This is a genomic window from Streptomyces sp. NPDC018045 (genome assembly GCF_044327445.1).
In the GTDB taxonomy this organism is placed as follows: Bacteria; Actinomycetota; Actinomycetes; order Streptomycetales; family Streptomycetaceae; genus Streptomyces.
The window spans coordinates 115344-230686 of the sequence record NZ_JBIRFL010000002.1 but is presented as its reverse complement, the minus strand read 5'-3'; the positions used below and the strand labels follow the sequence as shown (position 1 = coordinate 230686).

78 protein-coding genes (2 of these 78 cut by a window edge) are annotated in these 115343 nt (G+C 73.0%); 40 read left to right on the top strand and 38 right to left on the bottom strand.

Annotated elements, in window-relative coordinates; all coding sequences use genetic code 11:
* A protein-coding gene (locus ACH4EB_RS04955; protein ID WP_398345907.1) for an aminoglycoside phosphotransferase family protein crosses the window boundary here: on the top strand, positions 1-299 show its end. It extends 592 nt beyond the left edge of the window; 299 of the gene's 891 nt are visible here — the last part of the coding sequence; its start codon lies beyond the left edge, outside the window; the stop codon is at positions 297-299.
* A 29-nt stretch (positions 300-328) separates the two neighbouring features.
* On the opposite strand, the gene ACH4EB_RS04950 is transcribed toward ACH4EB_RS04955, so the two are convergent.
* A complete protein-coding gene (locus tag ACH4EB_RS04950) occupies positions 329-1099 on the bottom strand; it encodes an exonuclease domain-containing protein (protein WP_398345906.1) in 771 nt (256 codons plus the stop codon).
* A 165-nt stretch (positions 1100-1264) separates the two neighbouring features.
* Here ACH4EB_RS04950 and ACH4EB_RS04945 point away from each other — a divergent pair, with 165 nt between their 5' ends.
* Positions 1265-1828 carry a sugar O-acetyltransferase gene (locus ACH4EB_RS04945; protein WP_398345905.1) on the top strand — a complete coding sequence of 188 codons (564 nt, stop codon included), beginning with the start codon at positions 1265-1267 and terminating at the stop codon, positions 1826-1828.
* 90 nt (positions 1829-1918) lie between these two features.
* Here ACH4EB_RS04945 and ACH4EB_RS04940 read toward each other — a convergent pair whose 3' ends face one another.
* The 3 genes from ACH4EB_RS04940 to ACH4EB_RS04930 all read right to left on the bottom strand — a co-directional run bounded on the left by ACH4EB_RS04940 (position 1919) and on the right by ACH4EB_RS04930 (position 5630).
* The gene (locus tag ACH4EB_RS04940; protein WP_398345904.1) at positions 1919-3184 is read right to left on the bottom strand and encodes an SAV2148 family HEPN domain-containing protein; all 1266 of its coding nucleotides are present in this window, start codon (positions 3182-3184) and stop codon (positions 1919-1921) included.
* A 102-nt stretch (positions 3185-3286) separates the two neighbouring features.
* Positions 3287-4408, bottom strand: a complete 1122-nt coding sequence (locus ACH4EB_RS04935) for a copper amine oxidase (protein ID WP_398346417.1) — start codon at positions 4406-4408, stop codon at positions 3287-3289.
* 391 nt (positions 4409-4799) lie between these two features.
* Positions 4800-5630, bottom strand: coding sequence for a Tat pathway signal sequence domain protein (locus ACH4EB_RS04930; protein WP_398345903.1), 831 nt, complete (start codon positions 5628-5630; stop codon positions 4800-4802).
* A 217-nt stretch (positions 5631-5847) separates the two neighbouring features.
* On the opposite strand from ACH4EB_RS04930, the gene glgX reads away from it, so the two are divergent.
* The 3 genes from glgX (at position 5848) to otr(A) (ending at position 13289) form a co-directional block, all read left to right on the top strand.
* A complete protein-coding gene (glgX, locus tag ACH4EB_RS04925; protein WP_398345902.1) occupies positions 5848-8088 on the top strand; it encodes a glycogen debranching protein GlgX in 2241 nt (746 codons plus the stop codon).
* Between the two features lie 563 nt (positions 8089-8651).
* Positions 8652-11102 (top strand): malto-oligosyltrehalose synthase, encoded by a 2451-nt coding sequence (gene treY, locus ACH4EB_RS04920; protein ID WP_398345901.1) that lies wholly within the window; start codon positions 8652-8654, stop codon positions 11100-11102.
* Between the two features lie 249 nt (positions 11103-11351).
* Positions 11352-13289 carry a tetracycline resistance ribosomal protection protein Otr(A) gene (otr(A), locus tag ACH4EB_RS04915; protein WP_398345900.1) on the top strand — a complete coding sequence of 646 codons (1938 nt, stop codon included), beginning with the start codon at positions 11352-11354 and terminating at the stop codon, positions 13287-13289.
* A gap of 227 nt (positions 13290-13516) precedes the next feature.
* Here the strand turns inward: otr(A) and ACH4EB_RS04910 are convergent, their stop codons facing one another.
* The gene (locus ACH4EB_RS04910; protein ID WP_398345899.1) at positions 13517-14062 is read right to left on the bottom strand and encodes an FHA domain-containing protein; all 546 of its coding nucleotides are present in this window, start codon (positions 14060-14062) and stop codon (positions 13517-13519) included.
* Between the two features lie 262 nt (positions 14063-14324).
* Between ACH4EB_RS04910 and ACH4EB_RS04905 the strand changes: the two genes are divergently transcribed.
* Together ACH4EB_RS04905 and treZ are read left to right on the top strand one after the other, a co-directional pair.
* Entirely contained in the window at positions 14325-15251 is a 927-nt protein-coding gene (locus ACH4EB_RS04905; RefSeq protein ID WP_398345898.1) for a GNAT family N-acetyltransferase, read from the top strand.
* A 224-nt stretch (positions 15252-15475) separates the two neighbouring features.
* A complete protein-coding gene (gene treZ, locus ACH4EB_RS04900; protein ID WP_398346416.1) occupies positions 15476-17191 on the top strand; it encodes a malto-oligosyltrehalose trehalohydrolase in 1716 nt (571 codons plus the stop codon).
* A gap of 20 nt (positions 17192-17211) precedes the next feature.
* Here the strand turns inward: treZ and ACH4EB_RS04895 are convergent, their stop codons facing one another.
* A complete protein-coding gene (locus ACH4EB_RS04895) occupies positions 17212-17745 on the bottom strand; it encodes a type 1 glutamine amidotransferase domain-containing protein (RefSeq protein ID WP_398345897.1) in 534 nt (177 codons plus the stop codon).
* 213 nt (positions 17746-17958) lie between these two features.
* On the opposite strand from ACH4EB_RS04895, the gene ACH4EB_RS04890 reads away from it, so the two are divergent.
* Together ACH4EB_RS04890 and ACH4EB_RS04885 are read left to right on the top strand one after the other, a co-directional pair.
* Positions 17959-19491 (top strand): PucR family transcriptional regulator, encoded by a 1533-nt coding sequence (locus tag ACH4EB_RS04890; RefSeq protein WP_398345896.1) that lies wholly within the window; start codon positions 17959-17961, stop codon positions 19489-19491.
* A gap of 155 nt (positions 19492-19646) precedes the next feature.
* The gene (locus ACH4EB_RS04885; protein ID WP_398346415.1) at positions 19647-20480 is read left to right on the top strand and encodes a metallophosphoesterase family protein; all 834 of its coding nucleotides are present in this window, start codon (positions 19647-19649) and stop codon (positions 20478-20480) included.
* A 59-nt stretch (positions 20481-20539) separates the two neighbouring features.
* On the opposite strand, the gene msrB is transcribed toward ACH4EB_RS04885, so the two are convergent.
* From msrB to ACH4EB_RS04865, 4 genes are all read right to left on the bottom strand, one after another.
* Positions 20540-20947: a peptide-methionine (R)-S-oxide reductase MsrB gene (gene msrB, locus ACH4EB_RS04880; protein ID WP_398345895.1), complete on the bottom strand. Its 408-nt coding sequence runs from the start codon at positions 20945-20947 to the stop codon at positions 20540-20542.
* Between the two features lie 15 nt (positions 20948-20962).
* Positions 20963-22369 carry a UDP-N-acetylmuramate--L-alanine ligase gene (gene murC / locus ACH4EB_RS04875; protein ID WP_398345894.1) on the bottom strand — a complete coding sequence of 469 codons (1407 nt, stop codon included), beginning with the start codon at positions 22367-22369 and terminating at the stop codon, positions 20963-20965.
* A 95-nt stretch (positions 22370-22464) separates the two neighbouring features.
* Positions 22465-23118, bottom strand: coding sequence for a response regulator (locus ACH4EB_RS04870; RefSeq protein ID WP_398345893.1), 654 nt, complete (start codon positions 23116-23118; stop codon positions 22465-22467).
* A gap of 59 nt (positions 23119-23177) precedes the next feature.
* Positions 23178-24389: a sensor histidine kinase gene (locus tag ACH4EB_RS04865; RefSeq protein ID WP_398346413.1), complete on the bottom strand. Its 1212-nt coding sequence runs from the start codon at positions 24387-24389 to the stop codon at positions 23178-23180.
* A 240-nt stretch (positions 24390-24629) separates the two neighbouring features.
* Between ACH4EB_RS04865 and ACH4EB_RS04860 the strand changes: the two genes are divergently transcribed.
* Positions 24630-25859 carry an ABC transporter permease gene (locus ACH4EB_RS04860; protein WP_398345892.1) on the top strand — a complete coding sequence of 410 codons (1230 nt, stop codon included), beginning with the start codon at positions 24630-24632 and terminating at the stop codon, positions 25857-25859.
* A gap of 466 nt (positions 25860-26325) precedes the next feature.
* Positions 26326-27111 carry an ABC transporter ATP-binding protein gene (locus ACH4EB_RS04855; RefSeq protein WP_398345891.1) on the top strand — a complete coding sequence of 262 codons (786 nt, stop codon included), beginning with the start codon at positions 26326-26328 and terminating at the stop codon, positions 27109-27111.
* On the opposite strand, the gene ACH4EB_RS04850 is transcribed toward ACH4EB_RS04855, so the two are convergent.
* Together ACH4EB_RS04850 and ACH4EB_RS04845 are read right to left on the bottom strand one after the other, a co-directional pair.
* Positions 27077-27604 carry an indole-3-glycerol phosphate synthase gene (locus ACH4EB_RS04850; protein WP_398345890.1) on the bottom strand — a complete coding sequence of 176 codons (528 nt, stop codon included), beginning with the start codon at positions 27602-27604 and terminating at the stop codon, positions 27077-27079. The genes ACH4EB_RS04855 and ACH4EB_RS04850 overlap by 35 nt on opposite strands.
* A gap of 161 nt (positions 27605-27765) precedes the next feature.
* Complete coding sequence (locus tag ACH4EB_RS04845) at positions 27766-28476, bottom strand: pyrimidine reductase family protein (protein ID WP_398346412.1); 711 nt, start codon at positions 28474-28476, stop codon at positions 27766-27768.
* Between the two features lie 470 nt (positions 28477-28946).
* Here ACH4EB_RS04845 and zapE point away from each other — a divergent pair, with 470 nt between their 5' ends.
* A complete protein-coding gene (gene zapE / locus ACH4EB_RS04840) occupies positions 28947-30074 on the top strand; it encodes a cell division protein ZapE (RefSeq protein ID WP_398345889.1) in 1128 nt (375 codons plus the stop codon).
* 270 nt (positions 30075-30344) lie between these two features.
* Positions 30345-31712, top strand: coding sequence for an alkaline phosphatase PhoX (locus ACH4EB_RS04835; RefSeq protein ID WP_398345888.1), 1368 nt, complete (start codon positions 30345-30347; stop codon positions 31710-31712).
* A 93-nt stretch (positions 31713-31805) separates the two neighbouring features.
* Here the strand turns inward: ACH4EB_RS04835 and ACH4EB_RS04830 are convergent, their stop codons facing one another.
* The 4 genes from ACH4EB_RS04830 to ACH4EB_RS04815 all read right to left on the bottom strand — a co-directional run bounded on the left by ACH4EB_RS04830 (position 31806) and on the right by ACH4EB_RS04815 (position 34615).
* Complete coding sequence (locus ACH4EB_RS04830) at positions 31806-31982, bottom strand: hypothetical protein (RefSeq protein ID WP_398345887.1); 177 nt, start codon at positions 31980-31982, stop codon at positions 31806-31808.
* A 175-nt stretch (positions 31983-32157) separates the two neighbouring features.
* Positions 32158-32826 (bottom strand): ABC transporter, encoded by a 669-nt coding sequence (locus ACH4EB_RS04825; RefSeq protein WP_398345886.1) that lies wholly within the window; start codon positions 32824-32826, stop codon positions 32158-32160.
* The gene (locus ACH4EB_RS04820) at positions 32823-33878 is read right to left on the bottom strand and encodes an ATP-binding cassette domain-containing protein (RefSeq protein WP_398345885.1); all 1056 of its coding nucleotides are present in this window, start codon (positions 33876-33878) and stop codon (positions 32823-32825) included. The genes ACH4EB_RS04825 and ACH4EB_RS04820 overlap by 4 nt, the downstream gene beginning before the upstream one ends.
* Before the next feature lie 59 nt (positions 33879-33937).
* Entirely contained in the window at positions 33938-34615 is a 678-nt protein-coding gene (locus tag ACH4EB_RS04815; RefSeq protein WP_398345884.1) for an AIM24 family protein, read from the bottom strand.
* Positions 34616-34700: 85 nt separating this feature from the next.
* Between ACH4EB_RS04815 and ACH4EB_RS04810 the strand changes: the two genes are divergently transcribed.
* Positions 34701-35468 carry a peptidyl-tRNA hydrolase gene (locus ACH4EB_RS04810; RefSeq protein ID WP_398345883.1) on the top strand — a complete coding sequence of 256 codons (768 nt, stop codon included), beginning with the start codon at positions 34701-34703 and terminating at the stop codon, positions 35466-35468.
* Positions 35469-35564: 96 nt separating this feature from the next.
* Here ACH4EB_RS04810 and ACH4EB_RS04805 read toward each other — a convergent pair whose 3' ends face one another.
* The gene (locus ACH4EB_RS04805) at positions 35565-35930 is read right to left on the bottom strand and encodes a darcynin family protein (RefSeq protein WP_398345882.1); all 366 of its coding nucleotides are present in this window, start codon (positions 35928-35930) and stop codon (positions 35565-35567) included.
* A 147-nt stretch (positions 35931-36077) separates the two neighbouring features.
* On the opposite strand from ACH4EB_RS04805, the gene ACH4EB_RS04800 reads away from it, so the two are divergent.
* Entirely contained in the window at positions 36078-37022 is a 945-nt protein-coding gene (locus tag ACH4EB_RS04800; protein WP_398345881.1) for a LysR family transcriptional regulator, read from the top strand.
* Positions 37023-37190: 168 nt separating this feature from the next.
* On the opposite strand, the gene ACH4EB_RS04795 is transcribed toward ACH4EB_RS04800, so the two are convergent.
* Positions 37191-37898, bottom strand: coding sequence for a nuclease-related domain-containing protein (locus tag ACH4EB_RS04795; RefSeq protein WP_398345880.1), 708 nt, complete (start codon positions 37896-37898; stop codon positions 37191-37193).
* 138 nt (positions 37899-38036) lie between these two features.
* Here ACH4EB_RS04795 and ACH4EB_RS04790 point away from each other — a divergent pair, with 138 nt between their 5' ends.
* From ACH4EB_RS04790 to ACH4EB_RS04760, 7 genes are all read left to right on the top strand, one after another.
* On the top strand, positions 38037-38789 hold the full coding sequence (locus ACH4EB_RS04790) for a LysE family transporter (RefSeq protein ID WP_398345879.1): 753 nt from the start codon (positions 38037-38039) through the stop codon (positions 38787-38789).
* 200 nt (positions 38790-38989) lie between these two features.
* On the top strand, positions 38990-40684 hold the full coding sequence (locus ACH4EB_RS04785; protein ID WP_398345878.1) for a DUF692 domain-containing protein: 1695 nt from the start codon (positions 38990-38992) through the stop codon (positions 40682-40684).
* Positions 40685-40689: 5 nt separating this feature from the next.
* Positions 40690-41733, top strand: a complete 1044-nt coding sequence (locus ACH4EB_RS04780; RefSeq protein ID WP_398345877.1) for a TIGR04222 domain-containing membrane protein — start codon at positions 40690-40692, stop codon at positions 41731-41733.
* Positions 41655-42071: a hypothetical protein gene (locus ACH4EB_RS04775; protein ID WP_398345876.1), complete on the top strand. Its 417-nt coding sequence runs from the start codon at positions 41655-41657 to the stop codon at positions 42069-42071. Before ACH4EB_RS04780 ends, ACH4EB_RS04775 begins: the two co-directional genes overlap by 79 nt.
* A 127-nt stretch (positions 42072-42198) precedes the next feature.
* Entirely contained in the window at positions 42199-42999 is an 801-nt protein-coding gene (locus ACH4EB_RS04770; protein WP_398345875.1) for a DUF4142 domain-containing protein, read from the top strand.
* 24 nt (positions 43000-43023) lie between these two features.
* A complete protein-coding gene (locus ACH4EB_RS04765) occupies positions 43024-44331 on the top strand; it encodes a DUF1996 domain-containing protein (RefSeq protein WP_398345874.1) in 1308 nt (435 codons plus the stop codon).
* Between the two features lie 181 nt (positions 44332-44512).
* Positions 44513-46162, top strand: a complete 1650-nt coding sequence (locus ACH4EB_RS04760) for an alpha/beta hydrolase (protein ID WP_398345873.1) — start codon at positions 44513-44515, stop codon at positions 46160-46162.
* A gap of 60 nt (positions 46163-46222) precedes the next feature.
* Here the strand turns inward: ACH4EB_RS04760 and hemQ are convergent, their stop codons facing one another.
* Together hemQ and hemG are read right to left on the bottom strand one after the other, a co-directional pair.
* The gene (gene hemQ / locus ACH4EB_RS04755) at positions 46223-46963 is read right to left on the bottom strand and encodes a hydrogen peroxide-dependent heme synthase (RefSeq protein WP_398345872.1); all 741 of its coding nucleotides are present in this window, start codon (positions 46961-46963) and stop codon (positions 46223-46225) included.
* A complete protein-coding gene (hemG, locus tag ACH4EB_RS04750) occupies positions 46956-48437 on the bottom strand; it encodes a protoporphyrinogen oxidase (RefSeq protein ID WP_398345871.1) in 1482 nt (493 codons plus the stop codon). The genes hemQ and hemG overlap by 8 nt, the downstream gene beginning before the upstream one ends.
* A gap of 129 nt (positions 48438-48566) precedes the next feature.
* On the opposite strand from hemG, the gene ACH4EB_RS04745 reads away from it, so the two are divergent.
* Positions 48567-49550, top strand: coding sequence for a DUF4349 domain-containing protein (locus ACH4EB_RS04745; RefSeq protein WP_398345870.1), 984 nt, complete (start codon positions 48567-48569; stop codon positions 49548-49550).
* Between the two features lie 128 nt (positions 49551-49678).
* Complete coding sequence (locus tag ACH4EB_RS04740; protein ID WP_398345869.1) at positions 49679-50896, top strand: thiolase family protein; 1218 nt, start codon at positions 49679-49681, stop codon at positions 50894-50896.
* Positions 50897-50923: 27 nt separating this feature from the next.
* Here the strand turns inward: ACH4EB_RS04740 and ACH4EB_RS04735 are convergent, their stop codons facing one another.
* Positions 50924-51433: a hypothetical protein gene (locus tag ACH4EB_RS04735; protein ID WP_398345868.1), complete on the bottom strand. Its 510-nt coding sequence runs from the start codon at positions 51431-51433 to the stop codon at positions 50924-50926.
* Between the two features lie 458 nt (positions 51434-51891).
* Between ACH4EB_RS04735 and ACH4EB_RS04730 the strand changes: the two genes are divergently transcribed.
* The gene (locus ACH4EB_RS04730) at positions 51892-53274 is read left to right on the top strand and encodes an FAD-dependent oxidoreductase (protein ID WP_398345867.1); all 1383 of its coding nucleotides are present in this window, start codon (positions 51892-51894) and stop codon (positions 53272-53274) included.
* Positions 53275-53314: 40 nt separating this feature from the next.
* Here ACH4EB_RS04730 and hemE read toward each other — a convergent pair whose 3' ends face one another.
* Entirely contained in the window at positions 53315-54382 is a 1068-nt protein-coding gene (gene hemE, locus ACH4EB_RS04725; RefSeq protein WP_398345866.1) for a uroporphyrinogen decarboxylase, read from the bottom strand.
* Positions 54383-54484: 102 nt separating this feature from the next.
* On the opposite strand from hemE, the gene ACH4EB_RS04720 reads away from it, so the two are divergent.
* The 3 genes from ACH4EB_RS04720 (at position 54485) to ACH4EB_RS04710 (ending at position 57432) form a co-directional block, all read left to right on the top strand.
* Positions 54485-55141, top strand: coding sequence for a DUF3000 domain-containing protein (locus ACH4EB_RS04720; protein ID WP_398345865.1), 657 nt, complete (start codon positions 54485-54487; stop codon positions 55139-55141).
* 270 nt (positions 55142-55411) lie between these two features.
* Positions 55412-56074: a response regulator transcription factor gene (locus ACH4EB_RS04715; protein WP_003985651.1), complete on the top strand. Its 663-nt coding sequence runs from the start codon at positions 55412-55414 to the stop codon at positions 56072-56074.
* An 83-nt stretch (positions 56075-56157) separates the two neighbouring features.
* Entirely contained in the window at positions 56158-57432 is a 1275-nt protein-coding gene (locus ACH4EB_RS04710; RefSeq protein ID WP_398345864.1) for an HRDC domain-containing protein, read from the top strand.
* Positions 57433-57475: 43 nt separating this feature from the next.
* On the opposite strand, the gene ACH4EB_RS04705 is transcribed toward ACH4EB_RS04710, so the two are convergent.
* Positions 57476-57964 (bottom strand): PepSY domain-containing protein, encoded by a 489-nt coding sequence (locus tag ACH4EB_RS04705; RefSeq protein WP_398345863.1) that lies wholly within the window; start codon positions 57962-57964, stop codon positions 57476-57478.
* 659 nt (positions 57965-58623) lie between these two features.
* On the opposite strand from ACH4EB_RS04705, the gene ACH4EB_RS04700 reads away from it, so the two are divergent.
* Entirely contained in the window at positions 58624-59844 is a 1221-nt protein-coding gene (locus tag ACH4EB_RS04700; RefSeq protein WP_398345862.1) for a thiolase family protein, read from the top strand.
* The gene (locus tag ACH4EB_RS04695) at positions 59841-61967 is read left to right on the top strand and encodes a 3-hydroxyacyl-CoA dehydrogenase NAD-binding domain-containing protein (protein WP_398345861.1); all 2127 of its coding nucleotides are present in this window, start codon (positions 59841-59843) and stop codon (positions 61965-61967) included. Before ACH4EB_RS04700 ends, ACH4EB_RS04695 begins: the two co-directional genes overlap by 4 nt.
* Before the next feature lie 90 nt (positions 61968-62057).
* Here the strand turns inward: ACH4EB_RS04695 and ACH4EB_RS04690 are convergent, their stop codons facing one another.
* The 3 genes from ACH4EB_RS04690 to dxs all read right to left on the bottom strand — a co-directional run bounded on the left by ACH4EB_RS04690 (position 62058) and on the right by dxs (position 66621).
* On the bottom strand, positions 62058-62588 hold the full coding sequence (locus ACH4EB_RS04690) for an NUDIX hydrolase (protein ID WP_398345860.1): 531 nt from the start codon (positions 62586-62588) through the stop codon (positions 62058-62060).
* 94 nt (positions 62589-62682) lie between these two features.
* Positions 62683-64293 carry an amino acid permease gene (locus ACH4EB_RS04685; RefSeq protein WP_398345859.1) on the bottom strand — a complete coding sequence of 537 codons (1611 nt, stop codon included), beginning with the start codon at positions 64291-64293 and terminating at the stop codon, positions 62683-62685.
* Between the two features lie 357 nt (positions 64294-64650).
* Positions 64651-66621, bottom strand: a complete 1971-nt coding sequence (gene dxs, locus ACH4EB_RS04680) for a 1-deoxy-D-xylulose-5-phosphate synthase (RefSeq protein WP_398345858.1) — start codon at positions 66619-66621, stop codon at positions 64651-64653.
* 768 nt (positions 66622-67389) lie between these two features.
* On the opposite strand from dxs, the gene ACH4EB_RS04675 reads away from it, so the two are divergent.
* The gene (locus tag ACH4EB_RS04675) at positions 67390-68226 is read left to right on the top strand and encodes an ArsR/SmtB family transcription factor (protein WP_398345857.1); all 837 of its coding nucleotides are present in this window, start codon (positions 67390-67392) and stop codon (positions 68224-68226) included.
* A gap of 61 nt (positions 68227-68287) precedes the next feature.
* Here ACH4EB_RS04675 and ACH4EB_RS04670 read toward each other — a convergent pair whose 3' ends face one another.
* The 4 genes from ACH4EB_RS04670 to ACH4EB_RS04655 form a co-directional block, all read right to left on the bottom strand.
* Entirely contained in the window at positions 68288-69265 is a 978-nt protein-coding gene (locus ACH4EB_RS04670; RefSeq protein ID WP_398345856.1) for a TauD/TfdA family dioxygenase, read from the bottom strand.
* 40 nt (positions 69266-69305) lie between these two features.
* Entirely contained in the window at positions 69306-69515 is a 210-nt protein-coding gene (locus ACH4EB_RS04665) for an MbtH family protein (protein ID WP_398345855.1), read from the bottom strand.
* A gap of 97 nt (positions 69516-69612) precedes the next feature.
* Positions 69613-70626: a histidinol-phosphate transaminase gene (locus tag ACH4EB_RS04660; RefSeq protein ID WP_398346411.1), complete on the bottom strand. Its 1014-nt coding sequence runs from the start codon at positions 70624-70626 to the stop codon at positions 69613-69615.
* Between the two features lie 43 nt (positions 70627-70669).
* Positions 70670-71671: a class I SAM-dependent methyltransferase gene (locus ACH4EB_RS04655; protein ID WP_398345854.1), complete on the bottom strand. Its 1002-nt coding sequence runs from the start codon at positions 71669-71671 to the stop codon at positions 70670-70672.
* Positions 71672-72068: 397 nt separating this feature from the next.
* On the opposite strand from ACH4EB_RS04655, the gene ACH4EB_RS04650 reads away from it, so the two are divergent.
* From ACH4EB_RS04650 to ACH4EB_RS04615, 8 genes are all read left to right on the top strand, one after another.
* Complete coding sequence (locus tag ACH4EB_RS04650; protein ID WP_398345853.1) at positions 72069-72815, top strand: ABC transporter ATP-binding protein; 747 nt, start codon at positions 72069-72071, stop codon at positions 72813-72815.
* A 3-nt stretch (positions 72816-72818) separates the two neighbouring features.
* Positions 72819-75443, top strand: a complete 2625-nt coding sequence (locus tag ACH4EB_RS04645) for an ABC transporter permease (RefSeq protein WP_398345852.1) — start codon at positions 72819-72821, stop codon at positions 75441-75443.
* 165 nt (positions 75444-75608) lie between these two features.
* A complete protein-coding gene (locus ACH4EB_RS04640; protein WP_398345851.1) occupies positions 75609-76886 on the top strand; it encodes a sensor histidine kinase in 1278 nt (425 codons plus the stop codon).
* Positions 76856-77536: a response regulator gene (locus tag ACH4EB_RS04635; protein WP_398345850.1), complete on the top strand. Its 681-nt coding sequence runs from the start codon at positions 76856-76858 to the stop codon at positions 77534-77536. The genes ACH4EB_RS04640 and ACH4EB_RS04635 overlap by 31 nt, the downstream gene beginning before the upstream one ends.
* 279 nt (positions 77537-77815) lie before the next feature.
* Complete coding sequence (locus ACH4EB_RS04630; RefSeq protein ID WP_398345849.1) at positions 77816-79141, top strand: serine hydrolase domain-containing protein; 1326 nt, start codon at positions 77816-77818, stop codon at positions 79139-79141.
* A 208-nt stretch (positions 79142-79349) separates the two neighbouring features.
* A complete protein-coding gene (locus ACH4EB_RS04625; RefSeq protein ID WP_398345848.1) occupies positions 79350-89030 on the top strand; it encodes an amino acid adenylation domain-containing protein in 9681 nt (3226 codons plus the stop codon).
* Between the two features lie 54 nt (positions 89031-89084).
* Positions 89085-101561: an amino acid adenylation domain-containing protein gene (locus ACH4EB_RS04620; protein WP_398345847.1), complete on the top strand. Its 12477-nt coding sequence runs from the start codon at positions 89085-89087 to the stop codon at positions 101559-101561.
* On the top strand, positions 101562-102863 hold the full coding sequence (locus tag ACH4EB_RS04615; protein WP_398345846.1) for an MFS transporter: 1302 nt from the start codon (positions 101562-101564) through the stop codon (positions 102861-102863). It abuts the gene before it with no gap.
* 91 nt (positions 102864-102954) lie between these two features.
* Here the strand turns inward: ACH4EB_RS04615 and ACH4EB_RS04610 are convergent, their stop codons facing one another.
* The 8 genes from ACH4EB_RS04610 to ngcE all read right to left on the bottom strand — a co-directional run bounded on the left by ACH4EB_RS04610 (position 102955) and on the right by ngcE (position 112415).
* Positions 102955-103641, bottom strand: coding sequence for a DUF4097 family beta strand repeat-containing protein (locus ACH4EB_RS04610; protein WP_398345845.1), 687 nt, complete (start codon positions 103639-103641; stop codon positions 102955-102957).
* Positions 103642-104099: 458 nt separating this feature from the next.
* A complete protein-coding gene (locus ACH4EB_RS04605) occupies positions 104100-105386 on the bottom strand; it encodes a sugar ABC transporter permease (RefSeq protein WP_398345844.1) in 1287 nt (428 codons plus the stop codon).
* On the bottom strand, positions 105383-106171 hold the full coding sequence (locus tag ACH4EB_RS04600; RefSeq protein ID WP_398345843.1) for an ATP-binding cassette domain-containing protein: 789 nt from the start codon (positions 106169-106171) through the stop codon (positions 105383-105385). The genes ACH4EB_RS04605 and ACH4EB_RS04600 overlap by 4 nt, the downstream gene beginning before the upstream one ends.
* Positions 106172-106277: 106 nt before the next feature.
* Positions 106278-107387 carry a substrate-binding domain-containing protein gene (locus ACH4EB_RS04595; protein ID WP_398345842.1) on the bottom strand — a complete coding sequence of 370 codons (1110 nt, stop codon included), beginning with the start codon at positions 107385-107387 and terminating at the stop codon, positions 106278-106280.
* Positions 107388-107536: 149 nt separating this feature from the next.
* On the bottom strand, positions 107537-108814 hold the full coding sequence (locus tag ACH4EB_RS04590; protein WP_398345841.1) for an ROK family protein: 1278 nt from the start codon (positions 108812-108814) through the stop codon (positions 107537-107539).
* A gap of 268 nt (positions 108815-109082) precedes the next feature.
* Positions 109083-109979, bottom strand: coding sequence for a carbohydrate ABC transporter permease (locus ACH4EB_RS04585; protein WP_398345840.1), 897 nt, complete (start codon positions 109977-109979; stop codon positions 109083-109085).
* Positions 109979-110902, bottom strand: a complete 924-nt coding sequence (locus tag ACH4EB_RS04580; protein WP_361151351.1) for a sugar ABC transporter permease — start codon at positions 110900-110902, stop codon at positions 109979-109981. Before ACH4EB_RS04580 ends, ACH4EB_RS04585 begins: the two co-directional genes overlap by 1 nt.
* Before the next feature lie 70 nt (positions 110903-110972).
* The gene (ngcE, locus tag ACH4EB_RS04575; protein ID WP_398345839.1) at positions 110973-112415 is read right to left on the bottom strand and encodes an N-acetylglucosamine/diacetylchitobiose ABC transporter substrate-binding protein; all 1443 of its coding nucleotides are present in this window, start codon (positions 112413-112415) and stop codon (positions 110973-110975) included.
* Between the two features lie 418 nt (positions 112416-112833).
* Between ngcE and ACH4EB_RS04570 the strand changes: the two genes are divergently transcribed.
* Positions 112834-115343 carry the 5' portion of a GH92 family glycosyl hydrolase gene (locus ACH4EB_RS04570; protein ID WP_398345838.1) on the top strand. The gene runs 940 nt beyond the window's last position, so 2510 of the gene's 3450 nt are visible here — the first part of the coding sequence; its start codon is at positions 112834-112836; the stop codon falls past the right edge of the window.

The window sequence follows — 115343 nt, the reverse complement described above, 5'->3', positions numbered from 1 at the left end:
TGCTCGTCGACCTCGAAACGTTCTCCTCCGATCTGCGGGAACACGATCTCGTCGTGATGGCTCTCAGCCGCGACCGCTACGGCCTGCCCGCCGAGGCGTACGACACGTTCGTGCGGATCTACGGTTGGGACGTCCGCGACTGGGAGGGCTGCGCGGTGCTGCGCGGCTCGCGGGAGACGGCCAGTTGCGCCTGGGTCTCCCAGCACGCGCCCGGCAACCCCGCCGCCCTCAGGGAATTCCGTCGGCGCATCGCCTCCCTGCGCGACGGCGACACCACCGTGCGCTGGTATCCCTTCTGACCCTCCGGCGGCCCGGCCCGGCCCCGCCCTCAGCCACCGCCGCGCGAGGACGACGCCCGGGCCGGCAGGTCCCCGGCGCGTTCGCGTGACCGCTGGTACGGAATGAGCGGCCAGGCCGCCTCGACTATCGCCGCCGGGTCACCGGAGCGGCGCAGATACCGCTGGAACGAGGCGGCCTGCTCGGCCGCCGCCTGCTCCTGGAGGGCGTGCAGCGCGGCCGGTGCCGTCCCGGCGACCTCCGGATGCCGCTCGCCGATCCGGCGCGCCACACCGGCCGCGGCCACCGCGTCCGCGCCGGCTTCGTGTGCGGCCTCCAGCGGGACGCCGTAATGCCCGCAGAGGGCCTTGAGGGTGCGCTTGCCCTTGCGGTAGCGGTCCACGTGCTTGTCCAGCACCAGTGGATCGATGACCGGAGCGGGCTGCCGGCCGAGCCGCTCGGCCAGGGTCGGCAGGCCGTACCGGCGGCATTCGCGGTCCAGCAGCGAGAGGTCGTACCGCGCGTTCATCACCACGAGCGGGAAGCCCGCCTCCAGCGCCGCGGCGAGCGCGGTGGTGATCTGCTCGACCCCCTCCGCCGCCGCCTGGCCGTGCGCCCGCACATGAGCGGTCGTCATGCCGTGTATCGCCGCCGCCTCCTCGGGCACCGGGACGCCGGGATCGAGCAGCCAAGTGTCCCGCACGGCCTCCCGGCCGTCCGCGTCCAGCCTTATCAGCGCGGCGGTGACGATGCGGTCCCGCTCGACGTCCGTGCCGGTGGTCTCCAAGTCGAAGCTGACGAGCAGCCCTTGATGCCAGCCCATGACGGCCTCCTTCGGTGTTGCTTCCCCCGTGTTCCCCTACTCTCCCACGCGACACTGACAACGCCCCGGCACCCGCCGGACCTCCGACGGCCCGGGACCGCGGCGGGACACGCCTCGGTCGGGCGGGACGCGCGACAATGCCCTCAAAACGGCGAGAGGACTCCCGTGGGTGAGAACAAACGGCTCATGCTGGCCGGAGACTGGTACATCCCCGACGACCCCGAACTGCTCGCGGACACCGAACGCCGCATCGAACTCTGCGCCGCCTACAACCGGACCGGCCCCCGCGGGCCGCGTACCGCCGAGCGCCGCGCGATCCTGCGTGACCTGCTGGGTTCGGTGGGTGAAGGGGTACGCATCCGGCCGCCCTTGAACTGCGACTTCGGCTACCACATCCGCATCGGTGACCGTACGTTCATCAACTTCAACGCGGTCTTCCTGGACGCCGGCCCCATCACCATCGGTTCCGACGTGCAGATCGGGCCGAATGTGCAGTTGCTGACCCCGACCCACGAACTCGGCCCGGACCGGCGCCGGGCCGGCTGGGAGAAGGCCGAGCCCGTGACCATCGGTGACAACGTCTGGCTCGGCGGCGGGGTGATCGTCTGCCCCGGCGTCGGCGTCGGCGCGGACACGGTGGTCGGCGCGGGCGCCGTGGTCACCAAGGACCTGCCCGAGGGCGTGCTGGCGGTCGGCAACCCGGCCCGGGTGATCCGCCGGCTGTCCTGACCCCGGCCGGGCGGCCTCGACCGGCTTCGCACACCATCCGGTACGGCGACGGAAGGCGGACGCTTCCGGGCGACGCTGTGGCCGCGCCCCTCACGACACCGGCCGCGAGTCCGCCCACACGTTCTCGAACTCCTCCCGGTATGTCTCGAAGAGGCCGTGGTCGTCGTCCCGGTCCGCCTCCTGGCGCAGCACCTCGCGGCCGCCGCCGCGCAGGACGAGGACCGGCGACTCCATGCCCCGGCTCCGCCGGAGGTACGTCTGGACGACGGCCACGCCGTCCGGGCCGTCGCCGTCCACCAGGTAGGCGGTGAAGCGGGGTGTCTCGTCGAAGACCTGGATCTCGAAGGCGCCGGGGTCGTGCAGCCGGGCCCGTACTCGCCGCATGTGCAGGATGTTCATCTCGATGGAGCGGCTCATCTCGCCCTTCTTGAGGCCGAGTTCCCGCTCGCGGCGGCGGACCGCGCTGCTGGCGGGGTTGAGGAAGAGGAGCCGCACGCGGCAGCCGGACTCCGCGAGGCGGACCATGCGGCGGCCGGAGTAGTTCTGTACGAGGAGGTTGAGGCCGATGCCGATGGCGTCCAGCCGGCGGGCACCGCCGAAGAGGTCCTCGGCGGGCAGTTGCCGCTGGAGGCGCACCCGGTCGGTGTGGACGCCGACGACGTCCGCGTACCGGTCGCCGACGAGGTCCTCCACGGCGTCGATGGGCAGCCGTCCCGCGGTGCGGGTGCCGATGCCGGAACCGAGTATTTCCAGCAGCCGGGCGGAGGCCCTCTCCGCCTGGGCGAGGACGGTGCCGGTCAGGGCGCGGTTGCGGGAGACGATGTTGCGCGCCACCTCCAGCTCGTCGAGGGCCAGCTCCACCTCCCGCCGGTCGTCGAAGTACGGTTCGAAGCACGGCCAGTGCTGCACCATCAGCTCGCGCAGTTGCGGGAGCGTCAGGAAGCTGAGGATGTTGTCGTCGGCGGGGTCGAGCAGATAGCCCTTGCGGCGGCTGACCTCGCGGACCGCGACCGCCCGCTGGACCCATTCCTGGCCGGTGGGCCCGGCGGCGGCGATGACCCACTCGTCGCCGTGCACCGGTTCGTAGACCGGGCCCAGCACGGCCGCCACGACGGCGCGCAGCCGCTGTTCGACGAGGTTCAGCCAGATGTAGGCGCGCCCGGCCCGCCGGGCGCGGGTGCGCACCTCGCTCCAGGCCTCGGCGCCCCAGTCCAGCTCCGCGCCGATCTCCATCGGCCGGGCCAGGGACACCGCCCCGGGCGGGGCGTCGACGGAGCCGCCCTCGTGTCCCTCATGACTGTCCTGGCCGTCGTGGCCGTCGTCACCAGGGGGCAACTCCAGCCCGCCCGAGCTCACCTGCGCACCGCCTTCCGAACCCCCGTGCCAACGATCAAGGCAGACTACTGCGGGTCCGGGAGGCGGTGCAGCAGGATGGATCGAGTCCCCGGTCAACTGCCCTTATTCGGCGTGACCGTTGTGTCCGGAAAGCTCGGGCGGAGTGAGCGGATTCATAGCGGTGACGTCCCGCGGTGCGAGCTGGAAGCCCTGCCAGTGGACGGGCATGGGCTCCTGGTCCTCGTCCCGGGCGATGTGGTGGTATCCGATGTTGACCCACGCGATGGGGTGGCGGAGCGGCTGTCCGTTGACCCACCGGTCCACGCTGGTGCCCGCGCCGGCTCCGCAGTTCGCCAGGTTGTTGCTGGCGAACTGCTCGCACTTGTTGTACTCGGTGAAATACACGTCGTGCCGGGTGAAGGCGCGTCCGGTGTACTTGCTGGAACGACCGGGGACGATCTCGTACGACCGCGGATGACCGTCCTTGTTCTTGCCGATGGTGCTGACCACCCGCCACCAGCGGGTCGGTCCGGCGTCCCCGGCCAGTTCCTCGGCCACCGGCGTGCGGACCGTCTTCGTCCGGGGCGTCTGCCCGCCGCCCTGCTGGGTGGTCGTCGAGTCGAACTGCTCGACCCGGTTGGCCGACGAGCCGTCCAGGCCGAAGTTCAGCCGCCAGAAGACGTTGTGGCTGTGGCTGGTGGCGTAGTCCTTGGCGCCCTTGCCGATCGGCCAGCCGCGGCCGTCGCCCGCGTCGTAGTCGGCCGGCGAGAGCGTGCCGGTCGCCCCGACCCGCATGTTCATCGTGCCGTCCGCGGAGAAGCGCCATTCGACGATGTATTCGTACCACCCGGTCTTGTTGACCGTGTAGACGAGCAGGTCCTTGCCCTGCACCTGCTGGATCCCGGAGGTCTCGCCGGGGTAGCGGCCCAGCCGGTAGGCGTGGCCGCGGGCGCGCGTGGTGACGCACAGCCCGTTGACGTCCGGGTGCTCCGGGTCCCAGGCGCCCGGCACCTTGACCGATTTGATGGTGCCGCCGGGGCACTCGCCCGGGTCCAGCGTCTGGAGCCCCTGGGCGAAGCTCTGCCCGGTGAGGTCGTCGTACTCGTTGCCGCCGTCGTCGTACGGGACGTGGATCTGCGCCAGTTTCGCGCTGGTCAGCACCTGGATCGGGCGGGGCTCGCGCTTCGGCTGGTACGAGACGTTGTCCAGGACCAGCCCGGCGTTCGCCTCGTAGTGCCAGCACATACGCCAAGTGGTGCCGCCTTCGAGGGTCTGCGTGATGCTGTACGGGGTACTGCACCCTGCGGCGGTGGACGCGGGCGGGGCCGCGGCCCGGGCGGCGGCCGGCCCGGTCGTCAGCGCGGCCGTACCGAGCAGCAACGGCGCGGCGAGCAGTGCGGCGCGCCGGACCCGTGCACGGTGGGTACGGGCGGGGGTACGGACAGGGACACGGGCACGGCCGTGGTCGACGTGGGCGCGGCGGAAGGGTCTTTCGTGCATGGATACGCTCCTGTACGACAGTGATACGGAAGCTTCGGAGTGCGCGGGAGGCGCGGGACCGGCCACGGAGCGCACGACCACGGTCACGCGCCCGGGTGCGGCCGGTCGCGCGGGCGCCGCCCCGTACCCGGACGGCTCAGTCCAGCCGGCCGACCGTGCGCGCGCTCAGGTCGACGACATAGCGCCGGGTGTCGATCCACTGGCCGTTGCGCACCTTGGTGAAGAGCCGGACGCAGCGGTGCTCCCCACAGGCGCGCAGCCGTTCCGGAGCCGGGCCCTCCGCCTGCCCCCGGTAGACGAACCCCCGTACGGCGAGCTGCCCCGGCCCGGTCAGCTTCTCGCCGGTGGCGTGTTCGTAGTCCTTCCGCAGCCCGGCCCCCTCGGGCGCGGCGATCAGCAGCCCGGCCGCGGTCTCGCTCTCGGCCCGGTTGGGCGGCGGCTGGACGCCGTGCCGGCTGTCGGTCTGCTCCACCTTCCCGGTCGTGAGGTTGACGGTCTTGCTCACGTACGCGTCGGACCGGTAGTCGTAGAACGACACGTTCGCCCGGCGTGGCGGGTCGGCGCGGCCGGTCTCGTCCGGGCCCGGCTCGGCCAGGTCGGTGGTCAACCGCTCCGGGCCCACGCCGCCCTTGACGTCCTCGGTGGCGCCGCGGAACGTACGGGGCGCGGCGAGGTCCTGGGCCCGCGCCACCTCGTCGTCCGTGAGCGGGTCCCGGCCGACGCCTCTGCCGCCCTCCTCGGGGGCGCGCTCCACCGCCCCCGGCCGTATCCGCGGTGCCTGGCCCGTTCCCGCCTCCGGCCCCTCGGCCGCGGCGGCCCGGCTCCCCCCGGCGGCCGCCCCCGCGTCCCCCGGCAGGGTCACCGCGGCCAGCGCGGCGGTACCCGCCAGCGCCACGGCCGCGCCCGCCACCAGCTTGCCGAGGTGGCGGTGCATCAGTTCGCGCACTGTTCCCCCCTGCTGCCTCATGGTGCTCAGCACATATCGGTCGCCCTGTACGACGATCCGACTTCGCCGCGGGTTGCCCGTCTTTCAGCGCAGATCGCGCGAAAAACCAGCCGTATTGGGCAGGTTGGAACACGGGACGATCGCAGCACCGTACGCAGCAATCGAACACGGCGACGCATGACCGCCGTGATGCCTCAAGGCTTCGCGGCGCCCATCGAGGAAGTGGAAGAGTCGACGTATGCAGGTCTGGCCGGGACAGATGTATCCCCTGGGTGCCACGTACGACGGTGCGGGCACCAACTTCGCGGTGTACTCCGAGACGGCGGAACGCATCGAGCTGTCACTGCTGCACGACGACGGCTCGGAGACCGCCGTCGAACTGCGGGAGACCGACGCGTTCGTACGGCACGCCTACCTCCCCGGGATCATGCCGGGGCAGCGGTACGGCTTCCGGGTGCACGGCCCGTACAAGCCGGAGCGCGGTGACCGGCACAACTCCGCCAAGCTGCTGCTGGACCCGTACGCGAAGGCGGTCAGCGGCGCCATCGACTGGCACGAGGCGGTGTACGGCTACCACTTCGGCAGGCCGGACAGCCGCAACGACCTCGACTCGGCGCCGCACACGATGGCGTCGGTCGTCGTCAACCCGTACTTCGACTGGGGCGACGACCGTCCGCCCCGTACCGACTACCACGAGACGGTGCTCTACGAGGCACACGTCAAGGGCCTGACCATGCTCCACCCCGACCTGCCGGACGACCTGCGCGGCAGCTACGCGGCGCTGGCGCACCCCGCGGTCATCGAGCACCTGACCGAGCTGGGGGTCACGGCCCTGGAGCTGATGCCGGTCCACCAGTTCGTGCACGACCACCGGCTGGTGGACACGGGGCTGGCGAACTACTGGGGCTACAACACCATCGGCTTCTTCGCCCCGCACAACGCGTACGCCTCCTGGGGCGACCGGGGGCAGCAGGTGCTGGAGTTCAAGTCGGCGGTGCGGGCGCTGCACGAGGCCGGCATCGAGGTCATCCTCGACGTGGTCTACAACCACACGGCGGAGGGCAACCACCTCGGCCCGACGCTGTCCTTCCGCGGCCTGGACAACGCCTCGTACTACCGGCTGTCCGACGACCCGCGCTACTACACGGACACCACGGGCACCGGCAACTCGCTGCTGATGCGCAGCCCGCACGTCCTCCAGCTCATCATGGACTCGCTGCGCTACTGGGTGCAGGAGATGCGGGTGGACGGGTTCCGCTTCGACCTGGCGGCGACGCTGGCCCGGCAGTTCCACGAGGTCGACCGGCTGTCCTCGTTCTTCGACCTGGTACAGCAGGACCCGGTGGTCAGCCAGGTCAAGCTGATCGCCGAGCCCTGGGACGTGGGCGAGGGCGGCTATCAGGTGGGGAACTTCCCGCCGCTGTGGACCGAGTGGAACGGCAAGTTCCGCGACACCGTACGGGACCTGTGGCGTGGCGAACCCCGCACCCTCGCCGAGTTCGGCTCCCGGCTGACCGGTTCCTCCGACCTCTACCAGGGCGACGGACGGCGCCCGCTGGCCTCCGTCAACTTCGTCACCTGCCACGATGGCTTCACCCTGCGCGACCTGGTCAGTTACGACAACAAGCACAACGAGGCCAACGGCGAGGACAACCAGGACGGCGAGAGCTTCAACCGTTCCTGGAACTGCGGGGCCGAGGGGCCGACGGACGACCCCGCGGTGCGGGAGCTGCGGGCCCGGCAGATGCGCAACTTCATCGCCACACTGCTGCTGTCGCAGGGCGTGCCGATGCTCAGCCACGGCGACGAGTTCGGGCGCACCCAGCACGGCAACAACAACGCGTACTGCCAGGACAACGAGCTGGCGTGGGTGCACTGGCCGGGAACCGGCGAGGGCGGCGGCTCCGGCGCGGAGACGGGGGACGGGGGCGGGGCCGGGGCCGGGCCCGGGGCGGAAGAGGGCCCGGAGGCGGCGGCCGGCCGCGAGGCGGACCGTGAGCAGGCCGCCGTCCGCGAAGAGGGCCGCGAGATGCTCGCCTTCGTCCGGCAGATGGTGTGGCTGCGGCGCGACCACCCGGTCTTCCGGCGGCGGCGCTTCTTCCACGGGCGGCCCATGGAGGGCACCCACGACGAACTGTCCGACATCGCCTGGTTCACCGCCGAGGGCGAGGAGATGCGGCAGCGGGACTGGCAGGCGGCACACGCCAAGTCGCTGACGGTCTTCCTCAACGGCAGCGCGATCACCGAACCGGGCTCGCGCGGCGAGCGGATCACCGACGACTCCTTCCTGCTGATGTTCAACGCGCACGCGGGCGACCGCGAGTTCACCGTGCCGGTCGACCACGGCCGCCAGTGGCAGGCGGTCGTGGACACCGCCCACCCGGAGGCGGTCGCCGACGGCGGCGGACTCAAGGCCCAGGCCGGCGACCGCCTCACCCTGCCCGGCCGCAGCCTGCTGGTGCTCCAGCGGCCCGCTTGAGACGTTCCCGGGCGGACGCAGGGGGCCGGGGGAACGTCTTCGGACGGCGGTGCCCCCAGCCGTCAGCCCCGGCCCCGCGCCGCGTGGCGCGAGGCCAGGGGCCGGGGCACGGGGCCGGGGCACGGGCACGGCCCGGAGCCGCGCGGCGCGTGTACGGAGCGCCGCATCCGGGACTGGTCCGGGTACGCCACTGGCCGTACACCCCGCTCCGCCATTGCGGTGGATCCTGCCGGTTCCGTACGGCCGGGTTCCGGCTGCCGTACGGCGTGGTCCGAGTGCTCACGCCAGGCGGCGGCCCGGTACCGGCCCGGTGTCCGTACGGCGGTGGCGGTCCGGCTCCGGTCCAGTGGGCGTACGGCGGTGGCGGTCCGGTCCCGGTCCGGCCCCCTTGGGCGCGACGGCCGGAGGGGCGGAGGCGGTGAGCGGCGGGGGCGGAGGACATCGGCCGACGCCGTCCGGCGCGCCGCCGGGGGCCGTGCGGACGGTACAGACGAGGCGTTCCGGCGCCAGGGCGCCCCGGGCCGGATGAAACAACAAGCCGTCCGGCGGGTACGGGTGTTCCCATGACGGCCGAACCCAGTGCGCCCCCCACCACGACCGCGCCCCCCACCGCCACGTACCGGCTCCAGCTCCAGCCGGACCTGCCCTTCGCCGCGGCCGAGAAGACCGTGCCGTACCTCGCGGCACTGGGCGTCTCGCACCTCCATCTCTCCCCCGTGCTGGAGGCGGCGCCCGGGTCCACGCACGGCTACGACGTGGTGGACCACACGGCGGTACGGGCCGAGCTGGGTGGCGAGGAGGGGCTGCGGGCGCTGGCCGCGACGGCCGCGGCGCACGGGCTGCGGCTGGTGGTGGACACCGTGCCCAACCACATGGCCGTCCCGGCGCCGGAGTCGCTGAACGCCCCGCTGTGGGCGGTGCTGCGGGACGGTCCCGCGTCCCCGTACGCCCGCTGGTTCGACATCGACTGGGACGGCGGGCACGGCGGGCGGGTGCTGCTGCCGGTGCTGGGCGGGCGGCTGGGCGACGAACTGGGCGCCATCCGGGTCGACGGCGACGTGCTGCGCTACCACGACCACGCCTTCCCCGTCAGACCCGGTACGGAGCACCTGCCGCTGCCCCGCCTGCTGGACGCGCAGTGGTACCGCCTCGCCTGGTGGCGCCTGGCCCGGAGCGAGATCAACTACCGGCGGTTCTTCACCATTTCGGACCTGATCGGGGTGCGCGTCGAGGTACCGGAGGTCTTCGACGCGACCCATGCCACGGTCCTGCGGCTGCTGCGCGAAGGCGTCGTCGACGGACTGCGCGTCGACCACCCGGACGGCCTGGCCGCCCCCGGCGACTACCTCGCCCGGCTGCACACCGCCACCGGGGGCCGCTGGACGGTGGTCGAGAAGATCTTGACCGGCCGGGAGTGCCTGCCGCACGGCTGGAGGTGCGCGGGCACCACCGGCTACGACGCGCTGCGGCACCTCGACGGCCTGTTCGTCTGCCCGCTCGGCTCCGGGCGCCTGTTCAGCGTCTACCGGGACTTCGTCGCCCCGCTCGCGGACGCCGGCGGGGACTGGGAGGAAACGGTACGCCGCGCCGCCTACGAAGTCGTCGACCACGACCTCGCTGCGGAGGTCGAACGGCTGGTGCGCACCGCCGGGCGGATCAGCGACCGGGCCTCCCACCAGGGCGATCACGCGCCCTGGGCGCTGCGGACCGCCGTACGGGAACTGCTGGTCCGGCTGCCCGTCTACCGCCCGTACGCCACTGACGGCCCCGGGGCGCGGGACGCGCAGCGCGACGAGCTGGACGCGGCGATGCTGGCCGAGGCCGCCGCGCGGGCGCGCACGGTCTTCCGCGCGCCGGAGGAGGCGCTGGCGGTCGACCTGGTGCGCGACCTCGCGCTCGGCCTGCTCGGGGACGGCCCGGACCGCGCGGACTTCTGCGCGCGCTTCGCCCAGACGTCGTCCGCGCTGCGCGCCAAGTCCGTGGAGGACACCGCCTTCTACCGCTACGTGCCGCTCCTGTCGGCCTGCGAGGTCGGCGCCGACCCGGGGGCGCCCGCGGTGGGCGCCGACACCTTCCACGCGTACTGCGCCCGCATCCAGCGGGACTGGCCGCTGACCTCGACGGTGCTCTCCACCCACGACACCAAGCGCAGCGCCGACGTCCGGGCACGGCTGGCCGTCCTGACCGAATGCCCGGACCGGTGGCGGGAGCTGCTGCGCCGGGTGTCCGCCGGGCCGGCCGGGCGCGAGGGGCCGCAGCCGCCGGACCAGCAGGTGGCGTGGGTGGCCTGGCAGACCGCCTTCGGCCTCGGCAGGCCGTCCGCCGAACGGCTGATCCCGTCGGTGCTGAAGGCCACCCGCGAAGCCGGACTGCACACGTCCTGGACCGATCAGGACGCCGGGTACGAGGAGGCGGTCGGCGACTTCCTGCGCGCGGGACCGTGCGGCCCGGCCGCGTCCGCGCTCACCGAGCTGGCCGTCGACCTCGCACCGTACGTCCGCGCCAATGTGCTCGGCGCGGCGCTGCTGCACCTGACCATGCCCGGCGTGCCCGACCTGTACCAGGGCACCGAGACCGAGTACAACGCCCTGGTCGACCCGGACAACCGCCGCCCGCCCCGGCTGCGCGCCGACCTGCTCACCGAACTCGACGACGGCGCCGAACCGCAGGACCTGTCCGCGGAGAAGCTGCTGCTGACCGCGACGGCCCTGCGCCTGCGGCGGACCCGTCCCGAATGGTTCGGCGCCCAGGGCACGTACACGTCCCTGCACGCCGACGGCACGGCAGCCGGCCACTGCCTGGCCTTCGCCCGGGCCGGCCGCGCGGTGACGGTGGCCACCCGCCTCTCCCTCCGGCTCGCCGAGGACGGCGGCTGGCGCGACACGGAACTGACCCTGCCGGCCGACGGACCATGGCGCGACCTGCTCACCGGCCGCGAACTGCCGGGCCCGGTGGTGTGCCTGCGCCGACTGCTGGAGCGCCGTCCGGTGGCACTGCTGGTCGCGGAGGAGTGACGGGGACGGTCGCGGCTCCGGACCGAGAAGGGTGCTGAAGCGGCCGGCCGGCGCCGGGGGCCCGGCCGGGAAAAAGAAGTTGCGCCGCACCCGTCGCACGTCCACCATCGGCGCGTACGAGCAGCATCCCGCGCGTACGGAACATCCCGTGCGCGCGCCGGGACACAGGCAGGAGCAGCGGCATGCGCCGAAACCTCGGAACCACTCAGCGCCCTTGTCGGACGACGGTTCTTGAGGTCTCGACCACCCATGCACACCCTGAACATCGGCATCCTGGCCCACGTCGACGCGGGTAAGACCAGCCTGACCGAGCGGCTCCTGTACGCGGGCGGCGCCATCGACCGGCTCGGCAGTGTGGACGCCGGGGACACCCGGACCGACACCGGCGCCATCGAGCGTGCGCGCGGCATCACGATCCGGTCCGCGGTCGCCTCCTTCACCGCGGGTGACGTCCAGGTCAACCTGATCGACACCCCCGGGCACTCCGACTTCATCGCCGAGGTCGAGCGTGCCCTGGGCGTCCTGGACGGTGCCGTGCTGCTCCTGTCCGCCGTCGAAGGCGTACAGGCGCGTACGCGTGTCCTGATGAAGACGCTGCGGCGGCTGCGGCTGCCCACCCTGCTGTTCGTCAACAAGATCGACCGGGTGGGCGCGCGGACCGACGCGCTGGTGGCGGACGTCCGCCGTACCCTGGCGCCGCACGTCGTCCCGATGGCCGCCGTGCGCGACGCGGGCACGCCGGACGCGCGTACCGTCCCGCTCCGCGCCCGGGTGCCCGCCGTACGGGCCCGGCTGACCGAACTCCTCGCCGACGCCGACGAGGGCGTGCTCGCCCGGGCCGTGGACGGTCCGCCGCCCACCCCGGACGAGCTGCTGGCCGCGCTGGCCGCCCGTACCGCGGACGGCTCGGTGCACCCGCTCTACTTCGGTTCGGCGCTCGGCGGGCAGGGCGTCGGCGCACTCATCGACGGCCTGACCCGGCTGATCCCGCCGGTGCCGGGCGCCGCCGGAGCCCCGCCGCGCGGCACGGTCTTCGCCGTCCGGCGTGAGCCGGGCGGCGGCAAGAGCGCCTACCTGCGGCTCTACGAGGGCGAGTTGCGGCCGCGCCGGCAGCTCACCCTGCACCGGAGGGAACCGGACGGCACGGCCACCCGCGTCGAGGGCCGGATCACGGCGCTGGAGATCGTGGGGCGCCCGCAAGGTGACCGGGAGCCGCTCACGGCGGGCAACATCGCGGTGCTGCGCGGCCTGCCCGGCGTCCGCGTCGGCGACCGGCTGGGCGGCGAGGCGCCCGGTACGCACCGGAAGGGGGACGGCGCGCTGTTCGCCCCGCCCACCCTGGAGACCGTGGTGCGCGCCCGGCGCCCGGCGGAAGCCGCCCGGCTGCGCGCCGCGCTGCTGGCCCTGGCGGAACAGGACCCGCTCATCCAGGCCCGGCCGGCCGCGTCGGGCGCCACCTCGGTCCTCCTCTACGGGGAGGTCCAGAAGGAGATTCTCGCGGCCACGCTCCTCCAGGAGGACGGCATCGCGGCGGACTTCGCGCCGAGCCGGGTGGTGTGCGTGGAGCGGCTGCTGGGCACCGGCGAGGCGTACGAGGAGATCACCGGACGCGACCACGTCGGCTGGTGGGCGACGGTCGGCCTGCGCGTCGAGCCCGGCCCCCGCGGGTCCGGCCCGCGCTTCACGTACGAGACCGAACTCGGCGCGCTGCCGCACGGTTTCCACCAGGCCGTCGAGGACACGGTGTACGCGTCGCTGCGCACCGGGCCGCGGGGCTGGGCGGTCACCGACTGCCGTGTCGTGCTGACCCGTTCCGGTTTCGTGGGCCCGGTCAGTACGGCCGGTGACTTCCGCGGGCTCACGCCGGCCGTACTGGCGCGCGCCCTGCGCCGGGCCGGGACGCGGGTGTACGAACCGTGCCACTCCTTCGAGGCGGAGGTGCCGCTCGACACGATCGCCCCGGTCACCGCGCGGCTCGCGGCCCTGGGCGCCCGGTTCGACGACACCACGGCCGCGGGCGGACGCTGGCTCCTCACCGGCACTCTCCCGGCCCGCCGGGTCCCCGACGCCGAACGGCGGCTGCCGGGGCTCACCCACGGCGAGGGCACGTGGTGGTCCCAGCCGGCGGGCCCGGCAGAGGATCGGCCGACGTCGGAAGGGGCTCCGTACACGTCGGCACCGTCCTGAGCCGGGCGGGCGGCGGGCTTGAGGGGCGGCAACGGGCCGGGGAGCGGGCCGTCGCGAGGGCCCGGGCGGCTGACGTCGAGGGCGCCCGGGCGGCTGCCGCAGCGGTCCCAGCGCGGCTTCGGTACGTCGGTGCCGACCCGCCGGCGCCTGCCCCCGATGCCCACCCACCGGCGCCGACGTGCCACGTCGTACCCGTCGGCTCCTGCCTGGCTCCTGTCCGTCGGCGTCTACCCGTCGGTGAGGACGTACCCCACGCTGCCGAACGCCACATGGTCGCCCGGCTGCACCAGCACCTCGCCCACCACCCGGCGGCCGTTGACGCAGGTGCCGTTGGTGGAACCGAGGTCGCGCAGGAGCCAGCCGCCGCCCGCGCTGCGCAGTTCGGCGTGGGCGCGCGAGACGGTGTCGTGGTTCAGACGCAGGCCGGAGCCGGGGGCGCGCCCTATGAGGAGGGGGAACGGCCCCGGCGCGGGGAGCAGCAGCTTCGGCAGCCGCTCGCGGCGCCACGCCCTGCGGACCATGATGTTGAACGCCGAGACCTTGCCCACCGCGCGCAGCACGGCGCCCTCGACCCGGCCCCGGGAGGCCAGGTCGGCGGTGGCGGCGGCGAGTTCGGCGTGCCGGCGGGCGCCGAGCACCAGTTCCAGCCGCCGCAGGAAGGTGTCCTGGGACAGCCTGCCTTGCGCCGCGCCCTCGCGCAGCAGTTCCAAGGCGCGTTCCCGGTCGGCTTCCGACGGGCGTGCCGGTCGGGCCGGGAACTCCAGCGATGTCATGCCGGAGATTGTCCGGTGCCCGCACGCCGGTGTCCAGCCGGACGGACCGGAGCGGCGCCCGGCGGGCGGCGCCGGGCGCGCGCCGGAAATCCGTGGCGCCGTGCCCGCTCCTCGGGCCAGGCTCTGCGCCGGCCCTGGAAGAGGAGAGGAGGCGAGAGCCGTGCCGAAGTACCCGTTCCCGCGCTCCCGCCCCGCCCGCCGGGGCGTCCTGGGCTGATTCCGGCCGGCCGGGAGCGCATCGCCTGCCTTCCGAGAGGACCTCATGACCGAGTTGCTCATCCGCGCGCTCGCCGAGAGCGACGCGTATCTGTTCGACACGCTGGACGGCCCCACCGCCGGTCTCGTCGGCCATCCGCCCTTCGGGCGCCACTACGCGACCTTCGTCCAGGGCGGCCAGTACCGCCCCGAGTGGATGTGGGTCGCGCTGCGCGACGGTGTGGTGGTGGCCCGCGCCGCCTGGTGGGCCGGGCCGGACGACACCCGGCCGGCCGCCCTGGACCGGTTCGACTTCGCGCCGGGCGAGGCGGACGCCGCCGTCCGGCTGTTGCGCGCCGCGCCCCCGCACGCCGAGTACGTCCTGCAACTGCCGTCGCGCTGGCGGGACCGGGCGGCCGTACGGGACGCCGCCCGCGCCAGGATGGACGCGGCCGCCGAGGCCGGTCTCGCGCCGCTCGTCGAACGGTTCCGCTCCACCTGGACGCCCGAGTGCGGGCTCCCGGAGCCCCCGGGACGGCTGGTGTTCCGTCCCGAACCCGACGACGGGGTGTTCCCGGACATTCTGCGGCGCGTCGAGACCGGCTCGCCGGACGCCCACGCCCGGCGGGCGATCGCCGAGGGCGGCGTCGAGCGGGCGGCCCAGGAGGAGCTGGACTTCTTCCGCTGGTGCCCGTCGCCGCGCGAGTGGTGGCGGGTCGCCTGGACGGCCGGTCCCGGGCGGGGCGGCGAAGCCGTCGGGCTGCACGTGCCCGCCCGTAACCTCCAGGCGCCCGTCATCGGGTTCATCGGCATCGTGCCGGAGCACCGCGGCCGGGGGTACGGCTACGACCTGCTCGTCGACTGCACCCGTCACCTCGCGGAACACGGCGCGGAAAAGATCATCGGCGAAACGGACCAGCCGAACGTCCCGATGGCGGCGGCTTTCGCCGAGGCGGGCTACCCGATGACGCAGGAGCGTGCATTCTTCGTCTGAGAGCGGGCGGAGCATTCTCCGTCCGTGCCGGACGAGGGAGGACAGCCGTGCTCTTCGAGGTGTGGGCGCCGAACGCCGGACAGGTCGCGCTCCAGTTCGTCACGCCCCGGGGCGCTGCCGCGGACGGCGCGGACCGGGAAGGGGGCGGGGCAAACACCCCGGCGACGGGGCACACCCTGACGACCGGGCACGCCGCGGCGACGGGGCAGGCCCCCGCGGGGCGGGTGCCCGCCGAGCACGTCCCCATGGAGCGCGATCCCGGCCGCGCGGGCTGGTGGCGGGCCGACGTGCCGGCCCGCCACGGTGACCGCTACGGCTTCCGCCTCGACGACGGCCCGCTCCTGCCCGATCCGCGCTCGGCCCGGCAGCCCGAAGGGCCGGACGGGCCGAGCGCGGTCGTCGAGCACGACCGTTTCGGCTGGCGGCACGACTGGCCCGGCCGTCCCCTGCCGGGTGCGGTCCTCTACGAGCTGCACACGGGGACGTTCACCGGCGCCGGCACCTTCGACGCCGCCGTGGAACGCCTGCCGCACCTCGCCGGACTGGGCGTCACCCACCTCGCGCTGATGCCGGTCTGCCCGTTCCCCGGGACGCACGGCTGGGGGTACGAGGGGGTGGCCCCCTGGGCCGTGCACGAGCCGTACGGGGGCCCGGACGGGCTCAAGCGCCTGGTCGACGCCGCTCATGGGCACGGCCTGGGCGTCGTCCTCGACGTCGTGCACAACCATCTCGGCCCGTCCGGCAACCATCTGCCCGCGTTCGGGCCGTACTTCACCGAGACCCATCACACCCCGTGGGGCGCCGCGGTGAACCTCGACGCACCCGGCTCGGACGACGTCCGCGCGTACTTCATCGAGAGCGCGCTCGCCTGGCTGCGCGACTACCGGATCGACGGCCTGCGCCTCGACGCCGTCCACGCGCTGATCGACACCCGCGCCCGCCACTTCCTGGCGGACCTGTCCGCCGCCGTCGACGCGCTCGCCGCACACCTGCGCCGCCCGCTGTTCCTCATCGCCGAGTCGGACCTCAACGACCCGCGCACCACCACGCCGCGCGCGGACGGCGGCCACGGCCTGCACGCCCAGTGGAACGACGACTTCCACCACAGCCTGCACACCGCGCTGACCGGCGAGTCCCAGGGCTACTACGCCGACTTCGCCCGCGCGCCGCTCGCCGCTCTCGCCAAGACGCTGACCGGCGGCTTCTTCCATGACGGTACGTACTCCAGCTTCCGCGGCCGCCGGCACGGCAGCCCGCTGGACCGGCGCGCCACCGGCGCCCACCGCCTGCTGGCCTACGCCCAGACGCACGACCAGATCGGCAACCGGGCGCTCGGCGACCGGCTGGCCGCCGGCCTCTCCCCCGGCCTCGTCGCCTGCGGGGCCGCGCTGGTGCTGTGCTCCCCGTTCACGCCGATGCTGTTCATGGGCGAGGAGTGGGCGGCCCGTACGCCCTGGCAGTTCTTCACCGACCATACGGACCCGGAGCTGGCGGAGGCGGTACGCACCGGGCGCCGCCGCGAGTTCGCCGAGCACGGCTGGCGTGCGTCGGAGATCCCCGACCCGCAGGACCCGGCGACGCGGGACCGCTCCTGCCTGGACTGGACGGAGCGGGAGCGCGAGCCGCACGCCGCACTGCTGGCCTGGTACCGCACCCTGCTCGCGGTGCGCGCCGCCCATCCGTCGCTCACCGACCCGGACCTGACGCGTACCGAGGTCACCTACGACGAGGAGGCCCGCTGGCTGTCCCTGCGGCGCGGCCCGGTGCGGGTGGTGGTGCACCTCGGCGCGGGCGGTACGGCGGTGGTGCCGGGCGGGAGCGCGCGGGCGCGGGTGCTCGCGGCGTGGCCGGACGCGGACGCGGCGGCGGCCGGCCCGGACGGCGTCCTGGGACTGCCGCCCGAGTCGGCCGCGGTGCTGCTGGAAGGGGAGGCGGAGTGACCGGTGCCCCGGAGCGGGGATCAGCGCGAGAACTCCGCGACGAACGTGTCGCAGAATGCCTTGAGGTCGTCCGGCTTGCGGCTGGTGATGAGCTTGTTGGGGCCGCCGGTGCAGACCTTGACCTGCTCGTCCACCCAGGTGCCGCCGGCGTTCCGGACGTCCGTCGCCAGGCTCGGCCAGGACGTCAGCGTACGGTCGCGCACCACGTCCGCCTCGATCAGCGTCCACGGCGCGTGACAGATCGCCGCCACCGGCTTGCCCGCGTCGAAGAAGCCGCGGACGAACGCCACGGCCTTCTCGTTCATCCGCAGCGCGTCCGGGTTGGCGACGCCGCCGGGCAGCACCAGTCCGGTGAAGTCGCCGACCTGTGCCTGGTCCACGGTCTGGTCGACGGGGAAGGTGTCCGCCTTGTCCAGGTGGTGGAACGCCTGGACCCGGCCGGACTCGGTGGAGACGAGCTTCGGGGTGCCGCCGGCGTCGATCACCGCCTGCCACGGCTCGGTCAGCTCGACCTGCTCGATGCCTTCGGGTGCTACGAGAAACGCCACCTGCATGGCCGCTCATCCTTTGCGCTCGTCTTGCGTACGAAGGGGTGTTCCCCTTGCGGTCTTCTTTTCGCATCCCCGGTCGCAACCGGGCAAAAACGTGCCAAACGGGATGTGATCTGCCTTCGGCGAGCGGGTACCGGGATGCGCCGCCCCGCAAACGGGGCAGCCCCGCACTGTCCCGACCGTCCACCGGGACTCCACCTGTTAGACACTGTGTCCATGCCCCTGCGTATCGCCGACCTCCTCGCCCGGCCCGAGCTGAACCTGTCGGTGACCTACGACGTCCCGGCCGGGCCGCTGGACCGCCCGGTCGAGGCCGCGACCGTCTCCGACCTGCTGCACCCGGGAAAGTGGCTCCAGGGCGGCGAACTGCTGATGACGATCGGCCTGGTGCTGCCGATGGAACCGGCGGCCTGCCGGGCGTATGTGCGCGACGTGACCGAGGGCGGCGCGGCCTGCCTCGCGCTCGGACTCGGCACCGGACTCCCGTACCAGGAGGCCCCCGCGCCGCTGGTCGACGCGGCGCGCGAAGCGGGCCTGCCGCTGCTCACGGTGCCCGACGACGTGCCGTTCATCGCGGTCACCAAGGCGGTGTTCGACGCGCGCGCCGACGAGCAGCGCGCGGTGCTCCACCGGGCCTTCGCGACGCAGCGGCGGCTCACCGCGGCGGCGACGGACAGCGGGCTCCAGCCGATGCTGGAGGAGTGGACCGCCGCCACCGGCGTCGGCGCGGCGGTCCTCGACCCGCTCGGGCGGCTGCTCGCCACGGGCGGCGGACAGCGGACCCCGCCCCCGGCAGCGGCACATGACCTCGTCGAGCGGGTCGCCGCACGCGGCCTGCGCGGCAGCGCGTCCAGCACGGCCGGCGGCCGCCAGATGGAGGTGCAGCCGCTCGGCGCGCGGCGGCTGCGCGGCCTGCTGCTGCTCACCGGCAGCCCGGACGCGGCCGCCCGCGCCGTGGTCCCCGGCCTGGTCTCGCTGCTCTCCCTGGAGCTGGAGCGCCGCCACCTGATGGACGAGCCGGAGCGGCGCCGCCGGTCGGCGCTGCTCTCGGAGCTGCTGTCCGACGCGGAGGGGCCCGCGGGCCGGGCCCGGGGCATCCTCGCCGCCGCCGGGCTCCACGACGACCGGGTACGCGGCGTCGTCGTCGAACCCCCGGCCGCCGGCCCGGCGGACAGCGGGCCGCACGACATCGCCGCCGACCTGGCGCTGGCCGTGCCCGGCGGCCTGGTCCGGGTCGCGGACAGCGGGCTCGTCGAGGCCGTGGTGGGCGCGGGGCTGGACGTGCGGGACGTGCTCGGCCGGTTCGCGCCGCGCCGCCCCGCCGGCATCGGCCCGCTCACCCCGCCGGACGCGGTCCGGGTCTCGCTGCGGCAGGCGGCGGGGCTGCTGGGCGTCAGCCGGGCGAGCGGGGTGCCCGAGGAGGCCCGGCAGAGCGCGGCCAGCCGCCTGCTGCTCGACCTCGGCGACCGCCGTACGCTGCACGGCTACGCCGACGCCGTACTCGGCCCGCTCGATCTCGCCGAGCACGGCGAGGAGTTGCTGACGACGCTGGCGGCCTGGCTGGAGACCGGCGGCGCGTGGGACGCGACCAGCCGCCGCCTCGGCGTGCACCGGCACACCGTACGCAACCGGCTCGACAAGGCGATGGCCCTGACCGGGCGCCGGCTCGACGACCCCGACGACCGCTTCGACCTGTGGCTGGCCACCCGCGTCCGGCGCGGCGGCGACGCCCCGCCGGAACGGCCCTGACGGCCGGGCTCCCCGCCCGGATGTGTCCAACAGCCCACCCCCCGGCGTGTCCACGCCCCGGCCTCCTGTCCTACCGTCGGCTCATGCAGATCCCATGCTCCGAAGGAGACCGCACCGCCGCGACCGACCGGGAAGCGGTCGCGCCCGGCAGGCTGATGGCCATCAGCGACCTGCACATCCGCTACGAGGACAACCGCGCGATCGTCGAGCGGCTGCGGCCCGCCTCGGACGCCGACTGGCTGCTGGTGGCCGGGGACATCGGTGAGTACGTCGCGGACATCCGCTGGGCGCTGACCGTGCTCAGCAGCCGCTTCGCCAAGGTGATCTGGGTGCCGGGCAACCACGAGCTGTGGACCCCGTCCAACGACCCCGTGCAGTTGCGCGGTGTCCGGCGCTACGAGCACCTGGTGGAGATCTGCCGGGAGCTGGGTGTCCTGACGCCCGAGGACCCCTACCCGGTCTGGGAGGGCGAGGGCGGCCCGGCCGTGATCGCCCCGCTCTTCGCGCTGTACGACTACACCTTCCGCCCGCCCGGTACCCACACCAAGGAGGCGGCGCTGGCGGTCGCCGAGGAGGCCGGGGTGGTCTGCACGGACGAGTTCTTCCTGCACCCGGACCCGTACCCGACCAGAGAGGCGTGGTGCCGGGCCCGGGTGGCGGCCACCGAGGCCCGGCTCGCCGAGATTCCCGGGGACCTGCCCACGGTGCTGGTCAACCACTGGCCGATCGTCCGCGAGCCCACCGAGCCGCTGTGGCACCCGGAGTTCGCCCTGTGGTGCGGTACCGAGGCCACCGCCGACTGGCCGCGCCGCTTCCGCGCCGCCAGTGTCGTCTACGGCCATCTGCACATACCGCGCACCATCGAGGTGGACGGCATCCCGCATGTGGAGGTGTCCCTGGGCTACCCGCGCGAATGGCGCCGCCGCAAGGCGGCTCCGGGGCAGCTCGTGCAGATCCTTCCGGCGGTGGCGCGGGCGCCGCAGTTCTGACGGGGCCGCCCGCCGTACGGCCGCCGGCCCGGCTCCGCGCCGGGCCCGGCGGCCCCGGGTCAGCTCCCGTCCGCCGTCAGCCGCACCGAGATGGAGTTGATGCAGTAACGCTGGTCGGTCGGGGTCGGATAGCCCTCGCCCTCGAAGACGTGGCCGAGGTGGGAGCCGCAGCGGGCGCAGCGGACCTCCGTGCGGACCATGCCGTGCGAGCGGTCCTGGAGGAGTTCCACGGCGTCGCTGTCCTTCGGGTCGTAGAAGGACGGCCAGCCGCAGTGGCTCTCGAACTTCGTCTCCGAGCGGAACAGTTCGGCACCGCAGGCGCGGCAGGAGTAGACGCCCGCCGTCTTCGTGTCGGTGTACTCACCGACGAACGCGGGCTCCGTGCCGCCCTGGCGCAGGACCTGGTACTCCTGCGGGGTCAGCTCGGCGCGCCACTGCTCGTCCGGCTTGTCGATCTCGTACGGCATGAGTCCCTCTGCTTCCTATCGGCTCTGCAGGCGCGCGAGGATCTGCGGGCCGAGTTCGGTCACGTCACCCGCGCCCATGGTGAGAACAAGGTCGCCGGGCTCCGCCATTCCTGCCACCACCTCGGGAATCGCGGACATGTCGGATTCGGCGGTCACCCGGGCACCCTTGGCCTGGGCCGCTTCGATGATCAGAGCGCTGGTGACCCCCGGGAGCGGGTCCTCACGGGCCGGATAGATGTCCAGCACCACGGAGGCGTCGGCGAGGGTGAGCGCCTCGCCCATCTCCTTGCCCAGCTCCTGGGTGCGCGAGAAGAGATGCGGCTGGAAGACGACCAGGACGCGGGAGCCGGTGGCGGCGCCGCGGATGGCCTCCAGGTCGGCGGTCATCTCGGTGGGGTGGTGCGCGTAGGAGTCGATGACCTGGACGCCGGCCGCCTCGCCCTGGAGCTGGAGGCGGCGCTTGACGCCGGTGTACGTGCCGAGCGCGGAGGCCAGGTTGTGCGGCGGGAGGCCGAGCGCGGTGCCGGCGGCGAGGGCCGCGACGGCGTTGAGGGCGTAGTGCCGGCCGGGCACCGAGACGGTGAAGGTGAGGACCTTGCCGGTGGCCAGGACGACGGTGACCTCGCTGGTCAGCCCGCGCTGGTTGATCTTGTGGACCCGTACGTCGGCGTCCTCGGCCTCGCCGTAGGTGACGATCTCGATGTCGAGGCGGCCGGACAGGCGCGAGGTCAGCTCGCGGGCGCCCGGGTGGTCGGCGGAGACGACGAGGGTGCCGCCGGGGCGGATCCGGGCGGCGAACGTCTCGAAGGACTCGTAGATCTCGTCCATCGACGCGTAGTTGGCGTGGTGGTCCAGCTCGACGTTGAGGACGATGGCGACCTCGGGCGCGTACTTGTGGAAGCTGCGGTCGCTCTCGTCCGCCTCCGCCACGAAGATCTCGCCGCTGCCGTGCTCGGCGTTGGAACCGGGGGCGTCCAGATCGCCGCCGATCGCGTACGACGGGGACAGGCCGAGGGAGGCCAGGGAGACGGCCAGCATGGAGGTGGTGGTCGTCTTGCCGTGGGTGCCGGCCACGGCGATCGGGCGCAGGCCGTCCATGAGGGCGGCCAGCGCGTCGGAGCGGTGCACGACGGGGATGCCGCGCTCACGGGCGGCGGCCAGCTCCGGATTGTCGTCGCGGATCGCGGAGGAGACGACGACGCTGGTGGCGTCCTCGGCCAGATGCGCGGCGGCGTGGCCGATGTGGACCGTGGCGCCGGAGTCGCGCAGGGCGCGGACGGTCGCCGTCTCCTTGGCGTCGCTGCCCGCGACCCGGGCGCCGCGCCGGGCGAGGATCTTCGCAATGCCGGACATCCCGGCGCCGCCGATGCCGATGAAGTGCGGTCGGTCCATCGCGTCGGGGATGCCCGGGGACGGTGCCATGCGTCAGTCTCCTGCTCGTCGATCTCTACGTCCGTACGGCCACGATTCTCGCACCCGGCACCGACAGCCGGTGCCGGGCGGGCCCCGGCCCCGGCTCAGCGGCGGATCAGGCCGCGTGCGGTGGCCGCGGCGACCGCCGACGTACGGGAGTCGACGCCCAGCTTCGCGTAGATGTGCACCAGGTGGGACTTGACCGTGGCCTGGCTGAGGAAGAGCCGCTTGCTGATCGAGGCGTTGGACAGGCCGTCGGCGACGAGCTGGAGCACCTCGGTCTCGCGCCGGGACAGAGCCGTGGCGGGGGCGCGCATCCGGTCCATCAGGCGCAGGGCGATGGTCGGCGCGAGGGCCGACTTGCCGGCCGCGGCGGTACGGACGGCGGCGGCCAGCTCCTCGGGCGGCGCGTCCTTGAGGAGGTAGCCGGTGGCGCCGGCCTCGATGGCGGCGAGGATGTCCGCGTCGGTGTCGTACGTGGTCAGGACCAGGACGCGCGGGGCTCCGTCGCGTGCGGTGATGGCGGCGGTGGCCTGCGAGCCGAGCATTCGGCCGCCGAACTGGAGGTCCATCAGGACCACGTCGACGTCCGGCCGGGCGGCCCGGTCGACGGCCTCCTCGGCCGTGGGGACGTCCGCGACGACCGCGAAGTCCGGCTCGGTCTCCAGGACGGCGCGCAGCCCGGCCCGTACGACCGGGTGGTCGTCGGCCAGGAGGAGGCCGATGGCGGCGGGGCGGGGGCCGGACAGAGGAAGCATCGCTCAGCTATTTCGGTCGGGGTGGTGGCGGGAGACGGTGGTCGTCTTGAGGCGGGGCGTCACGCGGTGGCCTGTCCGGGCGGGGCGTCGGCGGGCTGCGTGGTGGGGTCGGGGGCCTGGGCGGCGGCCGGTTCCCGGTACGGCAGGGTGACGGCGACCGCCGTTCCCTCGCCGGGCGCGGACTCCACGGCCAGCGTGCCGTGCAGCGCGCGGGCGCGGGCGCGCATCGCGGCCAGCCCGAACCCGGTGCCCGCGGCGGCGCCGGAGCCCGGGGGCGGGACCGCTTCGGGCGCGAAGCCCGTGCCGTCGTCGACCACGTCGAGGGCGACCTCGGTGTCCATGTAGGAGAGGGTCAGCTCGGCGCGGCCCGCGTGCGCGTGCTGGACGGCGTTGGCCAGCGCGGACTGGGCGATGCGCAGCAGCGCGACCTCGTGCGGGGTGGGCAGTTCCACGGGCGCGCCGGAGACCTGGCAGTGCACGGCCAGGCCGGAGGAGCGGGCGGTGGTGGCGCACAGCCGTTCCAGGGCGGCGGGCAGCGACCCGGCCTCCAGGTCGGGCGGGCTGAGCGCCCGGACGAAACGGCGGGCCTCGGCGAGGTTGTCGACGGCGGCCTGCCGGGCCTGCTGGACGTGCCCGAGCGCGGCGGCGGTGTCCGGCCGCCGCGGCAGGGCCCGTTCCGCGGCCCGCAGCAGGAGCTGGATGCTGGAGAGCCCCTGCGCGAGGGTGTCGTGGATCTCGCGGGCGAGCCGCTCCCGCTCGGCGAGCACCCCGGCGGCGTGCTCGGCGGCCGCCAGCTCGCTGCGGGCGGCGGTCAGCTCCTCGATGAGGCGGCGGCGCTGTTCGCTCTCCCGGTACAGGGCTTGGTAGCCGAGGACGACGGCGACCGCGACCGCCGCGCCCAGCGCGGGGCCGACGACCGTACCGACGGTGAGCGTGTGGGTGTGCCAGCCGAACCCGCCGATCGCGACGAGGGTGGTGATCAGGACCGCGGGCAGCGCCCAGCGCAGCGGCAGCAGGTGGAGCTGTACGAAGAAGAGCGGGAAGGCGAGCCAGACCCCGAGGGGCGTGAGGGCGAGCAGGACGGCCCACACCGCCATGACGGCGGCGAGCCAGAGAGCCGCTGCCACCGTGGAGGTGCGGACCGGCGGCAGCGTGGGGCCGACGGCGTACACGGCGAGCAGCAGGACGGCGGTGCCGACGACGGCGGGCGCGTCCGGACTGTGGTCGGCCACGGCCCGTACGGCGGCGAGCGCCAGCAGTGCGGCCACCATCAGGTGCAGGCAGACGCGCAGCACCCGCAGGGCGGGGGTCAGGGAGTGGGGAGTCACAGCCCTTCCAGGCTAGGCGCCCGGCCCCGGGCCGGCATCAATCAAAAGGTGGAGGGCGGACCCGGCCTTTCGATTCCGGCGAACCACTCCGGGGCGCGATGCCCGGCGCCCCCTTCCCCGGCGACGGTGGACGCAGCCGCCGGGCACCGGCCCGGCACCCGTCGGAAGGATGGCCGAAGCCCCGTGTTCGTCGCCTGGAGAGACCTGAGATTCGCCAAGGGCCGGTTCGCCCTGATGGGCACCGTGATCGTGCTGATCACGGTGCTGGTGGGGCTGCTGTCCGGCCTGACGGCGGGCCTGGGCCGGGAGAACACCTCGGCGATCACCTCGCTGCCCGCCGACCGCCTCGCCTTCGCCGCGCCCGCCGACGGCGGTGACGATGTCTCGTTCACCGACTCACACGTCGCGAAGCGGACCTGGGAGGGCTGGGCCGGAGCGCCGGGCGTCAGGTCGGCGGAGCCGCTGGGCATCGGTACGGCCAAGGCCACGGCGGGCGCCGGCCCGGGACAGCGCACCGCCGCACTGTCCGCCTTCGGGGTACGGCCCGGCTCACACCTGGCGCCCGAGGCCCGGCGGATCGCGGACGGCTCGGCGGTGCTGTCCGCGAAGGCCGCCGACGAGCTGGGCGTACGGGCCGGAGGCAGCTTCACGCTGAACGGGCGGACCCTGACGGCCGCGGCGGTGGCGGGCGAGGCGATGTACAGCCACACGCCGGTGGTCTGGACGTCGCTGGACGACTGGGCGGCGCTGTCGGGCGGCGCGCGTTCCGGAGGGGCCGGAGCCGGAAGCGGTGGTCCGGGGACCGCGAACGGTGGCTCCGAGGCCGGAAGCGGTGGTTCCGCAGCGTCCGGGGGCTCCGGCGGTGGCGCGGGGGCTGCCCCGGGCCGGGCCGGGACGGGCGGGGCGGAGACGGCCACGGTCGTCGCCCTCAGCACCTCGTCGGACGCCGGTCTGGCCGCCGCCGACCGCCGGCTCGGTACCCGTACCGTCACGACCGGCGACGCGCTGCGCGCCATCGGCTCCTACACCGCGGAAAACGGCTCGCTGCAACTCATGCGCGGCTTCCTCTTCGCCATATCGGCGCTGGTCATCGGCGCGTTCTTCACGGTCTGGACGATCCAGCGCAGCGGCGACGTCGCCGTGCTCAAGGCGCTCGGCGCGCCCACCCGCTACCTGCTGCGCGACGCGCTCGGCCAGGCGGTCGTCCTGCTGGTGATCGGTACGGGTGCGGGCACCGCGCTCGCGGCATCGGCCGGCGCGGCCGTCGGGGGCACCGTGCCGTTCGTCCTGGACCCGGCCACGGTCCTGGTCCCGGCCCTGGTCATGATCGCGCTGGGGGCCGTCGGCGCCGCGCTGTCGATCCGCCGTATCACCGCCGTCGATCCGCTGACCGCGCTGGGGAGCGCACGGTGAGCCCGGGGCACCATGGCCGGACCGTCCGCACCCCCGGCCGGACCGACCGCACCCCCGGCCGGACCGTCCGCATTCCGGGGCGGACTGCCCGGCGTCCCGCTGCGGATTCCGGGCTCTCTCGTCCCGTTTCCGCGGATTCCGGACCGGACGGTATCCGGATTCCCGGGCTGGGCAGTACGACCATTTCCCGGCCGGACGGTATCCGGAAGGAAGCCGCGCTTCCCCTTTTCTCCGGTCCGGTCCGCACGGACTGCTCCTGTTCCTGGCCCGTTTTCCCCTCCGCGGATCGGTACGGCACGCGACTACGGGCGCGAGTTCGGCCCGCCCGGATGTCCCGCCCCGATCCGGCCCCGGAAATGGCGAAAGTCCGGCCCCGTACAGCACTCGAATGACCGCACGCACTTCTTCCCGAACCCTTTCCCCGAGCCTCTTTTCCCCCGGAACCCTCTACCCAGCGACGGACCCCATGAATGCGAACCCCTCCCTCACACACCACCGCACACGGAGCCGCACGCGGCCCCGCCACGAGCCCCATCCGGCCTCCGGACCCCCGCCGTCCACCGGTCTCGGCCTGACCGGCGTCACGCTCACCTACCCGGACGGCGCCGGCCGTCTCACCGCACTCGACGACGTGAGCCTGACCGTGCCGCCGGGGTCCGTGACCGCCGTGGTCGGGCCCTCGGGGTCCGGCAAGTCCAGTCTGCTGGCGGTGGCCGCGACGCTGATCGGCCCGGACGGCGGGCGGGTGGTGATCGACGGCACGGACACCGCCGGACTGAGCCGGGCCGAGCTGACCGCGCTGCGCCGTACCCGGATCGGCATGGTCTTCCAGCAGCCGAACCTGCTTCCGTCGCTGACGGCGGCGGAGCAGTTGCAGGTGATGGCCCACCTGGACGGCCGTACGCCGCGCGCGGCGTACGGCCGGGCCCTGGAACTGCTCGACGCGGTCGGTCTGGCCGACCAGGCGGCGCGCCGTCCGCACCAGCTCTCGGGCGGCCAGCGGCAGCGGGTCAACATCGCCAGGGCGCTGATGAACGAGCCCGCCGTCCTGCTCGTCGACGAGCCGACCAGCGCGCTGGACCACGAGCGCGGCGCCGTGGTCCTGGACCTGCTCATCACGCTCACGCACCAGCGCGCCACCGCGACGGTCCTGGTCACGCACGACCGCGCCCACCTGGACGCGGTGGACGCGGTCGCGGAGATGCTGGACGGGCGGCTCAGCTCCCGGCGGGATCCGCTCCGGAGCCGTTAGCCGGGCCCTTGCCCGGGTTGTGCGCCACGTCCTGGGCCGGGTCGTCGGCGGCGTGCGAGAAGAGCTTGAGTACGGGCACGCCGACCTTGTGCCGGGCCCGGGAGGCCCAGTCGCGGTGGAAGAACTCCTCGACGAAGTGCGGGGCGGTCAGCACGATCACCTCGTCGGCGCCGGTCTCGTCGACGACCGACCGCAGCAGGTCCAGCGGATGGTCCTCGACGACCTGCCCGATCGCCTCCGCGCCCGCGGTGCGCAGGGCGTGGAGGGTGTAGGACAGGGCGCGCCCGGCGGGCGGCTCCGCCTGCGCGCCCTCCGGCTCGTCACCTTCCCGCACGGCCTCCTCGAACTCGCCCAGCGCGACATCGTCGATGGCCCTGAGCAGGCGGTCCTGATTGCCGCGCGGCTGCATGAGGACGACGAAGGAGACCTGGTCGTCGCCGTGCAGTGTGGTGACGAACTCCACGTCGGCGGGCGTCAGGGGCTTCTCGATCATCAATACGCTCGTGAACACGGCGGACGCCCTTCTTCTCATCTCTCGCGGCCCGCCCGGTGAGCAGACCGACAGAAACCATCCTGCCCCGTCGCCACACGGGGCCTGTTGGCCTTTAGTGTGCCCAGCGGAAGCTAAGCGGAACGAATAATTCCGCCCTTTGTTCAGGACCGACGGTAACGGGTGAACAGGAAGCCGGCCTCCTCCAGTACGGACGCGAGTACGAATGTCTCCGGAACGGTCGTCACCGGCGCGTTCATGATGCGGGACGCGTCACCGGCGACCACCAGCGGTGCCAGCGAGAGGCACAACTCGTCGAGTGCCCCGCTTCCGGCGAACTGACCCAGGAGCCGTGGCCCGCCCTCCGTCAGCAACCTGGTCAGCCCCCGCGCGGCGAGCGCGCCGACCACCCGCGACGGGTCGACGGCGGCCCCCTCGCCGGCGAAGACGACCTCGGCACCGGCCTTGCGCGCGTCCCGCACCCGGTCGTCGTCGGCCCCCGCGCCGGTCACCACGACCGTCGGCACCAGCGGCTCGGTGAACAGCGGCTGCGTGAAGTCCAGGTCCAGACTGGCGGTGACCACCGCGATGGCGGGGGCGGGCGCCTGCCCGGCGGCGGCCCGGCGCGCCGCGAACGCCTCGCGGGCGCGGGCCGGGCGGTAGCCCTCCTTGCGTACGGTCTCGGCGCCGACGACCACCACGTCCGCGAGGCCGCGCAGTACGCCGAAGATCCTCATGTCCGCGTCACTGGAGAGCGGCTGCGAGCGGCCTTCGTGGTGGGCCGCGCCGTCCAGCGAGGAGACCATGTTCGCGCGGAGCCAGCCCGTCCCCTCGTCGACGCGGGGATACGCGTAGGCGTCGGCCAGTTCGTCCAGGCTCCACCGGCGGTCGGTGAAATCGGCGGAACCGGCCGTGCGGGAACCGCCGGGACCGGCCGTGCGGTAATCGCTGGACCCGGCCGTGCGGGAATCGCGGGAGCCGCCCGCACGGGATGCGCCGCCGCCCGTGCGGGATTCGGCCGGGTCCGTCGCAGCGGAATGGCCGGCCCCGGCCGTACCGGAATCGGATGAGCCCGCAGGACCGGAAACAGCGGAACCGGAACCGGAATCCGAGGCGCCGGAATCGGCTCCGGCGTCGGTTCCCGTCGCGGTGCCGGCAATGGCGCCCGGTTCCGCCGCGAGGGCGGACGCGACCGCGGCGGAATTCTCGTCGTCCGAACCGCCCGGGAAATCGCCGGACGGTACGTGCGGGTCGGGAAGGGGAAACAGGCGTCGCATAGGCGGCAGTGTGACATGCCTCGCTCACCCGGCGGAGTCCTCGCGCACAGCGACTAGGCTGGACGGCTGTGTCGCCTTCCCAGCCCTCGTCACCTCAGTCCTCCCCCATAGCCGGACCGCCGGCCGACGGGACCGGAGCGGCCCCCGCCGCGCTCACCGCGCGCGAGCCGCACGTCCCCGCCGACCGCCTGGTGGCGGAGATGGTTCCGCCGCCGCGCTTCCAGAGCGCGCGCTTCGAGACGTACATCCCGGACCCGAACCAGCCCAGCCAGGCCGCGGCCGTGGCGGCCCTGAGCGGCTTCGCCGGGAGCATCGGCGGCGGCACGGACCCGTCCGGGGGCGGCAAGCGGCGCTGGTTCGGCCGGAGCGCCAAGAAGACGGCGGCCCCCTCGGGTCCGCGCGGCGTCTACCTGGACGGCGGATACGGCGTCGGCAAGACGCACCTGCTGGCCTCCCTCTGGCACGCGACCCCCGCCGAGCCCGCGCTCAAGGCGTTCGGCACCTTCGTGGAGCTGACGAACCTGGTCGGCGCGCTCGGTTTCCAGCAGACCGTGCAGACGCTCAGCGGCCACCGCCTGCTGTGTATCGACGAGTTCGAACTGGACGACCCCGGTGACACCGTACTCGTCTCCAGCCTGCTGAGCCGGCTGGTCGAGGCGGGCGTCGCGCTCGCCGCCACCTCCAACACGCTGCCCGGCAAGCTGGGCGAGGGCCGCTTCGCGGCGGCGGACTTCCTGCGCGAGATCCAGGGTCTGAGCGCCCACTTCCGGCCGCTGCGCATCGACGGCGAGGACTACCGCCACCGCGGACTGCCCGCGGCGCCGCCCCCGTTCGACGACGCGGCCGTCACCCGCGCCGCCCACCGCACCCCCGGCGCCTCGCTCGACGACTTCCCGTCCCTGCTGGAGCACCTCTCGAAGGTGCACCCCAGCCGGTACGGGGCGATGTGCGACGGCATCACCGCCGTCTGCCTGACCGATGTGCAGGCGGTGCCGGACCAGTCCACCGCGCTGCGCCTGGTCGTCCTCGCGGACCGGCTGTACGACCGCGAGGTGCCGGTGGTGGCGGCGGGCAAGCCGTTCGACGCGCTGTTCAGCGAGGACATGCTCAAGGGCGGCTACCGGAAGAAGTACTTCCGCGCGATCTCCCGGCTCACGGCGCTGGCCCGCGACGCCAAGCCGCTGGTGGAGGGGTAGGGGCCGGGGCGCGGGACCGGCGCGGATCCGGCACGGGGCTCCGCCGGGCGGGGCGTTCCGAAAGGGCGCGATGCGGGCGCGGGACCGGCACGGGACCGGCACCGGGCGGGGCGTTCCGGGCGAGGCGTTCCGGCGGGCGTGGTGCGGACGCGGGCGCGGCGCCCCGTCGGCGCGGCGGTTGCCGGACCGCGCGCGGCCGGTTCCCGGCCGCCGACGTGCGTGGTACACACATGCGGGTCACATCACCTGTCCGCCAGCAGGGAGTTGCCCATGTCCGCGACACGTCGTCAGGTCCTGGCAAGAACCGGTGCGCTGGGCGTATCGATCGCCTTCGCCGGCAGCATTCCCGAGATCTTCGCCGGAACCGCCGCCGCACGGGGCGCGGGCCGGCACGGTTACGGCCCCCTGATACCCGACCCGGCGGGTCTGCTCGACCTGCCCGAGGGGTTCCGGTACCGGGTACTGTCCCGCGAGGGCGCCCCGCTGCCCTCCGGCGAGGGCCGAATACCGGGCAACCACGACGGTATGGCAGCCTTCCCCGGCCGGCACGGCCGCGTCCATCTCGTCCGCAACCACGAGAACCGGGCCGGGTCGCGGGGCCCCGTCCCCACCGTCGAAGGGCTGACCTACGACCCGGCGGGCGAGGGCGGCTGCACGGCACTGGAACTGGACCGGCACCACCGCGTCCGGTCCGAGCGCGTCGCCGTCGCCGGCACCTCCACCAACTGCGCGGGCGGCCCCACCCCGTGGCACACCTGGCTCACCTGCGAGGAGACCGAACTGCGGGCGGGCGAGGACGGGTACACCAAGGACCACGGCTTCATCTTCGAGGTCGACCCGTACGATCCGCGCCGCACCGGCGCCGTACCGCTGACCGCCATGGGCCGCTTCCCGCACGAGGCCGTAGCCGTCGACCCGGGGACCGGCACGGTCTACGAGACCGAGGACGCCTTCGACAAGCCGTTCGGCCTCTTCTACCGGTTCCGGCCCGCGAAGCCGCTGGGCGGCCGGGGCTCCCTGCGGGCCGGCGGCCGGCTCCAGGCGCTGCGCGTACCGGGCGTCGGCGACCTCTCCACCATCCAGGAGACCGGCACCAGCTTCCGCCACGTGGAGTGGGTGGACGTCCCCGACCCGCTCGCGCGGCAGACCCCCATCCGCTTCCAGGACTTCGGGCCGCGCGGCATCACCCACGCCCAGAAGCTGGAGGGCTGCTACTGGGGCGGCTCCGGCGTCTACTTCGTCTCCAGTTTCGCGCGGAGCGCGGACGGTTCGGCCGCCGACCACCACGGCCAGGTGTGGCGGTACGACCCGGGCGCGCGCCGTCTCACGCTCGTGGTCGTCTTCGGCGCCGGCAGCGACATACACCTGCCCGGCGAGTCCCCCGACAACATCTGCCTGGCCCCCGGCGGCGGGCTCATGGTCTGCGAGGACGGGGACGGTGCCCAGCACGTGTACGGCCTGACCCGGCGCGGCGCGGTGTATCCGGTGGCACGCGGCCGGCAGAACATCGGCACACCGGAGAAACCGGCGTGGGGCGAGTTCGCGGGGGTCACCTTTTCCCCCGACCATCGCACGATGTACGTCAACTGCTACACACCCGGCACGACGTTCGCGGTCACCGGGCCCTGGGAGGACTGAGCCGGGGCAGATCGGACCGACCGGGGCAGGGCGTAACCGACCGGAACAGGCCGGTCCAACCGGAACAGGCCGGTCCAACCGGAGCAGGCCGGTCTAACCGGAGCAGGCCGAGCGCTGGGCCTCCAGCCACTCGCAGTGCGGGCACAGCAGCGCACCGGGCCGGTCGGCGGGGTATTCGGTGGCCTCCCCGCAGTGCACACAGTCCGCGAAGGGCGGGCCGCCCGCCTCGTCGGCCGTACGGCTGGTCTGCGCTTCGTCGGTGCCCGGCATACGGCCGATCCTACGCGCGGGGCGATCGGCGCTGCGTATGGGCCGGAGGCGGTGAGAGCGATACCGGCGGCAGAAACGCAGTCACGGCCGTACGGGCACGGTCACGGCCGTACGACCCGCGTCGGCGGACCCGGGGCCCGGCCGCGTCGACGGACCCGCCCCCGGCCCGCTCCCGTCAGCTACGGCGGGAGCTGAGGCGGCAGGCCACGGCCATGGCGGTGGCCGCGATCAGCACGCCGGCGAGCAGGGGCAGCCAGGGCATGGTGATCGTTCCGTCGGCGGAGCCGGTGACCAGGCCGGAGACGGCGGCGTTCGCGGGTGAGGCGCCCGCGATCAGCAACAGGACCGCGGCGAGCAGTCCGGACACGGTCGACCACCCGGTGCGGCGCAGCACCGGCCAGTTGCAGAGCGCGCCGACGGCGGTGCCGAGCAGGACGCAGACCAGTGCGGCCGACAGCCCGGCGCCCGCGGCGGCGAGCACGGGCACGGCGGTCCGGTGGTCGGAGGCGTGCGGATCGGCGACGAGCGAGACGTACGCCGTGCCGACGAGCGCCAGGAACGTCGCCGCCAGGCCCCCCGTCAGTACGCAGGCGAGGTGGGCCTTGCCGGGGCCGGCTGCCGCCGCCGCGCAGGAGCGCGCGGCGGGCGGCTCGTTGGTGACGCAGATCCGGCACAGCCACGCGGCGAGGGGCAGCAGCCCGAACGCGGCGACGCCGTACGAGTCGAGGATCGGCCCGCCGCTCTGTACACCCACGGCGAGCAGGGCGGCGTACAGGAGGCCCGGCGGCAGCCAGCGGTGCGACCGCAGGAGCAGGGTGAAGTGGTAGCGCAGGAGCGGAATCACGGGTACCGGTTTTCGTCGGGGACCGGGCCGGTGGCGGGCGGACCGGTGGGCGGTGCCAGGGGTGACGGTGTTGAGAAGGGTGCTGGTGGTGCCAGCGCTGCCGACGGTTGCGGGCGTACGGACGGTGTCGGGGTGACCGTACGGATGTGCCAGGGCGGGCGCGCCGCGAGCAGCGCACGCAGCAGCGCGTCGGAGTGGGCGGCCGCGACCGTCAGCCGGACCGCCGTACCGTCCGGGCCCGGAGCGACATGCGGCGTACCCGGCAGGTCCGCGAGACCGGGCAGAGCGAAGAGGCCGGGCGCGGGGCGGGACGCAGGCGCGGTGCGATAGGCGGGCGCCTGCGCCTCGATGAGCACCGTGGGGCCGGACGGCAGCGTTCCGTACCCCGTCGGGACCGCGTCCGGCCCCGCCCACCCCGGCCCCGCGTCCGGCTCCGCCCCCGCCGGGAGCCGGTGCAGGCCGTCGCCGGTGACGCGGTACCGTGCGTCGGCCGCGTCCGCCAGGCGCCGCGGGTCGTGGTCGACGAAGACGACCGTGCCGCCCGCCGCGACGCGTTCGGTCACGGCCCGGTCGAGGACGTCGCGTGCCGCCGGGTCCAGGCCCGTCCAGGCTTCGTCGAGGACGAGCAGTTCCGGCTCTGCCAGCAGGGCCTGGGTCAGCGCGACCTTCTGGCTGGTGCCCTTGGACAGCTCGGCGAGCGGCGTCCGGGCGTGGTCGCCGGCGCCGAAACGTTCGAGCCAGTCCGTGCCGCGGCGGGCCGCCTCGGGGCCGCGCAGGCCGTGGATCCGCCCGAGGTGGGTGAGGTAGCCGACGGCGGTGAACGGGAGGACGGACGGGAAGCGTTCGGGTACGTACGCGCTGCGCGGGCGCCCGGTGATCCGGCCCCTGCTGGGGGCGTCGATCCCGGCCAGGATCCGCAGCAGCGTCGATTTGCCGCTGCCGTTGTGGCCTTCGACCCGTACCAGCGACCGCCGCGGCAGGTCGAGGTCGATGTTCCGCAGCACCCACGGGCCCCGCGCTCCGTAGCGCCGCCCGACTCCGTCCAGCCTCATCGGCCCCCCGGCCGTCATCCTGGTCGTCGCTCCCGCGGTCCCGCCCGTGGCCGTCGCCGTCAGTTCCCGGCCGTCCGCTCGGGGCGCAGTTCGCTGGGCCGTACGATCACGAAGCCCTCGCCGTCCAGTTGCAGTTGTACGGCCTCGCCGGAACCGCCGCGCAGCATCGAACCGAGGCTCTGCGAACGGTGCAGCGAGGTCTGCAGCGACGCGGTCCACCCGACCACCGCGTCGGTGTCGACGAACACCGGGGCCTGCGGCGAGACGGGGATGACGATGGGGTTGCCCTCGCACACCAGGCCCAGCCTGCCGTGGCCGGTGAAGACGGAGTTGAACAGGCCGCCGCCGGTCATCCCCGCGCCCTTGACGGTGGAGATCTCGTAGGACAGGGACGGGTCGAAGCACAGCACGTTGCGGCCGTTGATCGTGATGCCGTCGCCGGGGGCGAGGTCGACGATGAAGCAGTTGGCGGCCTCGTGCGCGAACCAGACCTCACCGCGGCCGCGCACGGCCATCAGGGCCAGGCCCTCGCCGGTCACGGCCCGCTTGAGGAACTTGCCGACGCCCTGCCCCTGCTTCTCGAACTGCAGGTCGCCGCGGTAGGCGACCATCGAGCCCTGGCGCGCGAAGCACTCGCCGTCCACGGCGTACTTGATCGACTTGGCGTTCTGCAGGGTCATGCCGGGCGCGGAGGCCGGCGTGACGACGTTCTCGGAGGCGAAGAGGTCGCTGTGCATAAGGAGGATGATCTCCCGGAATGTTCCGTTCCGCCAAGGCGGCCGCCGGGCGGTGGCGTTCCGGGCGGCTGGCACACTGGTCCGTGTGACCAGCACCGATCCCGCCGGACCCGGCGATCCGACCGACGCCGCGGCCGACGCGCCCCGCCCCGCGGAGACCGACCGCGACCTCGCCCCGCAGTACGCCCTCCCCCTCGTCGTACGGATCGAGCGGGCCGAACCGCCCACCCGCACGGACGCGTTGGAGACCGCGGCGCGGGCCGTGCTGACCCTGCTCTCGGACGAGCGGGCGACGGGCGACGGCGTATGGGCGGCAGCCGTACGGAACTGGGAGGACGCCCGGATCCGCAAGGTCGTGCGCCGGGCCCGCGGCGCGGAGTGGCGGCGCGCCGAGGCGCTGCCGGGCATCACGGTGCACGGCGGGAGCGCCGAGGTCCGCGTCTTCCCGCCGGTCCCGTTGGACGGCTGGCCCAAGGACCTGGCCCGGCTCCAGGTGTCCGGGACCGACCTCGACGACCCGCGGACACCGGCCGCGCCCGACCCCGACAGCCCGGTGCTCTGGCTCAACCCCGAACTGGACATGTCGGCGGGCAAGGCGATGGCCCAGGCGGGGCACGGCGCGCAACTGGCGTGGTGGGACCTGTCCGCGGCCGAACGCGATGCCTGGTGCGAGGCCGGTTTCCCGCTGTCGGTGCGGCCCGCCCCGGCGCACCGGTGGGAGCGGCTGGCGCGCGGCGGCCTGCCGGTGGTCCGCGATGCCGGTTTCACGGAGATCGCGCCCGGTTCGTGCACGGTCGTCGCCGACCACCCGGCTCTGCGGGCGCGGCTGGAGCCGCTTGCCGGCGGCCGGTGACCGTGCCGATGCCCTCCGGCCGTTTCGATCCGGAGGGCATCGGCACGGCGCGGATCGCGCGGTGCCTCATGGGCGACGCGCGGATCGCGCGGTGCCTCAGGTGCTGACGGTCGCGACCGGGGCGACGTCGTAGGTGCGGGCGTAGCCGTTCTCGGTGCCGACGAGGATGTCGACCACCTCGAAGTAGCGGTCCCAGAAGGGGGTTTCCCGCAGCGCGTCGATGAGGAGCTGGTACGCGTTGTGGTCGTCGGCTTCCCAGACCCAGACGTCGGTGACGCGGGCGGAGTAGAACTCCGTGTCGTAGAAACGCGACCGGACGCCGGTGGTCTTGGCCTTGACCGCGGACATGATCTCGGTGTCCAGGGCGTGCACCCGCTCGTGCGGGGTCATGGCGAGCCACTCGGGCATGGTCTTGATGAGCAGGAAGGCGGTGACCGGCGGGGCGGTGTCGACTGCGGACATGGCGGGTCCTCCGAAGTGGCAGGTGATGACGGTCGCGAAGACCGTGTGAGCGGTACCGGATCGGCACGTCTCCATCCTGCGGAGGGCCAGGTGTTGCCACAATGGGAATGTCAGCAAGGGATCATTGCCTGAAATGGAATTACGCTGGTGAACAGCCCGGACCCGGTCATCGACGCCAACCTCGCCGTGGCGCTGGACGCCCTGCTGACGGAGCAGAGCGTCACCCGCGCCGCCGCGCGCCTGCACACCTCGCCCGCCGCCATGAGCCGCACGCTCGCCCGCCTCCGCCGCATCCTCCAGGACCCCCTCCTGGTACGGGCCGGACAGAGCATGGTCCCCACCCCCCGTGCCCAGGCCCTGCGCGACGAGGCCGCCACAGCGGTGCGCCACCTGCGGGCCCTGCTCACCCCGGGCACCTCCGTCGACCCCGCCACCCTGCGCACCACCTTCACCCTCCAGGCCGCCGACCTGGTCGGCGCGGCGCTGGCCCCCGGGCTGCTGCGGCTGGTCCGGGAGGAGGCGCCGGAGGTCGCGTTGCGGTTCCGGGCCGAAGAGCTGGAGGCCGGACCAGCCCTCCGCGACGGGCGGATCGACCTGGAGATCGGAGCCATCGACCACATCGACCCCGAGACCCGGGTCGAAGAACTGGTCGTCCTCCGGATGATGGCGGCCGTCCGGCCCGGCCACTCCCTGACCGAAGGCCGACTGACCCCGGCCCGGCTCGCTGCCGCCGAACACATCGCGGTCAGCCGCCGCGGGCGGTTCACCGGTCCCCTGGACACCGCCCTGGCCGAGCGGAATCTCCACCGGCGAGTGGTCGCCGTCCTGCCCAGTCACGTGGCCGCGATGTCCCTCGCCGCCCGCAGCGATGTGGTCTGCCTCGTGCCCACCGCGCTTCCCGGCGCCGCCCCGTCGCCCTTCACCGATGCCGCCACCGCTCTCGGCCTGCACCTCCTCGACGTTCCGGTGCCACTGCCGCCGGTGACCATCGGCATGGCCTGGCACCCCCGGCACGCCGCTGACGGAGCGCACCACTGGCTCCGCGGCGCCGTCCGCCGGGCCGTCCACACGCCCGGGGAGCCGATGGCCTGATGTGGCCGGGGCCTTCCGCCACACGCTGCTGGGGGCCCGACGGTCTGATGTGGTCGGGGGCCCGACGGCCTGATGTGGTCGGGGGGCCTTCGGCCGCACGCGGCCGGGGTCCCTCGGCCGACCGGGATCGCCCCTGCCGGCCGGGGGCCCTCGGCTGCGAACCTTGCGTCAGGCCCGTAGCCAGGTACGGCGGTTGCGGGCGACCGTGTAGACGCGTTCGACCCGGTCGGGGGCGAGCACCCCGCCGAGCCGTCCGAGCTGGGGCACCTCGCGCTCGTCGCGGATCACCCGTACGTCCCGCAGGGCCGGATCGAGCCGCACGTCCACCGCGCCCACGAACGCCAGCACCGGCCGCACCTCGACGCGGAACCGGCAGCCGCGGGTCAGCACATACGCGGCACGCCGGGCGTGCTGCCTGCTCTCGCGGACGTACGGCCACGACTCGTGCCCGCGGCTGCTGCGCACGCCGTCCTCCGCCACCCGCACCCGGGCCCCGCGTACGTCGTGGGTGTCCACGCACAGCACGCCGCCGGGCCCGATGAGCAGGTGCCCGATGACCGCCGCGGGCGGCAGGGGGACGGAGTGGATCACGTACCAGCCGCCCGCCGTCAGGAGGTCCAGGGCCGTGCCGACGGCCTGTTCGCCGAGGAGCCGGCGGCGCCACGCGTCCTGGGGCGGGCGCCGGCCGAGCAGGCGGGCACACCACAGGGCCGCCCTGGCGCGCGGCTGCTCGGCGAGGCGGACCCGCAGGGCCTCCCCCGGACGGTTCGGGGCGAGGTCGTCGTCCGGCGGCAGGAACAGCCGGTCCGGGTCGCTCGCGTACCGCGTCTCCTGCTTTCCCTCGTACGCTCCGGGCTCAGGACGGATGTCACTCATACCCATCACCCCCCGATGGCCATAGGAGCAGGCGACCGGCCCCTGGGCAAGAGGTACGCGGCGGTGCGCACGCGTACGAACGCGTAGGAAGGGATGCCGGGGAATCTTTGGCCGGGGAACGACGTACGGTTACGTCCTGTGTTCTCCTCTCTCCTTGGTTTCACCGCGGTGGCTGTCCTGCTGACCGTCTCACCGGGCCCGGACTTCGCCGTGGTGCTGCGGACGTCTCTCGGCTCGGGGCGGCGGTCGGCGCTGTGCTCCGCGCTCGGCATAGCCGCGGGCTGCTTCGTGTGGGGGCTGGCCGGAGCCGCCGGGCTGACCGCCATGCTGTCGGCGTCGCAGACGGCGTACGACGCGCTGCGTATCGCCGGCGCGCTGTATCTGATGTGGCTGGGCTTCCAGGCACTGCGCAGCGCCCGCCGCTCCTCGAAGGCCGCGCGCGACGCCGAGGGTCCTGCCACGGCGGGCACCTCCGCCATCGGCCCGGCCACTGGCCCCGGCCCGGCCGCTGCCACCAACCCGGCCGTGGCCACCGAACCGGCCGCTGTCTCCGGCCCCGCCGCCGGTGCCGGCCCGGCCGATCGGCAGTCGCCGTTCCAGGCGTTCCGCACCGGTCTGCTGACGAACGTCCTGAACCCCAAGGTCGGGGTCGTGTACATGTCCCTGCTGCCGCAGTTCATCCCGCACGGCGCACCGGTCGTGGCGACGACGCTGCTGCTGGTCGCCGTGCATGCCGCGCTGGGGCTCGGCTGGCTCGGCGGGATCGCCCTGGCGGTGCACCGGGCCCGTGCCTTCTTCCAGCGCCCCCGCGTCCGTCGGCGCATGGACCAGGCCACCGGCGGCGTCCTGCTCGCGCTGGGCGCCGCGGTCGGCGTCGAGACCGCCCGCTGAACCGCACGGGCCGCCCGGCCGCAGCAGTCGCCGAACCGCCCGGCCGCCGCAGTCGCCGGGCGGGGCACAGTCGCCGGGCGCAGCGCGGCCCGTCGCAAGCTCAAATCATGCTCTGAACCCGCGCCCGGCGGGGTTGGCCCGGCACCGGCGGGGCGATGAGTACCCGACACCATGGGGGTGCACGAGTGGGAGGGGGAACCATGGAACATCTCGGTACCGGCATCGGCTGGCGGCCCGAGATCGCCGACGGAGTGGCCGAGCTGCCCGGCGTGGACTGGGTGGAGGTCGTCGCCGAGAACATCTGCCCCGGCCATCTCCCACCTGCCTTGCAGGCCCTGCGCGAACGCGGCACGACCGTGATCCCCCACGGCGTCTCGCTCGGACTCGGCGGCGCCGAACGCCCGGACGCGGGCCGGCTGACCGCGCTCGCCGAACGGGCCGAGGCACTCGGCGCGCCGCTGGTCACCGAGCACATCGCGTTCGTACGGGCCGGGGGCCCGCTGACCGCCTCGCCCGCGATGGAGGCGGGGCACCTGCTGCCCGTGCCCCGCACCCGCGACGCGCTGGACGTGCTCTGCGAGAACGTCCGGATCGCGCAGGACGCGCTGCCCGTGCCGCTCGCCGTGGAGAACATCGCGGCGCTGGTCAACTGGCCCGGCGAGGAGATGACCGAGGGACAGTTCCTCGCCGAACTGGTCGAGCGCACCGGCGTACGGCTGCTCATCGACGTCGCCAACCTCCACACCAATCATGTGAACCGGAACGAGGACCCGGCCACGGCACTGGACGAACTGCCGGTCGAGGCCATCGCGTACGTGCACGTGGCGGGCGGGATCGAGCGGGACGGGGTCTGGCACGACACCCACGCCCACCCGGTGACCCGGCCCGTCCTGGACGTGCTGGCCGAACTCTGCGCCCGCGTCAGCCCACCCGGCGTCCTGCTGGAGCGCGACGAGGACTTCCCGGCGACCGGTGAACTCGCCGCCGAACTCGACACGATCCGCACCGTCCTGAAGAACGCCCCCACCCCGCCGACACCGACACCGCGTCGGACGGCCGGGCCGTGCCAGGCGGCCGGCCCCTCTCGGACACCCGGAACGGCCCGGCCGCACGACACCGCCCCAGCACACGACGCAGCCCGGCCGCGCGGCACAGCCCAATCGCACGGCACGGCCCAGTCGTACGGCACACCCCAGTCGCTCGGCTCAGCCCAGTCGTACGGCACAACCCAGTCGCGCGGCACGGTTTCGGCGGTTCCGTCGCCGCACCCGGGCCCCGCACCGGACGGCGCCCCCAGCACCGCCGCGGCCACCACCAAGACGATCACGACCACGACGACCACCGCACCAACGGCCACCACCCCGGCTGTCACCGGCCCGGCCCTCCAGGCCACCACCGCCCCGGCCCCCCAGCCGGTCGCCGCCCCGACGGCCACCACCACCCCGGCCGTCACCCCGGCCGTCACCCCGTCCACCACCACCGACTCCGCACGTCAGCGGCTGGCGGTCGGGCAGGCCGCGCTGCTCTCCGCGCTGGTCGCCGGGACGCCGGCGCCGGAGGGCTTCGACCGGCGGCGGCTGCTCGTCCAGAGCCGGGCCCTGGCCGCCAAGCGGGCCTCCGTCGTGGCCAAGATCGCGCCGGAGCTACCGGACATCGTCGGCGAGGACTACCGGACCGCCTTCCTCGGCTACGCGCGCCACCGGCCCATGCGTCACGGCTACCGCCAGGACGCCATGGACTTCGCCGTCCACCTGCTGGCAGACGGCCGTCCCACCGACCCGGAGGCCCGCCGCCGGCTGACGCAGTGGTGGCGGGACCGCGCGCGGCCCAAACCGCCGGGCGGTCCGGTGAACCGCCTCGCCCGCGCCATACGACTCGCTCTGCACCGGAGGTGACGGACATGACCGCTCTTCTCGTGACCCTGATGGTGGCCGCCTCCTCGCTGCTGCTCGTCGTCCATACCGTCCGCGTCGTCCGGGCGACGCCCCGGCCCAAGTACCGCAGGGCGTCCGCATACGAACTCCGGGAGATCGCCTTTCTCACCGGCGGCCCGGCCCGGGTGGCGGACGCCGCGATAGCCGGCATGCACCAGGACGGCCGCATCGCCGTGGGCGGACCCGGTGTGGTGTCCGTGCGGCAGGCGGTGGCGTACGACCCGGTCGAGACGGCCGTGCTGGACTCGCTGGCGCGGATCCCGGACGGCGCGCTGGACACCCTGCGCCGCCATGTCATGCGGGCCCCCGCCGTCCAGGCCGTCGGCGACCGGCTCGCGAAGCGCGGTCTGATGCGGCACCCGCGCGCCGGCCGCCCCTGGCGTCTCTTCGCCGTCTGGCAGACCGGCGGCTGTGTGGTGGGCACCCTGCTCGCCCTCCTCTTCACCCTCAACGGAGCCCTCATCGACGGGGGCGGGGGCGGGGGCGCCCCCTTCGTGGTCCGGATCCTGCCCGCGGCCCTCCTCGGCACCGTGACCGGCGTGGTGTGCCGGAAGGTGCTGGCCCAGCGGGTCACCCGGGCCGGCACCGCGGCCGTGCGGGCGTTCCGTACGGTGCACAAGGCGGACCTGGTGAGTGACCCGGCCCAGTCCGCCGCACTGCTCGTGGCGCTCGGCGGCACCACGCTGCTGGTGGACGACGTGCTGCGCGACCACCTCTCGGAGGCGCAGCGCTCGATGGCGGGCGCCTCCGCCGGGGCGTACTCCGGCGGGTCCTCGGCCGGCACCACGACCACCGCGTCGAACGCGAGCTGCGGCTGGAACGTGCCGGACGGCAGCGCGGACACGTCCTGGTGTGGGTCGGGGGCGGGATCGGGCTGCGGCAGTTCGTCGTGTGGCGGAAGCTCCGGGTCGGGCTGCGGCAGCGGTTCGTCGTGCGGCAGCAGCTCGGGATCGAGCTGCGGCAGCAGCTCCTCCTCTTCCTGCGGTGGCGGCGGCTGCGGCAGCGGCTGAGCCACGGAGCACCGCCGGCGCCCAACACCACCGACGCCCCCGGCAACCCCGGCTTCCCCAGCACCTCCGCCGCTCCCGGCCACCCCGGCACGCCCAACGGCCTCAGCACACCCAGTCCCCCTGGCGTGCCCAGCATCCCCAGCATGCCCAACCACCCCAGCGCACCCAGTCTCCCTAGTGTGCGCAACCACCCCGGCACGCCCAACCACCCCGGCACGCCCAACCACCCCAGCGCACCCGACCTCCCCGGCACACCCAACCACCCCCGCCCACTCCCCCTCCCCAACGCAGCCCGCCTCCCCACCAAACGCTTCACCCCGCACCCCCGGAGCGCCTGAAACGCCTGGCGCCCCTGGGCAACCGGTCAACGTATCAGCGGCCAGGGGGCGTTGACGGGGCTTCCCCGAACGGGGGACGGGGCCGGCGCAGGGCGCACTAGCGTGCGGTGCCGCATCAGGAGGCACCATGCGATCCGTAACCGGCACCGGCCTCGTCGTCGCCGCGCTCGCCGCGACACTCGCCGCGCTGCTCTTTCCGATCTGGTCGTTCGCCGACCGGCCGGGCGTGGGTGGGGACGTCAACACCCAGACCGTCGCCACGTCGTTCGGCCCGCTGTCCGCGCTGGACCGGGACTTCGTCAACCGCGTACGGCTGGCGGGTCTGTGGGAGCTGCCCGCGGGCCAGCAGGCCCAGCAGCGCGGGACCGTGCCGGCCGTACGGGAGGCCGGGGACCATCTCGTCGACGGCCACGCCGCGCTCGACCGGCACGTACGCGAGGTGGCGGCGCAGCTCGGCCTCGGGCTGCCCGACCGGCCCAACGCCCAGCAGCGGCAGTGGCTGTCGGAACTGGGCGCCGCGCGCGGGGCCGCGTACGACCGCAAGTTCGCGAACATTCTGCGGCTGGCGCACGGAAAGGTCTTCACCGTCGTCGCGCAGGTGCGCGCGAGCACCCGCAACTCGCTCGTCCGCAGCCTGGCCGACGACGCCAACCGGACCGTCCTGGACCACATCTCCATGCTGGAACGCACCGGATTCGTCGACTTCGACGCGATCGCCGAGGACGCGGCCACCTCCTCTCCGCCGCCGAGCCCGTCGGCCCCGCCGCCGTCCCTCGACGCGGCACCCGCCGCGTCGCCGACGCCCGTCACACCGTCAGCGACGTATTCGCTGCCTCCGCCCGCGACGCCACCCGCCACCGCCACCGGAGGTGCCACCCGGGCCCCGGCTGGCACCGAGCCCTCCGGCGACCGGCGTCAACACCCCTGAGAGAACGAGAAGAAGTGATCGCCCATGCCCGACCACCGTCGCTCCGGACACCCCGAGCCCCCGCGGCCGCCCCGCCCTTCGCCACCACCGCGGCCCTCGCCGCCCACCCCGCAGCCGCCGCGGCACCGGCGCCGGCTCGGCGCCAAGCACCTCGTGCTGATCGCCCTGCTCGCCGTGCTCGGCTCGGCCGGCACCTTCGCCTCCGTGACCGGAAATGCCTCGGCTCATCACGTCACTCCCCCGTCCGGCTCCGCGCCCGCCGGTTCGTCGGCTTCACCATCGTCACCCAGCGTGACACAGCCCACTGACAACGCCTCCGCGAACGCCCCCGCCACGGGTTCCACCGGCTCGTCGAACACCCCTGTCGACGCCCCCGACGAAGCCGCCGCTCCCGCCGGATCGAGCGCCCCCGCAGGCTCCGGCGGCTCCTCCGCCGCCGGTCAAAGCGTCCCCGCGGCCGGTGACTTCGTCGACATCCGCTCCGTACGCCCCGGCCCGCGGCCCCCGCGCGACGGCCGCGACGCGTCCACCGGCACCTTCACCAGCAACTGCGGCCGCAACGAGAACCGGCACCACAACCCGGACAACTTCATCGTCACTCCCGGTGTCGCCAACGGCGCCCACCACCTCCACGACTACGTCGGCAACCGCTCCACGGACGCCTTCTCCACCGACGACTCGCTGCGCGCGGCCGGCACCACCTGCGACCGGGGCGACAAGTCGACGTACTTCTGGCCCGTGCTGCGCCGCCTGAGCGGGCAGGACGGGCCGAGCAGCGGCAACGGACAGGACCCGGCGGACGGGAACGTGGGGCAGGTGCTGACGCCCCGTTCGGTCTCGCTGACCTTCCGCGGCAGCCCGGCGGGCAAGGTCGCCGCCATGCCCGAGGGCCTGCGCGCCATCACGGGCGACGCGAAGGCGTTCACCAACGGCACCGCCAACGCGCGGGCGCAGTGGACCTGCACGGGCTTCGAGAACCGTCGCCTGACCGACAAGTACCCGCTGTGCCCCGGCGGCAGCCAGGCCGTACGCCTCCTGGACTTCCCGAGCTGCTGGGACGGGACGAACAACGACAGCGCCGACCACCGCACCCATCTCGTCTTCCCCGACCGGGCCTCGGGCCGCTGCCCCACCGGTACGAAGGCCGTGCCGCAGCTCCAGATGCGGCTGACCTACGCCGTGCCGCCCCGGCCCCGTGCCTTCGCCCTCGACAGCTTCCCCGAACAACTGCGCAAGCCGGTCACCGACCACGCCGACTTCGCCAACTTCATGCCGCGCGACCTGATGGCGCGCGCGGTGCAGTGCATCAACTCCGGCCGCCGCTGCCGGTGAGGAACACGGGACCGGGTCCACGCATGGCCGTACGAGCCGAACGGCCGTGACGCCCACACCGCGCTCCACTCGTTGGGGGCATAGCTCCCGACACCGGAGCGCGGTGCTTTACAAGCCCAACCCTCGCCTCAACTATCCCTTTTGTATGCGCACCGGGCGCCTCCATACGAAGGGACGGCTTGTGAAAGCAGTAGCGCTGTACGGCACCCTCGGGTCGCTGGTCCTGACCGCACTCGTCGCCGTCCCCGCGGGCGGGACCGCCCTGCCGGACACGGCCGAGGCCCCGGCGCCCGCACCGCCCCGCATCGCCTTCGGCCGCTGCGCTCCCGAGGAGCACCTGCCGGCCGGTGTGGAGTGCGGCCGGCTGACCGTCCCGCTGGACTACGCCCACCCCGGGGACAAGAAGATCACCCTGACCGTGAGCCGGGCCCGCGCCACCGGCTCCCCCAAGGAGCGCCAGGGCGCGCTCGTCTTCAACCCGGGCGGCCCGGGGGCGTCCAGCATGAACTTCCCGCTGTACGGGAAGGTGGAACGCTGGCGGAAGACGGCGCGGGCGTACGACTTCATCGGATACGCGCCGCGCGGTGTCGGGCGCTCGGCGCCGCTGTCCTGCCAGGACCCGGCCGAGTTCGCCAGGATCCCGAGCGCGAGCCCACGGCACCCCTCGGAGGCGTTCAAGCGGAAGAAGGCCGCCGAGGCGAAGGCGTACGCCCAGGGCTGCGCGCGCAACGCGGGGCCCGCACTGCGCCACTACACGTCCGCCAACAACGCCCGCGACCTGGACATGCTGCGTGCCGCGCTGGGCGAGAAGAAGCTCACGTACATGGGCGCCTCCTACGGCACCTACTTCGGGGCCGTGTACGCGACACTCTTCCCCGGACACGTCCGCCGGATGGTCTTCGACAGCGTCGTCAACCCCGACCCCCGGCAGGTCTGGTACCGCAACAACCTCGACCAGAACACCGGCTTCGAACGCCGCTGGCAGGACTGGGCCCGCTGGGTGGCCAAGCACCACAAGGTGTACCACCTGGGTTCGACACCGCAGGCGGTGCTGCGCACGTACGACGCCGTACGGGACCGGCTGGGCCGCACCCCTCTGGGCGGCAAGGTGGGGTCGGCGCAGCTTCAGGCGGCCTTCCTCAAGACGGGCTACAACGACGCGTACTGGCCGGGGCGCGCCGCGGCGCTCGCCACGTACGCCAAGGGCGACCCCAGGCTGCTGCTCAAGCAGGCCGCGCCGCTGCCGGGCGGCGAGAAGGCGGACGAGAACGGCAACGCGGTCTACACGGCGGTGGAGTGCAACGACGGACTGTGGCCGCGTGACCTGCGGGTCTGGGACCGGGACAACACCGCGAGCGCACGCGTCGCCCCGTTCGAGACGTGGGACAACGCCTGGATGAACCTGCCGTGCGCCTTCTGGCCGCGCCACGCGCCGAGGGGCGTGGTCCAGGACCCGCAGCGGTACGCGGAGGAGGTGACCGACGTGGCCCTTCCGCAGGCGGGCGCGCCGCACCGCCCGGTCGACGTGCGGACCGCGCCGGGCGCGCTGCCGCCGGTGCTGCTGCTGGCCGCCGAGCGGGACGGCGCCACGCCGCACTCCGGCGCGGTCGAGCTGCGGCGCCGGCTGCCCGGCTCGGCGCTGGTGACCGAGCGCGGCGCGGGGACGCACGGTGTCTCGTTCGGCACGAACGCCTGCGCCAACGCGCATGTGGAGCGCTATCTGCTGACCGGGCGGACCCCGGCCCGGGACACGTTCTGCGGGCCGCGCCCGGAGCCCAGGCCGGTCATGCCCGTCACGAAGCACGGCGCCAAGAAGCGCGGCGCCGAGTAGCGCCGCGCCCCAGGACCGTTCCGCGACAGGCCGGGTGCCCGCCCGGCCTGTCGCGCCGTCTCAGGCCAGTCCGGCGACCAGCTCGGCGACCGGCTTGCGGCGCCCGGTGTAGAACGGCACCTCCTCGCGGACGTGCATCCGCGCCTCGGAGCCGCGCAGGTGACGCATGAGGTCGACGATGCGGTACAGCTCGTCGGCCTCGAAGGCGAGCATCCACTCGTAGTCGCCCAGCGAGAAGGACGGCACGGTGTTGGCGCGCACGTCCGGGAAGCCGCGGGCCATCTTGCCGTGGTCGGCGAGCATCCGGCGGCGGTCCTCGTCGGGGAGCAGGTACCAGTCGTAGGAGCGCACGAACGGGTAGACGCTCACGTAGTCGCGGGCGACCTCGTCGGCCAGGAAGGCCGGGATGTGCGACTTGTTGAACTCGGCCGGGCGGTGCAGCGCCATGTTCGACCAGACCGGCTCCAGCGCGCGCCCCAGCTTGGTGCGGCGGAAGAGGTTGTACGCCTCCTGGAGCGCGTCGGAGCTCTCCGAGTGCCACCAGATCATCACGTCGGCGTCGGCACGCAGGCCGGAGACGTCGTACGTGCCGCGCACCACGACATCCTTGGCGGCGAGCTGCGCGAACAGCGTCTCGACCTCGTCGGCGTAGCCGGCGCGGTCCTCGGGCAGCACGTCGCGCAGCTTGAACACCGACCAGAGCGTGTAGCGGATGACCTCGTTGAGGTCCTTCGCCTTCTTGCCGGCGTTCGGGGTCTTCTCGGGAGCGGCCCCGGTGGCGGGGGCGGAAGCGTCAGTCATGGGTCCATTCTCGCTCGCCCGTCGTGGCGGCTCGCGGCAGGGTGTCCAAGATGTCGTCCGCGGCCGTGCGCGCGGACGCGACGCAGGCGGGGATGCCCACGCCGTCGTACAGCGCCCCGCAGACCCGCAGGCCGGGCAGCTTGCCGGCCTCGGCCCGGATGCGGGCGACCCGCTCCAGGTGGCCGACCGGGTACTGCGGCAGCCCGCCGTCCCAGCGGGTGACCCGCTGCGCCACGGGACGGGCGGCCAGCCCGACCGCCTCGCCCAGGTCGCGCAGCGACAGCTCCACGAGGTCGGCGTCGTCGCGCTCCAGGTCGGCCTCGTCGCCGTACCGCCCTACGGAGGTGCGCAGCACGAACAGGTCCGGGTCGGCGGCGGCGAGCCAGCCCCACTTGTTGCTCGCGAAGGTGGATGCCTTGATCTTGCGGCCGTCGACGGGCGGTACGAGGAAGCCGCTGCCGGACAGCGCCCGCGCCACGTCCGCGCGGCGGAAGGCCATGGTCACCAGGCCCATGGAGGCGTACTCGACGGCGGACAGCTCGGAGGCGGCGGCCGGTGCCTCGGCGGCCAGCAGCCGGGCGGCGGCGGGCGCCGGTGCCGCGAGGACCACGGCGTCCGCGTCCAGCGCCGCCGGGCCGTCGCCGTCCAGGACGACGCGCCAGCCGTCGGGGGTGCGCCTCAGCTCCCGGACCGGGGTGCCCGTACGGATCTCGCCGCCGGCGGCCCGTACCGCGTCGGCGACGGCGCCCGGCAGGGTGCCCACGCCGCCGTCGATGCCCATGAAGACCGGTGCCTGCGCCTGGCCGGACCCGGCGGTCCGCGCCGCTGTCCGCGCCTGGATGCCCCGTACGCCGTCGATCAGCGAGCGTTCGGCGCGCGCGGCCTCGAAGAGCTGGGGGACGGCGGCACGCATCGAGATGCGGTACGCGTCGCCCGCGTACACGCCCCCGAGCAGTGGTTCGACGAGCCGGTCCACGACCTCGCGGCCCAGCCGGGCGGCGACGTACGCGCCGACGGCCACGTCCGCGCCGGTCTCCGTGCGCTCCAGCGTCTCGTCCTCGGCGATCCGCGCCATGCCCTCGGGAGAGATCACCCCGGAGGAGGCCAGCAGGTCCAGGTCGCCCGGCACGCCCATCACATGTCCCTTGGGCATCGGCCGCAGCGCGCCGCGCGTCCAGAGGGCGGCGGTCGCGGTGGTCGGCGGCCGGAGCCGGTCGCCGAGGCCCACGGCGCGCGCCAGCTCCACCGCTTCCGGGCGCCTGGCCAGCATCGACTCGGCTCCGAGGTCGACCGGCACGCCCGCGATCTGCCCGGCGTACAGCTTGCCGCCGAGCCGGCCGGACGCTTCCAGCACCGTCACCCGCGCCCCGCCGTCGAGCAATCGGTGGGCCGCCGCCAGCCCCGAGATGCCCCCACCGATGACGACGACATGACTTCCGGGCGCGCGGCCCGTACTGGTGTGCGCTGTGCTCATGCCCCCCACTCTCTCAGAGTCCCCCCGGAGTCCGGACCGTGACCGCATCGCGACGCACGGACGGCAACCCGCGGCTCCCCCGCCACGTCGAAGTGGCAACAGCGGCCGACCACTTCGGGGGTACCGGACATGGGCACAGCGGGCAGGTCGTACGGGGCACGGCGGGCGGCCGTGGGGGCACTGCTCGCGGCGTCCCTCGCGGTCGCCGGATGCGGGGCGGGCGGACATCGGGGCGACACCGGGCAGGCGGGCGCGCAGGAGGACGGCAAGAACTCGGCGCGGGGCGAGCAGGGCATGGTCGGGCCGAAGGCGCCGGCCGACGGAAAGGCCGGGGCGGGCAGCGGGACCGGGAAGCCCGCGCCGGTGCCGACGGCGCAGATCATCCGTACGGCGACGCTCACCGTCGAGACCGCGGACGTGCCGGGAGCGCTGGCCAAGGCCCGTACGGCGGCCACGGGCGCCGGGGGCTACGTCGGCGAGGAGTCCACCGACCGGGACGGCGCGGACCGGGAACGCTCCCGGGTCGTGCTGCGCGTGCCGCCCGACGCGTACGACGGCCTGCTGGACCGGCTCTCCCGGCTGGGCACGCTCAAGGAGCGCCAGGTCTCGGCCAAGGATGTCACCGACGAGGTGGTGGACACCGGCAGCCGCGTCAAGTCTCAGCAGGCCAGTGTGGCGCGGGTGCGGGCGCTGATGGACAGGGCCACCTCGATCGGCGACATCGTCACGCTGGAGTCCGAACTCAGCCGCCGCCAGTCGGAACTGGAGTCCCTCCAGGCGCGCCTGAAGTCGCTCCGGGAGCAGACCGGCATGGCGACGGTGACGCTGGTGCTGCGCGAGCCGGACGCGGCGGCGGAGGACGCGGCGGGGACCTCCTTCGGGGACGCGCTCGGCGGCGGCTGGGACGCCTTCACGGCGGGGGTGCGGTGGCTGCTGGTGGCGGTGGGGGCGGCGCTGCCGTTCCTCGCGGCCGGGGCGCTGGTGTACGCGCTGTGGCGGGTGCTGCGGGGCCGGCTGCCGAGGCGTACGCGGCCGTCCGGCACCGCCCCGGCGCCCCCGCGGCAGTCCCCCTCGGAGGCCGCGCGGGAGGGTGCCGGCCCGGGGGACCGTTGACAGCCGCGGGCGGCGGGCCAAGACTCGGGGCGGTAGCGCCGATCTTCGAGCGGACGGCTTCCAGCGGACGGCTTCCAGCGGACGGCTTCCAGCGGACGGCTTCGAGCGGACAGCGAGGGCAGGGCCTGATGACCGAGCAGGGTGCACGAGGCGCTTGGGGCGCCCGGGACGTCTACATCGTCGACGCCGTACGGACCCCCGTCGGCAAGTACGGCGGCGCCCTCGCCGGCACCCGCCCCGACGACCTCGCCGCCCACGTCGTCAAGGCCCTCGTGGAGCGCACGCCCGACCTCGACCCGGCCCGGATCGACGACGTCGTCCTCGGTGATGCCAACGGGGCGGGCGAGGACAACCGCAACGTGGCGCGGATGGCCGTGCTGCTGGCCGGGCTGCCCGTCTCCGTACCCGGCGTGACGGTCAACCGTCTGTGCGGCTCCGGCCTGGAGGCCGTCATCCAGGCCGCCCGTTCCCTCGCCCTCGGGGACGCGCACATCGTGCTGGCGGGCGGCGTGGAGTCGATGAGCCGCGCGCCGTACGTCTTCCAGAAACCCGAACGGGCCTTCCCCGCCGGGCACCAGGAGATGTTCTCCTCGACGCTGGGCTGGCGGATGGTCAACCCGCGGATGGCGCCCGAGTGGACCGTCGCGCTGGGCGAGGGCGCGGAGCTGATCGCCGACAAGTACGGCATCAAGCGCGAGCAGCAGGACGCCTTCGCGCTCGCCAGCCACCACAAGGCAGCGCGCGCCTGGGAGGAGGGCGCATACGCCTCCGAAGTCGTACCGCTGCCGGACGTGCCCCTCACGCAGGACGAGTCGATCCGCGCCTCGACCTCCACGGAAGCGCTGGCCAAGCTCCGCCCGGCCTTCCGCAAGGAGGACGGCACGGTCACGGCGGGCAACTCCTCCCCGCTCAACGACGGTGCCGCGGCCCTCCTCCTCGTCGACGAGGAGGGGCTGAAGGCCACCGGCCGGGAACCGCTCGCCCGGATCGGCGCGAGTGCGGTGACCGGGATCGAGCCGCAGCTCTTCGGGCTCGGCCCGGTGGAATCCGTACGGCGCGCCCTGGACAAGGCGGGGCGCGAGGTCACGGACCTGGCCACCTTCGAACTCAACGAAGCGTTCGCGGCACAGGCGTTGGGATGCCTGGCCCAGTGGCCCGGCCTGGACCCGGACGTGGTGAACCCGCGCGGCGGCGCCCTCGCGATCGGGCACCCGCTGGGCGCGTCCGGCGCCCGGCTGGCCGGCGCGGTCGCCCATCAGCTCGCCGCACGCGGCTCCGGTACGGGCCTGGCGGCGCTGTGCATCGGCGTGGGGCAGGGCCTGGCGCTCGTACTGGAACGCGAGTAGGGGCGCACGGGGGGGTGGGCGGGCCGTTCAGCCGGGGTTCCGGTAACCGTTCAGTATCTCCAGATACGCCCGGCCCGCGTCCGTGACGGCGAAGTGCTCCCGGACGTCCCCCGCCGCCCCCATCTGCGCGAAGGTGCGCCCCGGTCTGCGTGCGATCAAGCCCACTCCGGTGAGACGGCGCAGTTCGGCGTCGAGGAGGGGGCGGCTGCCGCCCGCGTCGTAGGGCAGCGGGGTCCCGTCGGCGAGGGCCTGGAGGTGCCGCAGTTCCTCACCCGGCACGAGGTGCTCGAACAGGAACTTCATCCGGTCCATCTCCTGCTGCTGCCCGGCCTGCGTCTTCTTGATCTCGCGCAGTACGACGCCACCGGCGACCGTGTCGATCCGCTGGAGGATCGACGACATCCAGGGGATCAGCGCGAGGACGAGCAGCGTCACCGCGGTCATGTCCATCCGGTCCGGGACGAACAGCTTGAGCGCGAGGCCGAGCAGCGCCGCGACGGTCACCGCCGACCGCGTCCACAGCTCTTCCCTGGACACCGCACGCCCCCTCCCGGCCGTCCGCCCGTCGCCGCCGTCGCCGTCGCCGTCGCCGTCGCCGTCGCCGTCGCCGTCGCCGTCGTCAGTGACGGTGCACCGGTCACGCGGCGCCCGCAAGACCCCGGGCCCGGGCCCGGGCCCCGCCGGACCCGCTGATCATCGGTCCGAGAGGACGCGGCGAACTGGTTCGCTCCTCAACCGTTCATTCCGGCCGGAGGCTGCCCGATGCCCCCGCTCGACCCGGACAGCCGGCCCCGGCTGCACGGCGGCGCGCTTCGGCGGTGCGGCCAACCTCGCCGCCTTCGCCGGGACCCGCTGGTCCACGCTCCGCGCCACCCCGGCCGGCCATCCGTTCTGACCCGTAATCTGCCCGTACGACGGACAGGGAGTCGTACGGGCGACCGTTGCGGGCAACCGTTACGGACAGACACCGGCACACGGCGAAGGGAGCATCCGCGATGGCGGAGCGACTGGTGGTCATCGGCGGCGACGCGACGGGCATGTCCGCCGCCTCGCAGGCCCGGAGGCTGAAGAAGCCCGACGAACTGGAGATCGTCGCCTTCGAACGCGGCCACTTCTCCTCGTACTCCGCCTGCGGCATCCCGTACTGGGTCGGCGGGACGGTCGACGGTCCGGACGACCTGATCGCCCGGACGCCGGAAAAGCACCGCGAGCGCGACATCGACCTGCGGATGCGGACCGAGGTCACCGAACTGGACCTGGACCGCGGCCGGGTCCGCACCCGGGACCTGGACGGCGGCGGCCCCGGGTCCTGGACCGGCTACGACAAGCTGGTGCTCGCCACCGGCGCGCGGCCGCTGCGCCCGCCGCTGCCGGGCATCGACGCGCCCGGCGTGCACGGTGTGCAGACCCTGGACGACGGGCAGGCGCTGCTGGACACCCTCCAGGCCACCGAAGGCACCAAGGCGGTCGTCGTCGGCGCGGGCTACATCGGCGTCGAGATGGCCGAGGCGCTGGTCACCCGCGGTTACGACGTCACCGTCCTGGACCGCGGCGAACAGCCGATGTCCACCCTCGACCCCGACATGGGCGAACTGGTCCACGAGGCGATGTGCGGGATGGGCATCGAGACGGTGCGCGGCGCGGTGGTCACCGGCATCCGCACCGACGATTCCGGGCGGGCCTGCGCGGTGACCACCGAGGACGACGGCGAACACCCGGCCGACGTGGTCGTGCTGGGCCTGGGCGTGCGGCCCGAGACCACCCTCGCCGAGCAGGCCGGGCTGCCGCTCGGCGACACGGGCGGGCTGCTCACCGACCTGTCGATGCGGGTGCGCGGGCACGACAACCTGTGGGCCGGCGGGGACTGCGTGGAAGTGCTGGACCTGGTCCTGGGCCGGACCCGGCACATCGCGCTGGGCACCCACGCCAACAAGCACGGCCAGATCATCGGGTCGAACGTGGCCGGTGACTACGCGACCTTCCCCGGCGTCGTCGGCACCGCCGTCTCCAAGGTCTGCGACCTGGAGATCGCCCGGACCGGACTGCTGGAGGAACAGGCGGACTCCGTCGGCCTGCAGTACGTGACCGTCACCATCGAGTCGACCAGCCGCGCCGGCTACTACCCGGGCGCCCGCCCGATGCGCGTGAAGATGATGGCCGAGCGGCGCACCGGCCGCCTCCTCGGCGTGCAGATCGTCGGCCGGGAGGGCGCGGGCAAGCGGGTGGACGTCGCGGCGGTGGCGCTCACGGCGCGGCTGACGGTCGAGGAGATGACCGCGCTCGACCTCGGCTACGCGCCGCCGTTCTCCCCCGTCTGGGACCCGGTCCTGGTCGCGGCCCGCAAGGCGGCGGCCGCGGTACGGCAGGCGGGCGGCTGAGCGCGCCGGGCCGCCGGGGCTCCGGCGGCCCGGCCGCCGGTCAGCGTGCCGTCTGCTCGTGGACGTACGCCACGAGACGGGTCAGCGCGGCCGGGTCGGTGGTCGGCAGCACGCCGTGGCCCAGGTTGAAGATGTGGCCCTCCAGGCCGGCCGCGGCGTCCAGCACCTCACGGGCCTTGCTCTCCACGGCCTCGCGCGGCGCGAACAGCACCGCCGGGTCGATGTTGCCCTGGAGCGCCTTGCCGGGGCCGACGCGGCGGGCCGCCTCGTCCAGCGGCACGCGCCAGTCGACGCCCACGACGTCCGCGCCCGCCTCCCCCATCAGGCCCAGCAGCTCGCCCGTACCGACGCCGAAGTGGATACGCGGGACGCCGTACCCGGACACCGCCTCGAAAACCTTGGCCGAGGCGGGCATGACGGAGCGGCGGTAGTCGGCGGGGGCCAGCGCGCCCACCCAGGAGTCGAAGAGCTGCACGGCGCTCGCGCCCGCCTCGATCTGCACCTTGAGGAAGGCGGAGGTGATCACGGCCAGGCGGTCCAGCAGGTCGGCCCAGAGCTGCGGGTCGCCGTACATCATCGCCTTGGTGTGCTCGTGGTTGCGCGACGGGCCGCCCTCGACGAGGTAACTGGCGAGGGTGAAGGGCGCGCCGGCGAAGCCGATGAGGGGGGTGCCGCCCAGCTCGCCGACGAGCATCCGCACGGCCTCGGTGACGTACGGGACGTCGTCGGGCTCCAGCGGGCGCAACCGCTCCAGGTCGGCGCGCGTACGGATCGGCCGCTCGACGACCGGGCCGACGCCCGGCTTGATGTCCAGGTCGATGCCGATGGCCTTCAGGGGCACGACGATGTCGCTGAAGTAGATCGCCGCGTCGACGCCGTGCCGGCGGACCGGCTGGAGGGTGATCTCGGTGACCAGCTCGGGCATCATGCAGGATTCGAGCATCGCGGTGCCCTCGCGGACCTTGCGGTACTCGGGCAGCGACCGCCCGGCCTGGCGCATGAACCACACCGGGGTGTGCGGCACCGGCTCCCGTCGGCAGGCCTTGAGGAAGGCCGAGTCGTACGTACCGGTCTGCTGCTGGCCCGTCGGGCGGTCGTTGGCGCTCACGCACCAAATCTTCGCACGCGCGCGAGGGCGCCTCCGAATGGGCGACGCGCGCACCGGGTGTCCTCCCTCACCCGGCGGCTCCTTCCGCCTAACCTTCCGGGCATGGCTGCGGCTCACGAACACCTCACGGACAGCGCGGACAATGTCCCCATCCCCTTCCGTCAGGCGGTCGAGGCGCTCCGCACGGCACGGCTGCGTCCCGAGATCGAGATCGAGCCGACGCCCGCGCCCAAGCGCCTCGCGCCCTACGCGTACGCGCTGGAGGCGGCCGTCGTCGAGCCGGGCACCGGCCCCGAGGGGGAGGACACCGATCTCGCCGACGGGAGACTGGTGCTGCTGCACGACCCGGCCGGACACGACGCCTGGCAGGGCACCTTCCGCGTGGTGACGCTGGCGCGCGCCGAGCTGGAGCCGGAGATGGGCTCCGACCCGCTGCTGCCGGAGGTGTCCTGGTCCTGGCTGACGGGAGCGCTGGACGCGCGCGGCGTGCGGTACGGCGAGCCCAGCGGCACGGTCACCCGAGCCAGTTCGCACTACTTCGGCGGGCTCGCGGACCGGGCCCCGGCGACCCAGATCGAGATGCGCGCCTCATGGACCCCGGAGGAGGGGCAGGGCGGTGTGCCGGATCTCGCGGCCCACCTCTGCGCGTGGGGCGACCTGCTGTGCCAGGTGGCGGGACTGCCGCCGGCCGGCCCGGAGCCGGCACCGCGTGGCGGGGTCGTACCGCTGCCGCAGCGCCGGGGGCCGCAGGCCCGCTGACGCGCCCGGACACGGCGCGTCACCTGACGGGACGGCAGGTTCCGGCCTGCTCCGCGACGCTCGAACGGGTTCACGGCAACCTTCCGCCGCCGGATCACTCCAAAGTCGATCAAGCGGCCGATTTGCCCGAAATGAACCTAACTAAGTTGAGATCAAACTCTAAAGTCGGGCCGGTTTGGTGCCGAAGAGGTCAGTGACCCTTCAAAGACGGAGTATTCCGACTCGCCCCCATATGTCGGCACCCGTCCCGCCACTCCCCCAGGAGGCCCGGTGTCAGTTCTCCTCGAGCAACCTTCGAGCCTGGTCGCCTACCGCCCGAACAAGCCGACGGCCATGGTCGTCGTGGCCGACCCTCGCGTCCGCTCCACCGTCACCCGCCACCTGTGGGCGCTCGGCGTGCGTGACGTGATCGAGGCGTCGTCCATCGCGGAGGCCCGTCCCCGCGTCGGCAGCCCGCGCGACATCTGCGTTGCCGACGTCCACCTGCCCGACGGCTCCGGCCTGACCCTGCTGTCCGAGACCCGGGCCGCGGGGTGGCCCAACGGCCTCGCCCTGTCCGCCGCCGACGACATCGGCGCCGTACGCAACGCCCTGGCCGGCGGCGTCAAGGGATACGTCGTCACCGGCACCCGCACCAACCTCGGCCTCCCGGGCCGCCCCGGCGCCGCACCCATCGGCGCCAACGCCGCCCGGATGCACCGTCGCCCCCCGGGCGCGCCCGGCCACCCGGGCGGCTACCGCGAACTGTCCGGACGCGAGGTCGAGGTGCTGCGGCTGGTTGCGGAGGGCCAGTCCAACAAGGCCATCGGCGTCTCGATGGGCCTGTCGGCACTGACCGTCAAGAGCCACCTCGCCCGCATCGCCCGCAAGCTGGGCACCGGCGACCGGGCCGGAATGGTCGCCGTGGCCCTGCGTACCGGCATCATCCACTGATCACCGCCCCCGAAGACCGCCTCACGCCCGTCGAGGGAACGTTCCCTCGACGGGCGCAGTGCATACACAGATACCCTTGACTGGTGACCGACGCCCAAAAGACCGCAGAAGACTCGACACTGCGAACATCCGGAGACTCCCCTCCGGACACCCGCCCGGCGCCGGTCCCCCTACTGGAACCGCGCGAGGGCACTCCCGCCGTGACGGCGACGGCCGAGGGACTTGCCGAAGTCGTGTCGGCCTTCGCGGCCGGCACGGGCCCGGTGGCGGTGGACGCCGAGCGGGCCTCCGGCTACCGCTACGGCCAGCGGGCCTACCTGGTGCAGCTCCGCCGCGAAGGCGCGGGCAGCGTCCTGATCGACCCGGTCGGCTGCCCCGACCTCTCGGCCCTGGGCGACGCCGTCGCCGGCGTCGAGTGGGTCCTGCACGCCGCCACCCAGGACCTGCCGTGCCTGCGCGACATAGGCATGATCCCGTCCCGCCTCTTCGACACCGAGCTGGCCGGGCGCCTCGCCGGCTTCGCCCGGGTCGGCCTCGGCGCGATGGTGGAGAACGTCCTCGGCTACGCCCTGGAGAAGGGCCACTCCGCGGTGGACTGGTCCACCCGCCCGCTGCCGGAGCCCTGGCTGCGCTACGCCGCGCTCGACGTCGAGCTGCTGGTGGACCTGCGCGACGCCCTGGAGGAGGAGCTGGACCGGCAGGGCAAGCTGGAGTGGGCGCACCAGGAGTTCGCGGCCATCGCCGCCGCTCCCCCGGCGCCGCCCCGCAAGGACCCCTGGCGCCGTACGTCCGGCATGCACAAGGTGCGCCGCCGCCGGCAGATGGCCGTCGTACGGGAACTGTGGACCACGCGGGACCAGGTCGCCCAGCGCCGCGACGTGTCACCGGGCAAGGTGCTCGGTGACGCCGCCATCATCGAGGCGGCCCTGAACCTGCCCCCCAACGCGCACGCGCTCGCCGGCCTCACCGGCTTCGGCCACCGCATGGGCCGCCGCCAGCTCGAACAGTGGCAGGCCGCCGTGGACCGCGCCCGCGCCCTGCCGGACAGCGAACTGCCGCAGCCCGGCCAGCCGCTGAACGGCCCGCCGCCGCCCCGCTCCTGGGCCGACAAGGACCCGGCCGCCGCGGCCCGGCTGTCCGCCGCCCGCGCCGCGGTGACGGCACTGGCCGAGGAACTCAACCTCCCGCAGGAGAACCTGATCACTCCCGACACGGTGCGGCGCCTGTGCTGGGAGCCGCCCGCCGAGCCCACCGAGGAGGCGGTCGCCGCCGTACTGGCCGGCCACGGCGCCCGCTCCTGGCAGACCGAACAGGTCACCCCGATCCTCACCGAGGCCCTGAGCGCCACCGGAGCCTGATCCTCCGGGGGCGGACCGGAGACCCCGGCCCGCCCCCGCCGGCTCAGTCCCGGTCGACGTGCTCGCGCAGGACCTTCCGGTTCATCGCGTCCACGTCGAACGTGGTCTTGTTCCAGTCGTTCCTGGTCACCACGTCCACCGACCAGATCTCCTTCTTCTGGTCATTGGTGTCCAGCTCCACGGCGGTGACCGTGCCGCTCTTCCGGCCGGTCGCCGTGGCCGCCGCCTGCTGTGGCGTGACACTGGCCCGGTTCAGCCGGTCGGCGAGCTCCTTCTCGTCGTCGCCGTCCTCGTCCTTGCGCTGCGGCTTGTCCGCCTTCCCGGACACCGCGTCGACCCGCACGGTGCTCTCCGCCCCGTCCGAGGCCGCCACCTTCGCGTGCCACTCGGGCTTCCCGCCCGCCCCGCGCTTCAACTCCACCGCCACCGGCTTCGACCCCGCCACGGCCCCCGTGGCCGCCTTCAGCGCCTGGTCGTACGAGACCTTGGCCTCGGGAACAAGCGCCTTACGCGAACGCTGGTCCTCGGTCATCTGCCCCGAGGCCCCGGAAGACTCCCCCGCCGACGACGACGGAGCCGCAGACGAGTCCGAGGCCGAAGGCGAGGCCGAAGCACCGCTCCCACCGTCATCATCCCCACACCCGGCCAACAGCCCACCGGCCAGCACCACAGCGCACACAGCCCCGACACTCCGAACACACTTGGTCATACCAGTACTCCTCTCCGTATCCATAGCCGCACCATAAGACCGCAATACGCCGCATTCCCCCCAACCCGCGCATCCGGCCGACACCACCCCGAGTGCCCGCCCCCACGCCCAACACGCGAAACGAACGAATTCCCAGCCACCCCGACGGGAAAGCCGCCCACCGGCCGGGGCTCGGGACCCCGCAGGCAGCCGGGCGCCGGGGTTCACGAACAAATCGCCGCGGTCTCCACGGAGCCGCGGGGGCACCCCCGGCCGGAGGCTGGGGGAGAGTGACCCCTGCAGGGCCCCGAGCCCCCCCACCACCGGACAGAAGGCGCACGACACCCACCCCCACCAGGCGAAGCCACGACACACCCCTGTGACCTTCACCGCTTCGCCCGAAGGGGCTGTGCAGCCTGGTTACCCGCAAGTAGCATGGGCCCCGTGACGCGCCCGAGGGCGCGCCCGCAGCAGTGCCACCCCGCACCTGGAGGAGAGCCAACGTGCCTCGTACCGCTAGGGACGTCGTCTTCGTCGACGGCGTCCGCACCCCGTTCGGCAAGGCGGGCCCGAAGGGCATCTACCACGAGACCCGCGCCGACGACCTGGTCGTCAAGTGCATCCGGGAGCTGCTGCGCCGCAACCCGGACCTCGACCCGGCCCGTATCGACGAGGTCGCCCTCGCCGCCACGACCCAGACCGGCGACCAGGGCCTGACCCTGGGCCGCACCGCCGGCATCCTCGCCGGCCTCCCGCAGTCCGTGCCCGGCTTCTCCATCGACCGGATGTGCGCCGGCGCCATGACCGCCGTGACGAGCATCGCCGGCGGCGTCTCCTTCGGCGCGTACGACATCGCCGTGGCCGGCGGCGTCGAGCACATGGGCCGCCACCCCATGGGCGAGGGCGTCGACCCCAACCCCCGCTTCGTGAGCGAGAAGCTGGTCGACCAGTCCGCCCTCTTCATGGGCATGACGGCGGAGAACCTCCACGACCGCCTCCCCCACCTCACCAAGCAGCGCGCCGACGAGTACGCGGTCCGCAGCCAGGAGAAGGCCGCCAAGGCGTACGCCGACGGCAAGATCCAGGCCGACCTGGTGCCGATCTCGGTGCGCCGCACCAACGCCGAGGCCGGGGAGACCGGCTGGGGCCTGGCCACCGCCGACGAGCCGATGCGACCGGGTACCACCCTGGCGAACCTCGCGGGCCTCAAGACGCCCTTCCGCCCGCACGGCCGCGTGACCGCCGGCAACGCGGCGGGCCTGAACGACGGCGCCACCGCCTCGCTGATCGCCGCCGAGGACGTGGCCCGCGAGCTGGGCCTGCCGGTCAAGATGCGCCTGGTGGACTTCGCCTTCGCGGGCGTGGCGCCCGAGGTCATGGGCATCGGCCCGGTCCCGGCGACCGAGAAGGCGCTGGCCAAGGCCGGTCTGACCATCGACGACATCGGCCTGTTCGAGATCAACGAGGCGTTCGCCGTCCAGGTGCTGTCCCTGCTGGACCACTACGGCATCGCGGACGACGACCCGCGCGTCAACCAGTACGGCGGCGCGATCGCCTTCGGCCACCCCCTGGCCTCCTCCGGCGTACGTCTGATGACGCAGCTCGCGCGGCAGTTCGAGGAGCAGCCGCACGTCCGCTACGGCATCACCACCATGTGCGTCGGCTTCGGCATGGGCGGCACGGTCATCTGGGAGAACCCGCACTTCGAAGGGGCTGGCAAGTGAGCACCACCACTGAGCTGTTGAAGGGCGCGGCCGAGCTGTTCCCGGACGAGGTCGTCACCCAGGCGCACGTACGGCACCTGGAGCTGCCTGGCGCCGGCACCTTCGCGCTGATCACGCTGGACAACGGCCTGGACCACACCAAGCCCACCACCTTCGGCCCGCAGTCGCTGGCGAACCTGGACACCGCGATCGACCAGGTCGAGGCGGAGGCCAAGGACGGGAAGATCACCGGCGTCGGCATCACCGGCAAGCCGTTCATCTTCGCGGTCGGCGCCGACCTCAAGGGCGTCGAGCTGCTCAAGCGGCACGAGGACGCGCTGGCCATCGGCAAGGGCGGCCACGACGTCTTCAAGCGGCTGTCCGGCCTGGCCGTGCCGACGTTCGCGTACTACAACGGCGCCGCGATGGGCGGCGGCGTCGAGGTCGGCCTGCACTGCACGTACCGCACCGTCTCCAAGGCGCTGCCCGCCTTCTCGCTGCCCGAGGTCTTCCTCGGCCTGGTGCCCGGCTGGGGCGGCTGTGTGCTGCTGCCGAACCTGATCGGCGCCGACCGCGCGGTCTCGGTGATCATCGAGAACTCGCTCAACCAGAACAAGCAGCTCAAGGGCGAGCAGGTCTTCGACCTGGGCATCGCGGACGCGATCTTCGAGGGCGCGGACTTCCTGGAGCAGTCGCTGCTGTGGACCGCCTCGGTCCTCAAGGGCGACACCGAGGTCGTACGGGCCGACGTCGACCGCGGCGAGGCCTGGGACCAGGCCGTCCAGCGCGGCAAGGCCATCGCGGACGGCAAGGTGCACGGCGCCGCCCCGGCCGCGTACCGCGCGCTGGACATCATCGCCGCCGCCAAGAACGGCGACCTGCGCCAGGGCTTCGACGCCGAGGACCAGGCCCTCGCGGACCTGATCATGGGCGGCGAGCTGCGCAGCGGCATCTACTCCTTCAACCTGGTGCAGAAGCGCGCCAAGCGCCCCGCCGGCGCCCCGGACAAGTCGCTGGCGCGCCCGGTCACCAAGGTGGGCGTGGTCGGCGCGGGCCTGATGGCCTCGCAGCTCGCGCTGCTGTTCGCGCGCCGTCTGGAGGTGCCGGTCGTACTGACCGACATCGACCAGGCCCGTATCGACAAGGGCGTGGAGTACGTCCACGGAGAGATCGACAAGCTGCTCCTGAAGGGCCGCGTCAACCAGGACAAGGCCAACCGCCTCAAGGGTCTGGTCAGCGGCCACCTCGACAAGGCCGCCGCCTTCGGCGACGCGGACTTCGTCATCGAGGCCGTCTTCGAGGAGATGGGCGTCAAGCAGCAGGTGTTCGCCGAGGTCGAGGCGGTCGTGCCGGAGCACGCCATCCTCGCCACCAACACCTCGTCCCTCTCGGTCACCGAGATGGCGTCCAAGCTCAAGCACCCCGAGCGGGTCGTGGGCTTCCACTTCTTCAACCCGGTCGCGATCCTGCCGCTGCTGGAGATCGTGCGCGCGGAGCGGACCGACGACGCGTCGCTGGCCACCGCCTTCTCCGTCGCCAAGTCGCTGAAGAAGACGGCCGTGCTGGTCAAGGACGCCCCGGCGTTCGTGGTCAACCGCATCCTGACCCGCTTCCTGGGCGAGATCCAGAACGTCATCGACGAGGGCACGCCGGTCGCGACCGCCGAGAAGGCCGTCGAGCCGCTCGGCCTGCCGATGTCGCCGCTGGTGCTGCTGGAGCTGGTCGGCCCGGCGATCGGTCTGCACGTCTCCGAGACGCTGCACGGCGCGTTCCCGGAGCGCTTCACCGTCTCGCCGAACCTGGCCGCCGTGGTCAAGGCCGGCAAGCGCGGCTTCTACGTGTACGACTCTGGCAAGCCGGAGCTGGACCCGGAGGTCGCCGCCCTCCTCAAGCAGGGCGACTCCGTCCTGACCGAGGAGCAGGTCCGTGACCGCGTCCTGGACGCCGTCGCGCAGGAGATCGGCCTGATGCTGGACGAGGGCGTGGTCGCCGAGGCGCAGGACATCGACCTGTGTCTGATCACCGGTGCCGGCTGGCCCTTCCACCTGGGCGGCATCACGCCGTACCTGGACCGTGAGGGCGTCTCCGAGCGCGTCAACGGCAAGAAGTTCCTGGCCCCGGGCGTGGCGAGCGTGCCTGCCTGAGGCCCGGCCGACGCCGCACCGCCGCTCGCCCCGGCACCGCTGTTCCCAGTGGTGCCGGGGCGAGCGCGTTCTCCCTGAGACCGGGCACTCTCAGTGATGCCAGGGCAGTTGTACGGGTTCGGCCGGCGTCCGGCCGGCGCGCACGGCCGCGAGCAGCGGCGGCAGCCCGTACGGGAAGACGGTCTCGGCCGTCGTCGCCAACTCGGCCACCGGCCACCAGCGGTGGCCCGTGATGGAAGCTCTCTCGTGTGCCAGGAACCCGCTGGTGTCGACCGGGTACGGGGCGACGCGGTGCAGGAAGAACACGTCCTCGAACACGCCGCTCGCCCAGGGCAGCTCCGCGTACCCGGTGGTACGGGCGACCAGCGGCCCCAGCGCGTCGGGCGCCACCCGCAGCCCGGTCTCCTCCGCCAGCTCCCGGGCCGCCGCCGCACGCGGGGGCTCCCCGTCGTGCACGCTGCCGCCGGGGGTGAACCAGCAGCGCCCGGCGTCCGGGCGGGCGGGGTCCAGGTAGCCGTGGAAGAGCAGCAGGCTGTCGTCCGTGCCGAGCACCAGGACGCGCGCGGAACGGCGTACCGGGCCGGAAACGTTCTCGTCGGAAGCTGTCACGGTGTCAGGCATCCCGGCAGCCTACGGCCGCGCCCACGGCGTACGACAGCGGGTTTTCCGCGGATCGCGCGGCGCGGACCCGGGCGGGTGACCGGCGTCCGGCCGGTCACCCGGCCGGGTCCGGCCCGGTCCCGGCCGTCCCCGCGGACCGGTCCGTGCGGCCGTTCGTACGTCCATTCGCGCGGCCGTTCATCCGGCTGTGCCCGCGCCCGTACGCGAAGTAGAAGACGAAGCCGATGAGCATCCAGACGCCGAACCGCAGCCAGGTCTCCGCGGGCAGGTTGAGCATCAGCCACAGCGAGGCGAGCACCGACAGGGCCGGGACGAACGGCACCAGCGGCGTGCGGAAGGACCGGGGCAGGTCGGGGCGGGAGCGGCGCAGGATGACGACACCGAGCGCGACCACGACGAACGCGAACAGGGTGCCGATGTTGACCAGTTCGGCGAGTTCGTCGATCGAGGTGAAGCCGGCGACGACGGCGACCACCGCGCCGAGGGCGACGGTCGAGCGGTACGGGGTGCCGAAGCGCGGGTGCACCTGCGAGAAGACCTTCGGCAGCAGGCCGTCGCGGCTCATCGCGAAGAAGACCCGGCTCTGGCCGAGCAGCAGGATCATGCAGACCGAGGTGAGGCCGACGGCCGCGCCGAAGCTGATCAGCCCGGCCCAGAACGGGTGCCCGACGGCCTTGAACGCGTCGGCGAGCGGCGCGTCCGTGGACAGTTCGCTGTACTTCTGCATCCCGGTGACGACGATCGACACGGCGACGTACAGCACCGTGCAGATGGCGAGCGACCCGAGGATGCCGCGCGGTACGTCGCGCTGCGGCAGACGGGTCTCCTCGGCCGCGGTGGCGACGATGTCGAAGCCGATGAAGGCGAAGAAGACGACCGCGGCGGCCGCGAAGACGCCCATCACGCCGAAGTCGGCCGGGGTGAAGCCGAAGACGAGCTGGGACAGCGGCGCCGCGAGGCCGTCGCTGCCCTCGGTGGCCCGGCTCGGCGGGATGAACGGCTCGTAGTTGGCGCCGGTGATGAAGAAGGCGCCCGCGACGATGACGAGCAGCACGACGGTGACCTTGATGCCGACGACCACCGAGGTCACCCGGGACGACAGCTTCATGCCGACGACGAGGATCGCCGTCAGGAGCAGGACCAGGACGCACGCGAGCAGGTCGAAGCCGAAGGCGCCCTCGTGCGTGCCGGACAGCCCGGCCGGCAGGTGGACCCCGGCGGTGTCCAGCAGCGAGCGGACGTAGCCGGACCAGCCGACGGCGACCACCGCGCAGCCCAGCGCCAGCTCCAGCACGAGGTCCCAGCCGATGATCCAGGCGGGCAGCTCGCCGAGGGAGGCGTACGAGAAGGTGTACGCGGAGCCGGCCACCGGCACGGTCGAGGCGAACTCCGCGTAGCAGAGCGCGGCCAGCGCGCAGACCAGGCCGGCGGCGACGAAGGAGAGGGCGACGGCCGGGCCCGCCGTCTCCTTGGCGATCTTGCCGGTGAGGACGAAGATGCCGGTCCCGATGACCACGCCGACGCCGAAGACCGTGAGGTCGAGGGCGGAGAGGGACTTCTTGAGCGCGTGTTCCGGCTCCTCGGTGTCGCGGATCGACTCCTCGACCGACTTGGTCCGGAACAGGCCGCCGCCGCGTCCCCGGGCGGGGTCCGCGCCGCTGCCGCGCTCCGGTCCGTTACCCGTGCCCCGATCTGTGCTGCTCATGGGCCAACCTCCGCCTGGACGACCGTCGCGACTCGTGAACTGACCGAGTCTGCGCAATGGTCGGGACGAGTACGGTGCGGCGGGCCTGCACGCGGCGGGAATTCACCCGATGGTACGGACGGGTGGATATGCCGACGGGCCGGTGGTTGCACCCGTTCGGGTGGCCCACCGGCCCATCGTATGACCGTTCAGCGATGTTTGTGCAGGGTTGCGCGTCGGGTTTGTGCCCTCTTGAGCGGCGGGTGCACGTCCGGTGGACGGGCGGTACGGCCGGTCACCTCTTCGGACCCGTCCACCGGACGCGCGCACCTCTCCCCCAGGGGGAACCGGCCGCGCCGGTTCCCCCTGCCGTCACCGTCAGTCGCGGGCGGCCTCGGCCCGCTCGGTGTCGTCCGCCGCACTCACGGACTCAGCGGCGTCCACGGAGCGGTCGGCGCCCTCGTACCGGCCGTCGATCTTGGAGACGAGCCCGGTCACCTGCCGGGCGATGTCCGGCGCGGTGAGCCCGATCTCGGCCAGGATCTCCTTGCGGGAGGCGTGGTCGAGGAACCGCTCCGGGATACCGAAGTCCCGCAGCGGCACGTCCACGCCCGCGTCCCGCAGCGCCTGCGCCACGGCGGACCCGACACCGCCCGAGCGGCTGTTGTCCTCGACGGTGACCACGACGCGGTGGCCGTCGGCCAGGCCCGGCAGCGCCGGGTCGACCGGCTTGACCCAGCGCGGGTCCACGACCGTCGTCGAGATGCCCTGCTTGTCGAGGAGACCGGCGATCTCCAGGCACATCGGCGCCAGCGCGCCCACCGACACCAGCAGTACGTCCGGCCGCTCGACGCCCGCACCGGGCTCGCGCAGCACGTCCATGCCGCCGACCCGGCCCACGGCCTCGACCGCCGGGCCGACCTTGCCCTTCGAGTAGCGCACCACCGTCGGCGCGTCGTCGACCTCCACGGCCTCGCGCAGTTGGGCGCGCACCTGGTCGGCGTCGCGCGGCGCGGCGATCCGCAGGCCGGGCACGACCTGGAGGAGCGACATGTCCCACATGCCGTTGTGCGAGGCGCCGTCGTCACCCGTGACGCCGGCGCGGTCCAGGACGAAGGTGACGCCGCACTTGTGCAGCGCCACGTCCATCAGGACCTGGTCGAAGGCGCGGTTGAGGAACGTCGCGTACACCGCGAAGACCGGGTGCAGGCCGCCGGTGGCCAGGCCGGCCGCCGAGACCGCCGCATGCTGCTCGGCGATGCCCACGTCGTAGACCCGGTCCGGGAACGCCTTCGCGAACTTCTGCAGGCCCACCGGCTGGAGCATCGCGGCCGTGATCGCCACGATGTCCTCGCGCTCCCGGCCCAGCTCGACCATCTCGTCACCGAAGACGGAGGTCCAGCTCGCGCCGCCGGAGGCCACCGGCAGGCCGGTGTCCGGGTGGATGACGCCGATGCCGTGGAAGCGGTCCGCCTCGTCCTGCTCGGCGGGCTTGTAGCCGCGGCCCTTCTCGGTCAGGCAGTGCACGATGACCGGGCCGCCGAAGCGCTTCGCGCGCTGCAGCGCGGATTCCAGCGCCTCGATGTCGTGCCCGTCGATCGGCCCGACGTACTTCAGCCCCAGGTCCTCGAACATGCCCTGCGGCGCGATGAAGTCCTTCAGCCCCTTCTTCGCGCCGTGCAGCGTCTCGTACAGCGGCTTGCCGACGACCGGGGTGCGCTCCAGGAGGTCCTTGCCGCGCGCCAGGAAGCGCTCGTAGCCGTCCGTCGTGCGCAGGGTGGCCAGGTGGTTCGCCAGTCCGCCGATGGTCGGCGCGTACGACCGCTCGTTGTCGTTGACGACGATCACCAGCGGGCGGTCCTGGGCGTCGGCGATGTTGTTCAGCGCCTCCCAGGCCATGCCGCCGGTCAGCGCGCCGTCACCGATGACCGCGACGACATGATCGTTTTTGCGCAGCACCTGATTGGCCTTGGCCAGGCCGTCGGCCCAGCCCAGGACGGTGGAGGCGTGGCTGTTCTCGATCACGTCGTGCGGCGACTCGGCACGCGAGGGGTAGCCGGACAGGCCGCCCTTGCTCCGCAGCTTGGAGAAGTCCTGCCGGCCGGTGAGCAGCTTGTGGACGTAGGACTGGTGCCCGGTGTCGAAGAGGACCCGGTCTCTGGGCGAGTCGAAGACCCGGTGCAGGGCGATGGTCAGCTCGACCACGCCGAGGTTGGGGCCGAGGTGTCCGCCGGTCTTGGAGACGGCGTCGACGAGGAAGGTACGGATCTCCCCCGCAAGCTGCTCCAGCTTCTCCGGTCCTAGTCGGTCCAGATCGCGCGGTCCCTTGATGCGGGTCAGCAGCGCCACCCGTGCCTCCTTGCTGTCGAGCTGGTTCGAGCGATTCGTGCTGCTTCGTGCAGATTCGCCTGGTTGTAGCTGGCTCTGGCCGGTCGAGCTTGCCGGTCTGCCGAGTCTAATGTTCCGCCTGCGGCGGCGGAGAACGGGCTGTGCGATGTATGTCACGCGGATGGCCGCCATCGCGGTTCTCCTGCTACCGGAGCCGCGACCGCCGGCCGGAAACCCGCCCCCGGGCCCGGCCGGCCCGGGCCTCGACACCCTCGCTCGCGGGACGGCCGCTCCGGTACCCCTTCAGGACATGACGGTCACGCCGCGCGCCCCCGGGCGCCACCGGCGCCACGTTCGACAGGAAGATCACACGGCAATTATCGGCAAAGTTCCGTTTTGCAAATTTGACAGGGGATTCGATGGGGTAGAGGTAGCGCTACCCCATCCGTATCAGTTAGTCTGCCGACAGTGATCGGTAAACGGGGGGTTCCGGACGGGGCGACGGAACACACACTTCTATGCGTAAGTCAATGCATTCATGCGGTGACCTCCCCAGGGCAGCCCCATGGGTACTTGCGTTGCCGGGCGATCCGACATGCCCCGGCGAGCAGGTGCAGGAGGCAGAGATCGATTCCTATGAAATCCAGTAGACGTTCCTCCCATGTCTCCTCTCAGCGCATCCACTGCACACTCAATGACCTGTTACGCCTGCGAGTGAGCACCACTGTCGCGCCGCATGTCGAAACGTTTTTTGCGTTGCGGTCGCTGACCGGTCCCGGAGTTCCGGGCGTGGCGGAATGGCAACTGAAGGTCCATCCGAAGCTGGGCAGAAACCTGCCGCTGCTCAAAAAGCTGGCGCGGCTGTTTCCGGCACCCAGCATGCTGTTGCGGCTGTTGCAGGGCAAGGCTCAGGAGGCCCGGATCGCGCTCGTGCGCATCGGGGAGACGGCGGAGCGGCTGGCGGAAGCCGTCCATGAATTCTGGCGGGTCGCCGTGGCGCCGTACTGGTCACGCATCCGCGCCCACATCCAGGCCGAACAGGCGGCGCTGGAGCGGATGCTGGCCGTCGGAGGCGTCGAGCACCTGCTCTCCAGCGTGCAGGGGGGCGGCCACTGGTCGACGCCGGTGCTGGAGCTGCCGCACGAACGGGACGAGGACATCCGGCTGGACGGCCGGGGGCTGCTGCTGGCCCCCTCGCTGTTCCTGCCGCCGCGGCAGGGGCACCTGCTGGACACGGGCGAGCCCCAGGGACAGCCGCCACTGCTGCTCTCGACCGGGCCGGTGTCCGATCCCGAGACGTTCTGGTCGGATCCCGATGAAGAGGGACACACCCTCGCGGCGCTGGTCGGGGCCACCCGCGCCAGCGTGCTGGAGGCCCTGGTCGTCAGCCGTACCACGGGGGAACTGGCCCGCTGGCTGGGCATCTCGGGCCCGGGGGCCAGTCAGCACACGGCGGTACTGCGCGGCGCCGGACTGATCGTCACCCACCGCGACCGCAACACCGCGCGACACGAACTCACCCCGCTGGGGCGGGCGCTCCTGCGCGACCAGGGGGTGCCCGGCGCGGACGACGCGGCCGCCGACTGGCTGCGCGGTCCGCTGCCCGAGCCGGCGCTCTGCCGGTGACACCCGGCCATGACCGGCCGGCGGCACGGTGTGCCGCCGGCGGTCCCGCACCTGCGGCCGGTCAGGCGGGAATGATTTTCGAGCGGCTCTCACTGTTCGCGTAGAGGCGGCGGATGTCCCGGCTGAGGTTGAGGCGCTTCAGCCAGCGGTCCTTGCCGTCATAGCGGGCAGCGAAAGGCTCCCGCCCGTGCACCACCTGGTAATTGTCGATGAATACCGCGTCACCGGGTTCGAGAGCGACCCGGCCCGCAGCGTTGCCCAGAATTTCCTGAGTGGCGATGATGGCCTCGTCGGCCGCCGCGTCCTCACCGGACATGAAGTCGATGTCGAACCGCAGATAGGGCGTGCGCTCGGGGCCGAAGAGCACCGGCCCGACCATTCCGTCGGACCGGGTGCGGGAAACGTCCCCCGCATTTCCGGAGAGCGAAATCCCGGTGTGGGAGTCGTCCGGGTAAAAACGGAACCGGGATTCCTTCAGTATGGCGCGCAAGGAATCCGGGAAATCCAGGGAACCGACCCGGGTCACGGTCGTCCCCACCGCATCAGGATTGCGCAAGCAAAGCAACGAGACGTAGTCCGCCCGGCACGGGTGGAAGACGTCCTCGGTGTGCAACGACAGCGTCTTGGCGCTGCTGGCGCTGGTCAGCGAGGACTCCATGCCGGGAGCCGGGCAGACGTCGTGGACGATGCGCCCGTCCTGCTGGCTCTCCCAGCCGAAGGGGTCGCCCAGCGCGGTGCCGCACAGCAGCAGCGCCACTTCCTCACGGTGGCCCGCGCCGGACTTCGCGGCGAGGTCCCACCCGCTGGGTGTGGGGGGAAGGTCGGGGTGGATCGGGAGGCCGGACACGACGGTGACGTCCGACTCCGAGGCGCGCGCCTGTGCCAGGAACGCGCGCAGGCGCCGGGGCAGCGACGGCGCCGCCTCGGCGGCGCGGTCCATGGCCGCCATCGGGTCCCAGTTCTCGTCGGCGGCCACGATGCCGTCGATGAGGGCGTCGATGTTCGCCCGCTCCTCGGCGGTCAACACCAGCTTGTGCACTTCACTTCTCCAGTCCTGCGAATGGCCCGAAAGCGGCGGGTCAGGCCGCCGGGTGCCGCACCAGGCTCTTGGGCCGCATGTCGGTCCAGTGGGCATTGATGTACGCGACGCACGCCGCACGGCTGTCCTTGCCGTGGACGGCGTTCCAGCCCGGGGGGACCTCGATGAAGTCCGGCCACAAGGAGTGCTGGCCCTCGTCGTTGACCAGCACCAGGTAACTGCCGTCCGCGTCTTCGAACGGGTTGGACATGGTGGTTCCTTCCACAGCACGTCCCGCCGGGAGCGCCGTCCCGCGCGGGTGAGGGGTGGCGCCGTACGGCGCCGGTGAGGCGGAGTGGCGGCCGCGGTCAGCCCGCGGCGGCCTGCCGGCCGGCGGCCAGCGCCAGGTCGTTGGACCCGGCGGTGCCGATCGTCAGCCGGATGCCCTCGTCGGGGTACAGGCGCACCTGTACGCCCAGGTCCGCGCAGGCCGCGTGGAACGACGCGGCGCGCTCCGGCTCGTCCAGCCAGACGAAGTTCGCCCGGCTCTCCATGACCCGCCAGCCCTGGGCCCGCAGGCCGGCCTGTACCCGGGCGCGTTCGGTACTGATCGTGGTGATCCGCCGGTCGAGGTCGGCCTCGGCCCCGATGGAGGCCACGACGGCCGTGTGGGCCAGCTCACTGATGCTGTACGGCACGGACATCGGCCGTACCCGCTTGACGACCTCGGGTGCGGCGAGGCCGTAGCCGATGCGCAGCCCGGCCAGGCCGTACGCCTTGGAGAACGTGCGCAGGCTCAGCACGGGGTGCCCGGCACGCAACAGGTCCAGGCCCTGCGGCAGGTCGTCGGCGTCGCGGGCGAACTCGGTGTACGCCTCGTCGAGGATCACCAGTACGCCCGGTGGCAGCGACGTCAGGAAGTCGTCCAGGGCCCGGCGTCCGATCGTGGTGCCGGTCGGGTTGTGCGGGTTGCACAGGATCACCACGCGGGTCCGGTCGGTCAGCGCCGCCCGCATCCGCGGCAGGTCCTGCTCCCCGGCGGCGGTCAGCGGTACCTCGACGCGCTCCGCGCCCGCCATGTCGGCGATGATCGGGTACGCGTCGAACGCCCGCCAGGCGTACAGCACCTGGTCGCCGGGTTCCCGGATGTACGCCTGCAGGGTCTGCAGGGCCACGCCGACCGAGCCGCTGCCCACGATCACGGATTCGACGGACACCCCGCGCCACGCGGCGATGGCCTCCATCAAATCGTCCGCGTAGAACTGCGGATAGCGATTGACCTCGGCGACGGAATCCGCCAGGGCCTCACGGACCTCGGGCAGCGGTGGGTACGGCGTTTCGTTCAGTGCCAGCCGGTGCAGTGGCGTGGCGGTGTCATTCATCTGCGGCACGGAATTCCATCCTCTTCGCTCTGCCGTTTCCCGGTCAGGCGGAAGCCGGTTCAAGCTGGAAGATGACGGTGCTCGACGGCGTGCTGTACACATGCTGCTTGGTGCACTTCCAGCCGGCCTCTTCGAAGACCGACTCCCATTCCGCGTGGGTGGGGATGTACTGGCCCATCAGCGCGTGCGCGGTCTCGAAGCCCAGGGTGAACACCGGGAGTTCGGTGACCGGGTTCGTGGTGTCGCGGTGGGTGTCGCACAGCAGGAAATACTTGAGGTTCGGCAGCTCGGTACGGATACTGCGCAGCAGCGCCACGCAGTCCTCCCGGGGCCAGAAGTCGTGCCCCATGAGGTAGGACGTCATCAGCTCGACGTCCGCGAACTCCGGGTACTGGCTGAGCTTTCTGGCGTCGCCCTGGATCAGCTTCACCCGGTGCTGCATCCCGTTCTCGGCCAGTGCCTTCTCGCCGACGTCGATGGCGCCCTTGGCGATGTCGATGCCCACGCAGCGCACCGACGGGTCGCGCCGGGCGAGCTGCACCAGCCGCTCGCCGCTGCCGCAGCCGAGGTCGGCGGCGACCGAGAACTCCAGGCCGTCGAGGGCGCCGAAGAACGCCTCGTCCATGAAGACCTCGTTCACGTCACGGCAGGCGATGCTCACCGCGGTGGAGTCCCGCTTGATGAAGTCGCCGTCGCGCCCGGCGGTGTGCGTCACCTCGCCCATGCGCTGGAACAACGAGCCGTAGCCCTTGGTGAGCCACTGGAAAAGGCCCTTCGACCGGGAGAACTCCTCGAAAGTGGCACCGCGGGTGACCCGGTCCCCGTCGACCTCCACCACCTCGGCGTATGTGAGTGCCCGCACCGTCGCCCGCAGTGAGGGCTCGTGCAGTTTCTTCTCCTCCGCGTACGAAGGAAGGTCGATGGCGTCGACGCCGTTCAGCGCATCGAAGATTCCGATGTCCCAGGCCGCGCTCACCGCCCAGGTGGCGATGCTCGAATTGAAAAGCTCCGCAGACTTCTTGTACTCGGTGATTGCGCCGCTCATGCCGGCCAAGTCCCCCGTTCTCCGTGAAGGTTCGCGAATTCATCCGCGCTGTCGAAGCGGGCCACGAGCCGGTCCACTTCCGCTCGGCTGCCGCTTCCCGTGGCTTACTGTCGTGCGGCGCCGACCGGGACGCCACCTCTGTAAGCTGACGCGAAAAGAAGCAGGCCCCCCGAGCACCCGAATCCCCCTGCCCGGCGCCCGTCCCGCGGTGGCACCACACGCGAGCCGACCGGGTACGGACCCGGGCCCGCGGGCACTTCCGAAACGGGCCGGGTGGAGTTTTCTCCACCCCGAAGACGGGATGTGACGCCCGTGCGCACCCCGGCCCCGCCCCGGTTGACTGGGCGGCACGCCGTGGACACGACCGTGCACGGATCATCAAGGCCGAGGAGGATACGTGCCCGTCACCGGAGTCGGCGTCGAGCAGGCCGTGACACTCAGCGCGGTGGCCAGGCTGTACGGCCGCGGCAACAACAAGGTGCCCGCCCTGCGCGGTGTCCACTGTGCCTTCGGCCGCGGGTCGTTCACCGCGGTGATGGGTCCTTCGGGCTCGGGCAAGAGCACCCTGCTCCAGTGCGCGGCGGGCCTGGACCGCCCCACCTCGGGCCGGGTGTTCATCGGTGACACCGACATCAGCGCGCTGTCCGAGACGGAGCTGACCAAGCTGCGCCGGGAGCGGATCGGTTTCGTCTTCCAGTCCTTCAACCTCATGCCGTCGCTGAACGCGCGCAAGAACGTGGCGCTGCCGATGCGGCTGGCCGGGCAGCGCCCGAGCCGCGCGCAGGTGGACGGCGCGCTCCAGCAGGTGGGCCTGGCCGACCGGGGCGGCCACCGGCCGGCAGAGATGTCCGGCGGCCAGCAGCAGCGGGTGGCCATCGCCCGCGCCCTGATCAGCCAGCCCGACGTGCTGTTCGCCGACGAGCCGACCGGCGCCCTGGACACCAACACCAGCCGTGAGGTGCTGGGCCTGCTGCGGTCCGTGGTGGACCACGCGGGGCAGACGGTGGTCATGGTCACCCACGACCCGGTCGCCGCCTCCTGGGCGGACCGGGTGCTGTTCCTGGCCGACGGTGCGGTGCACGGCGAACTGATGGCCCCGACGGTGGCCGCGGTGAGCGAGCACATGGCACGGCTGGGTGGCTGACCGATGCTGTCCATCGCTCTTTCGACCCTGCGCACCAGATGGGCGCTCTTCGCCGGTACCTTCATCGCGCTGGCGCTCGGCGTCGCGCTGATCGCCAGTACCGGCCAGGTGCTCGACGCCACCCGGGGCTCCTCGAAGCCCGGCAGCCCCGGTCGCTATGACGCCGCGGCCGTCGTGGTGCGGGCCGGCCAGTCCTTCACCGTCGACTTCGGTGCCGGGGACGGCTCGTACGACCAGCGCCAGACCGCCACCAGCCCGCACCGCCTCAAGGACGTCCGGCGGACCGCCGACGCGGTCCGCGGGGTGCCCGGTGTGCGCCAGGCCGTCGTCGACCGTTCGCTGCCCGCCCAGGTGGTGGCCGGCGACGCCGGTGACTCGGCCGACCGCCCGGTCGGCCACGGCTGGTCCAGCGCCCAGCTCACCCCCTTCCGCCTGACCCAGGGCCACGCGCCCGCCGGTGACGACCAGGTGGTGCTCGCCGCCGCGCTGGCCGAGCGCGCCGGGGTGACCGTCGGCGACAAGGTCCCCGTGGTGACCCCGAAGGGCCGACGGGAGATGACCGTCGCCGGTGTCGCGGCACCTCCCGGCAAGGCCGGCGTGCCCGGCGAGGCAACCGTCTTCTTCGCCGACGCCACCGTTCAGCGGCTGTCGGCCGATCCGGACCGGGCGGACGCGGTGGCCGTGCTCGCGGAGCCGGGCACCTCGGCCACCGCCCTCGCCGAACGGATCAAGGCCGCGCTGCCGGACAAGACCCTCAAGGCCGGCACCGGCGCCGCCAAGGGCGGTGACCTGACCGCCGCCTCGCGCGCCGCGGCGCTCGGGGACGTGGCGACCCTGCTCGCCGTCATGGCGGTGATCGCCGGCTTCGTCTCGATCTTCGTGGTCTCGGGCACCTTCGCCTTCGCCATCGCTCAGCGGCGCCGCGAACTGGCCCTGCTGCGCACCGTGGGCGCCGCACCGCCCCAGGTACGCCGCATGATCATGGCGGAGTCGGCGGTGCTGGGCGTCGTCGCCTCGGCCGCGGGCTGCGGCATCGGCATCGCCGGCGGGCAGCAGCTCGCCTCGGCGCTGTCCTCCTTCGGCATGGCGCCCAAGGACTTCGACGTCCCCGCGTCCCCGCCGATCCTGCTGCTCAGCTTCTTCGTCGGGCTCGGTGTGGCCCTGCTCGGTGTGTTCGCCGCGTCCCGCCGGGCCGCGAAGGTCCGCCCGGCCGAGACCATGCGGGACTCCGCGGTGGAGACCCGGGTGATGACGACGGGGCGCTGGATCACCGGTTCGCTGTTCCTGGGCGTGTCACTGCTGCTGCTGATCATGCTGCCGCAGGCGGGCAGCGACGGGGCCGTGGTGATCTCGCTGGTGCTGACCGAGATCCTGGTGGTGACGATGGTGGCCTTCTCGCCGCTGCTCGTTCCGCCGCTGGTACGGCTGGCGACCTTCCCGCTGGCCGCCATCACCCGCATCACCGGTTCGCTGGCCGGCGACAACGCCCGCGCCGCGGTGCGCAGGACCGCTTCGGCCGCCGCCCCCATCCTCGTCACGGTGGCCGTCGCCGGCTCCGTCATCGGTGTCACCAACGCGAGTTCGGCGACCACCATCGCCGACGCCCGCAAGCACCTGAAGGCCGATGTGGTGGTCGCCTCCGGCGGCGGGGTGGGCCTGCCCTCCGCCGCGCTGCGCGAACTGTCCTCGGTCCCCGGCGTACGGGCCGCCTCGCCGGCCTCCGAGACCAGCGGATTCCTCGTCGGCTCCAGTTACGTCATGACGAGCGGCATCGGCGCGGTGGACCCGCGGAACCTGTCCGGCGCCCTGCGCCTGGACCCGGTCAAGGGGTCGCTGGGCGATCTGCGCGGCGACGCCGTCGCGGTCACGCAACTGGTCGCCGGACAACTGGGCTGGCGGGCGGGCGAGGAGGTCGACATCCACCTCGCCGACGCCACGAAGGTCCGGGTGAAGGTCGCCGCGGTGCTCAGCTCGTCCGCGGGGCTGCCCGCCGTGCTGTTCCCGCAGGACACGCTGGCCCGGCACGCGCCCGACACGATGACCGACACCGTCTACCTGTCGCTGGAGCCGGGCGCCGACCGCACGGCCGCGACGGCCGCCGCCCGGAAGGTCGCGGACACGTACGGCGCGGCCGCGCACGACCGGGACGACTGGCTGGCCCAGCGCGCCTCCGCCACGCAGGAGGAGGGCCGTGTCCTGGTCCTGGTGCTGCTGGGCATGGCGATGCTCTACACCGGTATCGCCATCGCCAACACGCTGGTCATGGCTGCCGGGGAGCGGGCCGAGGGCACCGCGCTGCTGCGCAAGATCGGCGCGACCCGCGGGCAGGTGCTGCGCACCGTCGTGTGGGAGACGCTGACCGTGGTGGCCGTCGGCGGGGCCCTGGGCGTGCTCGCCGACGGGGTGACGATGTTCGGCATGAGCCGGGCGCTGTCCGAGTCCGGCGAGGGTGCCGAGTTCCCGGTGCCGTGGCTGGAGATGGGCTCGGTCCTGGCCGGCTGCCTGATCGTCGCCCTGCTGGCCACGCTCGTGCCCACCCTGCTCCAACTGCGCTCCGCCGGCCGCTCCCGCGACGAGGAGGACGAGGTACCCAGCGCGCGGGAGCCGGTACTGACGGGCGTGGGATGAGCCGTCCGTATCCCAAGGACCGGTCGGCCCGGCAGCCCGCGACCCCCGCGCGGAACCTGCCGGGCCGGCCTCTTACCGGCGCCTTACGGGCCGGGCGCCGACCCGCACCGGCACCACAGCGGCCGCGGCTCCGCCCGTGCACGGCGGCGCCTTACTGTGGGCCGAATGAGCACCTCTCCCATCTGGCGGGCCGTGACCCGGAACCCGGTCAGCTTCCTCACCTCGTCGGCGCCCTGGCGTTCGCTCGGTTACCTCCTCTCCTCCGGTCTCCTCGGGCTGCTCTCACTGGTCGTGCTGGGAGGTGTGGTGGTGTGCGGACTGCTGCTGTCGGTGGTGGGGGTCGGGCTGGTCATCCTGGCGGGGTCCGTCCTTCTCGGTATTCCGCTGGCCGCGCTGGAGCGGCGCAGGCTGCGGATCCTGGAGGGGCCGCACGCGGACCGGCCGGCCAGTCCGCACCGCCCCGTCGCCCGGCCGGGGCTGTGGCCCTGGGTGCACACCCGGCTGCAGGAGAGCGCGACCTGGCGGGAGTTCGGCTTCGCCATGGTGTTCGCGGTGCTGCTGTCCGTCGTGGACCTGGCGCTGCTGGCCATGGCCGGCCTGCTGGTCCTGCTGATCGTCTTCCCGGTCCAGGTGGCCGTCGCCTCCGGGCAGCCGGAGGCGCTGCTGCTCACCGGGCTCGGGATCGCCGTACTGCCGGTGGCCGCGTACGTCCTGGGCGCGGCGGCCGCCGCGCAGTCCTGGTTCGTCCGGCTGATGCTCGCCCCCAAGGAGAGCGGGCCCACCGACCAGGTGGTGGAGCTGACCCGCTCGCGGGCCCGGATGGCCGACGCCTTCCAGGCCGAACGGCGCCGGATCGAGCGGGATCTGCACGACGGGGCGCAGCAGCGCCTGGTGGCGCTGGTCATGACCCTGGGCCTGGCCGAGATGGAGTTCGGCGCCGCGGACCCGGCGGGCGGCAAGGCCGGCGAGCTGATATCCCGGGCCCGGGGCGAGGCGAAGCAGGCCCTGGACGAACTGCGCGACCTGGTCCGCGGCATCCACCCGCAGGTCCTCACCGACCACGGTATCGGCGCGGCGGTCTCGGAGGTCGCGGTACGCTGCCAGGTGCCGGTCGCCGTCGACGTGGAGCTGGCCGAGCGGCTGCCCACGCAGATCGAGGCCACCGCCTACTTCTTCATCAGCGAGGCGCTCACCAACGTCGTCAAGCACAGCGGTGCCGCGTCCGCCACGGTGCGCGGCCGACTGACGGAGGACCGGCTGTCCGTCACGGTCACCGACGACGGCGTCGGGGGTGCCGTACTGCGCGAGGCCGGCGGGCTGCAGGGCTTGGCCGACCGGGTCGCGGTGGTCGATGGAAGACTGACGCTGTCCAGCCCCTCCGGTGGCCCCACCGTCCTCAGCCTGGAGATTCCGTGCCAGCACCGTCACTCCGTATCGTCCTAGCCGAGGACTCGGCGCTCGTCCGCGAAGGGATCGTCGAACTGCTGCACAAGTTCGGCCATCGGGTGGTGCGCGCGGTCGGGGACGCCGACTCGCTGATCACGGCGGTACGGGAGTGTGCCCCGGACATCGTCGTCACCGACGTACGGATGCCCCCGGGACACGGTGACGACGGACTGCGCGCCACGACGGAGCTGCGCAAGAGCCACCCGGACCTGCCGGTGCTGGTGCTCTCCCAGTACGTCGCGAACGCGTACGCCCACGAGCTGTTCACCCCCAGCCGGGTGCCGCACCGCCAGAGCCGGGCCGGCCTGGGCTACTTGCTCAAGGACCGGATCGGTGAGCTCAGTGAATTCGCCCAGGCCGTCGAACGTGTCGCCGCAGGAGCCATGGTGATCGACCCGCAAGTTGTCCAGCACATGCTGATGGAACGCGACCGGCGCCACCAGCACCAGTTGCTGTCCGCCCGCGAACAGGAGGTGCTCGGCCTGATGGCCCACGGCTACTCCAACGCGATGGTGCGGGACGCGCTGAACATCAGCGACGGGGCGGTGGCCAAACACATCGGCAACATCTTCGCCAAGCTGGGGCTCTCCCCCGACGACGGCAACCGCCGGGTGCTCGCGGTCCTGGCGTACCTGCGCGACGAGTGACCCCCGCGGCCCGCCCCCACCGCCCCGCGCCGGGTTGTTGCCCGCACAGGTTCGCCGCATCGGGCTGATTTCACGTCAGCTTACGAAGGTGGCGCGCCGGGCCCGCCCGGGGGAAGGTGTCCCACGCAGGCCCGCCGGACACAACGGCGCGTGCCGGGGCCGGTCCGTCCTGCCCCGGCAGGCGGTCCCGGCCCGTGGGCCTGCGGGACCAGTACAGGGAAAGCAGGCCATGGCGGCGCCACCGTTCGGGTGAGCCGCCGACGCCTGTAGGGGGATTTCATGAACGTGGAAGAGCTGACCGGGAGCCTGCCCGCGCTCGCACACGAACACGGCGTACCGGGCGGCCAGTTCGCCCTGCACCACAAGGGCGAGACCCGTTCCTTCGTGTTCGGCGAGCAGGACGCGGCGGGGGCCGTGCCGGTGACCGAGGACGCCAAGTTCCCGGTCGGTTCGATCACCAAGGCGTTCACCGCCGCGCTCGCCATGCTGCTGGTCGACGAGGGCGACCTGGAACTCGACGCCCCGGTGGCCGAGGTGCTCACCGAACTGCGGGCGCCGGGCGCCCGCTTCGGCGCCGCGACGACACTGCGCCACCTGCTCAGCCACAGCGGCGGGCTGCCGCCCGGCCGCGACTCGGACAGCCTGGCCGGCGCCACCCGCCGCGGCTACCTCGCCGACTGCGCCCGGATGGCGCCCATCGACACGTTCGGCTCCTCGTTCTCGTACTCCAACGTCGGCTACACCGTCATCGGCATGCTGGCCGAACAGGCCGCCCGGATGGACTGGCGGGAGGCGCTGGAGAGCTTCCTGCTGCACCCGCTGGACATCGAACCCGCCTACATCGCGGGCCCCTCGCCGCGGCCGTACGTCAGCGGACACGCGGCCCGTACCGCGCCGAGCCGCGCGGTGCCGGTCCGCCAGACGCTCCCCGCCATCGAGGCACCGGCCGGGGCGCTCGCCCTCAGCGCGCTGGACCTGCTGGCATTCGGCCTGCTGCACACCGACGAAGCGGACGGCGTGCCGGGGTTGCTGGACGCGGAGGCGCTGGCCGCCATGCGCGCCGGGGTGCCCGGTGCCGAACCCTTCGGGCTCGCCGACGGCTGGGGCCTGGGCCTGTCGCTGTACCGTGCCGACGACGGCACGTACTGGACCGGCCACGACGGCACCGCCGACGGCACCTCCTGCCACCTGCGCGTCGATCCGACGGGCGGCACCGTCGTCGCGCTGACCACCAACGCCCACACCGGCATGGCCATGTGGGAGAGCCTGCTGGAGGAGCTGCGACGGCTCGGCCTGGACGTGGCCAGTTACTCGTACTCCGCCTTCCGCGACCCGCGGGAGAAGATCCCGGCGCCGCCCGGCTGCCTGGGCCGTTACGTCAACGGCGAGACCGAGTACCTGGTCGGGGCCGGGGACGGGGGCGAGCTGACCCTGCGGCTGGACGGCGAACCGTTCGCCCGGATCACCGTCCACGAGGGGCTGCACTTCACCCTCCAGGAGATCTCCGACGGCGGCATGGTCTACCTCGGCCGCTTCCTGCGGAACCCCGGGACCGGCGACATCGACCAGATCCAGGTCACCGGGCGGCGCGCCCAGCGCGCCTGACGACACCGGTCACCGGCCGGCCGCCCCGCCTCGTACGGCCACGGGAGCGGCGGCACACGGCGGGCAGGGCACCGAAACCCGGCCCGCGTACGACTTGCGCATTCTTTCCATCGGCGGCATGCCCTCGCACCCCTGTGCGGCGTGCCCCCGCACCGAATCCGGAAGAGGGAACATGGAACGCGGTACGGCATCCTCGCGACCGATCGCCGTGGCAGACGGGTCTCCGCGGGACCCGGCCGGCACGTCCCCCACCGACCGTTGTCTGCATGAGCTGTTCCAGGCGCGGGCGGCGCTGACGCCGGACGCGACGGCGTTGGTCTTCGGTGCGGCGCGGATCTCGTACGCGGAGCTGAACGCGCGGGCCAACCGGCTCGCACGCCTGCTCACCACGCACGGCGCGGCACCGGGCACGATCGTCGCCGTATGCCTCGAACGCGGCCCGGACCTGGTGACGGCACTGCTCGCCGTCCTCAAAACAGGCGCCGCGTACGCCCTGCTCGACCCCGCCTTCCCCGACCAGCGCCTGGCCGACCTCCTCGGCGAAACCCGAGCACACGTCGTGATCAGCGACACCGCACACGCCACACGACTGCCCGACGGGACGGCCGAGGTGGTGTCGCTGGACGGTGCCGACCGGGCCGCGGTGGAGGCACTGGAGGCGGACGACCTGCCGCGTACGGCGGGCCCGCTGGACGCGGCCTGCGTGATGTTCACCTCCGGCTCCACCGGCCGCCCCAAGGGCGTCATCGCGCCGCACCGGGCCGCCGTACGAATCTTCTTCCAGGACTTCCTGACCTTCGAACCCGACCGGATCTGGCTACAGGCCGCCCCGATGTCCTGGGACGCCTTCGCCCTGGAACTGTGGGGTCCCCTGCTGCACGGCGCCACCTGCGTCCTGCACCCGGGTTCCACGCCCGACCCCGAGGTGATCTCCGGGCTGATCGCCGAACACGGCATCACCACCTGCTTCCTGTCGACGAGCCTGTTCAACGTCATGGTCGACGAGTACCTGGACGCCCTGGGCGCGCTGCGCGAGGTGACGACCGGCGGCGAGGCTGCCTCCCCCGGGCACATGGCCCGGCTGCTGCGGGCCCACCCCGACGTGGCACTCGTGCACGGCTACGGCCCGGTGGAGAGCATGGTCTACGCCACCAGCCACCGGATCACGGAGGAGGATCTGCACGGGCCGGCGGTCCCGATCGGGACGGCCCTCGCCCACACCACCGTGCACGTCCTGGACGAGCGGCTGCGCCCGGTGCCGGCCGGCACGACGGGCGAGGTGTGGATCGGCGGGGACGGCCTCGCGCTGGGCTACCTCGGGCGGCCCGACCTGACCGCCGAGCGGTTCGTCGCCGCGCCCTCCGCCCCCGGCGAACGGCTCTACCGCACCGGCGACCTGGCCCGCGCCCTGCCCTCGGGGGCGCTGGAATTCGTCGGCCGGGCCGACGACCAGGTCAAGATCCGCGGCTTCCGCGTCGAGCCAGGCGAGGTACGCTCCGCGCTGCTCGCCCACCCGGCCGTCGGATCGGCCGCCGTCGCCGCCGTACGGCGTGAACAGGGCGCCCGGCAACTCGCCGCCTATGTCGTCGCCGCGCCCGGTGCCGAGGCGCCGCGGCCCGCCGCGCTGCGTGAGTTCCTCGGCCGCACGCTGCCGGAACACATGGTGCCCAGCGCCTTCGTCACCCTCGACCGGCTGCCGCTCACTCCGGCCGGCAAGCTCGACCACCGCGCCCTGCCCGCGCCCGACTGGAGCGCGCAGGCGGCCTCCTACGTCGCTCCGCGCACGCCTCAGGAGAGCGCGATCGCGCAGATCTGGGCCGACGTCCTGGGCGTGGAGCGGGTCGGCGTCGAGGACGACTTCTTCGCGCTGGGCGGCGACTCCATCCTCAGCATGCGGATCGTCTCCCGCGTCCGGGCCCGGCTCGGCGTGCCCGTACCGCCCCGGGCGCTGTTCGGCGCGCCCACCGTCGCGGACCTCGCCAGGTCCCTGACCACGGCCGACAGCGAAGGCGCCGACGCCGGAGCGGCGCACGCCCCGATCCCGGCGGCACCGCGCGACGGCACGCTGCCGCTGTCCTACGCCCAGCAACGCCTGTGGTTCCTCTACGAGTTCGAGCACGGCGCGGTCGAGTACAACACCTCAGTGGGACTGCGGCTGACCGGGCCGCTGGACACGGCGGCGCTGACCCGCGCCCTGGGGGCCCTGTCCGCCCGGCACGAGGCGCTGCGCACCACCTTCGACGCCGTCGACGGCCAGGGCGTACAGCGCGTACACCCCACCATGGAACCGCCGTTGCGCACCGTGTCCCTGGCCGGGCCGGGCGAGCCGGGCGGCCTGGGTGCGGACGGGCGGCAGGCGGAGCTGGAACTGCTGCTGCGCGCGGACGCCGAGCTGCCGTTCGACCTGCGCCAGGGCCCGCCGTGGCGGGCCCTGCTGATCCGGCCGGCCGACGGGGAGCACCTGCTGGTCCTCACCCTGCACCACATCGTCACCGACGGCTGGTCCATGCGGGTCCTCGTCGAGGAGCTGGCCACGCTCTACGCGGCGGCACGCGCCGGGAGCGCGGCCGTGGACGCCGCGCTGCCCGCCCTGCCCACGCACTACGGCGACTTCTCGGTATGGCAGCGCGACCGTCTGTCGGGCCCGGCCTTCGACGACCAGCTCGCCTACTGGAAGCACCGGCTCGACGGCCTCACCCCGCTGCGGCTGCCCGCCGACCGCACCCGCGCCGCCGTCCGCGCGACCAGCGGCGCGGCACACCGCTTCGCGCTGCCCGCGCCGCTGGTCGCGGCCCTGCGGGAGCTGGGCAGGGAGCACGGCGCCACGCTGTTCATGACCCTGGCCGCGGGCGTGCAGCTTCTGCTGGCGCGCTACAGCGGTGAGCGGGACGTGGCGATCGGCACGGCGTCGTCGGGGCGTTCCCGCCCCGAGCTGGAGCGCCTGATCGGCTTCTTCGTCAACACCCTCGTGCTGCGCTCCCAGGTGGACCCCGGGCAGGACTTCGCGGGGTTCCTCGGCGAGGTGCGCACGACGGTACTGGAGGCGTTCGACGCCGAGGACGTGCCGTTCGACCGGGTGGTCGAGGCGGTCGCCCCCGAGCGGGACCTCAGCCGGAATCCGCTGGTCCAGGTCGTGGTGGCGCTCCAGCAGGGCCAGCCGGAGCTGCCGGAGGCCGGCGGGCTGCGGATCACCGGGTACGAACTGCCCCGGTACTTCTCGCGGTTCGACCTGTTCGTCGAGTTCTGGCCGCAGGGCGACGCGCTGGACTGCGTGATCGAGTACAGCACCGACCTGTTCGACGCCGCCACGGTCGAGACCATGGGCCGTTACCTGCGGTCCCTCTTCGAGGGCGTGGTGGCGGCGCCGCACCGCCCGATGGGCGAACTCCCGCTGGTGGGCACCGCCGGGGAATGCGCCGTGCCGGTGACCGCCGCCGGTGACCGCAGCGAGGCCGGTGCGCTGGACCGTGGTCTGCATGAGCTGTTCCAGGAGCGGGCGGCGCTGACGCCGGACGCGACGGCGTTGGTCTTCGGTGCGGCACGCGTCTCGTACGGAGAACTGAACGCGCGGGCCAACCGGCTCGCACGCCTGCTCACCACGCACGGCGCGGCACCGGGCACGATCGTCGCCGTATGCCTCGAACGCGGCCCGGACCTGGTGACGGCACTGCTCGCCGTCCTCAAAACAGGCGCCGCGTACGCCCTGCTCGACCCCGCCTTCCCCGACCAGCGCCTGGCCGACCTCCTCGGCGAAACCCGAGCACACGTCGTGATCAGCGACACCGCACACGCCACACGACTGCCCGACGGGACGCACCGGACGGTGTCGGTCGACGGCGACCGGCAGGCGGTCGAGACGCTGGACGCACAGGACCTGCCGCGTACGGCGGGCCCGTCGGACGCGGCCTGCGTGATGTTCACCTCCGGCTCCACCGGCCGCCCCAAGGGTGTGGTGTCGCCGCACCGGGCGGCGGTGCGGGTGGTGTGCGGCCAGGACTTCGTGGAGTTCGGCCCGCGTCACGTCTGGCTACAGGCCGCGCCGATGTCCTGGGACGCCTTCGCCCTGGAGCTGTGGGGCGCCCTGCTGCACGGCGGGACCTGCGTGCTGCACCCGGGCTCCACGCCCGACCCCGAGGTGATCTCCGGGCTGATCGCCGAGCACCGCATCACCACGCTGTGGCTGTCGGCGAGCCTGTTCAACGTCATGGCCGACGAGTATCCGGCGGCCCTGGGCGCCGTGGAACAGGTGATCACCGGCGGTGAGGCGGCCTCGTCCGTGCATGTGGCCCGGGTGCTGGCCGAATTCCCGGACCTGCGGCTGGTCAACGGCTACGGACCGGTGGAGAGCATGGTCTTCGCCACCAGCCACCGCATCACCCCCGAAGACACCCGGCGCCCCTCCGTGCCGATCGGGCGCCCGATCGCGCACACCACCGTGCACGTCCTGGACGAGCGGATGGCGCCGGTCGCGCCGGGCATCCCCGGTGAGCTGTGGATCGGCGGTGCCGGTCTCGCGACCGGCTATCTCGACCGGCCCGACCTGACCGCCGAGCGGTTCGTCGCCGCGCCCTCCGCCCCCGGCGAGCGGCTCTACCGCACCGGCGACCTGGCCCGCGCCCTGCCCTCGGGGGCGCTGGAGTACCTGGGCCGCGCCGACGACCAGGTCAAGATCCGCGGCTTCCGTATCGAGCCGGGCGAGGTACGCTCCGCGCTGCTCGGCCACCCCGCGCTCACCGCCGCGGCGATTCTCGCGCTCCAGCCGGAGTCCGGCCCCAAGCGGCTGGTCGCCTACACCGTCGCCGCGCCCGGCGCCGACACCCCGCAGCCCGCCGCACTGCGTGAGTTCCTCGGCCGGACGCTGCCGTCGCACATGGTCCCCAGCGCTTTCGTCGCCGTGGACCGGCTGCCGCTCACCCCGGCCGGCAAGCTCGACCACCGCGCCCTGCCCGCGCCCGACTGGAACACCTCGGCGGGCACGCGGGAGTACGTCGCGCCGCGCGGCCGCGCCGAAGAGACCCTCGCCGGCATCTGGGCGGAGGTCCTGGGTGTGGAGAAGGTCGGTGTCGAGGACAACTTCTTCGAGCTGGGCGGCGACTCCATCCTCAGCATGCAGGTCATCTCCCGGGCCCGTGCCGCCGGCCTGACCGTGCACTCCAAGGACGTCTTCCTGCGGCAGACCGTCGCCTCGCTGGCCGCCGTCGCGGTCGCCGACGGTGCCGACGGGAAGGACGCGCGGCCCCGGGTCGCGGCCACCGGTGACGTCCCGCTGACCCCCGTACAGCACTGGTTCTTCGACCACCACCGGACCGGGCCCGAACACTTCGACCAGTACGTGGTCTTCGAACTGGACCCGGCCGCTGACCGCGGCGCACTGGCGGCCGCCGTCGCCGCGCTGCCCCGCCAACACGACGCGCTGCGCAGCCGCTTCACCCGTGTCGACGGGCAGTGGCGGCAGCACACCGCGCCGGCGCGCGCGGACGACACGGTGCTGCGCACCATCGACCTGTCCGGCCTGGACGCGCCGGACCAGGACGCGGCGGTACGCGCCTGGATCGAGGGGCCGGAGGCCAGGTTCCGGCTGGCGGAGGACCGCAAGTTCACCGCCGTCCTCGTCGAGCGGGGCGCCGCCCGGCCCCCGCACCTCCTGCTCAGCGCACACCACCTGGCCGTCGACGGCGTGTCCTGGCGTGTCCTGGCCGAGGACCTCGACACCGGCTACCGGCAGGCCGCGGCCGGCCGGGCCGTCGACCTGGGGCCGGGCACCAGCTCGTTCCGCGAGTGGGCACTGCGGCTGGCGCGGCACACCGCCGACGGCGGCTTCGCGGCGGAGGCCGGCCACTGGGACGCGGTCACCGCGGCGGACGGCGGCCCGGCCGGCACCGGCGCGCTGCCCACCGACGGCCAGGGGCCCAACACCGTCGCCTCCACCCGGACCGTGACCGTCCGGCTGGGCGCCGAGGAGACCCGCGCCCTGCTCCAGCAGGTCCCCGCGGTCTACCGCACCCGCGTCGACGACATCCTGCTCAGCGCCTACGGCCGGGTGCTCGCCCGGTGGACGGGCAGCCCGCGCACCCTCATCGACCTGGAGGGGCACGGACGCGAGGAACTCTTCGACGACATCGACCTGACCCGCACCGTCGGCTGGTTCACCAGCATCCACCCGGTGGCGCTGACCGTCGATCCCGCCTGGGACTGGGCCACCACGCTCAAGTCCGTCAAGGAGCAACTGCGGGCCGTGCCGGGACGCGGACTGGGCCACGGCGCACTGCGCCACCTCACCGGGCCGGGCTCGCCCCTGGGGCAGCCGGGCCGGGCCGCCCCCCGGATCAGCTTCAACTACCTCGGCCGGTTCGACACCGGCACCGCCCCCGGCTCGCTGCTGCGCCCCGGCGGCGAGGGCGTCCAGCTCACCGGGCACCCCGGGGAGCTGCGGCCGCACCTGCTGGACGCGGTCAGCCACGTGGAGTCCGGCCAACTGTCGATGACCTGGTACTACTCGGCCGATGTGCACGAGCGGGAGACCGTGGAGCGGCTGGCGGCGCAGACCGCCGAGGCGCTGCGGGAGATCGTCCGGCACTGCGCCGACCCCGCCGCCGGCGGGGTGACCCCCTCCGACTTCCCGCTGGCCGGACTCGACCAGGCGACCCTCGACCGGGTGGCCGGCGACGGCCGCGCCGTCGAGGATCTCTACCCGCTGACCCCGATGCAGAGCGGGATGCTCTTCCACAGCATGGCCGAGCCGGACCGGCCGCTGTATCTGGAGCAGATCTCCTTCGTCCTGGACGGCGTGGCCGATCCGCACCTGCTCGGCCGGGCCTGGCAGCAGGTCGTCGACCGCACCCCGGTGCTGCGCACCAGCGTGCTCCGCGACGGTCTCGACGAGCCGTTGCAGGCCGTGCACCGTACGGTGACGCTGCCGGTCAGCCACCTCGACTGGCGCAACCTGGCGCGGGACGCCGAGCGGCGCACGGCGCTGGACGAGCTGTTCGCGCGGGACCACGCGGCCGGCCTGGACCTGTCGTCCGCCCCGCTGATGCGGGTGGCGCTCGCCGCCCTGCCCGGTGACGCGGTGCAGGTGCTGTGGACCTTCCACCACCTGCTGCTGGACGGCTGGAGCGCCTTCCAGGTGCTGTCCGACGTGTTCGCGTGCTACGGCGCGCTGCGGCGCGCGGACGCCGACGGCAGCGCGGCGGAACCGGCGCTGCCGTTCCGTCCGCCGTTCCGCGACCACGTGGCCTGGCTCCTGGAGCAGGACACCGGGGCCGCCGAGGAGTTCTGGCGCCGCACGCTGCGGGGGTTCGCCGCTCCCACCGCGTTGCCCTACGACCGGCAGCCCGGCGGCCCGCACCACAGCCGCTCCTCCGGCCGGGTGGGGCTGGAGCTGACCCCGGAGCTGTCCGCCGGGCTGAACGCGCTGGCCAGGGAGCACCGGCTGACGCTCAACACCCTGGTGCAGGGGGCCTGGGCGCTGCTGCTGGCGCGCCACAGCGGGGAGCGGGACGTCGTGTTCGGCGCGACCGTCTCCGGCCGTCCGGCCGAGCTGACCGGGTCCGAGGCCATCCACGGGATCTTCATCAACACCCTGCCGGTACGGGCCGAGGTCGACGACAGTGTCCCGCTGGTGCCCTGGCTGGCCCGGCTCCAGGCCGCGCAGGCCGAGTCCCGCGGCCACGACCATCTGCCGCTGGCCCGGGTGCAGGCCACCGCCGAGGTACCGAGCGGCAGCGCGCTGTTCGAGAGCATCGTCATCTTCGAGAACTACCCGATCGACGAGCAGGCCGGCAGCGCGCACGGACTGCGGCTGCGCGACCTGTACGCCGAGGTCGAGACGACCAACTATCCGCTCGCCGTGACGGTCTACCCGGGTGAGCGGCTGACGTTCGGCTTCGCCTACGACCCGGCCCTGTTCGACGCGGAGTCGGTGCGGACGCTGTCCGGCCGGCTGCGGGAGATCCTGGCGGGCGCGGTGGCGGACCCGGGGCGGACCCTGCGCGAGCTGCCGTGGCTGGCGCCGGACGAGCGCCAGGCCCTGCTGGACGCCGGCACCGGCCCGGTGCGCGACGTCGGCACCCGCACGGTGCTGGGGATGCTGGCCGAGCAGGTGGCCCGTACGCCGGAAGCCACCGCGCTGGTCCACGGCTCGCAGCGCGTCACCTACCGGGAGCTGGCGGAGCGGTCCAACCGGCTGGCGCGCGAGCTGATCGCCCGCGGCATCGGCCCCGAGGACCTGGTGGCGGTGGCCGCGGCCCCTTCGGTGGACCTGGTGACCGGGCTGCTGGGCGTCCTGAAGTCGGGCGCCGCCTATGTGCCGGTCGACCCGGGCCACCCGGCCGAGCGCATCGCCCACGTCCTTCAGGACGCGGCGCCCGCCCTGGTGCTCGTCGACTCCGCGTCGCAGGCGGTGATCCCGGCCGCCGGGCGGCTGCTCCTGGACGGCGCAGGTCTCACCGGGCCCGGTACGGGCCTGCCGTGCGGACCGGTACTGGACGCCGAGCGCACGGCGCCCCTGGACCCGGCGCACCCGGCGTACGTCATCTACACGTCCGGCTCCACCGGGCGCCCCAAGGGCGTGGTGATCGAGCACCGTTCCTTCGCCGACTACGTCGACTGGGCCGCCGTCGCCTACCCGGGCGCGGCCGGCACCGCCGTACTGCACTCCCCGGTCACCTTCGACCTGACCGTCACCGCCCTCTACACCCCCCTGATCAGCGGCGGCCGCGTCCTGATCAGCGCCCTGGAGGACATCGCGGCCCTGCCCGGGCCGGTGCGTGACTGTTCCCTGCTGAAGGTGACCCCGTCGCACCTGGCGCTGCTGGGCACCCTCGCCGACGACCTGCTCACCTCCGGTCATCTCGTCGTCGGTGGCGAGCAGTTGCTCGGCGAGGTGCTCGAACAGTGGCGCCGGACCCACCCGCAGGTCACCGTGATCAACGAGTACGGCCCGACCGAGGCGACCGTCGGCTGCATGGAGTACCGCATCGAGCCCGGCGAGCACGCCGAGCCCGGGCCGGTGCCGGTCGGCCGGGCCCGTGACAACGCCGTCCTGCGCGTCCTGGACGCGGGCCTGCGGCCGGTGCCGGCCGGGGTGCAGGGCGAGCTGTACGTCGCCGGGGCCGGGTTGGCGCGCGGTTACGTACGCCGTCCCGCCCTGACCGCCGAACGCTTCGTCGCCGACCCCTACGGACCCGCCGGAACCCGGATGTACCGCACCGGCGACCTCGCCCGGTGGCGCCCCGACGGACACCTGGAATTCCTGGGCCGCACCGACGACCAGGTCAAGATCCGCGGCTACCGCATCGAACTCGGCGAGATCGAATCCGCACTGCTCTCCCACCCGCTGGTCGCCGAGGCCGTGGTGCTCGCCACCGGTGGCGAGGGCGGCTCCGGCCACCACCGGCTGGCCGCTTACGTGGTGCCCGCCGAGGGCCGGCAGCCGGACCCGCGGGAGCTGCGGGAGCACACCGCCGCCACGCTGCCCGGCTACATGGTCCCGGCCGCCGTCGTCGTGCTCGACGCGTTGCCGCTGACCCCCAACGGCAAGCTCGACCGGGCGGCACTGCCCGAACCGCAGGCCACGGCGGACACCGACGACCACGTCCCCCCGGGGACGCCCACCGAGGAAGCGCTCGCCGCGCTCTGGGCCGACCTGCTGGGCGTCGAACGCGTCGGCATCCACGACAACTTCTTCGACCTCGGCGGCGACTCCATCCTCAGCATCCAGACCGTGCTGCGGATGAAGGTCGCCTTCGGCCTCGACCTGTCCCCCCGCGACGTGCTGACCGCACCCACCGTGGCCCAGCTCGCCCTGGTCGTCGAGGACCGGATCCTCGCCGAACTGGAGCAGGCCGCCCTGGCGGATTCCGGGAGCGACGCACCACCGGCCCCCTGACACCCGCCCCGCCGCCCGCCCTGAGCCTTTCGACTTTTCACGGAGAGACACCAAGTGAACGCCCCGGACCCGCGTAACGACCGCATAGCCGCCCTGCCCGCACACCTCCAGGAACAGCTACGCCGCCGTCTCGCGGGCGGTGCCCGCAGGACGGCGGAGATCCCGGCCGTCCCCCGGGACGGCGCGCCGCTGCCGCTCTCCGCCGCCCAGCGCAGGCTCTGGCTGCTGGACGAGCTGACGCCGGGCACCACGGAGTACAACTCCGCCGCCGGGCTGCGGCTGACCGGCCGGCTCGACCTCCCCGCCCTGACCGGCGCGCTGGGCGACCTGGTGGCCCGCCACGAGACCCTGCGCACCACCTTCGACCAGGTGGGCGACGACCCCGTACAGATGGTCCGGCCGCCGTACGACGTCCCGCTCCCGCTGGTCGACCTGGTGGCACAGGCCGGGCCGGACGCCGCGCCCGGGCTGCTGGACGCCGCCGTACGGGCCCACGTCGACCGGCCCTTCGACCTGCGGAGCGGGCCGCTGTTCCGCCCGGTGCTGGTGCGGGTGGCGCCGGACGAGCACGTCCTGGTGCTGTGCGCCCACCACATCGTCATCGACGGCTGGTCCACCGGCGTGCTGGTCGAAGAGCTGGGGACGCTCTACGCGGCCCGCTGCTCCGGGTCCGCCGCCGAGCTGCCCGAACAGGCCGTGCAGTACGCGGACTTCGCGTCCTGGCAGCGCGACCGGATGACCCCCGAGTGGCTGGCGGAACACCTCGGCTACTGGCGCGAGCGGCTCGCCGACCTGACCCCGCTCGACCTGCCCGGCGACCGCCCCCGGCCGCAAACACGCTCGGGCGCCGGCGCCGTGCACCACTTCGGTCTGCCGGCGGACGTCGCTGCGGGACTGCGCGCCGTGGCCCGCGACCAGGACACCACGCTCTACACCGTGCTGGTGGCCGCCTGCCAGGTGCTCTTCGCCCGTTACGCGGGGCAGCGGGACGTTGCCGTGGGCACCGTCACCTCCGGACGCAACCGGCCCGAACTCAACCGCATGGTCGGCTTCTTCGTGAACACGGTGGTGCTGCGCTCCACCGTGGCCGACGACCTCGCCTTCACGGACTTCCTGGCCCAGGTCAAGGGCACCGTGCTGGACGCGTTCGCCAACGACGAGGTGCCGTTCGACCGCCTGGTGGAGGCGCTGCGCCCGGACCGCGACCCCAGCCGTACACCGCTGTTCCAGACGCTGGTGGTGTTGCAGAGCGGCACCGAGCGGCTGCCCGAGCTGCCCGGCCTCCAGGTCGCGTCCTACCAGGCGCCCCGCACCTCCGCGAACTTCGACCTGACCGTCGAGTTCCAGGACACGCGCGGCGGCCGGGCCGCGGACCGCGACCCGGCCGCCGGCACCGACCTGACCTGCTCGATCGAGTACACCACCGACCTCTGGGACGCCGGGACCATCGAGCGGCTGGCCGGGCACCTGCGCGTGCTGCTGGCCGGTGTGGCGCACGCGCCGCGGCGCCCGGTGCGTGAACTGCCGTGGCTGGCCGACGAGGAGCGCGCCGCGCTGCTGCGGGCCGCCACCGGGGCGCCCTTCACCGTCGGCGCCCCCACCGTGGTGCGGCTGCTGGACGACCAGGCCGCCCGCACCCCGCACGCCACCGCCCTGGCCTGCGGTCCGGACGCCCTGACCTACCGGGAGCTGGACGAGCGCTCCAACCGCGTGGCACGGGCCCTGATCGCCCGTGGGGTCGGCCCCGAGCACCTGGTGGCCGTCGCCGCCACCCCGGGCATCGACCTGGTCGTCGCCCTGCTCGGCGTCCTGAAGGCCGGCGCCGCCTACGTCCCCGTCGACCCGCAGCACCCGGCCGAACGCATCGCGTACGTCCTTCAGGACGCCGCGCCCAGCCTGGTGCTCGCGGATTCCGCCGCGCGCGCCGCGCTCCCCGCCGACGTGGCGCCTACGCTCCTGGACGGCGCCGGCGTGCGGGAGCCGGGAGCGGGCCTGCCGTGCGGGCCGGTACTGGACGCCGAGCGCACGGCGCCCCTGGACCCGGCGCACCCGGCGTACGTCATCTACACGTCGGGCTCCACCGGGCGCCCCAAGGGCGTGGTGATCGAGCACCGTTCCTTCGTGGACTACGTGAGCTGGGCCGCCGTCGCCTACCCGGGCGCGGCCGGCACCGCCGTACTGCACTCCCCGGTCACCTTCGACCTGACCGTCACCGCCCTCTACACCCCCCTGATCAGCGGCGGCCGCGTCCTGATCAGCACGCTGGAGGACACCGGCGAGCAGCCGGCCCCGACCGCGGGCGCCTGCTCGCTGCTCAAGGCCACCCCGTCCCACCTGTCCCTGCTGGAGACCACCCCGCAGTGGCTCCAGCCCACCGGCGAGCTGGTCATCGGTGGCGAACAGCTCATCGGCGAGGCCCTGGAGCAGTGGCGGAAGCGGCACCCGGGCACCACCGTGATCAACGAGTACGGCCCGACCGAGGCGACCGTCGGCTGCATGGAGTACCGCATCCGCCCGGACGACGTGCCGGCCCCCGGCGCCGTTCCGATCGGCCGCCCGCGCCCCAACGCGCGGATCCACCTCCTGGACGCGGGCCTGCGGCCGGTGCCCATCGGAGTACCGGGCGAGGTGTACGTCGCGGGAGCCGGTCTGGCGCGCGGTTACGTACGCCGTCCCGCCCTGACTGCCGAACGCTTCGTCGCCGACCCCTACGGACCCGCCGGAACCCGGATGTACCGCACCGGCGACCTCGCCCGGTGGCGCCCCGACGGACACCTGGAATTCCTGGGCCGCACCGACGACCAGGTCAAGATCCGCGGCTACCGCATCGAACTCGGCGAGATCGAATCCGCACTGCTCTCCCACCCGCTGGTGGCACGGGCCGCCGTCACCGTGCGCGCGGACGCGGCCGGCCACCAGCGGCTGACCGGCTACGTCGTGCCCGCCGACGGGGCCTCCCCGAGCCCGCAGGACATCCGGGAGCACACCGCCGCCTCGTTGCCCGAGTACATGGTCCCGGCCGCCGTCGTCGTGCTCGACGCGCTGCCGCTGACCCCCAACGGCAAGCTCGACCACAAGGCGCTGCCCGAGCCCGAGGCCCACCGTGACGTGGCCGCGTACGCCGCGCCGCGCAACGCCGTCGAGGAAACCCTGGCAGGTGTGTGGGCCGACCTGCTGGGCGTCGAACGCGTCGGCATCCACGACAACTTCTTCGACCTCGGCGGCGACTCCATCCTCAGCATCCAGACCGTCTCCCGGGCCCGCCGGGCCGGACTGCGGCTCGCCTCCAAGGACGTCTTCCTGCACCAGACCGTCGCCCGGCTCGCGCAGCGGATCGCCGGCGCGGACGCCGGCGCGGCACCCGAAGCGCCCGCCCCGGCCGGGCCCGCGCCGCTGACGCCCGTCCAGGACTGGTTCTTCGACACCTACCGGGCCGGCCCGGACCGCCTGACCATGTCCCTGTACGTCGACCTCGACCCGGCCGCGGACGCGGCCGCGCTGCGCGCCGCCGTCGAGGCACTGGTGGCCCACCACCCCATGCTGCGGGCCCGGTTCACCCGTGACGGCGACGGCTGGACGCAGGACTGCGCCGCCACGGAGACCGCGGAGGTCTTCCGCCACGTCGACCTGTCCCAGGTGCCCGGCCCGCGCCGGGCTGCCGCCCGGCAGGAGGCCGCCGACGCGCTGCGCGCCGGGCTGAGTCTGGAGCACGGCCCGTTGTTCGGCGCGCTCCTCTTCGACGAGGGCACGGACGGCGACCACACCGCGGGCCGGCGGTTGTTCCTGTCCGCGCACCACATGGCGGTGGACGGCGTCTCCTGGCGCATCCTCCTGGAAGACCTGGAACGGGCCTACGAGCAGGCCCGCGCGGGCCGCCCCCTCGACCTCGGGACGCCCGGAACCGCTTTCGGGACCTGGGCGCGCCTCCTGCGCGACCACGTACGCGCCGGGCACCTCGACGGCGAACTCGACCACTGGTCGGGCGTGTTCCGCGACGGCGGCGGCAGCGTCCCGGTGGACCACGACGGCCCCAACACCGCGGGTTCGGTCCGCGGTGTCAGCGCCACCCTGGACCGCGAGCGCACCGATGCGCTGCTGCGCCGCGTACCGCCGGTCTACCGGACCCGCGTCAACGACCTGCTGCTGAGCGCCGTCGGTACGGTCCTCAACCGCTGGGCCGGCAGCGAGCGGATCGTCCTCGCCATGGAGGGACACGGCCGCGAGGAGCTGATCGAAGGCGCCGACCTGTCCCGTACGGTCGGCTGGTTCACCACCCTGTACCCCGTCGCCGTGCGGACCGCCGCCGGTGACGGCTGGCGCGAGACGATCATGTCGGTCAAGGAGCAGGTGCGCGCGGTGCCCGGCAACGGCCTCGGCTACGACGCGCTGCGCCGGCTCGCCGCGGACGGGGCGCCCGCCCGCGCCCTGCTCCAGGACCCCACGCCCCAGGTGTCGTTCAACTACCACGGTCGCTTCGACGCGGCCGCCGAGGACGGTGGCCTGGTCCGGGCGCGGCTGGACGGCCTGGCGGACGAGCCGGCCGCCGACGAGCTGCGCCCCCACCTCCTCGACGTCGTCGGCCTGGTGGAGAACGGCACGCTCGGCTTCACCTGGTTCTACTCCACGAACGTGCACGACGAGCGCACCGTGCGACGGCTGGCGGACGAGCTGGTCACCGCCCTGGAGGAGATCGTCGACCACTGCCTGGAGCCCACCTCCGGCGGCTGCACCCCGTCCGACTTCCCCCTCGCCCGCCTCACCCGGGCCGAGGTCGACACGCTGGCCGGCGACGGCCGCGCCGTCGAGGACATCTACCCGCTCGCCCCGATGCAGCACGGCATGCTCTTCCACCGGCTGATGGACCCCACCTCCCAGTCGTACTTCAACCAGCTCGCCCTGCTGCTGGAGGGCGTCCGCGACCCCGACGCGCTGGCCGCGGCCTGGCAGCGGGTGGTGGACCGCACCCCCGCGCTGCGCACCGCCGTCATCTGGGAGGGGCTCGCCGAGCCGGTGCAGGTCGTCCACCGTGACGTACGGATCCCGGTCGAACAGCACGACTGGCGGCAGCGCCCGGAGGCCGAACAGGAGGCTCTGCTGCGGGAGCTGCTGGCCGCCGACCGCGCCCTCGGGCTCGACCTCGCCGTGCCCCCGCTCCTGCGGCTGACCGTCATCCGCGTCACCGACGACACCGTCCGCCTGGTGTGGACGTCGAGCCACCTGATGCTGGACGGCTGGAGCACCGCCGCCGTCTTCGCCGCGGTGGGTGAGGAGTACGCCGCGGCGGCCGCCGGGCGCACCGTACGGCCGGACACGCCCCGCCCCTTCGGCGACTACGTCGCCTGGCTGGCGGAGCAGGACGCCGACGCCGCCGAGGCGCACTGGCGCGCCGCCCTCGCGGGCATCGACGCGCCCACCCCGCTGCCCTACGACCGGCAGCCGACCGAGGCGCACCGCGCCCAGTCCTCCGAACCGGTCACCTTCGCGCTGTCCACCGGCCTGACCGAGCGGCTGACCCAGGTGGCCAGGGAACACCGGCTGACCCTGAACACCCTCATCCAGGGCGCCTGGGCGCTGCTGCTGGCCCGCCACAGCGGGACCCGGGACGTCGTGTTCGGCGCGACGGTCTCCGGCCGCCCCGCCGAACTGCCCGGTGTCGAGTCCATGGTCGGCCTCTTCATCAACACCGTGCCGGTCCGCGCCCGGGTGGCACCGCAGCAGCCGTTGGCACAGTGGCTGCAAGCACTCCAGGCCGAGCAGGTGGAGGCCCGGCCGTACGAGTACGCGGGCCTGAGCCGGCTCCAGGCCTGGAGCGACGTCCCGGCCGGCACCAACCTCTTCGACAGCATCGTCGTCTTCGAGAACTACCCGCTCCAGGACGGCGGCGCGGCCCTGCACGGCCTGCGCATCCGCGACGTGGACGCCCTGGACACCAACACCTTCCCGCTCAGCCTCAGCGCCCACCGCGACGACCGGCTCCGCTTCGAACTGGCCTACGACCCGCAGCTCTTCGACACCGCCACCGTCACGCGGATGGCCGGCCAACTGGAGGTGCTCCTCACCGAGACGGCCGCCGACCCGGACCGGCCGCTGGCCCGCCTGCCGTGGCTGACCGGGGAACAGCGCGCGGAACTGCTGCGCGAGGGCACCGGCGCCGTGCGCGAGCGCGCCGCCGACCGCCCGGTGCACGACCTCTTCGCCGAGCAGGCCGCCCGGACCCCCGACGCGCCCGCCGTGCGCCACGGGGACGTGACCCTCACCTTCCGCGAACTGGAAGAACGCGTCAACCACCTCGCCCACCACCTGCGCACGCTGGGCGTACGGCCCGGCGTGCTGGTCGGGCTGAACGTCGGCCGCGGCATCGACATGGCCACCGGCGTCCTCGGCATCCTCAAGGCAGGCGGTGCCTACGTACCGCTGGACCCCGAGTACCCGGCCGACCGCCTCGCGCTCATGGTCGCGGACTCCGGCGTCCCGGTGCTGCTCACGCAGTCCGCGCGCGCCGCCGACTGGCGCGCGGCCGAGCGCGCGGGCGGCCCGCGCACCGTGTGCCTGGACACCGACCTGCCGCCGACCGGCAGTTACCCGGCCACCGCGCCCGAGTCCGGCGCCGGCCCCGCCGACCTGGCGTACGTCATCTACACCTCGGGCTCCACCGGCCGTCCCAAGGGCGTCATGGTCGAGCACCGCCAGCTCTGCTACGTCCTCGACGCCTGGGAGGAGCGCTACCGGCTCTCCGAACTGCAACTGAACTTCGTGTCGGTGACCAGCCTGTCCGTCGACCTGTTCTTCGCCGACATGCTGCGGTCGCTGCCGTTCGGCGGCTCCCTGACGATCTGCCCCGCCGAGGTCGTCACCGACCCGCCCCGGCTGCTCGAACTCATCGAGCGCACCGGCGGCGACGCCCTGGAACTGGTACCGACCCTGGCCAACGCCCTGGTCTCCGAAGTCGCCCTGCGCGGCACCCGGCTGCCGCGGCTGAAGCTGCTGTCCGTCGGCTCCGAGGGCTGGCGCTCCGACGACTGCCGGCGGCTGCTGGACCACCTCGACCCGGACACCCTGGTCGTCAACGCCTACGGCGCGACCGAGGTGACCATCGACGCCACGGTGCTCACCCCCACCCCCGGCGTGCTCGGCGACGGCGCATTCGTCCCCATCGGCCGTCCGCTCGTCAACACCCGGGTGTACGTCCTCGACGACGACCTCGCCCCGGTGCCCGTGGGCGTCGGCGGTGAGCTGTTCGTCGGCGGCGACGGGGTCAGCCGCGGCTACTGGGGCAAGCCGGAGCTGACCGCCCAGCGGTTCGTCGCCGACCCGTTCACGCCCGGCGCCCGGCTGTACCGCACCGGCGACCGGGTGCGCTTCCGCACGGACGGCAACCTCGAATTCCTGGGCCGCGCCGACGACCAGGTCAAGATCCGCGGCTTCCGGGTGGAGCTCGGCGAGGTCGAGGCGGCGCTGTCGGCACTGCCGGCGGTGCGCGACGCCGCCGTCACCGTGCACCGTGATCACGGCCGCACCCTGCTGGTCGGTCACGTCGTCCCCGCGCCCGGAGCCGGTCACGTCACCGGCGCCGAGCTGCGCGCCGCCCTCCTCGCGGACCTGCCGGACCACATGGTCCCGGCGCGGTTCGTGACCCTGGAGGCACTGCCGTACACCCCCAGCGGCAAGGTGGACCGCAAGGCCCTGCCGGTCCCCGAGGGCCACGCGGACCCGTCCGCCGAGCACGTGGCGCCCCGCGACGCGACGGAGGAGCGGATCGCCGCCATCTGGGCCGAGACGCTCGGCCTGGAGCGGGTCGGCGTGCACGACAACTTCTTCGAACTCGGCGGCGACTCGATCCTCAGCATCCAGATCACCTCCCGGCTGCGCTCCGCCTTCGGCGTCGGCCTCTCACCACGGGCGATGTTCACCACGCCCACCGTCGCCGGGCTGGCCGCCGCCGTCCCCGGCGGCACCGGCCCCGACGCCGCCGACCGGATACCGGCCGTGGCCCGCGACGGCGCGCTGCCGCTCTCGTTCGCCCAGCAGCGCCTGTGGTTCATGGACGCCTACGAGCCCGGCGGCACCGAATACCTCTCCCCGACCGGCCTGCGGCTGCGCGGGCCGCTGGACACCGAGGCCCTGCGCCGGGCCCTGACGGACCTCGTCGAGCGGCACGAGTCGCTGCGGACCGTCTTCGACACCGTGGACGGCAAGGGCGTCCAGCTCATCCGCCCCGCCGCACCGGTGCCGCTGCCGCTGACCGACCTGTCCGCGTTGCCCGCGGCCGAGCGGGACGCCGCACTCGACCGGCTGCTGCACGAGCAGACGGCCGCCCCCTTCGACCTGCGGCGCGGCCCGCTCCTGCGCGCCACCCTGGTGCGCCTGGGCGAGACCGACCACGTACTGGCCCTGTGCCTGCACCACATCGTCACCGACGGCTGGTCGACCTCGGTCATCACCCGCGACCTGGAGGCGATGTACCGGGCACGGCTGCGCGGTGCGCGCGCCGATCTGCCGGAACTCGCCGTGCAGTACGCGGACTTCGCGGTCTGGCAGCGTGCCCTGGAGGACTCCGAGGAGAGCGAACGGCAGCTCGCCTACTGGCGGGACCAGCTCGCGGACGTGCCGCCGCTGGAACTGCCCACCGACCGCCGCCGGCCCGCCGTACAGACCAAGAACGGCGCGATCCTCGACTTCCGCATCCCCGAGCGGGTCACCGAGCGGTTCAAGGAGCTGGCCACCGCGCAGGACGCCACGCTGTTCATGGCGCTCGTGGCCGCCTGCCAGTTGCTGCTCGCGCGCTACAGCGACCAGGACGACATCGCGGTGGGCACCGTGACCTCGGGCCGTGACCGCGTCGAGCTGGAACCGCTGGTCGGGTTCTTCGTCAACACGCTGGTGGTGCGCTCCCGCATCGACGAGCGGGAGAGCTTCACCGACCTCCTGGCCCGGGTACGGGAGACCGTCGTGGACGGCTTCGCCCACCAGGACGTGCCCTTCGAACGGCTCGTGGAGGCGCTCGCCCCGGAACGCGACCCCAGCCGCTCGCCGCTGTTCCAGGCGATGGTCGTGCTCCAGAACACCCCGGCCGCGCCGCCGGCCCTGAGCGGGCTGCGCATCGAGGAGTTCGCGCTGCCCGCGACCACCTCCACCTTCGATGTGACGCTCCAGTTCGAGGAGGTGGACGGCGGGCTCACCGGCGGCCTCCAGTACAACACCGACCTGTTCGACGCCGGCACCGCCCGGCGGCTGGCCGACCACCTCCAGGCCCTGATGGCCGCTCTCGCGGAGGCACCGGCACGCCCGCTGGCGTCCGTGAGCCGGCTGCCCGAGGGCGAGCGGGCCCAGCTCGCGCGGTGGAACGACACCGCACGTCCGCAGCCGCCGCTGCTGCGCGCCGACGCGATGTTCGCCGAGCGGGTACGCCGCACCCCCGACGCGCCCGCCGTGGTCGACGGCGCCGAGGTGCTGACGTACGCGCAGCTCGACGCCCGGGCCAACCAGCTCGCGCACCATCTCATCGAGCGGGGCGTCGGCCCCGACGTCCTGGTGGGGGTCTGCGCCCGCCGCGCCCCGGAGATCGTCGTCGGCGCGCTGGCCGCGGTGAAGGCCGGCGGCGCGTACGTGCCGCTGGACCCGGACTACCCGGCCGACCGGCTGGCGATGATGTTCGAGCAGACCGCGGCACCCGTGCTGCTGACCCAGGAGGCGCTGCTCGGCCAGCTCCCGCCGACCCGCGCGGAGATCATCTGCCTGGACCGGGACCTGCCGGAGATCTCCCGGCGCCCGGACACCGCCCCGCCCGCCACCGGTGGTCCCGACACCCTCGCGTACGTCGTCTACACCTCGGGTTCCACCGGCCGGCCCAAGGGCGTGATGATCGCGCACCGGTCGCTGTGCCATCTGGTCGACGACTTCGTCGCCAAGTTCCGGATCGGCCCCGGCGACCGGCTGCTCCAGCACCTGTCGTTCAGCTTCGACGGCGGGGTGTCGGACATCTTCGTCACCCTGCTGTCCGGGGCCACGCTCTGCCTGACCCGGTCGGAGGCGGCCGGCGACCTGGCCGACGAACTCCGCCGGCAGCGCGCGACGGTGCTGATGACGCCGCCCGCGATGCTGTCCGCCCTCGACCCGGCCACCCTGCCCGACCTGCGGGCGGTGGGCGCCGCGGGCGATGCCTGCCCGGTCGAACTGGCCGAGGCGTGGTCCGCGCGCGGCGACTTCTTCAACATCTACGGGCCCAGCGAGACGACCCTGGTCGCGACCCTCTTCCGCGGTGCCGACCGCGGCGGCGCCGAGAGCCTGCCCATCGGCCGGCCGATGGCGGGCGTCCGGCTGCACGTACTGGACCGCTGGCTGCGGCCGGTGCCCGTCGGCCGCCCCGGTGAGCTGTACATCGCCGGCACCGGCCTGGGCCGCGGCTACCTCGCCCGCCCCGACCTGACCGCGGAACGCTTCGTCGCATCGCCGTTCGGCGGTCCCGGCGAGCGGCTCTACCGGACCGGCGACGTGGTACGCCGGCGCCCGGACGGCAACCTGGAGTTCGTCCGCCGGAACGACAACCTGGTCAAGATCCGCGGCTTCCGCATCGAACTCGCCGAGGTCGAGGCCGCGCTGCTGACCCACCCGCGGGTCGCGGAGGCCGCGGTGACCGCCACCGCGGCCGAGAACGGCCACAAGCGCCTGGTGGCGTACGCGGTGCCCCGGGCGGGCCACGACGGCGCGCCCCTGACCGCGACGGAGCTGCGCACCCACCTCTCCGCCGCCCTGCCCGGCTACATGGTCCCGTCCGCGTACACGGTGCTCGACGCGCTGCCGCTGAGCCCCAACGGCAAGGTGGACCGCACGGCGCTGCCCGCACCGGAGTTCCAGGCGGAGGGCGAGCACCGGTACGTGGCGCCCGCCACCGAGGTGCAGCGCGTCCTCGCCGGGATCTGGGCCGATGTACTCGGCCTGGAACGGGTGGGCGCCACGGACCGGTTCTTCGACATCGGCGGCGACTCCATCCTGAGCATCCAGGCCGTCTCCCGGGCCCGGGAGGCGGGCCTGCGGATGACCGCCAAGGACCTGTTCCTGCACCAGTCCATCGCCGAACTGGCCGCCGTGGTCACCCTGGAGGAGAACGGGGCGCCGCAGGCGGCCGACGCGGGGCCGGTCGTCGGACCGGTGCCGCTCACCCCGTCCCAGCACTGGTTCTTCGGCACCCGTGTCCACCCGCACCACTTCAACCAGTCGACACTGCTGGAACTCGTCGAGGACGTCGACGCGACGGCCCTGGCCGCCGCGCTGGCCGCGCTGCCCGAGCACCACGACGCGCTGCGGATGCGCTACACCCGCGACACGGCGGGCTGGCACCAGGAGAGCGCACCCCCCGAGCCGGTCCCGGAGCACGAACTCCTCGGCCGCCGCGACCTGTCCGCCGTCGGCGCCGAAGAGCAGCCGGACGTCATCGAGCGCACCGCGGTCGAGGTCCAGGAGAGCTTCGACCTGGCGCGCGGACCGCTGCTCAAGGGCGTCCTGTTCACCGGCGCGCCGGGCACCCGCGCCAAGCTCTTCCTCACCGTGCACCACCTCGTCGTCGACGCGGTCTCCTGGCGCATCCTGCTGGACGACCTGGAGCGCGGCTACCGGCAGGCGGTCCGCGGCGAACCCGTCGCGCTGGGCGCCCGCACCACGTCCTTCCAGGAGTGGTCGAGGCGGCTGACCGAGCACACCGCCGACGGCGGCTTCGACCACGAGGCGGAGCACTGGAGCGAGGTGCTGCGCGCCGCCGAGCCGCTGCCCGTCGACGGCCCGGGCCCCAACTCCGCCGACACCGCCGCGACCGCCACCACCTCGGTGGGCGAGGCGGAGACCGCCCTGCTGCTCCGGTCCGCTCCCACCGTGTTCCGCACCCGGATCGGTGAGGTGCTGCTCGGCGCGCTCGCGCAGGCGCTGGCCGGGTGGACGGGCCGGGAACGGGTGGTCATCGACGTGGAGAGCCACGGCCGGGAGGAACTGTTCGACGGGGTCGACCTCTCCCGTACGGTCGGCTGGTTCACCAGCGTCCACCCGGTGGCGCTCGCCGTCCCGGCGGGCCTGAACACCCCCGGCGACGGGACCGACTGGCCACGGCTGATGAAGTCGGTCCGCCGCGACCTGCGCGCGGTCCGGGACAACGGTCTGGCGTACGGCGCGCTGCGCCACCTCGCCCCGCAGGGCACGCCGGGTGCCGCGCTCGCCGGGTTCAAGGAGGCCGAGACGGTCTTCAACTACCTCGGCCAGTACGAGAGCGCGTCGTCGACGGCGGCCTCCGGCGGGCCGCGCGGTCCCATCCACACCCAGCACGGCGCGATCGGCCAGGACCAGAGCCCGGCCGAGCAGGCCACCCACCTCCTGGAGGTGGTGGGCAGCGCCGTGGACGGGCGCCTGGAGTTCACCTGGCACTTCTCGACCAATGTCTTCGACCCGGGCACGGTACGGAAGCTGGCCCAGTCCTTCGAGGACGCGCTGCGCGGTGTCGCCGGACACTGCGAGGCCGTCACGAAGCAGAAGCGGAGCGCCCGCTAAATGACCTCGACCCCGACCCCGCGGCTCCTGCCCGACCGGCAGGAGCCACCCCGCCGGTCGAAACCCCTGTGGCGCAACCGCGACTACAACATCCTGTGGATCAGCCGCTCGCTGACCGAGGTCGGCTTCAACGCCTCCACCATGGCCTTCCCACTGCTGGTGCTCGCCGTGACGCAGTCCCCCGGCACCGCGGGCCTGGTGCAGGGCGTGAACGCGGCCGCCCAACTGGCCGCCGGCCTGCCGGGCGGAACCCTGGTGGACCGGTGGAACCGCAAGGCGGTGATGCTGTCCTGCGAAGCCGTCCGCACGGTGGCGCTGGTCTGGCTCGTCTGGATGATCTGGACCGGCACGGTGGCCGTCTGGCACATGGCCGCGGTGGCCGCGGTGCTCGGCGTGTGCAGCGCCCTGTTCGACCCCGCGGAGGAGGCGTCGCTGCCGCACGTGGTGCCACCGGACCAACTGGCGACCGCGGTGTCGATGAACCACGCCCGCAACGCGATCGGCAACCTCATCGGCACCTCGCTCAGCGGCGCGCTGTTCGGGGTGAAGCGGATGCTGCCGTTCGTGGCGGACGCGCTGACCCATGTCGTGTCGTTCTGCATGCTGCTCTTCGTACGGCTGCCGAAGCCGGCGCGGCCGGAGCAGGGGGCGCCGCCCGCGAACCTCCGGCGGGAGACGCTGGAGGGCCTGAAGTGGGTGTGGAACCACCGCCTGATCCGGGTGACGGCGCTGTGCGCGATCGCGGTGAACTTCCTGTTCCAGGTCCTGTACCTGGTCATCATCGTGGTGGCCCAGCAGAGCGACGTGCCCGCGGCGCAGATCGGCGTGATGGCCGCCATGTTCGGCGCGGGCGGCCTGCTCGGCGCCCTGGCGGCCCCCCGCCTGTACGCACGGTGCGGGCCGCGGGTGTCGGTGGTCCTGACGTTCTGGGTGATGGCGGTCCTGGCCCCGGTCACCCTGGCCACCGGAAACGGCATCGTCATGGGCCTGGTGCTGGCGGGCATCGCCTTCCTCGCGCCGACCGCCAACACGGCGATCAGCACGTACCAACTGCTCACCACGCCGGATCGGCTCCGCGGCCGGCTGAGCGGCGTCATCGGGCTGGTCGCGGGCGTCTCGACGGCGCTCGGCCCCATGATGGGCGGTCTGCTCATGGAGGTCGCCGGTGCCCGCTGGGCGATCCTGCTGTCCACGCTCGGCATCGCCGTGACGGCGGTCGCCGTCACGTTCAACCGCACGCTGCGTGGCTTCGGCGGCCGCGACGCCGCTCCGCCCGCCGCGGACGGCCCCGGGCCCGGCTGACCCGGCAGCACACGAAGAGCGGGTCCCGCCGGCGGCTGCCGGCGGGACCCGCTCCCGTTCCCGGCCGCCCCGGAGGCGGCCGCCCCGGCCCCTACTCCGCCCGGTCCACCCGGACGCTGCCGTTCTGGCTCTTCAGCTCGACGGACCGATCGCTGCCCTTGGTGTTCGGCACCGAGGAATGCGACCGTCCGTTGGTCGCCTTCGCCGTCACCCGATACGTCTCACCGCCCTTCGGCAGCGTGACGTTCACGTTCCCGTTGCCGGCCGAGGCGGTGACCTTCCGCGGCGGCGCCGCGAACGTGGCCTGCACCCGCCCGTTGGTCGTCGTCGCGGAGAATTCCTGCGAGGTGATGCCGGTCGCCGAGACATTGCCGCCGGAGACCGTCAAGCCCAGCTTTCCGGAGATCTTCTCCACCTCCGCGGAGGCGTCCTTGACGTGCAGATCCAGAGGCTGCGCGAGCCCCGTGGCGCTGACCGGGCCGGCGGTGCTCGACACGTCGACGGCCGCGCCCTTCGGCACCGTCACCGTGTAGGCCGCCTCGCAGGACAGGGAGATGCCGTGGCAGTCCGTCCGCAGGGTCAGCGTGGACCCTTCCAGGGACCACTCGGAATTGTCCGAGTCCCCTGCCTTCCCCTTGAGCGTCCGCTGGACGCGGACCCTCCCGTCGTTGTCACCGGTTTCCAGCCGCACCGATGAATTGGCTGCTCTGATGGACAGCTTCTTGCCCGCGTACTCGAAGTCCCGCTTCTCGCTCTTGCTTTCGTCGCTCGTCGTCATGTCACACGAACTCACCACAAGGGACACGACAACGGCCCCGAGCACAGTGGAAATCAGGCGCGCGCGATTCACTATTCGTTCCCCCTCAGCAGGCGGCGATTCCACCCGCCTGCGCGACGTGGGAATCCCGTGATGTCACTGCCGGGGACCGGACCTCCGGCCCGGTCCCCGGCCAGAACACTCTATGTGCACCCGCCCGCGATTTTCCCGATGTGACCGAAAAGCAGGAGCACAACGATGACTTCGGGACTTCTGTCGCGCCGCGAAGGCCAATGGCGCCGCCGAGGCAACCCGCACGGCCGCTCTTGCGTTGTTCCGTTGCGGGCACCGGCGGTGCCGCCGGGGGCACTTGGCATTTGTACACGGCGGGGACTTCCGGGCGAATGTCCCGAAACCCCGGGGGCCGGAGCCACCGGCCCGGCCCCCGGGGTTTCGCCGGTGCGCCGGACGCGGCGCGCCTACGCCCGGCCGGCCGTCTTCTGGGTCCTGCGGGAGACGGAGTCGATGACGACGGCTGCCAGGAGGACGGCTCCGGTGATCATGTACTGAACGGCCGAGGCGATGCCCAGGAGGGCCATCCCGGAGGCGATGGACTGGATGACCAGGACGCCCAGGAGAGCCGACCAGGTCTTGCCGCGGCCGCCGAACAGGCTCGTACCGCCGATGACGGCGGCGGCGATCGCGTTCATCAGCAGGCTGCCGGCGCCGGAGGACTGGTTCGCGGCGTTGATCTGGGAGGCCAGGAACATGCCCCCGACGGCGGCCATCGTGCCGGCGAGGGAGAACACGGAGATACGGACGAACGCGACGTTGATGCCCGCCCGGCGGGCCGCCTCGACGCTGCCGCCGAGAGCGAAGACCTTGCGCCCGTACGGGGTGCGCCGCAGGACGAAGTCGAGGACGACCACGACGCCGAGGAAGATGACGACCGCGAGCGGCAGGCCCTTGTACTGGTTCAGCAGCCAGGCCACCAGGTAGGCGGGGACCGCGAGGACCACCGTACGCAGGATGATCTCGCTCAGCGGCCTGCTCGGGACGCCCGCGGCCGCGCGGCGGCGCGCGTCGAGGAGCGAGAGGCCGAGGAAGGCGAGGACGGCGACCGTCGCCAGGCCGTACGCGGCGGCCACATCGGTGAAGTAGTGGTTGGTGAGCTGGGCGACCAGACCGCTGTCGTCGAGGTTGATGGTGCCGTTCGAGCCGAGCACCTGGAGCATCAGGCCGTTCCAGCCGAGCAGCCCGGCGAGGGTGACGACGAAGGCGGGCACGCCGACGCGGGCGAAGAAGAAGCCGTGCAGGGCACCGGCCACGGTGCCGGTGAGGAGGGCCAGGATGAGGGCCGGCCACTCCGGCACGCCGTTGTTGATGGTGAGGACGGCGAAGACCGCGGCGGCCAGACCGCTGACCGAGCCGACGGACAGGTCGATCTCGCCGAGGATCAGCACGAAGACGATGCCGACGGCGATCAGTCCGGTGCCGGCGGCCGTCACGAACAGGTTCGAGAGGTTCTCGGCGCCGAGGAACGCCGCGTCCTGGAGCTGGAAGACGATACCGATGACGACGAGGCCGACGACGACCGGCAGCGAGCCGAGTTCGCCGCTGCGCGTCTTGTGCCGGAACTCGTCGAGGTAGCCCTTGAAGCCCTGCTGCCGTACGAGCAGCCGCGGGTCCACGGCGGTGACGGCGCCTTCTGCCGGGGGCGCCGCGTCGACCGGCTCGTCGCCGGTCTCGGAGAGGTTGGTGGTCACTTCTTGGCCTCCGCGGTGCGGGCCGTGCGCCGGGTCACGGCGTTGTCCGTGGCGCCGGTGATGGCGGAGATGATCTCTTCCTGACTGGTGCTGCGGACCTCGAAGGTGCCGTTGTTGCGGCCCAGCCGCAGCACCGCGACCCGGTCCGCGACAGCCTTGACGTCGGCCATGTTGTGGCTGATGAGGAGGACGCCGAGACCGCGCTCGCGCAGCCGTTCCACGAGGTCGAGGACCTGGGCGGTCTGCTCGACGCCGAGCGCCGCGGTGGGCTCGTCGAGGATGACGACCCGGGGCTCGCCGAGCAGGGAGCGGGCGATGGCGACGGTCTGCCGCTGGCCGCCGGAGAGCGAGGCGATCGGGATGCGCACGCTCGGGATGCGGATGGCGAGGGTGGCGAGCAGCTCGCGGGCGCGGCGCTCCATCTCGACCTCGTCCAGCACCCCGGCGCGGACGATCTCGCGGCCGAGGAAGAGGTTGCCCACGACATCGAGGTTGTCGCAGAGCGCGAGGTCCTGGTAGACGGTCGCGATGCCCAGTTCCTGGGCGGTGTGCGGCCGGTCGACGGTGACCGGCCGGCCCTCCCATTCGACGACGCCGTCGTCGGCGGGGCCGACGCCGGCGATCGCCTTGACGAGGGTGGACTTGCCGGCGCCGTTGTCGCCGACCAGGGCGACGACCTCGCCGGGGTGGATCTCCAGTTCGACATCGGTGAGCGCCTGGACGGCACCGAACCGCTTGGAGATTCCGCGCAACGCCAGCACGGGCGCAGCGGACACGTGAATCATCTCCTTCACCGCCTGACCGGCGGGAACGCGCCGTCCGGCGCCGGGCCCCGGGCCTTCGGCCGACGGGCGGGGCCGGCGGGCGGCGGGGCCGGGCGGACGGCCGGGCTCACTTCAGGCCGGCCTGGGCGCAGGCGGACCGGAACTTGGCGGTGCAGATCTCGGCCTTGGTGAAGAAGCCCTCCTGGCCGACGTACTTCGCGATGTCGCCCTTGGTCAGCGCGAAGGGCGTCACGATGACGGACGGCACCTTCTTCGCGGTGGCGCTGTCGACGGTGGACTCGGCGATCGCGTCGAGCTTCTTGCCCTGGGCGAGCGCGACGGCCATCGACGCGGCGGCGTCGGCCTCCGGTTTGTACGGCTTGTAGACGCTCATGAACTGCTCGCCGCCGAGGATGCGCTGGACGGCGGAGAGTTCGGCGTCCTGGCCGGTGACCGGCGGCAGCTTGGTGAACCCGGCGCTCTTGAGGGCGGTGATGATGCCGCCCGCCATGCCGTCGTTGGCGGAGTAGACACCGATGATCTTGTCCTTGCCGAGCGAGGAGATGGCGCCCTTCATGTTCTCGTTGGCGTTCTCCGGCTTCCACTCCTTGGTGTCGTACTCCTTGCCGATCTTGACCTTGCCGTCGAGCACGGAGTGCGCGCCGTCCTTGTACATCTTGGCGTTCGGGTCGGTGACCGACCCGTTCATCATGACGATCTCGCCCTCGTCGACCTTGTCACCGAGCGCCTTCAGGAGCGACTCGCCCTGGATCCGCCCGACCCGCTCGTTGTCCACGGAGGTGTACGCCCTGATCGGGCCCTCGGCCAGCCGGTCATAGGCGACGACGGGTATGCCCTTGTCGTCGGCCTTCTTGACCGAGGCGGCGATGGACTTGGCGTCCACGGCGTCCAGGATCAGCGCGTCGACCTTCTTCGTGATCATCGTGTCGACCTGCTGCTGCTGGACGGCGGGGTCCTGCTTGGCGTTGTCGTAGAGGATCTCGGTGTCCGGGCCCGCCAGCTCGCGGATCTTCTTCTCGATCAGCGGCTTGTCGAACCGCTCGTAGCGCGCGGTCTGGTTCTCGGGCAGCAGGAGGCCGATGGTCAGCGGCCCCTTCTTGTCCTTCCCGGCGTTCGCGTCGCCGCCGGCTTCCTTGGCGGAACCGCAGGCGGCGAGGCCGCCGGCCAGCGAGACGGCGGACGCGGCCACGGCAGCACGACGCAGATGCGTGTTCACGGATGAAACCTCCCTGACGAGGCCGCGCCGTTGCGGCCGAGGTGGCTGGAAGTCAACTCGGCCGCTCGCAGACCGTCAAGGAGTAAATACTTAACGAGATGACAACGGTGCCATGCGTTAGCTGTGTGAACTCAGCGTGCTTCGTGCCGTCAGGCAATGGCAGAGGTACCCGTGCTGTCGGCGGGCCGGGCACCGGCGACGGCGGGCACGCCGGGGGCCGGCCGCCCGCCCGACGGCGCGGCCCCCTCGGGGGGCAGCGTGCCGTCCAGCAGCGTCGAGTCGCCCATCTCGCTCAGGACGAGCGCCAGCGCGCCGAGCACCTCGGCGCGGCCCCCGAGCGTGCCCGGGACGACCCCGAGCTGCCGCGCGGCGCTGGGGATCGCGTACCGCGACACCGACTCCCTGATCGGCCCGAGCACCAGCTCCCCGGCGTCCGCGAGGTCGCCGCCGAGCACCACCCGGCTCGGGTTGAGCAGATTGCACAGGTTGGCCACGCCGCTGCCGATGTGCCGCCCCACGTCCCCGATCACCCGGCGGCACCCGGGGTCACCCTCCCGGGCCAGCCGGACCACCTCCGCCATCGTCAGGTCGGGGCCGTGGCTCGGCTGGAGCAGCGGCAGCACGTACCGGGCGGCGGTGAAGGTCTCCAGGCAGCCGCGGTTGCCGCAGCGGCAGACCGGCCCGGCCTCGTCCAGCGTGATGTGCCCGATCTCGCCGGCCGTGCCGCCCGGCCCCCGGTAGATCCGGCCGCTGATGACCAGGCCTGCGCCGACGCCGCTGGCGACCTTGATGTACGCCAGGTCGGCGGCGCCGCGTCCGCTGCCCCAGACCAGCTCGCCGAGCGCGCCGAGGTTGGCGTCGTTGTCGACGTACACGCCGACGCCGAGCCGGCCGGACAGCTCCTCGCCCGGGTTCGTACCACTCCAGCCCGGCAGGATCGCGGTCGAGCCGAGCGTGCCGGACTCCACGTCGATGGGGCCCGGGACGCCGAGGCCGACGCCGATGACCTTGCCGGGACCGACACCGGTCGCCTCGACGAGCCGGTTGACCAGGCGCTCGGCCCGGTCGAAGCCCTCCGCGGCGGAGGCGTCCACGTCGATCGGCTCGGTCTCCTCGGCGAGCACCTGGTGGGCGAGGTTGCCGACCGCGACCCGCAGGTGCGAGTGACCGAAGTCGACGCCCACGACGATCCCGGCGTCGCCGGAGAGCGAGACGCTGCGGGCCCGGCGGCCGCCGGCGGAGGTCGGCGTGACCTCGACGGTCCCGGCGTCCTTCAGTTCCCGAACGATGTTGGAGACCGTGGCCGCCGACAGGCCCGTACTCCGGGCGATCTCCGCCTGGGTGAGGGAGCCCGCCATACGCACCGCGCGTACGACCCGCTCCAGATTGGCCCGGTGCAGCGAGGACTGCGAACCCGGAGTCTCCATCGACTCATCCACTCCCGCCTGTAGCGCCCGGCACGACGACCGGCCGCCGGCCGGGCCACACCGACGGGACCCGGCTTGTCTCCAACATGTGAATCTAAGCTGACGTGCCCGGGTCCGGTTCCGTCAAGTCCTCGACCGGGTACGCCGGGCCCGTGGCCGAATCCCGGCCCTCCGGCGGGCAGCGCAGCGGCCCCCGCGGGACGGCGGGGGCCGCTGCGCCGTGCGGTGTACGGCGTGCCGCCACGCGGCTCGCGCGCCGGGGCGCGGGCTACTTCAGGGCGCCCGCCGTCAGGCCCGCCACCACCTGCCGCTGGAAGATGATGTACGCGCCGAGCACCGGCAGCATGGCGATGGTCAGCCCCGCGAACAGGCCGGACCAGTCACCCTTGTAGCCCTGGCTGACCGCCAGCGCGACCAGCCCCTGGGTCAGCACCTTCTTGTCCGGGTCGCCGACGTTCAGCACCGTCGGCAGCAGGTACTGGTTCCACTGCCCCAGGAAGTTGAAGATGCCGACACTGATCAGCCCGGGTTTGGCCATCGGCAGCATGACCTGGAAGAACGTACGCGTGTGGGACGCGCCGTCGATGAGCGCGGCCTCCGCCACCGACGACGGCAGCGTTTTGAAGAACCCGCTGAGGAAGAAGACGGTGAACGGCAGGGAGTAGGCGACGTAGACCAGGATCAGGCCGTGGTAGGTGTCCAGCAGGGCCATGTTCTTCATGACGAAGAACAGCGGGACCAGCGCGAGGATGACCGGGAAGCCCATCCCGCCCACGAACAGGAAGTAGACGAAGCGGTTGCCCGGGAAGTCGAACCGGGCCAGGACGTATGCCGCCATCGCCCCCAGCAGCATGGTCCCGATCAGCGATCCGCCGACCACGATCAGCGAGTTGAAGAAGTACTGGCCCATGTTCGCCTTGTCCCAGGCGCGTGACCAGTTGTCGAAGTGCAGGGCCGACGGCAGCCCCCAGGGCGAGCCGAAGATCTCCCCGTCGTCCTTGAAGGAGCTGACCACCGCCCACAGCAGCGGCATGGTCACCAGCAGGCCCCAGATGACCAGGACGCCGTGGGAGAAGACGTTCAGGACCCGGCCCCCGCCGCTCCCGCCGTTGCCCCTCTCGCCGCTCCGGCCCGTCGCGGCCGGGGTCTTGGTCTGCACGCTCATCAGAACTCCAGTCGCTCACGCCGGCCCAGCCGCATGACGATGGCCGAGAAGATCAGGGTCACTATCAGCAGGGCGACGCCGATCGAGGTGGCGTAACCGGCCTGACCGTCGCGGAAGGTCTTCTGATAGACGTACAGCGGCAGCACCTCGGTGGAATAGTCCGGGCCGCCGGGCCCGACGCTCATGATCTGTACGAAGGCGAAGGCCGACACGTCCAGGGCCAGGATGCCCATATAGATCCAGCCGGTCTGCACGGTGTCCCACAGCAGCGGCAGGGTGATTCTGAAGAACGTGTTGATCCGGTTGGCGCCGTCCAGCAGCGCGGCCTCGTAGAAGTCCTTCGGTATGGAACTCATGCCGGCCGAGAAGAGCACGACGTAGAAGCCGACGTTGGCCCAGATCATCGCGCCCATGATGCACCAGAGCGCGAGTTGCGGGTCGCCCAGCCAGTTGGGCTGCACGTCGTCCAGCCCGACCGCCTGGAAGAAGGCGTTCAGCGCGCCGCTCTCCGGGTTGTAGGCGAACTGGAAGAGCAGGGCGACGATCGGGACCGACAGCACCTGCGGGAAGAAGTAGAGAATCTTGTACGTGCCGGACCCGCGTACACCGCCGATGACCGCCTTCTTCCTGCGGCGGCCGCCGACGTTGAGCATGAAGGCGAAGAAGAGCCCGAGCGAGAGCGTCACCACCGGCAGCAGAAGCAACAGCGCCACACTGTTTCCCACCGAGGCCCAGAAGACGCTGTCCTTGAAGAGGCGCGTGTAGTTGTCGAACCCGACCATTTTCATGTCCGAGCTGAGGCCGGTCCAGTCCGTGAAGGAGTAGTAGATCGCCTGCACGAACGGCGATATCACGAAGATCGCGTATATCGCCAGGGGCAGGACCAAGAACCCGGCTATGAAGCGGTATTTACCGTGCTGCATGACTACCGATCCCGTTCTTTCCCCGCGACTGCCGTAAAGGCCACCGCTGGTGACGCGTGAGATGCACCGGTCAGCGCTTGTACTTCTTGACGCTGCTGTCGTCGCGCGTCTCGTCCGCGTACTTCTGGATCTTGTTGATCGCTTCGTCGGGAGTCATCCGGCCCGCCATCATCTCGCCCAGCACGCCGACGCCGATCTTCTCCTTCTGGAGCGCCACGTACCAGTCCTGCAACCGGGGGTTGACGATGTTCCGGCCGGCTTTCCGCAGGACCTGCTGCGCCGATTCCAGGCCCGGGGGCAGGGTCAGGCCCTCCGTGCCGCCGTTGAGCGAGGTCAGCGAGGAGACCTGCTTGATGAAGTTCTGCGAAGACTTCTTGCTGAGCATGATGCGCAGCATCTCCATGCCGCCGGGGGCGTTCTTCGCCTGCTTGGGCACGATGAACGGTTCGCCACCGGAGGCCCAGATCGTGCCGAACGGCAACTTGTCCGAACCGGAAAGGCTGGACGGGGGACCGACCGCGAGCTGGAAATCCGGGTTCTTCTCGATCTGCTTGGCCGACTCGTTCTCGACCCAGGAGCCGTTGGGAATGAAGAGGGCGCTGCCCTCGGCCCACGCCTTCCCCGCCTGGAGGTGGTCCAGGCCGGGCGAGCCCTTGAGGACGTACCCCTTCTTGTACAGCTCGTAGTACGCGTCGAAGGCCGCCTTGACCGCCGGGTCCTTCCAGGCGTTCGGCTCCAGGTTGTCGATCCTCCGCAGCACCTCCGTGCCGCCGATCTTGGCTATGAAGGGGTACAGGCTGAAGGGGAGGTAGTAGGGGTACTTGCCCGGGTAGGTCCAGCCGGCCACGCCCTTCTTCTTCGCCTTCTCGCACACGGCGAGCATCTCGTCCCACGTCTCGGGATATTCGGCGTCGGCCACCTTCTGGAGGTTGGTCCGGGAATACCAGAGGCCGTAGACCGTGTACGCGTAGTAGAGGATCCAGGTTTCCTCGCCGCCGAACTGCCCCATCTCGACCACGCCGGGGCGCAGGGTGTCGCGCACCTTCTTGTCCGGGTCGTCCGCCGACGGGGCGTCGAGCAGCGGCGTGAGATCGGCGAGCTGGTTCTTGGAGACCAGCGTGCCGAAGTCCATCTGTTCGGCGCCGGAGTTGTCCACGAGATCCGGCGGGTTGCCGCCGTTGAACCGCGGCTGGAGCGTGGACTGAATCTTCTGGGTGGAGGTGAGCTTGACCTTGCCCTTGGTCTTCGGGAAGGCGGCGATGTATTCGGCCTGGGCGTCCTTGGCGTATTTGTCGCCGAACCCGCCGTCGAAGATGACGACGTCGAGGGCGGCGCTGTCATTGACCGCCAGCGGATTCTTGGCGGACTTCTGCCCCTTTTCGACCTTCTCGCCGCCGCCACCACCGCTGCTGGCGCACGCGGACAGCGCGCTCATGGCCGGTACGGTGACGATTCCGAGCGCCGCGGCCCGCTTGATCAGGCCGCGACGGCTGAAATCTGAGGTGGATCCCATGCGCAAGTCCTCGCCTTCTTCAGGACTCAGGCGGTGTACCGGAGCCACCCCGGCACCGCGGGTCAGATGAAGCTGAGTTGTACGGGATGTGCACCGGGCGCGCTAGAGATGTGCGGGGCCGATTTCTTGTCCTGCCCCGCAGGTCCTCCCGGGTCCGCGACGTCGTTCGCACAGTCGCTCGGACGCCGACAGGTATAGTCCACTTCACGTCAACTCGGCAAGATCGTAAGCAAGTTCGGGCCGCCATCTTTCCCGAGTTGAGACCTCGTCGGTATGCGTCGCTTCCACCGGAAACTTCTGGCCGCCGCCCGCGGGGTCACCCTTGACAACAAAGACCCCACACACCTTACTTATCTCTGCATTACGCATCTGACAACGATGTCAGCACCGTGGAATGTCGCTTCGTTGAGAGGTACGCGTGCGGCTCAGACACCGGCACAGACCCCTGCTCGGCACGGTCCGCCCCGTCGCGCTCGCGGCCGCGGCCCTGCTCGTCCTGACGGCGCACTCCCCCGCCGTCGCGGCTCCGCCCCAAAAGCCGCCGACGGAACGGCAGTTCCGTTCCTCCTTCGAGGCCACCGACCCGCAGCCCGCCTGGCAGGACACCGTCGAGACCGGACCGGACGGCGCCGGGAAGGCCTCCGGGGTGGGCCCGCAGAGCGGCCCGGGCGCCGGTATGAGCAGCCACCCCGACACCGGCCCCACCGCCTCCCCCACCGCCAGGACCAACGCGGGCTTCAGCGGCCTGCGGGCCCTGCGGTACGCGGGGACGCACACCGCGGCCGGCCGCGGCTACTCGTACAACAAGGTCTTCGACGTCGACGTGCCCGTCACGGCCGCCACATCACTGTCGTACAAGGTCTTCCCCGAGATGGCCGCCACCGACCTGGGCTACCCAGCGACCCATGTCGCGCTCGACCTCGCCTTCACCGACGGCACCTACCTCAGCGAGCTGCGCGCCACCGACCAGAACGGCGCCCCGCTGACCCCGCGCGGCCAGGCCGCCGCCAAGACGCTCTACGTCAACCAGTGGAACCACCGCTGGTCGCGCGTCGGCGCGGTGGCGGCGGGCAAGACCGTCGACCGGATCCTGGTCGCGTACGACGCCCCCACCGCGCCGAAGACGACGCCGGCCTTCCGCGGCTGGGTGGACGACATCACCCTCGGCCCCGAGGCCCGGCAGAAGCCGCCCGCCCACCTCGCCGATCACGTGGCGACCACCCGGGGCACCAACTCCAGCGGCAGCTTCTCGCGCGGCAACACCTTCCCGGCCACCGCCGTGCCGCACGGCTTCAACTTCTGGACGCCGGTGACCAACGCGGGCTCCACCGACTGGCTGTACGAGTACGCGCGGAAGAACAACGCCGCCAACCTGCCCACCCTCCAGGCGTTCGCCGCGAGCCACGAGCCGAGCCCCTGGATGGGCGACCGGCAGACCTTCCAGGTCATGCCGTCCACGGCCGCCGGTACCCCGGACGCGGGCCGCACCGCCCGTGCCCTGCCCTTCCACCACGCCAACGAGACCGCGAAGCCCCACCACTACGGCGTCACCTTCGACAACGGTCTCAAGGCGGACATCGCCCCGACGGACCACGCGGCGCTGATGCGCTTCACCTTCCCCGGCGACGACGCGAACCTGATCTTCGACAACGTCAACAACAACGGCGGGCTCACCCTGGACGCCGGGCGGGGTGTCGTCACCGGCTTCTCCGACGTCCGGAGCAACCTGTCGACCGGCGCCACCCGGCTGTTCGTGTACGGCGTGCTCGACGCGCCGGCCACCGCGGGCGGCAAACTCAGCGGCGGGGGTGGGCCGGACGTCACGGGCTACCTGAAACTGCGGCCCGGCGCCGACCGTACGGTCTCGCTCCGCATCGCGACGTCCCTGATCTCGGTCGACCAGGCACGCGCCAATCTGGAACGCGAGATTCCGGCGGGCGACTCCTTCGAGCGGGTCCGGGACCGAGCCCGTGCCCAGTGGGACGGCATCCTCGGCCGCATCGAGGTCGAGGGCGCGAGCCGGGACCGCCTCGTCACCCTCTACTCCAGCCTCTACCGGCTCTACCTCTACCCCAACTCCGGATATGAGCAGGTGGGCACCCGCGCCCGGTACGCGAGCCCCTTCGCGCCACGGACCGGCCCGGACACGCCGACGCACACCGGGGCGAAGATCGTCGACGGTGCGGTGTACGTCAACAACGGCTTCTGGGACACCTACCGCACGACGTGGCCCGCCTATTCCCTGTTCACGCCCGAACAGGCGGGGAAAATGGTCGACGGCTTCGTCCAGCAGTACAAGGACGGCGGCTGGGTCTCCCGCTGGTCCTCCCCCGGATACGCGGATCTGATGACCGGCACCAGCTCGGACGTGGCATTCGCCGACGCGTACCTGAAAGGCGTGAAGTTCGACGTCACGGCGGCCTATGACGCGGCGGTGAAGAACGCCACCGTGGTACCGCCCGGCCCCGGTGTCGGCCGCAAGGGCATGACCACCTCGCCCTTCCTCGGCTATACGAGCACGGACACCAAGGAAGGCATGTCCTGGGCGCTGGAGGGATATCTCAACGACTACGGCATCGCCCGTATGGGACAGGCGCTGTACGAGAAGACGAAGAAACCGCGCTACAAAGAGGAAGCGGCGTACTTCCGCAACCGCGCCCGCGGCTACGTCAAACACTTCGACAGCGCGGTCGGCTTCTTCCAGGGCAAGGACGCGGCCGGCAACTGGCGGCTGCCCCCGGACCGGTTCGACCCGCGCGTATGGGGCCACGACTACACCGAGACCAACGCCTGGTCCTTCGCCTTCACCGCACCTCAGGACACCCGCGGCCTGGCCAACCTGTACGGCGGCCGGGCGGGCCTGGCGAAGAAACTCGACGCGTACTTCGCCACCCCGGAAACCGCGGCGAGGGAATTCGCCGGCTCGTA

Excerpts from the sequence above, each read along its gene's own strand:
- ACH4EB_RS04950 (WP_398345906.1), bottom strand. The coding sequence starts at position 1,099 with ATGGGCTGGCATCAAGGGCTGCTCGTCAGCTTCGACTTGGAGACCACC.
- ACH4EB_RS04935 (WP_398346417.1), bottom strand. The coding sequence starts at position 4,408 with ATGTGCTGGCACTACGAGGCGAACGCCGGGCTGGTCCTGGACAACGTC.
- ACH4EB_RS04930 (WP_398345903.1), bottom strand. The coding sequence starts at position 5,630 with ATGAGGCAGCAGGGGGGAACAGTGCGCGAACTGATGCACCGCCACCTC.
- glgX (WP_398345902.1), top strand. The coding sequence starts at position 5,848 with ATGCAGGTCTGGCCGGGACAGATGTATCCCCTGGGTGCCACGTACGAC.
- treY (WP_398345901.1), top strand. The coding sequence starts at position 8,652 with ATGACGGCCGAACCCAGTGCGCCCCCCACCACGACCGCGCCCCCCACC.
- ACH4EB_RS04910 (WP_398345899.1), bottom strand. The coding sequence starts at position 14,062 with ATGACATCGCTGGAGTTCCCGGCCCGACCGGCACGCCCGTCGGAAGCC.
- ACH4EB_RS04905 (WP_398345898.1), top strand. The coding sequence starts at position 14,325 with ATGACCGAGTTGCTCATCCGCGCGCTCGCCGAGAGCGACGCGTATCTG.
- ACH4EB_RS04895 (WP_398345897.1), bottom strand. The coding sequence starts at position 17,745 with ATGCAGGTGGCGTTTCTCGTAGCACCCGAAGGCATCGAGCAGGTCGAG.
- ACH4EB_RS04890 (WP_398345896.1), top strand. The coding sequence starts at position 17,959 with ATGCCCCTGCGTATCGCCGACCTCCTCGCCCGGCCCGAGCTGAACCTG.
- ACH4EB_RS04885 (WP_398346415.1), top strand. The coding sequence starts at position 19,647 with ATGGCCATCAGCGACCTGCACATCCGCTACGAGGACAACCGCGCGATC.
- msrB (WP_398345895.1), bottom strand. The coding sequence starts at position 20,947 with ATGCCGTACGAGATCGACAAGCCGGACGAGCAGTGGCGCGCCGAGCTG.
- murC (WP_398345894.1), bottom strand. The coding sequence starts at position 22,369 with ATGGCACCGTCCCCGGGCATCCCCGACGCGATGGACCGACCGCACTTC.
- ACH4EB_RS04870 (WP_398345893.1), bottom strand. The coding sequence starts at position 23,118 with ATGCTTCCTCTGTCCGGCCCCCGCCCCGCCGCCATCGGCCTCCTCCTG.
- ACH4EB_RS04865 (WP_398346413.1), bottom strand. The coding sequence starts at position 24,389 with ATGGTGGCCGCACTGCTGGCGCTCGCCGCCGTACGGGCCGTGGCCGAC.
- ACH4EB_RS04855 (WP_398345891.1), top strand. The coding sequence starts at position 26,326 with ATGAATGCGAACCCCTCCCTCACACACCACCGCACACGGAGCCGCACG.
- ACH4EB_RS04850 (WP_398345890.1), bottom strand. The coding sequence starts at position 27,604 with ATGATCGAGAAGCCCCTGACGCCCGCCGACGTGGAGTTCGTCACCACA.
- ACH4EB_RS04835 (WP_398345888.1), top strand. The coding sequence starts at position 30,345 with ATGTCCGCGACACGTCGTCAGGTCCTGGCAAGAACCGGTGCGCTGGGC.
- ACH4EB_RS04830 (WP_398345887.1), bottom strand. The coding sequence starts at position 31,982 with ATGCCGGGCACCGACGAAGCGCAGACCAGCCGTACGGCCGACGAGGCG.
- ACH4EB_RS04820 (WP_398345885.1), bottom strand. The coding sequence starts at position 33,878 with ATGAGGCTGGACGGAGTCGGGCGGCGCTACGGAGCGCGGGGCCCGTGG.
- ACH4EB_RS04815 (WP_398345884.1), bottom strand. The coding sequence starts at position 34,615 with ATGCACAGCGACCTCTTCGCCTCCGAGAACGTCGTCACGCCGGCCTCC.
- ACH4EB_RS04805 (WP_398345882.1), bottom strand. The coding sequence starts at position 35,930 with ATGTCCGCAGTCGACACCGCCCCGCCGGTCACCGCCTTCCTGCTCATC.
- ACH4EB_RS04795 (WP_398345880.1), bottom strand. The coding sequence starts at position 37,898 with ATGAGTGACATCCGTCCTGAGCCCGGAGCGTACGAGGGAAAGCAGGAG.
- ACH4EB_RS04785 (WP_398345878.1), top strand. The coding sequence starts at position 38,990 with ATGGAACATCTCGGTACCGGCATCGGCTGGCGGCCCGAGATCGCCGAC.
- ACH4EB_RS04780 (WP_398345877.1), top strand. The coding sequence starts at position 40,690 with ATGACCGCTCTTCTCGTGACCCTGATGGTGGCCGCCTCCTCGCTGCTG.
- ACH4EB_RS04770 (WP_398345875.1), top strand. The coding sequence starts at position 42,199 with ATGCGATCCGTAACCGGCACCGGCCTCGTCGTCGCCGCGCTCGCCGCG.
- ACH4EB_RS04765 (WP_398345874.1), top strand. The coding sequence starts at position 43,024 with ATGCCCGACCACCGTCGCTCCGGACACCCCGAGCCCCCGCGGCCGCCC.
- hemQ (WP_398345872.1), bottom strand. The coding sequence starts at position 46,963 with ATGACTGACGCTTCCGCCCCCGCCACCGGGGCCGCTCCCGAGAAGACC.
- hemG (WP_398345871.1), bottom strand. The coding sequence starts at position 48,437 with ATGAGCACAGCGCACACCAGTACGGGCCGCGCGCCCGGAAGTCATGTC.
- ACH4EB_RS04745 (WP_398345870.1), top strand. The coding sequence starts at position 48,567 with ATGGGCACAGCGGGCAGGTCGTACGGGGCACGGCGGGCGGCCGTGGGG.
- ACH4EB_RS04740 (WP_398345869.1), top strand. The coding sequence starts at position 49,679 with ATGACCGAGCAGGGTGCACGAGGCGCTTGGGGCGCCCGGGACGTCTAC.
- ACH4EB_RS04730 (WP_398345867.1), top strand. The coding sequence starts at position 51,892 with ATGGCGGAGCGACTGGTGGTCATCGGCGGCGACGCGACGGGCATGTCC.
- ACH4EB_RS04720 (WP_398345865.1), top strand. The coding sequence starts at position 54,485 with ATGGCTGCGGCTCACGAACACCTCACGGACAGCGCGGACAATGTCCCC.
- ACH4EB_RS04705 (WP_398345863.1), bottom strand. The coding sequence starts at position 57,964 with ATGACCGAGGACCAGCGTTCGCGTAAGGCGCTTGTTCCCGAGGCCAAG.
- ACH4EB_RS04690 (WP_398345860.1), bottom strand. The coding sequence starts at position 62,588 with ATGCCTGACACCGTGACAGCTTCCGACGAGAACGTTTCCGGCCCGGTA.
- ACH4EB_RS04685 (WP_398345859.1), bottom strand. The coding sequence starts at position 64,293 with ATGAGCAGCACAGATCGGGGCACGGGTAACGGACCGGAGCGCGGCAGC.
- ACH4EB_RS04665 (WP_398345855.1), bottom strand. The coding sequence starts at position 69,515 with ATGTCCAACCCGTTCGAAGACGCGGACGGCAGTTACCTGGTGCTGGTC.
- ACH4EB_RS04660 (WP_398346411.1), bottom strand. The coding sequence starts at position 70,626 with ATGAATGACACCGCCACGCCACTGCACCGGCTGGCACTGAACGAAACG.
- ACH4EB_RS04655 (WP_398345854.1), bottom strand. The coding sequence starts at position 71,671 with ATGAGCGGCGCAATCACCGAGTACAAGAAGTCTGCGGAGCTTTTCAAT.
- ACH4EB_RS04645 (WP_398345852.1), top strand. The coding sequence starts at position 72,819 with ATGCTGTCCATCGCTCTTTCGACCCTGCGCACCAGATGGGCGCTCTTC.
- ACH4EB_RS04640 (WP_398345851.1), top strand. The coding sequence starts at position 75,609 with ATGAGCACCTCTCCCATCTGGCGGGCCGTGACCCGGAACCCGGTCAGC.
- ACH4EB_RS04630 (WP_398345849.1), top strand. The coding sequence starts at position 77,816 with ATGAACGTGGAAGAGCTGACCGGGAGCCTGCCCGCGCTCGCACACGAA.
- ACH4EB_RS04615 (WP_398345846.1), top strand. The coding sequence starts at position 101,562 with ATGACCTCGACCCCGACCCCGCGGCTCCTGCCCGACCGGCAGGAGCCA.
- ACH4EB_RS04610 (WP_398345845.1), bottom strand. The coding sequence starts at position 103,641 with ATGACGACGAGCGACGAAAGCAAGAGCGAGAAGCGGGACTTCGAGTAC.
- ACH4EB_RS04600 (WP_398345843.1), bottom strand. The coding sequence starts at position 106,171 with ATGATTCACGTGTCCGCTGCGCCCGTGCTGGCGTTGCGCGGAATCTCC.
- ACH4EB_RS04590 (WP_398345841.1), bottom strand. The coding sequence starts at position 108,814 with ATGGAGACTCCGGGTTCGCAGTCCTCGCTGCACCGGGCCAATCTGGAG.
- ACH4EB_RS04585 (WP_398345840.1), bottom strand. The coding sequence starts at position 109,979 with ATGAGCGTGCAGACCAAGACCCCGGCCGCGACGGGCCGGAGCGGCGAG.
- ACH4EB_RS04580 (WP_361151351.1), bottom strand. The coding sequence starts at position 110,902 with ATGCAGCACGGTAAATACCGCTTCATAGCCGGGTTCTTGGTCCTGCCC.
- ngcE (WP_398345839.1), bottom strand. The coding sequence starts at position 112,415 with ATGGGATCCACCTCAGATTTCAGCCGTCGCGGCCTGATCAAGCGGGCC.